Below are 115,343 nucleotides of genomic sequence, written 5' to 3' on the forward strand. Positions count from 1 at the left end.
CACGGCAACGACCCCACCCGCGACGACTTCGGCGCCCACGTCTTCACCAGCGCCCCCGGCGACCCCGACAACGAAGCCGCCACCCACTCCGCATACTGGGATCCCAACAACATCGCCCGCAAGAACATGGCCTACATCGTCACTGGCCAGACGGAGAAGCTGCGATGAGAACGCCCTGCCGCACCACGAGACCGATTCTGGCCGCGACCACTGCCGCCATGCTGGCGCTGGCGGGCTGCACCACGGAGGACGCCTTGCAACCCACCCCGACCCAGGCCCAGGCCAAAGCCCGGGTGGAACAGTTGGCCCGGCAGGCAGGCTCGGCCCTGCCCGGCGGCGCATCGCTCGAATACCACGACGGCAGCAACGAGTCGGCCTGCGACGACCCCACCGACGACGGGCCCGCCGGTCGCATCTTCATCGACCACCGCTACACGGTCGTCCCACCCGCCGACGACGGCTGGCGCCCCGACCAGGTGATTCCCACTCTCGTGCGGTTCTGGCAGGAGCAGAAATACCAGCTCCACGACGACCGCCGCACCGATCCGGACCCCAACTACGTCGTGGAGACCCCCGACGGCTACTACGTCGGCATCTGGGGTTACGACCGCGGCGACCACCTCGACTTCACCGTCAACCTCAGCTCACCCTGCATCTGGCAGAACGGCACACCAGATCCGCAGTAGGAGGCAACGGGAAGAGCCCGGGCCGGCCGCTGCGGTGGTCGACCTCGCCAATCGGCGAAGCCCAGGCCGATGACCTGGGCTTCTGTTCCGAGCCGCCTGTCGACGAACAGCGCTTCGAAACCGGCGTCCTCACCACCGACGCTGACCCGCACGGACAGGTCGAACCAGTCCTGTGCGCCGACGTCACCCTCGGCCGTACTCGTAAACGAGACGACCGGGGACTCTGGCGCTTCGACGTACTCCGGCACGTCGGCATCCGGTTTGAGCCGTACGACACCGCCGACCGCGACGTCACCCGACCAAGAACACGCCGCAACTTCCCGCGCCCTTGTCGCCCCCGATCCTCGCCAATCAAGGCATGCGTCGGTCAACCGCGATGAACACAGACGGTAGGTGAGGGAGGGCTGGCCGCCGCGGGCGGCCAGCACGCCAAGCCCTGGTAGCCCGGGACACACTCAGTAATGACCCCGGTCGGTCAGCATCGCCTGTAGATTCTGGGCCAGTACCGGCACGCCAGCCTTAGCGAGTGAGCTGGTCAGGTCGATCGCGGTCATCGGCGGTCGGCGTTTCTCGCCGGCCAACCGGACAACGGAGTTGAGGACCTCATTCGGCCAGGCGTCGAGCAGCTCGCACAGATAGTCGTCCGGCGTACACACCCGCACCCCGTGGGATGCCAGTTCGCCCGCCGGGAAGTCAGCGAGATTCCAGGTCACGATCGCAACGGCACGACCGGCGACGGCGGCGGCCATGTGCACCCGGTCGTCGGGGTCCTTCCCCGGCATCCGGTCGATCAGATGGACGTACGCATGCTCGAGCACCTCGCTGTCGCCGAAAAACTCACGGATCGCGGCCGTGATCGCAGCGGCCGAGGCAGCCGATCGGCGTTCGGCGCGCACGATGACCCGTTCCCACTCGGCCAGCAGTGCCTGTGTCCAGAGCACCTCGTGCACGCCGTCCTCGGTTAACGCCAGCATCAGGTCCATGACTGAGAACGGAAACAGCACATTGGTGTCGACGAAGACCCTGCTGGTCATTGAGAGCGCCGCGGGATCAGTAGGGGAGGTCGGCGGCTTGAACCGCGTCCGCGATACGTCTGCGACCCGCCCGGCGGCGTTCGCGCCGTGCCTGGAACTCCAGCACGTCCGCGAGACTCACCACTCGGTGCTTGCTGTCAGGCAGATGTTCTGACGGGATGTCGCCGGCGTCCAGCAATCGGGCCACGAACGGCCGGGACAACCCGAGCAGTTCCCCCACTTCGGCGGGGGTAAGGCGGACCTCGGTGGCAAGCACCGTGACGCCGTGGCCTTGCGACAACTGGCCCGCGGAGGCAACCAGCACCGCTACCAGGGACTCGGGCAACGGGATTTCCTCCCCGTCTGGCATCCGGAGTATGGCCTGGGAGGCCCCGGCTACTGCTCGACCGACCGCCTCCACGCGCTCACGATCATCCGAGGTCGGCTCGACACGAGTCGCCTCACCCAGAACGCTCGAACGCGCCATTTCAGCCTCCTCGAACCAGCCATATCCGAAACAACTGTAACCCATGACGACTCTGCTCCCCATACCCAGTCGCCGTCCGAACACGGTTCGGTGGCCGTCGACGACGACACTCGGACACGGATGCCATTAGGCGAGACCCGGCGGCAAATCGCTGGCAAGCCGTGCCGAGAGGTGCCGACCAAGACTGCTCGGTCAGCGGCGATCTTGCCCCAAGCTCGTGGGGATTTGATTCGCTGAAGGCAGTATCGAGGTGGTTTCGGGGGGGGGTGTGACTCAAATCTTCATCGATAAAAATCATGCCCTGACCTGCGTCTCCGCTGGTCAGGGCATCCTCTGAGCCGCCTGTCGGAATCGAACCGACGACCTACGCATTACGAGTGCGTCGCTCTGGCCGACTGAGCTAAGGCGGCAACGGTTGACCAGTGTACGGCATCGGTTGACCGTCCCGGGAGCCGAGGCGAACCTCGCCCCCGCCGCCCGGTCCGGCTGTCGTACCCCACCACTACTGTCGATGTGTGATCGAGGATCGAGACCAGCCGGCACATCCCGAGCCAGGCGAGGCCCAGTCGGCACCTGCCGAGTCAGGCGAGGCCCGGTCGGCACCTGCCGAGTCAGGCGAGGCCGATCATCCGCGCCACCGCCGACCTGCCAGCCTCGACCCGCGTGAGCTGGGGTTCACCCCACAGCGCCCGGTGGGGTGGCTTGCCCCGCTGGTGCTTCTCAACACGGGTTTGCGCGCGTTGCTCGCCATCCTGTTCGGCGCCTACCTGGACAAGCGCGAGCTGCAGAACGCTCTGGACGACGACGTGTTCGACGAGCGGGGCACCGATGGCGAGCTCTGGCTGGACTACGTGGCCGACCTCGGCGACGGCTTCCACGCGACCTATTCGGTGGCGTGGCTGCTGGCGCAGCACGAGCTGGAGGTGGAGGGTCGGCGACTCCCCCGCGGCCGGGTGCTGCTGATGGGCGGCGATCAGGTCTACCCGGTGGCGAGCGGCGACGCGTACGAGAATCGGACGAAGGGTCCCTACCGCGCGGCCCTGCCGGAGACCTCGCGGGCGCCGCACCCGACGTTGTTCGTGCTGCCCGGCAACCACGACTGGTACGACGGCCTCACCGCCTTCCTGCGCCTCTTCGCCCGGCGCAAGGACGGCCACATCGGCGGATGGCGCACGCCCCAGCGCCGGTCCTACTTCGCGGTCCGGCTGCCCTCGAACTGGTGGCTGTTCGCCATCGACGAGCAGTTCGACGCCTACATCGACGACCCGCAGTTGCGCTATTTCGAGAAGGCGGCGCACGATGTCGGGCCGGACGACCGCATCATCGTCATGACACCCTCGCCGACGTGGGTGAAGGCGGAGGCAGACCACCGTCCGGAGGCGTACGACGCGGTCGACTACTTCATTCGGACCATCCTCGCACCGACCGGGGCCCAGGTGCGGCTGTTGGTGTCCGGCGATCTGCACCACTACGCGCGGTTCTCCGGGGCGGATCGTGACCTGGTGACCTGCGGCGGCGGCGGGGCCTACCTTCTGGGCACGCACACCCTGCCGGACCGGCTCACCGTGCCACCGGAGGACACGCTGACCCGCCACGCGAGCCGGAGCCGACCGTACGATCTGGTGTCGCGCTTTCCGGATGCGGCGACCTCGCGACGGTTCGGGCGGGGCGTGTTTCTCAGGGTGCCGATGCGCAATCCCGGCTTCGCCGTCATGCTGGGCATCATCCACACCCTGACCATGCTGGCGTTGGCGGGCGCGATCAGCCAGGGCGGCAGCATTCAACGCCTGTTCAGCATCCCGCTGGTCCTCATGGTTACGTTGATCATGGCTGGCACGGTGCTGTTCGCCCAGCCTCCGGGGGCCAGCCGGGATGGGCATTCCCGGCATTGGATTCTCGGGTTGCTGCACGGCATCGCGCAGGTCGCGCTGGCGGCCGGCGGTGCCTGGGTCTGGCAGCAGCTACCGTTCCGCGATTGGTCGTGGCCCGCGCCCCTGGTCGTGTCGGCGGTGCTTTACCTGCCGGTCGTCGGCCTGCTCGCGGTGGAGTTGTGCGCGCTCTACCTTCTGGCGGCGAGCCACTTCAAGGTCAACGTCAACGAGTTGTACGCGGGTCAGAGCATCGAGGACGCGAAGAGCTTCCTGCGCATGCACATCGGCGCGGACGGCGTGCTGACGATCTACCCGCTCGGCATCGACACCATCTGCCGCCGATGGGCGGCCGACCCGGAGGGCGCCGAGGGGACGCCGTGGCTGAAGCCGGAGGAGCCGCTGCGGGTACGCCTCATCGAACCGCCGATCGCGAAGAAGTGAGCCGGCCCGGCCGCGGACGACATCGTTCAGCCGTAGCGTTCGTCGTGCGACTGCCGGGGGCCGCAGACCGAGGCACGGCTGCACGAGCAACGCGAGCCGTCGGCATCCATCCGAACGGTGACCGAATCCTTAGGGACGCTGTGTGCCACCACCCGACCGTCGCCGTCCGGGGTGCTGACCCGTGAGCCCACCGCGGGTGCCGAGGCCTGGAATTTCTGGTACAGCGGGTGTTCGTATTTCAGGCAACACATCAGGCGTCCGCACGCTCCGGAAATGCGCAAGGGGTTGAGCGGCAGATCCTGGTCCTTGGCCATGCGGATGGTGACCGGCTCGAAATCGGTCAGGAAGGTGGCGCAGCAGAGGTCCCGGCCGCAGGAGCCGATGCCGCCCTGCACCCGGGCGGAGTCGCGCGCCGACAGTTGCCGCAGCTCCACCCGGCACCGCAGGGTGGCGCCGAGGTCACGCACCAGGGAGCGGAAGTCGACGCGATGCGGCGCGGTGAAATAGATCGTGGTCCGGGCGGTGCCTGCCTCACCCCGTTCGAGGACGTGGTCGACGGCCACGATCTTCATGGGCAGCTCATGCGCCTTGATCAGCTTCTTGGCGGCGACCTTCGCCTCGGCCTTGCGTTTGCGCAGTTGGTCGTCGCGCTGCAGGTCGCGCTCTTCGGCAACGCCGGCCATGGCCGGGAAGCCGCTGGTGTCCTCGTCGACCCATTGCGCCGCCCAGACGCACTCCGCCACCTCGGGGCCGTCATCGGTCGGCACCAGCACGCGGTCGCCCACACCGGGACGGAACTCGCCGGGATCGAGGTAGTAGAGACGGCCGTACCGGTTGAAGCTGACCGCGCACAGCATGCCCATGCGGACACCCTACGACGGTGACGGCCGAGTGTGAAATATTGCCATTTGCCGACCTCGCCCGCTCGCCGACGCGGCGCGGACCCGCCGACGGCGGTCGCGCGGCCCGGGAAGGATCGCCGATCTTCCTCGTCCGCGCCGCAGGGATTGCGACGTTTCTCGCACCTAACGAAACGTTGTTCGTCGATTTGCCGGAATGTATCGGCCATCCGTCGGCCCGGAACGATTATCAGGCTGATCAATGTCTCCACCCGTGCGGTAACCACCGGCCATGCGGATTGATCCATTCGGTCACCCGCGACAAATCGCCGCCGGTAGCGTTGAGTATGTACAGACCTGCGGGGGGTGCAGGAGGTCACGGCGTCGCGTCCGGGCAACCGGTTGCCGGGATGCGGCGCCGTCACCATGCGACCCCGTCACCGCGTCATCGTGCGACCCCGTCACCGCGACCCCGTCACCCCGTCACCGCGTCAGGCGGTCGGCGCGGGCACCGCCGCGGCCAGGTCGGCCGACTCCCGGATCAGGCGTTCCGCGTCATCACACGCCATCGCGATGGCGTCGAGCACCCGCGCCGCCACCTCGGCAGCCGCCAGCGTCTCGGGCCGTGACGGCGGCTCGGCCGGTGCCGGCTCGGACAACGTGACCGCCTCGGCGGAACCGAGCACCCCGGCGAGCACGCCGGCCAGGACGGCCCGTGCATCGGTCATCCATCCGGCGATCGACTCGGCCAGGTCCGTGGTGGCCCGGAAGCGCCGATCCAGGCTGTCCGCACTCCCGCTGAGGTGCCGAACCATCCGGCGGCGCGCCTGCTCGTAGGAGGACGCCGCCGCACCCGCCCAGCCCTGGGGTGGGGGCACCGCGACGGCCGCCGCCGCGCAGGAGTGACCACCACTGCGGACCGCCGGCACGACCGCGGCGGCCTCGGCCGGGCGAAGCGCACCGATCGCATAAGCCGCGTCGCCGGGCAGCAGCCGCACCTGGCGCAGACGGGCCCACACGCGGTGGTCGGGCGGCGCGCCACCGGCGGCGAGCACTTCGTCGACGCGTCTCAGCAACGGCCCGGCGGTGGCCAGCACGGCGTCGAGGCGGTCCATCGTCATCCCTCGCGCTCGATGCGCCGGCCGACGGCTTCGTCGGTGGCCTCATAGTCCCGCTGCGTCTCACGCACCGCGGTGGCGAGGTCGGTCATCCGCTCCGCGACGTCCGTGGCCTCCCCGGCCCGCGCGGCGAGCACCGCACCATAGTGATCGTGCAGACGACGGCCGACCCGGCCGGGCAGGCCGCTCGAGTCCGCGCCGAACGCCGCTGCGGGCGGGATCAGCCCCGGAAGCGTGCGGCCGACGGCGGCGAGCTGGTCGGCCGTCGCATCGAGCTGCCCGGCGAGCATCTCCATCTCAGCCCTCCTCGATCGCCCGGAACGAGCCGAACACCTCGTCGTGCAGTTTCTCGCGGGCCCATCGCGCCGCCTCGGTCGCACTCACCACCACCGCCTGCACCTCCCGGGCGAGCTCCGCCGCCGTCCGATGGTGCAGCGTGCCGCGGATGCGCACGTCGGTGATCTCACCGGCCGCGGTGACCAGCACCTCGATCGAATCGTCCGGCGAGTGCACCGAGACGACGTGCTCGGCGACCGCCGAGTCGAACTGGGCACGCATCTGGTCGAGGCGCCGATATCGATCGATCGCCTCGTCGATCCACGCCTCGTCGATCTCGCGAGCCATCCGCAGGCCGCTCCTCACCGAAAGCACTGCCGTGGTTGCGTTACGGCACCGTACCGGCTGGGCGGGAGCGGCGCACCCCCGACCTTGTCGACTGTGGATAACGGCGTCGACTGTGGATGGTTCTCAGCCGCGCCAGAGGGCGAGCATCATCGCCTCCACCGCGATCCGCGGCTTGACGTTCTGATCGATCTCGTCCCGGCACCGCAACACCGCTTCCAACCGGCGCAGTGTGCTTTCCGGCGCCCAGCGGCCCGCCGCCGCACCGGACGTCTCGGCACTGTCCGCGTGCACCACCCGCACGGGCGCCCGAAGGGTGGTGACCAGCACGTCTCGATAGAAGGCGGCCAGGTCGACAAGGGCCCGGTCGAGGGCGTCCCGCTGCGCCCGGGTGGCCCGTGAACGCTGACGGCGTTCCAGCTCCTTGATCTGCCCGGCGGCGCCGCGCATGGCGCTCGCCGCGCCGCGTCCGGTGCCGCCGGCGCCGAGGGCCTGCTCCAGCGCGGCCCGCTCGGCGGCGTCGCTGTCCGCCACCGAGGCCACCGCCTCGGCCTCGGCGGCCTCGATGAGCGCCGACGCGGCGTCGTAGCAGGCGCCGACGCCGGTGAGCCGACGAGGCACCGCCAGCACGGCGTCGCGCCGCCCGCGGGCCTGCGGATCGCCGGCGAGCCGCTTCGCACGGCCCACATGACCCTGCGCGGCGGAAGCGGCCCAGGCGGCCATGTCGGGGGCGACACCGTCGCGCGTCATCAGCACCTGGGCGACAGCGTCGGCCGAAGGCTGCACGAGCGGCACCACGCGGCAGCGGGAACGGATCGTGACGCTGATGTCGTCCGGGTGCGTCGACGGCGCGCAGAGCAGGAAGACCGTGCGTGGCGGGGGCTCCTCGATGGCCTTGAGCAAGGCGTTACCCGCCGCCTCGGTGAGCCGGTCGGCGTCCGAGATCACCACGACCTGCCAGCGGCCGTTGGACGGCGCGGTGCCGGCCCGCAGCACCAGCGCGCGCATCTCACCGACGCTGATGGACAGCCCTTCCGGCACCACGAACCGGACGTCGGCGTGCGTGCCGCCGAGCACCGTGTGGCAGCCGTGGCAGACCCCGCAGCCGATGCCGTCCCGGTCGCATTGCAGTGCGGCGGCGAACGCGCGGGCGGCCACCGATCGCCCCGACCCGGGCGGACCGGTGAAGATCCACGAGTGTGTCATCGCTCCGGCGCTCTCCGCGGTGCCGGCCACCACCCGAGCGGCGGAGGCGGCGGCAGCCCGCAGCACGCGCACGGCCTCGCGCTGGCCGATCAGGTCGGCGAAGACGCCGTCCGCGGGGAGGGTTTCCGGATCGGTGGCGACGGACGGTTTCACGGCCGCCATTGTCGCTCGCTCACGGGCGGCGGCCAAACTCCCGATCGGTCGGATTCGACGCGGACCCGTCGGCCCGGTTCCCGGTCATCTCCTCCAGCACCTCGATCGGTTCGTCCGGAGTGGTGGCACCGTCCGGCGCCTTGGCCAGGTCGGGTGCGGCCAGGTCGGGTGCGGCCAGGTCGGGTGCCGCCAGGTCGGGTGCCGCCAGGTCCGGGCCGGGCGGCACCCCCGTGGCAGCGTCGGCCGGGTGCCCACGGTCGCGCTGCGAGAGCAGGCCGTCGACCCGCCGGGTCACCTCGGCGCCGATCTCCTCGGCGGTACGGGCGGCGTCCAGCACCAGATAGCGCTTGGGGTCGGCGGCGGCCAGGTCCAGGAAGGCGTAGCGCACCCGCTCGTGGAAGGAGCGGTGCTCGCCTTCCAGCCGGTCGACGCCCTCCCCCCGCGCGTCGACCCGGTCCATCCCGACGGCGGGATCGACGTCCAGGAGCACCACCAGGTCCGGCTTGAGTCCGCCGGTCGCCCACGATGACAGCCACGACACTTCCGGTACGGGCAAGGTGCGCCCGGCCCCCTGATAGGCCAGCGAGGAGTCGACATAGCGGTCGCTGATCACCACCGCACCGCGCGCCAGCGCCGGACGCACCACGGTGGCGACGTGGTGTGCGCGGTCCGCGGCGTACAGCAGCGCCTCGGCGCGCGGCGAGGGCACCCCGCCGTCCTCCGCCGGGGACAGCACCAGGCTGCGGATCCGCGCGCCGACGTCGGTGGCACCCGGTTCGCGGGTGACCACGACGTCGTGACCACCGCCGCGCAGCGCCTCGGCGAGCCGGGTGACCTGGGTGGATTTGCCCGCCCCCTCGCCGCCCTCGAAGACCACGAAGACCCCGTGCCGGGCGAACGGCTCGGCCGGTGACAACGGCCGCCCGCGGACCGACCCCCACAGGTCGGCCAGCACCGGCACACCGCGCTTGTCGTCCATCTGCCGGAACGCGCTGATGCCGCTCCACACCCCGAGGACGCCCGCCACCAGCAGCAGCACGCGGGTGGACGACACGTCCACCGAGAGACTTCCCAGGCCGACCGTGCGGGAACTGCCCAGACCGACCAGCACGCCGGCGATCGAGATGGCCAGCAGCAGGACCAGCCGGGCGCCGATCTGCACCACGGCGAAGACCCGGCCGCGTACCTCGTCGCCGACCTGGCCACCGAGGAGCGTGACGCCGGCCAGGAAGGCCATGCCGGCGCCCGCGCCCACGAACACCGCACCGAACAGCGCCATGGACAGGTGGAAGGCCACCGAGAGGAAACCGACGGCGCCGCTGGCGAGCACGATGCTCATGCCGAACCAGCGCCGCCGGGAGAGTTCCTTGACGATCATCGGGCCGAGGCCGATGCCCACCGCCAGGCCGATGAACAGGGTCGCGAAGAGCAGGTAGAACGCGGCGTCGCCGGCGCCGAGCGAGGCGGTGAAGAAGCGCGCCGTGCCGATCACGATGCCGGCGCCGGCGAAGGCGCCGAAGATGCCGAGCACCAGGCCGCGCACGAACGGCGTACGTCCGATGTACTGCCAGCCCTCGACGAACTGCCGGAACATGCTCTGCTCGGCGTTCTTCTGCCGGCGCTCGGTGCTCGTCGAGCTGATCTCCTTGATGCCGAAGAACACCACCGCTGCGGTCGCCGCGCGGGACAGGGCGTTGACGTAGAGCGCGATCTGCACCGGCTGCGCCCAGTAGGGCAGCCCGCCGATCGGCCCGCGCACCACCCCGTCCAGCGCGGCAAGCGCCAGCGCGGCCAGGATCGGCGTGATCCCGTACGTGGTGATCAGGGTGAGCTGGTTGGAGACCTCCAGCCGGGCCGGCGGGATGAGGTTGGGTACCGCGGCCTCCTTGGCGGGGATCCACATCAGGGTGATCGTCTCGCCCAGGAAGGTGGCCGCGACCGCCCAGGTGACGGTCAGCACACCGGAGTCGCTGACCAGCGCGACGGCCGGGATGGATCCATAGACGATGAAGCGGAGGATGTCGCAGACGACCATGGTGTAGCGACGGTCGAAGCGGTCCGCCATGACGCCGGCGATCGGCCCGAGCAGCAGCGCCGGGAGCAGGCGGATGGCGATCGTGCTGCTGAAGGCGCTGCCCTGCGCCACGCTCCCCTGCACCTGCTGGGAGGCGAACAACGCGGTGGCCAGGGTGCCGATCCAGTCGCCGAACGAGGCGACGCTGAGCACCAGCCAGAGCCGCCGGAACGGCCGGATGCGCAGCACCGACCGTAGGGCGGCCCCACCGGAGAGGTCGACCGGCCCGGAATCGGTACGCGGTGCGCTGGCTTCGCTGTCGATGGCGGATACCTCCCCGTGTGCACTACCGGGAGCACTGTAACCGTAGGCCGCTGCTCAACGGGTGTACGCACCATCGAGTGGCGAATAAGTGAAGGCATTTCGCATTGCTCGTCAAGGCGCTACGGTGCCGCTGTGATCGCCGAACGTATTGCGCTCCGTGAGCGGCTGGATCGCGCCACCGGGCATCTTGAGACGCCGGTGGCGGCGGTGGACCTGGCCGCCTTCGACGCGAACGCCACCGCCCTGGCCGCACGCTCGGCCGGAAAGCCGATCCGAGTGGCGAGCAAGTCGGTGCGCGTACGGGCATTGGTGGAACGCGTGCTGCGCCGGCCCGGATGGTCCGGGGTGATGGCGTACACCCTGCCGGAAGCGATCTGGCTCGTCCGGCGTGGCGTCAGCGACGACGTGCTGGTGGGATATCCGTCGGTGCATCGCGCCGCGTTCGCCGAGCTTGTCGCGGACCCGGACCTGGCCGCCACGATCACCGTCATGGTCGACCACCCGGCACATCTGGACCTGATCGACCAGGTCGCCGCCCCGGGCGGGCGTCCGGAGATCCGCGTCTGCCTGGAGTTGGACGCGTCTTGGCGTCCCGGCGGCCCGGTGCATGTCGGCGTGCGGCGTTCTCCGGTGCACTCCCCGGAACAGGCCGGCGCGCTGGCCCGCGGCATCGCCGCCCGGCCGGGGTTCCGCCTCGTCGCGGTGATGAGCTACGAGGCGCACATCGCGGGCGTCGGCGACATGCCGTCGGGCCAGGCCGTGCGCGGGCGGGCGATCCGCGCCATGCAGCGCCGTTCGAACGCCGAGCTGCTGGAGCGCAGGGCCGCCGCGGTGGCCGCCGTACGCGAACACGCCGATCTGGAATTCGTCAATGGCGGAGGCACGGGCAGCCTGGCACAGACCGCCGCCGACCCCGCGGTGACCGAGGTCGCGGCCGGATCCGGGCTCTTCGGGCCGACCCTGTTCGACCAGTACAGCGCCTGGCAGCCGACCCCGTCGGCGTTCTTCGCGTTGTCCGTGGTCCGGCGGCCCGCGCCGCGGATCGCCACCGTGCTCGGCGGCGGTTGGATCGCCTCCGGGCCGACCGGACCCTCCCGGCAGCCGACGCCGTGGCTGCCGTCCGGGCTGCGCTACCGGCGCGACGAGGGCGCCGGGGAGGTGCAGACGCCCCTGGTCGGCGCGGCGGCCGAGCAACTGCGCCCGGGCGACCGGGTGTGGTTCCGCCATGCCAAGGCGGGCGAGCTGTCTGAGCACGTCAACGAGGTACACCTGGTGGACGGTGCCAGCACCACACCCGTACCGACCTATCGCGGGGAAGGCCATGCCTTCCTCGGGTGAGCCGCTCCGCCGGCCCGTCACCCGACGCCGGCCGGGGTGGCCCGGCCGGGAGTCCCGGCCGGGCCCGGCATCAGGCGGACACGTGCCGGTGCAGGTACTCGCGGATCAGCGCCTTCGCTTCGACGATCACCGCTTCGTCGCCTGCCACGTCCCGGCGGAACGCCATCTTGATCAACGCGTCCGCGGCCTCCACCGAGATCAGCAACGCGAACCGCAGCCGGTCCCGGTCCAGCAGCCGGAACTGCTCGACCAAAAGCTCGGCGAGGCGTTCGGCGATGACCGCGTTGTTGTCCCGTTCGGCATCCAGCAGGTGCATGTCGACCACGTCGCCGAAGTGCAGCGTCCGGAATCCCGCCACGCTGCGATGCATGTGGATGTACACGTCGATCGCCGCGTCGACGCCGTCCCACCAGTGGGCGAACGTCTCGTTGGCGAACCGCGCGGACAGGCCCTGCAGATAGGCGTCCATGTTGCGCATGGCGAGCGCCTGCACGATGGCCCGCTTGTCCGGGAAGAACTGGTAGACCGAGCCGATGGCGACCTCGGCCCGCTCGGCCAGCAGCGTCGTGGTCAGTCCCTCGTACCCGACCTCATCAACCAGTTCCGCGCAGGCGTCGAGCATGCGCTGGACCCGGGCAACGCTTCTTCCCTGCACCGGAACGCGGCGCAGCGGCCCGGTGGTGACGGTTGGTGTCGACACGCGTCGCCACTCCCTCTCAGCAGTGATAATCGGAACGTTACTCGGATCAACGAGCGAGGAGCATCGACGGGACGCCGTGGTCACGCGGCATTCTCGACGTGCCATGACTGGCCGCTCGGCGGAAGGGTGAGCCCGGAATGACCAGTGACCGTCGCACTCCGGTCGGATCGCGCCGCTGGCGCAACTGGGGCGGCAATCAGGAAGCGATGTCCGCCGATGTCTTCGCTCCCGGCAGCGTCGACGACGTGGCGGCTCTCGTCAAACAGGCCGCCGGCTCCGGGCGGCGGATCAAGGCGGTAGGCAGCGGACATTCATTCACGGCGATCGCCGCGGCCGAAGATCAAAGACTGCAATTGCACCGCTTAGCGAGTCCTGTGGCTATTTCGCAGAAGGACCACCTTGTCACGGTTCAAGCGGGAATGCCGTTGTACGCGCTGAACACCCTGCTGGCCGCGCAAGGCATGGCCCTGCCGAACCTCGGAGACATCGACGCGCAGACCGTCGCCGGCGCCGTGTCGACCGGCACGCACGGCACCGGTGTCGGGTATTCGACTCTGGCCTCATGCGTGGAAGCGGTCACTCTTGTCACCGGATCGGGTGCCGTCGAGCGCATCACCGCCGACTCACCGCTGTTCCCGGCGGCTCGCCTCGGGCTCGGCGCGCTCGGCATCATGACCGAGGTGACCTTGCGCTGCGTGGACGCCTTCACGCTGCTCGCCGACGAACGCCCGATGGTCCTCGCCGACGTGCTGGCCGGGCTGGACGAGTTCCTCGCCGCCAACCGGCACGTCGAGTTCTACTGGTACCCGTACACGAACCGTGCCCAGCTCAAGCGCAACAACGTCGCACCGGATGACGACCGGCCGTTGTCCGCGTTCCGCGGCTGGCTCGACGACGAACTGCTGGCCAACACCGCTCTCCACGGCGCCTGCCTGGTCGGCCGGGCGGTCCCCGCTGCGGTGCCGGCCATCAACGCGGTGGCCGCGCGGGCGCTTACCGCACGGACCTACACGGCCCGGTCCGATCGGGTCTTCTGCACGCCTCGCCGGGTGCGCTTCACCGAGATGGAGTACGAAATCCCGCGGGAAGCCATGCCCGAGGTGCTCGCGGCGCTGCCGCGGATCATCGACGACCTGCCGTTCCAGGTGCAGTTCCCGGTCGAGGTGCGCTTCACCGGCCCAGACGACGTCTGGATGTCGCACGGGTACGGACGGGAGTCCGCCTACATCGCCGTGCACCAGTTCCGCGGCCGCCCGTACGAGCCGTACTTCCGCGCGGTCGAGCAGGTCTGCGCGCCGCTCGGCGGACGGCCGCACTGGGGCAAGATGCACTACCGCGACGCGGCGTCGCTGCGCGCGGCGTACCCGAAGTTCGACGACTTCCTCGCCGCCCGCGACCGGCTGGACCCGGAACGGACGTTCACCAACCCCTACCTGGACCGGGTCCTCGGCGCCTGAGCACCGCGGGCTCGTTCACTCCGCGGCGGAGGCCGACGTCCGCGCCGAGGCTTTCTTCGCCGGAGCGGCCTTCTTCGCCGACGCCGCCTTCTTGGCCGGGGCCGCCTTCTTGGCCGGCGTGGCCGTCTTGGCAGCCGCCGTCTTCTTCGCCGCCTTCTTGGCCGGTTCCGCGGACGTCGTCTTCTTGGCCGCCTTCTTCGCGGACCTCTTGCGTGGCGCCGGCCCCTTGGCACGCTTCTCGGCCAGCATCTCCGAGGCCTGCTCCAGGGTGAGTTCCTCCGGCGTCTGCCCGCGCCGCAGCGACGCGTTGTATTCCCCGTCGGTCACGTACGGCCCGAAGCGCCCGTCCTTGATGACCAGCGGCTTCTCCGTGGCCGGGTCGTTGCCCATCTCCCGCAGCGGCGGGGCCGCCGCCCGGCGCTGACGGGCCTTCGGGGCGGCGAGCAGTGCCAGCGCCTCGTCCAGGGTGACCGTGAACAGCTTGTCCTCGCTGTCCAACGAGCGGAAGTCGTCGCCCCGCTTGACGTACGGCCCATAGCGGCCGTTTGCCGCCAGGATCTCCGCACCCTCCGGGTCCTTGCCGACCATGCGGGGCAGAGTGAGCAGCTTCAGGGCGTCCGCGAGGGTCACCGAATCCGGCGACTGCGACCGGAACAGCGACGACCGGCGCTCGCCCGCCTGCACGTACGGCCCGAAGCGCCCGGACTTGAGCTGCACCGCCTCGCCGGTGTCCGGGTCGTCGCCGAGAACCCGCTCGCCGCCGCCGCCCAGGAACAGCTCATCGACCTTCTCCGGGGTGAGCTCGTCGGGCGCCACCCCCTCCGGGATGGACACCCGGTCGTCCGGCGACTCGTCGGTGACGCCGGGCGTCTGGCGTTGCAGGTACGGCCCGTAACGGCCGACCCGGACCACCACGGTGCGCCCGGTCTCGTCGGTGAAGAGCGGGATCGAGTTGATCGAGCGCGCGTCGATCGCGCTCAAGTTCTCGGTCACCATCTTCTTGAGGCCGCCCGCCTTGGCGATGGCATCGTCACCGCCGGCCTTCTGGCTGCCGAAGTAGAAGGACGTGAGGAAGTCCAGGGCCGCGTGGTCGCCGCCGGCGATGTCGTCGAGCTGGGTCTCCATGGCCGCGGTGAAGTTGTAGTCCACCAGCCGTGGGTAGTGGCCCTCCAACAGGCCGATCACCGCGAACGCCAGGAAGGACGGGATCAGCGCCTGACCGCGCTTCTCCACGTAGCCGCGATCCTGAATCGTCCGCATGATCGACTCGTAGGTCGAGGGGCGGCCGATGCCCAGCTCCTCCAGCGCCTTGACCAGCGACGCCTCGGTGTAGCGGGCGGGCGGCGTGGTGTGGTGCCCGACCGCGGCCAGTTCCTCCGCGGTCAGCGGCTGGTCCTTGGTCAGGTTCGGCAGCCGGCGCTCCGCGTCCTCGGCCTCGGCGCTCTCGTCGTCCGACGACTCCACGTACGCCCGCAGGAAGCCCGGGTCGGTGATCGTCTTTCCGGTCGCGCCGAAGTCGGCCTCCTCGCCCGCCGTGGAGACGGCCCGGATCCGGACGCTTATCGAGTTCCCGACCGCGTCGGTCATCTGCGACGCGATGGTCCGGCGCCAGATCAGCTCGTAGACGCGGAAGTCGTCGGCGGACAGCTCGTTGGCCACCTCGCCCGGGGTGCGGAAGTTGTCCCCGGCGGGCCGGATCGCCTCGTGCGCCTCCTGAGCGTTCTTCACCTTGCCGGTGTAGCGGCGCGGCTGCGTCGGCACGTTGCGCTCGCCGTACAGCTCGGCGATCTGCCGACGCGCGGCGCTCAGCGCGGTCTCGGAGAGGTTCACCGAGTCCGTACGCATATAGGTGATGTACCCGTTTTCGTACAGGCGCTGCGCGGCACGCATCGTCTGCGACGCGGAGAACCGCAGCTTGCGGGACGCCTCCTGCTGGAGGGTCGAGGTGATGAACGGCGCGTACGGCCGGCGGCGGTACGGCTTCTCCTCGACGCGCGTGACGGTGAACGGCCGGTCCTCCAGCCGGGCGGCCAGCCCCCGGGCACCGTCCCCGTCCAGGTGCACCACCCCGGAACCGGCCTTGACCTGCCCGGTAGTGGGCTCGAAGTCCTTGCCCGTGGCGATCCGGTCGCCGTCCAGCGCGATCAACGTGGCGTGGAAGCTGCCCGGACCGTCGGTCTTGCCCTGCACGGCAAGCTGCGCGTTGATGTCCCAGTACTCCGCCGACCGGAACGCCATGCGCTGACGCTCCCGCTCGACCACGATGCGGGTGGCCACCGACTGCACCCGCCCGGCGGACAGGCGGGGCATCACCTTCTTCCACAGCACCGGGCTGACCTCGTAGCCGTACAGCCGGTCCAGGATGCGCCGCGCCTCCTGAGCGTCCACCAGGTCGCGGTCGATCTCCCGCGGGTTCGCCACCGCCGCCTGAATGGCCGGCCGGGTGATCTCGTGGAAGACCATCCGGCGGACCGGCACCTTCGGCTTGATCGTCTCGACCAGGTGCCACGCGATGGCCTCGCCCTCGCGGTCCTCATCGGTGGCGAGGAAGATCTCGTCGACCTCCTTCGCCAGCTTGGTCAGCTTGGCGATCTGCGCCTTGCGATCCGGCGACACCACATAGAGCGCGTGGAAGCCGTTGTCCACGTCCACGCCCAACCGCGCCCACGGCTCGCCCTTGTATTTGGCGGGCACATCGGCGGCGCTGCGGGGCAGATCCCGGACATGGCCGAAGGAGGCCTCGACGTAATAGTCGGGGCCCAGGTAACCGGCGATCGTCTTGGCCTTCGACGGGGACTCGACGATGACCAGACGGGTCGTCCTGGTGTTACTCGGCACGGCACTCCCATACTTCACGCTGGCACACTTCGCACTCGCTCGGCGCTCCGCCTGTTACGCGACGGCGCACAGACGTTCAAGGTAACGCGCCGAGCGAGAACGCACTCCCCGGGCAGCTCGGGAGCCGGATGGTAACGGTCCGGCCACCGCACGCGTCCAACGGCGACACGGTACACCGGGAACAGGTTGTCGTGTCGCACACAATCCAGGAAGATCACGCTGCTGCGGCACCCGGCCACATCGCGGCGGGCGCGGTTTCCGGCCGCTCACCTACCATCTCCGCGAGCAACGCGAGACGTTTTCGCCCGCTGATCAGGTATGCCGGTCCTGTATCCGACACCGTGCCGCCCAGCCCGACCTCGACAAGCGCCGCGTGCGCGATCTCCGCGCCGCCGTCCGGGTCCAGTCGCAGCGCGTACCCGTCCGGGACCGGTTCACCCGCCGCAGCGACCCAGAGGCGCAACCGCGGGCCGCTGAGGAACAGCCGGCCGCCACCGCCCGGCGGCCAGCCGTGCGCGAGGCCGCTCAGCCGGCTGGAGTAGGCCGTACGCACCCGGAACCCGGCAGGACCGGGGGTTTCCGCACCCTCGCCCGGAACCGGCGCCCAGTTCACCACCAGGCCGCGCCCGACCAGCTCGGACACCAGCACATGCACCCGCCAGGCCGCGTCGACCATCACCGAGACCCGGGCCGTCCCGCCCATCCGCTCCAGCCGCCCCGGCCCGGCGAGCAGGCCGACCAGGTCGGCGGGTGCGGGCTCGGTGGTCTCCGCCCCGAAGAAAGGCAACTGACGACCGCCGTCGACGACCGGGTCCGGACGACGACGCGCGGGGCGCACAGCCTCCACCGGCGCGGGCAGCACCTCCCGCGGTATCAGCGGCCACCCGGCGTCGGTCATGGTCAGCGGCACTCCGGCACTTCATCGAACGCCCGTTTCAACTCCGCCGAGTCCAGCCTGCTCGTGTCCGGGGCGCTCTGCTCATACTCCGTCTGCAGCCGCTGCACCACGACCGCGACCCGCGCGTAGAAGGTCTCCGACTTGGTGGTCGGCAGCGCCTCGATGCCGCTCTTGGCACGCCCGTACGCGTCACGCATGGCGCCGAGTGCGGCTTCGAAACTCTCCGCGACCTGCTCGCCGCCGTCCACATCGGGCACGCCCGCATCGTGCACGCCGACCCGAGCCTTCTCGCTGGCCTGCTCGGCCCCGCCGAACAGGCGCATCAGGTTCTCCTTGGCCTGGGCCGGGGTGGTCTTGGCGGTCATCTGCTGCTGCGTTTTGTCCGTGAGGGAGCCGATCTCGGTGCGCCACGGCGCCAGCGCGGTGCACACGGAGGTCGCCCAGGCGCGCGCCCCCGGACCGGTCGCACAGCCCGCCAAGGTGACGACGGCCAGGCTGACGGCAGCCACGGGGACGGCGACCGCGCGGAGCAGAACGAGGAGGGGTGTCGTTCGACCCGATCGCATGTCATGCAGCGTACGGGCAAGGTCCGACACGCCGGGAAGGCGGACGCGGGCACCCGGCCGCGAAGCCGGGTGCCCGCGTTGAGGCATCCGCCCTCTCAGGCGCCGACCGGCTCGGACTCGGCGGCGTCGACCGCCGCCTGCTCGCCCATGGAGACCGGCTTGCGCTTGCTCCAGACCACCGCGGCAACGATGATCAGCGCGGCCACCACCGCAATGATCACACGCACCGGGGTGTTCGCGTCGGTGCCGATGCCGAGCGTCACCACGGCCGGCGCGATCAGCAGCGAGACCAGGTTCATCACCTTGAGCAGCGGGTTGATCGCCGGACCGGCGGTGTCCTTGAACGGGTCGCCGACGGTGTCGCCGATGACCGTCGCCGAGTGCGCCTCGGAACCCTTGCCGCCGAAGTTGCCGTCCTCGACCAGCTTCTTCGCGTTGTCCCACGCACCGCCCGAGTTGGCCAGGAAGACCGCCATCAGGGTGCCGGCGCCGATCGCACCGGCCAGGTACGAGGCCAGCGCGCCCGCACCCAATCCGAAGCCCACCGCGATCGGCGCCATGATCGCCAGCAGGCCGGGGGTGAGCAGCTCACGCTGGGCGTCCCGGGTGCAGATGTCGACCACCCGGCCGTACTCCGGGCGCTGGGTGCGATCCATGATGCCGGGGAAGTCCCGGAACTGCCGGCGCACCTCCATCACCACCGCTCCCGCCGACCGGGACACGGCGTTGATCGCCAGACCGGAGAACAGGAAGACCACGGCCGCGCCCACCAGCAGGCCCACCAGGTTGCGCGGGTTGGCGATGTTGAGCAGGTCCAGGACCTGTGCGCCGATCTGGTCGGCCGCGATGCCCGCATCGGAGAGCGACGTGCGCAGGGTGTTCACGTACGACCCGAACAGCGCGGTCGCCGCGAGCACGGCGGTCGCGATCGCGATGCCCTTGGTGATCGCCTTCGTGGTGTTGCCGACCGCGTCGAGCTCGGTCAGGATCTTTGCCCCGTTGTCGTCGATGTCGCCGGACATCTCAGCGATGCCCTGCGCGTTGTCCGAGATCGGGCCGAACGTATCCATCGCGACGATGACCCCGACCGTGGTGAGCAGGCCGGTGCCCGCCAGCGCGACGGCGAACAGCGACAAGATCAGCGACGAACCGCCGAGCAGGAAGGCGCCGTACACCCCCGCGCCGACCAGCAGCGCCGAGTAGACCGCCGACTCCAGGCCGACGCTGATGCCGGCCAGCACCACGGTGGCCGGCCCGGTCTGGGACGACTTGCCGATGTCCTGCACCGGACGGCGCTCGGTCTCGGTGAAGTACCCGGTCAACGCCTGAATGGCGGCGGCCAGCACGATGCCGATGACGACCGCGCCGATGGCCACCCAGCGCGGGTTGGCACCGCTGTCCGCCACGTCGGCGGCGATCCCGGCGTCCGCGCCGAACCCGTCGAATGAGGAGGGCAGGTAGGCGAAGCTGACGATCGCGACGATGATCGCCGAGAGCACGGCGGAGATGTAGAACGCCCGGTTGATGGCCGCCAGGCCGCTGCGGTCGGACGGGCGCAGGCGGGTGATGAAGACGCCCACGATCGCGATGACCACACCCACGGTGGAGACGATCAGCGGGAAGACCAGGCCGTCCTGGCCGAACGCCGCCGAGCCCAGGATCAGTGCGGCGACCAGCGTCACCGCGTACGACTCGAAGAGGTCTGCGGCCATGCCGGCGCAGTCACCGACGTTGTCGCCGACGTTGTCCGCAATGGTCGCGGCGTTGCGCGGGTCGTCCTCCGGGATGCCCTGCTCGACCTTGCCGACCAGGTCGGCGCCGACGTCCGCGGCCTTGGTGAAGATGCCGCCGCCGACCCGCATGAACATGGCCAGCAGGGCGGCGCCGAAGCCGAAGCCCTCCAGCACGGTCGGCGCGTCACCACCGTAGATCCAGACCACCAGCGCGCCGCCGAACAGTCCCAGCCCGACGGTGAGGAAACCGACCACGCCGCCGGTGCGGAAGGCGATGCCCATGGCCTTCTCCCGGCCGCCGGCCTCCCCGGCGGCGGCGGCCACGCGCAGGTTGGCGCGGGTTGCCAGAGCCATCCCCCAGCCGCCGATGAGCGAGCTGAAGACGGCGCCGACCACGAAGAACAGCGAACGGCCGATCTTGACCGCGATCTCGTTGTCGGTGTTGTGCACCGGCAGCAGGAAGAGCAGCACGACCGCGATGACGACGAAGATCGCCAACGTCTTGAACTGGCGGAACAGATATGCCGACGCGCCCTCCTGCACCGCGCCGGCGATCTCTTGCATATTCGTGGTGCCCCGGCCGGCGGCGAGCACCGACTTGACGAACGCTGCGGCGAAGCCCAACGCCACCAGCGCGAAGACCACCGCGACGATGACGAATGTGACGTTCGATCCGCTCAGGGACACCCCACCGCTTTCCGCGGCGAGGACTGTGGAGGTCCCGGACATCAATGTCCTCCTGTACACCGACCGCACCCGGCGGCGGACGAGTCCGTCGGGCGCATCCCCCGGTCGGGGGGAAACGACAACTGGGTCCCACGGACGCGGGACCAGGAGCAGTAGCTGATAACTCGCGTACTGTATCGGCCCAGGTGGCGCCGGTCACACCCGGGCGCGGCCGTGTCGTGGTGATGTTCGCCGCTATGTTAAGTGCCTGATGTCGGGGTATTTACCGATTTCTCTGGCTTAGCTGGCACCTTTGCGCTCTTCTCGGTGCCGCTTCTGGTCACCGGTCCGGGCCGCGCTCCGGCGCTGGGCGCAGACGTCCACTCGCCCGCGCCTGTCCCCGTGCCTGTCTCAGCGCCGGGCGACCGGCCACACCATCCGGACCTCGGTGCCGGTGCCCTCCTCGACGGGACGCACCTGCAGATCGTCGACGAACCCGGCGAGCAACGCGAAACCCACACCCGTGGTGAGCGCCTCATCGGTCAGCGACTCGTCCGCCAACTCGTCCGGCGGCAGCTTGGTCAGGCCGACGCTCGCCTCGATCGGGGCATGATCGATCACACGTACGGTGTACGACTCGGTGTCGGACATCTCCACCGTGACCAGATCTGCCAGGCCGTACTGACGGTGCAGCGCGACCGCGCGCGTGCATGCCTCGCCGATCGCCAGCCGCACCTCGTCCAGCAGTTCCTCGGCCACCCCGGCCCGCCGGGCTACCGCCACCCCGACCAGCCGCGCGGTGCGCACGTGCACCGGCGCCGGTGAGAAAGACAATCGGACCGTCGCCATCACGCTGCCGGACCGCGGCCGTCACGCTCATCGGACGCGGTGGCGGTGGTGGCCGCCTCTACCGAGGCGTAGATCGGGAACACCTGGTCCAGGGCGGTGATCCGGAAAATCTTGAGAAGTGGCTCCTTGGCGCACACCAGCCCGAAGGTGCCGCTCGCGGCGCGCAGCCGCTTGAGCGCGCCGACAAGCACGCCGAGACCGGTGGAGTCGAGGAACTCGACCCGGCCCAGATCCACCACGACGTTGCGGGCGCCGGCGTCCACCAGCTCCACCAGGCGCTCACGAAGCTTCGGAGCGGTGTACACGTCGACCTCGCCGCCGACCTCAAGCACGGTGTGCCCATCGACGGTGCGGGTCGCCAGCGACAGCTCCATCGTTCCTCCTTGCCTGTGGGGGCGGGTGATGCCGATCTCCCCAGCGAATCTAACCACCGTCCGGCAATCGGCAATGCGGTGGCACCCACCGTCCTACCCGTTTGAGGTTCGCCGCATACCGATGCCAGAGTGCAGAACGTGACCTCAACGGTGCCGCCCTCCGTCGCCGCTCCCGCCGAGCTGCTGCATCGCCTGCGCCAGCGGGCACCGGCGTCCGCGGTGACGCACGTCGAGCGGATGCCACCGCGCGCCGGCGCGACCGCGCCGTGGCCGTCGTGGACACCCGACGCCCTGGTGGACGCCTATGCACGGCAAGGCATCGCGGCGCCCTGGGCACACCAGGCGAGCGCCGCCGACCTGGCCCACGACGGGGGACACGTGGTGCTCGCCACCGGAACCGCCTCCGGCAAGTCGCTGGCATACCAGCTTCCCGCCCTGGCCCGGCTGCTGTCCGATCCGCGCGCCACCGCGCTCTACGTCTCGCCGACCAAGGCGCTGGCCGCCGATCAGTTGCACGCCGTCACGAGCCTCGGCCTCGACGGCGTCCGCCCGGCCACCTTTGACGGCGACACCGCGACGACGGAACGCGACTGGATCCGCGAACACGCCCGCTTCGTGCTGACCAACCCGGACATGCTGCACCACGCCCTGCTGCCCGCGCACGGCCGGTGGGCGACCTTCCTGCGCCGCCTGACGTACGTGGTGATCGACGAATGCCACGCCTACCGCGGCGTCTTCGGGTCGCATGTCGCCCACGTGCTGCGCCGGCTGAGACGTGTCGCGGCGCGCTACGGGTCCACCCCCACGTTCGTCCTGGCCTCCGCCACCTCGGGGGACCCCGCCGACGCCGCGTCCCGACTGACCGGCCTCCCGGTGGCGGCGGTGACCGAGGACGCCGCGCCGCGCGGGGGCGTGACATTCGCGCTGTGGGAACCGCCGCTGCTGCCGCTCGATCCGGACAGCGCCGCGGCCGGCGAGGCGGACCTCGCCCCGGTGCGCCGCTCGGCCCTGCGGGAAACCGCTGACTTGCTCGCCGACGCCGTCGCGGCGGGCACACGCACGCTGGCCTTCGTCCGGTCCCGCCGGGGCGCCGAGGTGGTGGCCGCGATGGCACGACGCTCGCTCGACGAAGCGGTACCCGGACTCGGCGGCCGGGTCGCCGCCTACCGGGGCGGATATCTCACCGAGGAACGCCGGGCCATCGAGCGGGCCCTGCTTTCCGGCGAGCTCAGCGCGCTCGCCTCCACCAACGCGCTGGAGCTCGGCGTCGACCTGACCGGGCTGGACGCGGTGGTGATCTGCGGTTACCCGGGTACCCGGGCGTCGCTGTGGCAGCAGGCGGGCCGCGCCGGGCGGGCCGGGCGGGACGCCCTGGCCGTCCTGGTCGCTCGCGACGACCCGCTGGACACCTACCTGGTGCATCACCCGGAGGCGGTGTTCGGCCGGCCGGTGGAGGCCACCGTCCTGGACCCGGCCAACCCGTACGTGCTCGGGCCGCAACTGTGCTGCGCGGCGTCCGAGGCGCCGCTGACCGCGGCGGACATCCGGCTCTTCGGCGGTCCGGTGGCCGAGACGGCCGTCGCCGCCCTGACCGACGCGGGCGCGCTGCGGCGCAGGCCGTCGGGGTGGTACTGGACCCATCGGGGCCGCCCGGAAGTGGATCTGCGCGGCACCGGAGGCGACCCCGTCTCGGTGGTGGAAGGCGCCACCGGCCGGCTGCTCGGCACGGTGGATCCCGCTTCGTCCCACGTCATGGTGCATGCCGGGGCGGTCTATCTGCACCAGGGTGTCAGTTACGTGGTGGACCGCTTGGATCTGGACGACGCGGTGGCGCTGGTGCACGCGGAGGATCCGGACTGGTCGACCCACGCGCGCGAGGTGACCGACCTGTCGGTGGCCGGCATCCGGTCGTACGTCGACGCCGGCGGCGTCGGCCTGTTCCTCGGCGACGTGGAGGTGACCAGTCAGGTCGTCTCCTACCAGCGACGCCGCACCGGCTCGGGTGAGGTGATCGACACCCGGCCGCTCGACCTGCCGCCGCGCGAACTGCGCACGGTGGCCGTCTGGTTCACCGTCTCGCCGCGGGCGCTGAGCGCGGCAGGAGTGCTGCCGCCGGATATTCCGGGCGCGTTGCACGCCGCCGAACATGCGGCCATCGGCCTGCTGCCGCTGATGGCGACCTGCGACCGATGGGACATCGGCGGCCTGTCCACCGCGAACCATCCGGACACCGAGGCACCGACGATCTTCGTCTATGACGGTCACCCCGGCGGCGCGGGCTTCGCCGAGCGGGCGTACCGGACCGCAAGCGCCTGGCTGCGGGCCACACGCGAAGCCATTGCCGCCTGCGTCTGTGACGAGGGGTGCCCCGGCTGCGTCCAGTCACCCAAGTGCGGCAACGGCAACAACCCGTTGGACAAGGCCGCAGCGGTCGCGGTCCTCGACGCGGTCCTGGCCCGGCTCGACGGGGACACCGCCGGTTCGACGGCATAGACCGGCCCGGCGCGCGCGACCGCCCGGGCGACCACCGCACCCTGCAGCGGCGTGCTCCCAGCCGAACCGCCGAGCCGCACCACGACCTCTACCCGCACGGTCACGTCCAGCCCGTCAAGCGTGCAACCGGTCAGCCGTCCACCGTTGGCAGCGGCGAAGCGGGACGCCTGCGCACACGTCGCGGCCGACCCGTCGAACGCCCGCGCCGCGCCCGCCAGCGCACCCAGATCGGCGGCCACCTGGGCGCGATGACGGCCGGTGCGGACGGCACCGACGAGACCGGCGGCCAGACCGGCCAGCACGAGCACCAAGCCGAGCGCGGCCAGCAGAATCGACGCGGCCCCACGGTCGCGCTCCGCAACCCCGCGCCCCTTCACACCACGATCTCCGGCTCGCGAGCCGCGGTGGCGGCCGAGGTGACGGTCACCATCGGCAGCCGCGCCCCGAGTACGCGTATCCGCGCGCGGACTTCGACCGTCACGCTGTCCGGACCGGTGGACACGGTGATGTCGGCTCCGGCCGGGGCGACCCGGGCGGCGGCCGGCGCGGCGGCCTCGCCACGCGCACCGGCCATGGCGCCGTCGCGGGCCGCGTCCAGGCATTGCATCCGCGTGGCGACCGCCAGCACGGCGGTGAGCCCCACGAGCAGCAACAGCATGAGCGCCGGCAGCCCGGCCGCCAACTCGGCGGTGAACGAACCCTGATCCCGGCCACGGCCGTGGCGGCCGGACCGCCGGCGCCCGATCACTTCAGCGCTCGGTCGATCACGGCGGTCAGTGCCGCTTGCACGTGGCCGCTGGTCAGCACCTTCAACAGGATGCCCGCGAAGGCGACCGCCGCGAGTGTGCCCACGGCGTACTCGGCCGTGTTCATCCCGGCGTCGGACGCCTCGGACCGCAGGCGCGCAAGCCGGGCGGTCAGTCGATGCATGGACTTCTCCGATCTGTGAGGGAATTCAGAGCACGTCGCCGAGAACGGCGACCACCACCGGCACCAGGCCGGCGAGCAGGAAGGCCGGAAGGAAACACAGCCCGAGCGGAAGGACGATGAGAACGCCCGCACGGCGTGCCGCGGCCTCCGCCGCCACGGCACGGTCGCTGCGCAGGTCGTCGGCCAGCCGGAGAAGCGCGGTGGCCAGCGCGCCGCCGCTTCCGCTGGACCGGACCGCCGCCGCGATGAGCCGGCTCGCGCCGGGCACGTCGGCCAGGTGTGACCAGGCCTCCGCCGGGTCACCGCCGAGGCGCAGGGAACGCGCGACGCGGGCCAGACGGTCGCCGAGAGGCCCGCCCAGGGCGTCGGCCACCGCCTCGGCAGCGCTATCCACGGGAGCGCCCGCACGCAGCGCGGACGCGGCCAGATCGGCACACAGCGGCAGATCGGCGACGGCCCGCAGGCGTGCGGCCCGCACGGGTGCCGGCGTACGCCGCCGGAGGTGCCGGTCAACCCCGTACCCGGCGGCCACGGCGAGCGGCAGCCCCCACCACCGTCCGATCAGGACCACCACGGCGAGACCGGTCAGGGCGGTGAGCGGCACCCGAAGGTCACGTCGACTCGCCGGTCGGGCGGTCCGGCCGATCCGCCGCAGTGACTTTCCCAGCACCGGCAACCGCAGCAGCGCCACGGCAAGGGCGCCCGCGCAGCAGAGCCACACCACCGCCGTCATGCCCCGGACCTGCAATTCTGCGTGGGTACGGCCGAGACCGGCACCGTCTCGGCGGACGCCTGGTGGGCGCGACCCGGCGGGGCGGGTGCCCCCGGCGCCGGACCGGGGCAGTCGACCGCATCCGCCTCGTGGGCCCACAACATGGCCCGCACGCAACAGGTGCGCAACGCCGCGCGCACCGGCCCCCCGGCCGTCGCCATCGCCGCCGCCCCGCAACGCACGGCGGTCATGGACTCGCCAGCCGACCGGCCCAGAGAAGGCCGGCGCTCTGCAGCAGCACCGCGGTCGCGGCGCATCCGGCACCCAACGGCGTGTGCAGCAGAACGGCCAGCGGGTCGACGCCGATGCCGTATCCCAAGGCGATGCCACCCAGGGGCAGGGCCGCGAGCAGCATCGCGGTCGCCTGCGCACCCGCGGCCTGCGCCGCCGCCGCGGCGGACGCCCGGCCGGCCGCCCGCGCATCGGCCTCGATCCGGTCGAGGAGATCGGCCGCTGGTGCTCCCGTGCGTTCGGCCAGGCGCCACACCGATGCAGCGAGATCCACCAAGCGGCGATCACCGGTCATCGCTGTCACGTCGGTCGGCGGCAGACCGGCACGCAGGTCGGCGGTCAGCGCGCTGAGTTCGTCAAGCGTGCGGGTCCGGAGCGCGCCCGCTTCGCGGCTGGCACGGCGGCGCCGCAGGTGAGCGGCTGCCAGCGTCGCGTAGACGCCCGCCACCAGGGCCGTCACCGGGCCGGCGGCGGTGTAGCCGAGGAGGGCCCCGGCCACCGCAACGAGAGGCAGGAGCCGTCGGCCGGGCAGCGTCGCGACGCGCTCCGCCGCGGTGCGGGTGGCCGGCACCAGACGGGAAACCCAGCGCCGGACGCTGTCCGGACCGAGTCGCACCGACCGTCGCGGCCACGCCACCACGGCCATGCACCCGACCAGGCTGGCGTAGAGCCAGATCATGCCCGCCTCGCATCCGAACGCGCAGCCAACCATCCGGGAATCGCGACCCCGCGATCGGCCAGCAGCCGGGCGAGTACGCCCGCGGCCGGGCCGGGGCCACGGCCCCGCTGCCAGGCCGGAACGACGGTGACCTGCCGTTCGGGCCCGGACGGCAGGAACACCCCGATCGACGACAGCACACGGCCGGACGCCGTCCGCCGGAGGTGCAGGATCACCTGCAGAGCGGCCAGGGCCTGGGCATGCAACGCCGCCCGGGGCATGCCGCCCAGCATGCCCAGCGCCTCCAGACGCGCCGGCACATCGCCCGGGGCGTTGGCGTGCAACGTCCCGGCACCACCCTCGTGACCCGTGTTCAGTGCGTTCAACATGTCGGCGATTTCCGCGCCGCGACACTCGCCGACCACCAACCGGTCCGGCCGCATGCGCAACGCTTGACGTACCAGCTCGGTCAGTCCGACCGCTCCGCGGCCTTCGATGTTGGCGGTGCGAGCCTGCAGCGCGACCACATGCGGGTGCGCCGGCTGCAGTTCCGCGGCGTCCTCGACCAGGACGATCCGCTCCGTCGGCGGCACCCGGCCCAGCAACGTACCGAGCATCGTCGTCTTGCCGCTCCCCGTGCCGCCCGTGACGAGGAAGGCGAGCCGCGCCGCGATGATCGCCTGGAGCACCGCCGCCACCGGTGCCGGCACCAGGTCGACGAGCTCGAACGGACGATGCCGGAACGTGCGCAGCGACAGGAAGGGACCGCCCACGGCGACCGGTGGTAGCACGGCATGCAGGCGGGTGCCGTCGGGAAGGCGCGCGTCGGCGTAGGGCTGGCCGTCGTCCAGGCGGCGCCCGCACGCCGACGCCATTCGCTGCGCGAGACGGCGCACGTCCGATTCCTCGCCGAGGGACACCGTCGCCCGTTGCAGGCCGGCGCCCCGATCCACCCAGACCTGGCGCCCGTTGACGAGCACATCGGTCACCTCGGGATCGGCCAGCAGAGGGGCGAGCGGACCCGCACCGACGAGTTGGTCGTGCACCTGTCCGGCGAGGCGCAGCACGGTGGTGTCGCCGAGCATCGCGCTCTCCGCCCGGACGGCGGTCACCACCGCAGCCGGCGTGACCTCCGTCGCCTGCGCGGCGAACTGCCGCCGCACCCGCTCGGTCATCGCGGGGGACGAGCCGCCGTCGCGGACCGCGCTCATGCCGGGTCCCCTTGTCGCATGCCCTCCCGGCCCTCGCTGCGCTCGGTGCGGGTCATGCGGCCACCTCGCCGCGGGGCGGCGCCATCAGCTCGCCGATGAGGCGCTTGCAGAGCTCCGCCAGCGGGCCTCGACCGCTGGCGGCCGGCGCTTCACCGCGCTCCAGCGACTCCGGGAGCGAAATCTCCGGCCGCAGGGACCCGGCCAGAGGAAGCCCGAGGGCGCAGGAGATCTCACGGGCCTTGATCCGGCCCGGCGCCGGGCCCCGCACCACCACCGACAGGTCGGTGCAGTGCACCGCGACGGTCGCCGCGATCCGAGACGCCGCGGCGACCGCCCGTAACTCGGCGGGCACCACGAGCAGTGCTCGGTCCGCCGCGCCGAGCGCGATCACCGCGGCGTCGTCCAACTGTCGAGGCAGATCCGCGATCACCACCTCACGGCCCCGGCGGCCGGCGTCCACGGTCGCCGCCATGGCTTCCGCGGGGATCCGAAGCTCGTCGTCCCGGTCGAAGGACAACAGCACGAGATCGCCACGATGCGGAAGCGCGGCCAGCAACGCGGGCGCGTCGACCCGGCCGCCGGCCTCGGTCAGCGCCGCCCACCGCAATCCCTCGATGTCTTCCCAACCGAGCACCAGGTCGAGACCGCCACCGAGCGGATCCGCGTCGACGAGAAGGGTGCGCCGCCCGGTGGCGACGGCGGTCACCGCCAGCCCGGTGGCCAGCACGCTGGCACCCGCGCCACCGCGCCCACCGATCACCGCGAGCACCCGCCCCGGGTCGGACTGGACCGGATCCTCGGCGAAGCGCTCGACGATCCATGCCTCCGCGGTGGGTAGGACCGCCACGTGCTCGGCGCCGAGCGGCTCGGCGAGCGACCAGACCGCGTCGACGGCACGCTCACCGCCCACGATCACCACCCGGGAACGGCGCGGCAGTCGAGCACGCAGGCAGGCCTGCGCCTGATCGGCGCCGATCAGGACGGTCGGCGCACCGATGAACCGCGGCCGTGCCGCGGCCGGATCCGGTGCCACGTCGACCTCGGCGCCGGCCGCGGCGGCCAGCCGCAGGAGCTCGTCGAGCAGGCCCGGATCCGCGGTGACCACGAGCGGTGGCCGCGACGGAGGACGGGCGGGGGCTTGTGCGGGCATCTTGTCTCCAGCTCAGGCGAAGGGGAACGGCCCGAGCACCGTCGCGGAGCCGAAGACATCGCGACAAGGCGTACCCACGCGCCTGTGGACGGCGGATCGGCCCTGTGGAAGGGCCTCCGTCCGGGCGGTGGATCTGCTACGCCGCGGTTCGTTGGCCCGCGCTGTCTGCCTCCCCTGCCATCGGGCTCACGCGATGCGCAAGGGCGGGAAACCGACTGCGGAAGGGCGGGATGGCGCGGCGTTGGGTATCTTGTTGCCAGCGCGACGTGATGGAGTTGGCATGGAGAACCCGATCGAGAGCATGTTTGCCGCCGACGGCACGGCGACGGTCGCCGTGGCTGGCGAGATCGACTTTTCCAATGCCGACGAGCTGTCCCGCGAGATCTGCGGCGCCGTTGCCGAGTGGTCGCCGTTGGCACTCGTCGTCGATCTGGGTCGCGCCACGTTCATGGACTCCACCGGTCTCGGCGCGCTGATCGAGGGCTACCGGTGCGCCGACGAGGCGGGCGCTCGATTCTCCGTGGTCAACATGAGTGACAGTTTCCGGCGCGTCCTGGCCGTGACCGGATTGTCGGACTTCTTCTGCCCGGTCGACGCGGAGCCGGGGCCCCGGCCCTCACTGTCCGAGGCCACCGGCGCCTGAGCCATCCCGCATCGAGCGTCCCCACACCGGAACGGGTCACGTCAGTCCACACACGCCGCCTCGTGTCCGGTTGTCGGCGCCGCGACCGCCGCCACGGTCACGCGTACCAGGGCGATGACGAACTCGACATGGCGTGGAAAGCCGACATCGACTCGGTCTGCGGGGCGGCGGACGAGGGTCTGTGGGGCGGCGGACGAGGATCGTCGAGCGGGCCGGCCCGCGGACGCGGCGGACATGGGTGGGAGTTTCGTATAAGAGACGGCCCCCGTCGGGGGGCGACGAGGGCCGTCCAGGATTCGGCTCCGGGGGGGTCGAGCCGAATCGGCTCGGTGATCGCGGGGGGCGCAACCACCGAGAATCTGGCAACGCAAACAAGCTGGCGGAGCTCTGTCGAAGCCGGAGATCAGTCACGCGGGATTCCGACTGCAACCTGCCTGACCGCGGCTGGCCCGACAACAACATGCCCGCTAACAACATGAATACCTGTCGTAACAACAGCATGCCCTACACATGGCCCGCCGTCGAGTACCCATTGTGACTCGATGCGACGTTCTCGGCACGTGGGGATCACCGGCGGGAACGCACGCCGACGGGCGGCTACACTTTCGCCCCGTGGGCGTCAGCGCCGCGTTCTTCGACCTCGACAAGACCGTCATCGCCAAGTCCAGCGCCTTGGCGTTCGGACGGCCTTTCTATCGTGATGGGCTGATCAGTCGCCGTGACGTGGTGAAATCCGCGTACGCGCAGTTGATGTTCCGGCTCGGTGGCACCGACGAGCAGACCATGGCGCGCACCCGCGACTATCTCGCCGAGCTGTGCAAGGGCTGGCGCGTGGAGCAGGTTCGCCAGATCGTCGTCGAGGCCCTGGACGAATTGATCAACCCGTACGTGTACGCGGAGGCCGCGACCCTGATCGGCGAGCACCGCGCGGCCGGACGGGACGTCGTGCTGGTCTCCGCGTCCGGCGACGAGATGGTGCGGCCGATCGGTGCGCTGCTCGGCGTCACCGATGTGATCGCCACCCGGATGCGCATCGTGGACGGCCGGTACAGCGGGGAGGTCGAGTTCTACGCGGCCGGACCGAGCAAGGCGCAGGGGGTCCGGGACCTTGCCGCGGCGCACGGTTACGACCTGGCGGACTGCTACGCCTACTCCGACTCCAGCAGCGATCTGCCGTTGCTGGAATCGGTGGGTCATCCGAACGCGGTCAATCCGTCCCGCACGCTGCGCCGGGTCGCCACCGAGAGATCCTGGCCGATCCTCGAGTTCCGGCACCCGGTACCGCTGGGCCAGCGGCTGCGGGACCGCCCGGCGGTTCCGGTCGCCGCGGCGGCGCTCGGCGTCGGGGTCGGCGTGGCCATCGGCATCGCCATCTACGGCCGGCACCGCAAGACGCGCGCCGCCGCCTGAGCCGCGAGCCGTACGCGACCGGTATCCCCAGCCACACAGGGGCAACGACCTGCACCGATGTGGGACGTCTGAGTTTTCCGCCGCACCCCAACGGCGTCCCGTCGGCGTCTGGCGATCAAGCCAACGGCGGCGTAGAAAGGAGGTGCGGACCTGGTTATGCCGGGCTCCGTGCACGGCCACCGGGAACCCACGCGCGATCAGCCACGGCAGGCACGTTGCGGCGGCACCCGCACAGGGACCGCCGACAACGACCCAGGTGCACGCTTGATAACCCGGTTCGGACGCGCGAGGCCGGCGCCCCGCAACGGGACGCCGGCTTTATGTGTGTCCGGCCCTACGCCTGTCCGTCGCGCGGCGAAAATGTGTCGCGATAGGAGGTGTCGCGATAGGAGGTGTCGCGGCAGGGAGGTGTCGCGGCAGGGAGGGTCACGCCACCGCGTTCGCCGCGCGCAGGTGGTGGTCGCGCAGTTCGTGATAGACCGCGCGGAAGACCGCGGGCCGCGAGTGGAAGTCGACCCCCTGCGCCCAGAGTTCGGTGTTGACCGTGGTGCCGTCGCGCCGTTCGATAAGCACCGTCATGCCGCTCTCGATCTCCCACGGGCCGACCCGATGGGTGGCGCGGTGCAGGCGGACGTGGGCGACGTCCTGCCAGTGCAGCACCCGTGAGCGCAGCAGGCCGCGGATGCGCAGCCCGTCCGGCCCGAGGTAGGCGCCCATCTGCAGGATCCGCCAGGCGCCCAGTGTCCAGGTGCCGGCGAGCACGCCGGCGAGCAGGTGAACGGCGTACCCGTCCAGGTCGAACTGCCGCACGGTCGCCCAGCCAAGCAGCGCCAGCGCGACCGCCTCCCAGGCGATCACCAGCCATCGACCGGCGCCGGGCGTGTAGGGCCGGATCCAGGTGTCGGTCACGCGACCGAGTATGCCAACGCAACCGAGGACGAAGGGCACATATCCGACAGCGATGCAGATCCCGCCCGAGCGGGTGATTCCCCGCAGACTGATCGGCGGGTTGCCGCATCCCGGCGTCTCCGGAACCGGCGGACCGGGCCAGAGATCAACGACGCGTCAGCACCTCGTCACCGACGGACACCAGCTCGTCGGCCGCCTCCTGCACCGCATGGGCATGATGCCGCAGCCACGCGCGGATGCCGTCCGGCGTGCCCGTCGCGTACGCGCCGGCCGCCCCGACGTACTCCGGCTCGCGCCGCAGGTGTCCCACCTCGACCGCGAGCAACCCGCGAGGGTCCAGCCCGCGGCCGATCAGGGTGAGCCGGGACGCGGCGCGGGCGATCACACCGGAGGGGCCGGCGAACGGCCGCAGCGTCAGCAGTTCCGCGTGCACGACGGCGGCCAGCACCAGCGGCGGACTGGTGTCGTTGCCGGCGACCAGCCGGGCGAGGGCATCCACGCGCTCCGAGCCGGACCGCAGGCGCCCGAGGTCGGCATCGGCGACCACACCACGGGCGGCGAGCATGTGCAGCCGGGCGAGAACCTGCCGGGGTGCGCGCATCCACAGGTCGGTGAGGCCCCCGAGGGCCTGGGACACCCGCAGCGCGCCCTGTAGAACCGGGGCGGTGACCGTGCCGGCGCGCACATCGTCCACCTCGTGGCGGCTGCCCTCCAGCGCCGCGCTGGCCACCGCGGCACGCAGACCGGATTCGGCGGCCACCGGGCCGCCCTGCCGCCGCAACGCGCGGTGCCGCAACGCGTCATCGACGCGCTCACGGGCCGCGGCGAGGGCGGCCGGCACGTCGGCGAGGTCGAGCAGCGGTGCGAGGGGATCGGGCGGCATCCGGCCAAGGTAGCCGGTCAGTCGGCGCGCGTCGGCGACCACATGGCGCGACGCCCCGCCCGAGCCTCGCCGGTCACGCCGAGCGGAACTAGGGTGCAGAAAAGAGACCGGTCACGGCAGAGGAGCCGCCCCCATGAGCGAAACGCTGGAGAACCTCAGTTCCGAATCCCGGGTTTTTCCGCCACCCGCCGACCTCGCCGAGCGGGCCAATGTGACGGCGTCCGACTATGACGCGGCCACGGCGGACCGGCTCGGCTACTGGGCACAGCAGGCGCACCGGCTCACCTGGACCAAAGAATGGGACCAGGTGCTCGACTGGTCGAACCCGCCGTTTGCCAAGTGGTTCGTCGGCGGCGCCCTGAACATCGCGTACAACTGCGTCGACCGGCACGTGGAGGCGGGGCTGGGCGACAAGGTGGCGATCCACTGGGAGGGCGAGCCCGGCGACACCCGCACCATCACGTACGCGGATCTGCTCACGAGCGTCAGCCAGGCCGCGAACGCGCTTACCGAACTCGGCATCGGCGCCGGGGACCGGGTGGCGATCTACCTCCCGATGATCCCCGAGGCGGCGGTCGCGATGCTCGCCTGCGCCCGGATCGGCGCCCTGCACAGCGTGGTCTTCGGCGGGTTCTCGGTGGACGCGTTGGCCACCCGGATCCAGGACGCCGACGCCAAGCTCGTGATCACCGCCGACGGCGGCTATCGCCGTGGCAAGCCGTCCGCGCTCAAGCCGATGGTGGACGACGCGGTCGCCCAGTGCCCGAGCATCGAGAACGTGCTGGTGGTGCGTCGCACCGGCCAGGACGTGGCATGGGGCGAGAAGGACAAGTGGTGGCACGAGACCGTCGAGCAGGCGAGCGAGCAGCATAAGCCGGAGTCGTTCGACGCCGAGCACCCGCTGTTCATCCTCTACACCTCGGGCACCACCGGAAAGCCGAAGGGCATCCTGCACACCACCGGCGGATACCTGACCCAGGCGTCGTACACCTTCGACGCGGTCTTCGACCACAAACCGGACACCGACGTCTTCTGGTGCACCGCCGACATCGGGTGGGTCACCGGGCACTCGTACATCGTCTATGGCCCGCTCTCCAACGGCGCGACCCAGGTGATGTACGAGGGCACGCCGGACACCCCGCACAAGGGGCGTTTCTGGGAGATCGTCGACAAATACCACGTATCCCTGCTGTACACCGCACCGACGCTGATCCGCACCATGATGAAGTGGGGTGAGGACATCCCGGCGAAGTACGACCTGTCGTCGCTGCGGGTGCTGGGCAGTGTCGGCGAGCCGATCAACCCGGAAGCCTGGATGTGGTACCGCAAGAACGTGGGTCGTGACCGCGCCCCCATCGTGGACACCTGGTGGCAGACCGAGACCGGCGGGATGATGATCTCGCCGTTGCCGGGTGTCACCGCGACGAAGCCGGGTTCGGCGATGACCCCGCTGCCCGGGATCTCCGCCGACGTGGTGGACGACCAGGCGCAGTCGGTGCCCGACGGCGGCGGCGGTTTCCTGGTGCTGCGGGAGCCGTGGCCGTCGATGCTGCGCACCATCTGGGGTGACGACCAGCGCTTCATCGACACGTACTGGTCGCGGTTCGGTGCCGGCGCGGGCAGCGGCGACGAATGGATCTATTTTGCCGGGGACGGGGCCAAGAAGGACGACGACGGCGCGCTCTGGCTTCTCGGCCGGGTCGACGACGTCATGCTGATCTCCGGCCACAACATCTCCACCACGGAGGTCGAGTCGGCGCTGGTGTCGCATCCGTCGGTCGCCGAGGCCGCGGTGGTCGGCGCCAGCGACCCGACCACCGGTCAGGCGATCGTCGCGTTCACCATTCCCCGCGGCACCGCGGACATCGAGGGTGCGGCCGGCGAGGCCCTGATCCAGGAACTGCGCAATCACGTGGCCAAGACGCTCGGCCCGATCGCCAAGCCCCGGCAGATCATGCTGGTACCGGAACTACCGAAGACCCGTTCCGGAAAGATCATGCGACGGTTGCTGCGCGACGTCGCGGAGAACCGGTCGCTGGGCGACGTCACGACCCTGCAGGACTCCGCGGTGATGGACCTGATCTCGTCGGGGATGCAGTCGGGCAAGTCCGAGGACTGAGAACCTCTCGGCGAGCAGCGGCAGGCCTGGCATCGTGGGGTCTGCCGCTGTTTCGGCCAACAGTCCGCTTCGCCGGTAATGCCGCTGTTGGCGTTATGGCAAAACCATATCGGGTCACCATCGCCCATCAATCGACGCGAACCCTTTCACGTATCTCTCTGTTTGCATACGTTCACGTGAGCCCCGAACCCCCGGGGCCGTTTACCGCCGACCCGCTGCACCCGAGCGGTCCGGTCACGTCAACGGAGGTACGTAGTGCGCAAGGTGGTCATGGGACTGCTGGGCGCATCGCTGGTCACGAGCGTCGGGATCTCGGTTCCGGCCGCCGCCAGCGCAGCGCCGCCAGTGGATCCCGCACCGGCAGCAAGGCCCGGTTCAGCACCCGTAGACGATCTTCCCAACCCGCTCGAAGACAAGCGCCGCGCGCTGCGCGCGCAAGCCGTGGCCGACGTGGCCAGCGGCACGGCGAAGCCGATCCAGCGCAACGGCAGCACCGTGGTCAAGGTCGGCCGCACCAACGGCTCCGGCGCCACCAACCGCGCCATGCCCAAGGCCGGCAAGGACCAATACGTCGAACTCGGCCGCGAACGGACCGACCGAATCTTCGTGATTCTGGCCGAGTTCGGTAACGAGCGGCACCCGAACTACCCGGACGTGGACAGCGACCCGTCGACCCCGGGACCGACCACCTTCGACGGCCCGCTGCACAACTCGATCCCCGAGCCGGACCGTAGCGTGGACAACACCACGATCTGGCAGTCGGACTATTCGGCCGACCACTACCGGCAGATGTACTTCGGCAAGGGCAACGGCGTCGAGTCGCTCAAGACGTACTACGAGAAGCAGTCCTCCGGCCGCTACTCGGTCGACGGCGAGGTCACCGACTGGGTCAAGGTCCGCTACAACGAGGCCCGCTACGGCCGTGACCTGTGCGGCGGACACGTCTGCAACAACACATGGGCGCTCATCCGGGACGCGGCCAACCAATGGGTCGCCGACCAGCAGGCCGCCGGCCGCAGCGACGCCGCCATCTCCGCGGACATGAAGTCGTTCGACCAGTACGACCGCTACGACTACGACAACGACGGCAACTTCAACGAGCCGGACGGCTACATCGACCACTTCCAGATCGTGCACGCCGGCGGCGATCAGGCCGACGGTGATCCGCAGCAGGGCGAGGACGCCATCTGGAGCCACCGGTGGTACGCGTACGGCACGGACGTCGGCCGCACCGGACCGGGCGACAACCTGCTCGGTGGCACCCAGATCGGCGACACCGGCATCTGGATCGGCGACTACACGATCCAGCCGGAGAACGGCGGCCTGAGCGTCTTCTGCCACGAGTACGGCCACGATCTGGGCCTACCGGACGACTACGACACCTCGGCCGGTGGCGACAACGCCAACGAGTACTGGACGCTGATGGCGCAGAGCCGCCTGAACGCGGCCGGTGAACCGATCGGCACCCGTCCCGGCGACATCGGCGCCTGGAACAAGATGCAGCTCGGCTGGCTGGACTACGAGACCGTGGTGGCGGGCCAGAAGAAGACCCTCAACCTGGGCCCGGAGGAATACAACACGGCCAAGGCACAGGGCGTCGTGGTGGTGTTGCCGGACAAGGAGGTCACCACCGAGCTCGGCGAGCCGTACGCGGGAGACGGCCAGTTCTTCTCCGGCAACGCGGACGACCTGAACACCGCGATGTCGCACGACATCGACCTCACCGGCAACTCGACCGCCGCGGTCAGCCTCAAGGGCCGGTACGACATCGAGGTGGACTACGACTACCTCTACTTCGAGGCGTCCACCGACGGCGGCTCCACCTGGACCCGGCTGGACGGCACCATCGACGGGGCGCCGCTGCCCCGCGACGCCAGCGACACGCCGGCGGTGACCGGCAGCAGCGACGGCGCGTGGACCGACATCCAGATCCCGCTGGACGCGTACGCGGGACAGGACATCACCTTCCGCCTGCACTATGTGACCGACGGTGGCGTCTCCGAGGGCGGATTCTTCGGCGACGACGTCACCATCACCGCGGACGGCGCGACGGTGCTGACCGACGGTGCCGAGGGCGACACCACGTGGGACCTGGACGGCTTCTCGATCGTGGGCGCCAGCACCACCGAGGACTACGACAACTTCTACATCGCGGGGCACCGCAGTTACGTGACCTACGACCGGTACCTGAAGACGGGCCCGTACTACTTCGGTTACCCGGACCGGCCGGACTATGTGGACCACTACTCCTACCAGGAGGGTCTGCTCATCTCGTACTGGGACACCTCGCAGGTCGACAACAACGTCAACGTCCACCCGGGCACCGGGCGCAACCTGTACATCGACGCGCACCCGGAGACGCTGTACAACCTCGAAGGAAAGCCCTGGCGGACGCGCGTCCAGATCTATGACGCGCCGTTCGGCCTGCAGAAGGCTGACTCGTTCACGCTGCACATCAACGGCAAGCCCAGCTACATCCGTGGCCAGGCCGCGCAGCCGTTGTTCAACGACACCAAGCAGTACTTCGACCCGGATCTGCCGAACCACGGCGTCAAGCTTCCGGCCGTGGGTGTCAAGATGCGGGTGGTGGCGGTCGACGGCACCTCCATGAAGGTCCGCATCAGCTAATTCACCGCATGGCGGCGGGCGTCCGGCAATTCCGGGCGCCCGCCCTCCTTTTGCCCGTACGCGCCATCCCGGCTTCCCCGACGCGCCGTTTCTCATACGCTTGGCGACCGCCGACACGATGACGCTCCGCGACCACGTTTGCCGAGGTGGAGCGCTCACACAGTCACGCTGAGCAGACTTAGATAAAGATCGTTTATCGTTTTGCAGCATGTTCTTCCGGAACTTGCCAGCCCATTCATAGTTTCTCTTCAGCCCCGAACCCCCGGGGCTCTCGCGCCGACCGCTGCACACAGCGATTCGGTCATGTCAACGGAGGTACGAAGTGCGCAAGGTGGTCGCTGGACTGCTTGGCGCCGCGATGGTCACCAGTGTCGGAGCACTCCTGCCGACCGTGGCCTCCGCGGCGCCGCCTGTCGATACGATTCCGGCCAAGGCCAGCAAGAAGGCGCCGGTCGACGACATGCCCAACCCCCTGGAGGAGAAGCGGCGCGAGCTGCGCCAGGAAGCCGTCAACGGCGTCCTCAAGGGCACGGTCAAGGCCCAGAAGCGCGGCGCCAGCACCGTCGCCAAGGTCGGCAAGACCCAGGGCGCGGGCCTGACCGACCGCAAGGTGGCCAAGGCCGGCAAGGACCAATACGTCGAACTGAGCCGGGAGAAGACCGACCGGATCTTCGTGATCCTGGCCGAGTTCGGTAACGAGCGGCACCCCGACTACCCGGACGTGGACAGTGACCCGTCGACCCCGGGACCGACCACCTTCGACGGCCCGCTGCACAACTCGATCCCCGAGCCGGACCGCAGCGAGGACAACACCACGGTGTGGCAGGCCGACTACAACCAGGCCCACTACCAGGACCTGTACTTCGGCAAGGGCAAGGGCGTCCAGTCGCTGAAGAAGTACTACGACAAGCAGTCCTCCGGCCGCTACTCGGTCGACGGCGAGGTCACCGACTGGGTCAAGGTGCCCTACAACGAGGCCCGCTACGGCCGCGACTGCAACGTCCACGGCCAGTGCACCGACACCAACGTCTGGGCCCTGGTCAAGGACGCGGCCAACCAGTGGGTCGCGGACCAGAAGGCCGCCGGTCGCACCAACAAACAGATCAAGGCCGACCTCAAGAGCTTCGACCAGTGGGACCGGTACGACTACGACGGCGACGGCAACTTCAACGAGCCGGACGGCTACATCGACCACTTCCAGATCGTGCACGCCGGCGGCGACCAGTCCGACGGTGACCCGCAGCAGGGCGAGGACGCCATCTGGGCGCACCGCTGGTACGCGTACAGCACGTCGTTCGGCATCAGCGGCCCGGCCGACAACCTGGCGGGTGGCACCGAGATCGGCAACAGCGGCATCTGGATCGGCGACTACACCGTCCAGCCGGAGAACGGCGGCCTGAGCGTCTTCGCCCACGAGTACGGCCACGACCTCGGCCTGCCCGACGACTACGACACCAGTGGCGGGCTGAACAACAACAGCGAGTACTGGACGCTGATGGCGCAGAGTCGGCTCGGCGGCAAGGGCGAAGCCCTCGGCGAGAAGCCCGGCGACATCGGCGCGTGGAACAAGATGCAGCTCGGCTGGCTGGACTACGAGACCGTGGTCGCGGGCCAGAAGAAGACCGTCAACCTCGGGCCGCAGGAGTACAACTCGGCCAAGGCGCAGGCGGTCGTCATGGTGCTCCCGGACAAGGAGGTCACCACCGACCTGGGTGCGCCGTACGCCGGTGACAAGCAGTGGTTCTCCGGCAACGACGACGGCTTGAACACCGCGCTCACCAAGAGCGTCGACCTGACCGGGGCCACCTCGGCCGCGCTCGACCTGAAGGGTCGCTACAGCATCGAAGAGGGGTACGACTACCTCTACTTCGAGGCGTCCACCGACGGCGGCTCCACGTGGACCGCCCTGGACGGCACCGTCGACGGTCAGCCGCTCGGCACCGACGGCGGCGACCCGGCCCGTCCGGCCCTGGACGGCTCCAGTGACGGGCAGTGGCGCAGCATCGACGTGCCGCTGACCGCGTACGCCGGCCAGACCATCCAGGTGCGGCTGCACTACCTCACCGACGGCGGCGTGTCCGAGGGTGGCTTCTTCGGCGACGACCTGACCATCACCGTGGACGGCACCGCGACCGATGTGGACGGCGCCGAGGGCGACAGCACCTGGAGCCCGAACGGCTTCAGCATCGTCGGTTCCACCTCGACGGCGGACTACGACAACTTCTACATCGCCGGTCACCGCAGCTACGTCTCGTACGACCGGTTCCTGCGGACCGGCCCGTACAACTTCGGCTGGCCGTCCACCAAGCCGGACTGGGTGGAGCACTTCCCGTACCAGGAGGGCCTGCTCATCTCCTACAACGACCAGTACTACTCGGACAACAACGTGAACCAGCACCCCGGTCACGGGCGCAACCTCATCATCGACTCGCACCCGCAGGCCATGTACAACCTGGACGGACAGCCCTGGCGGTCGCGCATCCAGCTATACGACGCGCCGTTCGGCCTGCAGAAGGCCGACTCGTTCACGCTGCACATCGACGGCAAGCCGTCATACGTCCGCGGTCAGGCCGGTCAGCCGCTGTTCGACGACACCAAGTCGTACTTCGACGCGAACATCCCGTGGGCCGGCGTGAAGCTGCCCGCGATCGGCGTGAAGATCCGCGTGGTGGCCGAGAGCGGTACGTCCATGAAGATCCGCATCAGCTGATCCACACCGCACCACGAACGCCCGGGACCGCCTGGTCCCGGGCGTTCGCCGTTTCCTCCCGCGCCTCCGCCGCGACCGTCCGGCCCGCAGGCAACCTCGGGGTGCGGGCAGAATCCGGGCGGTACGCCCGGAGCGGGATGCGCCCGGCGCGTAGCCTTTCCGGCATGAGTGGCCAGGTGGACGAGTCGTGCGTCCTGACCAAGGGTCCCTGGACCCATCGCTTCGTCGGCGCCAACGGCAGCCGATTCCACGTCGTCGAGGCGGGCACCGGCCCGCTGGTGCTGTTCCTGCACGGATTCCCGGAGTTCTGGTGGGCGTGGCACGACATCATCCCGCGCGTCGCCGATGCCGGGTTCCGGGCCGTCGCGATCGACCTGCGCGGTTACGGCGCCAGCGACAAGCCGCCGCGTGGCTACGACGGATACACCATGGCCGCGGACGTGACCGGGCTGATCCGGGCGCTCGGCGAGCGGTCCGCGATGATCGTCGGCGCCGGCGCGGGCGGCATGATCGGCTGGGCTGCGGCGGCCTTCCACCCGAAGATGGTCAGCCGCCTCGTGGTGCTCGGCGCCGCGCATCCGCTGCGCCTGCGGGCCGCGTTGTTCGCCGATCCGCGCGGGCAGGTGGCCGCGTCCGCGCCGCTGCTGCGCTTTCAGGTTCCCCGGTACGAGCATGTGCTGACCCGCCGGGACGCCGAGGCCGTCGGGGAGTTGCTGGAGCGGTGGGGCGGCCATCCGTGGGTCGAGTCGCCGGACTTCGCCGACTACGCGCGCCGGTGCCGCGACGCGATGCAGATCCCGCAGGCGGCGTTCTGCGCGCTGGAAGCGTATCGCTGGGTTTTCCGCAGCGCGCTGCGTTTGCAGGGTTACCGGTTCGTCAAGCTGATGCAGCGCCCGCTGATCACCCCGACGCTGCAACTGCACGGCGCGCAGGACACGGCGACCCTCCCGCGCACCGCACAGGGCTCGGGCCGTTACGTCGTCGCGCCGTACGAGTGGCGACTGATCCCGGACGCGGGACACTTCCTGCCGCAGGAGGCGACGGAGCTCGTGACCGGCGAAATCCTGCGCTGGATAAAGACCTGATCAGACACCATGCTGGTAAAGGTCGGCCACCTCGTGCGCCGGCGCCCATCCCTGGTAGACGCCGAAGTCGAACTCCTCCAGGCCGAGTTGGCGCGCGATCGGTGCCCGGCCTCCGGTGTATTCGACGCGTAGCCAGGAATCGGCCTCGGCCAGCACGATGAACGGCTGCCCGCGCCAGGTGCAGGTGGTACGCACGTACGCCATGTTGTCGTACTCGCCGAACGGCACCACCCGGACGTACCGTCCCGGGCGCACCTCGGTGAACCCGTCGCCGGGCTCCGTCGCATAGATGCGCACGCCGTCGCCGTCCGGGGTTGCTTCGTATTCGTGACCACGCCAGGTGACCACATAGCCGTCACGCATTGCTACTCACCGACCCTGCGCCACAGCGGCATGTCACCGTCGAACACGGCGATCATCGTTTCGTTTCCGTCCGCGTCCATCCGCCACAGTTGGGCTCCGTGCGGCAGCCGCACACTGTCCACTTTGAACTCGGCGATCACGTCACGACCTTCACCGGGGGCGAACCCGTTGCCACGGAAGGGCGGGCGCTCGATGACCCATCCGTCCATCGCCCGCAGCGCCTCCTCGCTCTGGCCGCCGTAGGGGATGCGGTAGAGGCTGGGTCGGTACGCCGGCCAGCGCAGCACGAACGCCTCCTTGGCATCCGGCGGGAAGGACGTCCCCTCCTGCGCCAGCCCGAGCGCGGCGTACAGTTCCGCCGGCGTTCTCAGGTGTTCGACCTCGCTGGCCCGGTGCACGAAGCCGGCCACCCGGTCATATGCTCGCTCCAGGTAATAGTCCACCTGGTGCGGCGGCACCGCCTTCTGCATCACCGTGGCGTGCTGCGCGGCATCGGTGGCCCGCTGCGGTGGCGCCGCCGGGCTCTCCGTCGGCCGCTCCTCACCATCGACGCCCAGGCCGGCTTCCGCCGCCCAGTTCGCCAGCGCGATGACTTGCGCCCCCGGGTATTTGGCGCCGATCGGCGTGCTCGGGTTGACCGCGAACGACCACGCCTCGTCCGGCCAGTTGCGGATCAGTTCGAGGAAGCGCACGGCTGCGGTGCGCGTCGGCTCGGCGAAGTGCTCGGACACCCGGTCGCGGCTGGTGAACACGACCAGGAAACGCTCGCCGTCGATCGGCTCGGTGCGGAACGCGAAACCGGGCTCACCGGGTGTGCTGCCCGGCCGGGACTCGTCCGCCACCGGCACCAGCACGGTCGCCAGCAGCAGCGTGGACAGGAACGCGTCGGTGTCGCCGACCCCGGCGGCGTGCAACAGGTCCCGCTCGCAGGTGTTGGCCGGAGCGAAGTCGTCCGTTTCCGGCGGAAGCTGCCCGGGTCCACCCGGCTGGGCGGAGGTCGGAACCTCGGGCCGCACCGTGGAGGACGGCGCGAACGAGGCCGTTGCGTGCTGTTCTCCCCCGGCGCCGGGCACCACGGGCGGGCGCGCCCCTGGGGGTCCGGACGGTGCGTACGCCTCGGGCGACGCGTACGGCTCGGGCCGGCCGACCGACGGTGCGGTGGAACGTGCCGCCATCTCCTCCGCGGCGGCGCCGCGGCCGGCTGCGATCGCTTGCGCGGCGGCGGCCATCGAGGCCGGACGCTCGGTCATCGGGGTCACCTGACGGCGTGGCAGCGCGCCGCCCGGCCCGGTGGGCTCCGACGCGTCGCGAGTCGGTGTGCCGGCGGCCACCGCGGGGGCCGCGTCGCCGTTGTCCCCGGCAGTCGCGAAGGCGGGCTCGGCGCGCCCCGCACCCGCTTCGTCGCCGGACCGCTCGCCCGGCGGGGTCAGATGGTCCGGAAGCGGCGGCGTCTGCGCCATCGGCTGGCGGGTCGGGAGACCCGTCCCGCGGCCCTGTGCTTGCCCCTCGCGGCCGTGTGGTTGCCCGGACGGCGGACCGCTTTGCGGGGTCGCGGCGGCCGGACTGGACGGGCCGGAGCCGAACTGGGCCGCCGGACTCGACTGGGCCACCGGACTGGACGCCGGACTCGCGGAGACTGGACGGTCCTGCTCCAGGCCCGTGTCCCCGGGCACCGGCGTCCCAGAAGCGGGAACCCCCGAACTCGGCATCCCCGAAGTCGGCATCCCGGAACTCGGCATCCCAGAAGTCGGCATCCCGGAGGTCGGTGCACCGGAGGTCGGACTGCCGAATCCGGACGTGCCCGGCGGAGCCGACTGCGGCGAGGGGAAGGCCGGCGGGTTCGACTGCGGCGCTGTCGTCTGCGGCCCCGCGCTCGACTGCGGCGCCGGGAAGGCGGGCGGAGCCGACCTCGGTGCCGCCGGATCCTCCGGGGCGCGCGGCACGCGGGACGGCAGCCCACTCGGCAGAATCTCCCCCGGCGAGCGAACCGGAAGGCCACCCGGCCCGATCCGGCCGGGCTGGGCCGAGACCGGAGACACCGGCCCCGAGGCAGCGGGGGACGCCGACGTCGGGAACGGCGGTGCCGTGGTGGCCGGAGACGCACCCGAGCCGGCATCCGTCACCTGCGGAAAGACGGCCGTGGCCGCCTCCGGCACGGGACGGGCGGTGCCCGGCCAACCACCCGCAGTATCCGGCTGGTCGGGAAGATCGGTCGCGGGCGCGGATTCCGACGATTCCTGCGGCGGCACCGGGCCTCCGGGACGGGATGATCCGTACCCTTGCGCCGCCGCGTTGGCGGCCATTGCCGCGGCCTGCAGATCCTGTGGCCGCTGTGCGTTGGCCGCGCTGTCACGCCCCGGCCCCCGGGTGGGCAGGCGCAGGTCCCCGCGGGCGAGTTGAGCCACGAACCAGGCCGGCAGATAGCCCTCGATCGGCAGGCCGGGATTGACGGCGAGCCACCATTCGAGGTTCGGCCAGGTGTCAGCGAGCTCGGCATAGGCCACCCGGCGGGCCGAACCGGTGTAGTCGGCGAGGCATGCTTGCAGTGCGGCCGGCGACGTGAAGGCGAGCACGTGGGTGCGCCCGCCGGTACTCCAGGTCCCCCATCCCAACGGCGCCAGCCCGGCCAGCGCGTCGGGTGAGACGGGTAAGAGGAGATCGATGCCGGACAGGATGCGGAAGTAGGACTCCTGGTCGTCTGTGCGCAGCGCATCGCGCATCGCGACCTCGGCGTCCGTAGCCGGCTCCCACTCGGTCACGTCCACCTCTCCCAACCGTGCGAACGAGCCTTCAACGCGTACAACCTACAAGGTCAGGCCGCGATCACAATGGGCGGCGGCAGACGAACAATCATCTCGTGCGCCTTACCCGGTCCCAGAGGCCCCGGGGAGCGACTCCAGACCCGCCATGACGCCTCTCCGAAGTCACCCAGTCACCGTGAGTGCCGACAAAAGAGGGGGTTACCCAGGCCGCCCGGCCGCGCACCAAACAGCCGGAGCCGCCTGGCGGGACGCCTCCGGCCGTCTCATGTCGCTCACCGAACCCCGGACAGGGGGTTCACTGGAAGCGACTCGTCGCCTTGCGCTCGGTGTCCAGGTAGTCAGCCGCGGACTCATCGACCGCAATCTTGATGTTGCGCAGGATTTCGGACAGGTCGTTGGAGGCTGCCCGCCACCTGGCCTGACGCTGCTGATACGCCGACATCGCCTCGCCCTCCCACGTGGCGACCAGCGGCCCAGCGTCCTGCTCTAGCTGGGTGAGCTGTGACTGCAGCTCGTTCAGCGCCTTCTGGATGTCGGCGCCCGCTTGCTGAAGCGCGCCGAAGTTGACGAGCAGAAGCCCGTTGTCCATCAGATCCCCTTCCGTGCCGCCATCAGAGGGGCAGGCTGTAGCTGCCGCCGGACTTGGTGACCCGCGAGGCCGACGCGCTGTCGGAAGCGTCGTAGCCGACGCCCGAAGCCCGAATCGACTCGGCGGTCTCGGCCAGCGCGCGGTTGAGATCGCTCAGATCCTTCGCGTACTGGGTCTTCACACGCTCGAACTCGGTCGCGCCGAGTCCCTTCCATGCGCCCTGGAGGGTCGATAGCTGCGCCATGAGATTGTTCAACATGGTCGTCAGGGAGCTGTTGACGTTCTCGAACTTCGCGGCGGTACTCGCCATCACCGCGGATTCGGCCTGAGTCTGGGCCATCCCGGTCGTCACCCCGCTTTCCTATGGGATTTGGTCGATCTCGCCGCCGCGCAGGCAGATGACCGCGCGATGACGACTACGCATCGACGTTGAGCACTTAGGCTAGCGCCTCGGGCAACCCCGCGGGTGCGTCCAAAACAGACGCAATCCGACGGATGTCGCGAAGCGTCCACTCCGATTCACCCGACGCACACCCACGGACCGACCCGAACGCGCTCACCGGTGGCCCGATGACAGCGAGAGCAGCCGCACACCGCCATCAGGAGCAGCACCGTCGTCGATTCGCAGCCGACCGTAGCGGTGGTGACACGGCGGCGGTAGTCCCGCTTTTGCAAACTGTGGACAACCGTCCGCCCCGGGGCCGGTGGCGCGTCCTTAGCGCGTCCTTAGGCCGTGTCTCGCAGCCTCTGGCCGGCCTACGAAACATGGCCTGGCCGTCCTACGATGAGGCGCCGCAACGAAGGGGGCCCGATGACGACCGAGGTGACACCCGGGTCGCACACTGCGGTGCCCCTCTCTCCCATCCCCTCGTCCGAGGAAACGCCCGCACGGCAGCGCAGGCCAGGCGGGGACGGCGCGTCACGTCGGCTCGCCGCGCAACTGATCGCCACACAGCTTGCCGTTGCCGGCACGGTCGCCAGCGCGCTCCGCGGTCCGCTTGCGCTGGCTGCGGCGTCCCTTGTGGCGCTGGCCGTGATGGTCGTGACCTGGCTGCGGTTCCGCGGCAGATGGGCGTTTCAGTGGCTCGCCATCGCACTCTCCTTCGCCCGGCGCCGCACCTCACCGGGCGAGGTGACGAGTGCCGTCGGCATGCTCGGCTTCGTGCTCCCGCGGGCCCGCATCGAGCCCGTCGAGCTGGCCGGTGACCAGGCCGCGATCCTGGTGGACGACGCGGGCCTGATCGCGGTGCTGGAGGTCGGCGATCCGTCCGGCCTGCTGGCCGAGGGCCGTCCCGTGCTGCCCGCTCTGCGCACGCTGCTGCCCGGCACCGGCACCGGCACCGGCACCGGCACCGGCACCGGCACCGGCACCGGCACCGGCACCGGCGACCATCCGCCGTGCCGGATCCAATTGGTGCTCACCGGCGCCCCCGGTCCGGCGGTCCACGGCGGCAACAGCACACCCGCGAATTCGTACCGGCAACTGACCGATGGGCGGCTGCTCGCGCACGGTCGGGCATGGATCGCGGTGCAGGTGCTCAGCGCCGAGGGGTGGTCGGCGGACGAGCTCCGGCACGGTCTCGCCGGAGCGGTCCGGCGGATCCGCCGGAGACTCGGTGACCTGCCCGTTCGCCCGCTGGGCGAGGCCGCGATCCTGCGGGCCGTCACCGAACTGACCCACCACGATGGCGTGAGCGCGGTCGAGGAGCACTGGCACGGGCTGCGCATCGGGGGCCTGACGCAGACGACGTTCCGCCTGCATCGCTGGCCCGATCCGGCGGTCGAGACATCGCACCGCCTGATCGGCCGGATGCTCGGCCTGCCCGCATCCGCGACGACCATCTCGGTCACGGTGGGGCCGCACCCGGCCGACGGCCGGACCGCCCGCGCGGACATGACCATTCGGCTCGCCACATCCGCCGCGCCCGGCCCGGCAACGGCTGAGGACGGCCTGCGTCAGCTCCTGGCACAGGAGGACGCGGGTGCGCACCGGCTGGACGGCGAGCACCTCGACGGGCTGGTGGCGACGTTGCCACTCGGCGGCGGCGCCTTCGTCGACGTCCCCGGCCGCCCGTCCGCATCCGGCCCGTCGCACGCCGTGGTGGACGGCGTGGAACTGCCCGTCGAGCCGGCCGGGCTGATGATCGGCCGCAACCGGCACGGTGAGCCCGTGGTCACCCGCCTGTTCCGGCCGGGACCCACCGCCGCGCTGTTGGTCGGCGGCGTCCGGGCCGCGCAGTTGATCGCCCTGCGTGCCATGGCGGTCGGCGCGCGCGTGGTCGTGCAGACGGCGCGTCCGCAGGCGTGGGAATCCTTCGTGCGCGGCTCGTCGACGCCCGGCCAGTCGATCGCCGTGGTGCCACCGGGCCGCTTCCCCAGGATCGCGCCGGGCACCGCCCTGGCACCCTTGCTGACGCTGGTGGACGTGGGACCGGTCGGAGCGGACCATCGCCCCGGGGCTGGCTGGCAGGCCACCGTGGTCGTGCGAGACGAATTCGCCGCCGCGGACGTGGATGTGGCGTCCCGTGCGGATCTGTTGATCCTGCAGCCGCTACTGGCGGAGGAGGCCCACCTGGTCGGCGTCGCGGTGGGGCTCGGCGAGGCCGCACAGTGGCTCACCCGCATCCGGCCGGACATGGTCGGCCTGGTCAACCGGCGGGCCGTGCGCTGGGCTGTGCTGGCGCACACTCCCATCGAGAGCCAACTGGTGGGCCCACCCGGCCGCGGCTGACGCCACCGGCCTACGCATAGTGCTCGCGCATGAGTCACGGAGTGTTGCGCGCCACACTGGCGTGACCATGACACCATGCGGTCCCATGGGAATCATCATCCGCCTGGTGATCACCGCGGTGGCGCTCTGGATCTCGACCATGCTGCTCGACGGCATCAAGTTGACCACCGATTCGGTGCCCCAGCAGATCGGCACGCTGCTGGCGGTCGCGGTGATCTTCGGCGTCATCAACGCGGTCCTGCGACCCCTCATCAAGACCATCGGCTGCGGGCTGTACGTGTTGACGCTGGGCCTCGTCGCCCTGGTCGTCAACGGGCTGCTGTTCCTGCTGACCAGTTGGATCGCCGGGCAGTTCAGCCTGCCATTCCACGTGGACGGGTTCTGGCCCGCGGCGGTGCTGGGCGCGCTCATCGTGGGCGTTGTCAGTTGGGTGCTCAACATGCTCGTCCCGGACGGTGACGACTGAGCACGCGATGCGCGTTCGCCCCGACGGTGCCGGCCGACCGCGCGACCCGGCGGGCGAAGGCGACGTGACCTAGCACATATGCAAGGAACGTAAGCGCTTACAGACCTTACCGTGGCGGGATGAGCGAGGAACGCCGTGGCTTCTTCTTCGGACTGGCCGCGTACGCGATGTGGGGCTTCTTCCCGATCTACTTCAAGCTGCTGCAGCCGGCCACGCCGCTGGAGATCCTCGCCCACCGCGTGCTGTGGTCCGCGGTATTCGTCAGCCTGTTGCTCTCCGCGCTGCGCAACTGGCGTTTCCTCGCCCGCCTGGCGCGCTCACCGCGACTGCTCGGCGGCAGCCTGCTCGCCGCGCTGCTGATCGGGGTCAACTGGTTCACCTACATCACCGGGGTGAACTCCTCCCGGGTGGTGGAGACGGCGCTCGGCTACTTCATCACCCCGCTGGTCGTGGTGGTCTTCGGGGTCACCGTGCAAGGTGAGCGGCTACGCCGGTGGCAGTGGGTGGCCGTGGGGCTCGGCGCGACCGCCGTCGCCGTCCTGACCCTCGACTACGGACACCTGCCGTACATCGCACTGACGCTGGCCGCGAGCTTCGGCTCGTACAGCTTGGTCAAGAAGCGACTGGGGCTACCGCCCGCGGAGAGCCTCTTCGTGGAGTCGACCGCACTGACCGTGCCCGCCCTGCTCTATCTCGGCTGGCTGACCACGGGCGACCGGGCGACATTCGGTCATGTCTCGGCCGGCCACACGGTGCTCATGATCTTGTCCGGCGTGGCCACCGCGGTGCCGCTGATGCTGTTCGCGGCCAGCGCCAACCGCGTGCCCCTGGTCGCCCTCGGCATGTTGCAGTACATCGCGCCGATTCTCCAACTGGCGCTCGGCGTGCTGCTCTTCCATGAGCCCATGCCGGCCGCCCGGCTGGCCGGATTCGGGCTGGTGTGGGCAGCCCTGGTGATGTTCACCGTCGACGGCATCCGCGCGGCCCGACGCGCGAAACGGGCCGGCGCCGTCACGGCCGCCGCGCTGACCAGCACCGGTCAGGGCACGTCGTAGCCGAGCAGTGCCTGGCCGTCGGTGCGGACCAACTCCAGCCGGGCGAGGCTGCCGAAGGTGAAGTGGGTCACCCCCGACATCCGGAATTGCTTACCGGGCGCGGCCACCCAAGAGCCGAGCTGCTCCTCCTCGTCGTCCGCCCCATAGGCGATCAGCTTGACCGTGTAGGGCTTCAGACCGGGGCCGCTGCGGCGGTAATAGCAGGTCAGGTCGACTCGTGTTCCGCCGTTGGCCCCGTCGAGATTGATCTGCGCGGACACCGGCACGGCGTTGTCCACCGGCACCATCGCCACGGTCTGCCCACCCGGCGGAGCCGTCGGCGGGTCACCGCCCAACAGGAAGGCCACCCCGACACCGACGATGAGCGCCACGACCGCTGCCGCGACGGCGGTGGTCAGGACACGTACGCGCGTCGCATGGCGATTCCGGCGGCGGTCCGGTGTCGCCGCGGACCGCACGTCCGGTACTCGGACCGGCGGCGGGGGCGAAGGCGGCGGAGACATCATCGGGTCCATCAGCATGGCGAAGTCGGCCGTGTCCAGCCGACCCAGCAGGCCGGGCAGGACCGCGATGTCAGCCACCGCCTCGCGGCAGAACGAGCAGGTGGCGAGGTGGCGCTCGTACGCGGCACGCTCGGCCGGCGCGAGGGCGCCCAGGACGTACGCGCCGTCGTCGTGCTCATGCTCGCACCTCATCCCGTCATCCCCATCTCGTCCAGAACCATGCGCAGCGAGCGCAGGGCGTAATGGGCGCGGGAGGTGACGGTCCCGGCCGGCACGCCCAGCACGGCGGCCGCCTCCGCCACCGAGCGCCCCCGATAGAAGCACTCCACGAGGACTTCGCGGTGCGTCGGCGACAGCCGCCGCAGCGCCTCCGCCACGGTCCACGCCTCCATCGCCCGGTCTGCCTCGTCCGCACTCGGAGACGGTTCGGGAATCACGTTGGTCACCTCACCCAGACGCACCGAGCGGCGGCGCCATGCGTCGATCGCCAGATTGCGCGCGGCTTGCGCGAGCAGAGCTTCCCCATGCTCCTCCTGCAACGCGCGGAGCAGCTCCACGTCCTGTTCCAACCCGGCTGACCTCCCTCGCGCGTCCCCGCAGTTGTTGTTACGTGCGGCGACGGCGCCGGGTTCAACGCGTCATGCGGTTGCCGCGTCTCCACCAGCGGAGAGCGCTTCGGCGACGGTGCGGGCGGCTGCGGTCAGCTTGGCTCGCACCACCCGGGCCGAGGTGAGCATCTCGGCAGCGGGCAGCGCGCACGAGAGCACGAGCCGGCGCTCCATGTCGCGGTCGGCCACCACGGTCACGGCGGCAGCCGCCAGACCTTGGCGGAACTGCCCCATCTCGATCTGCATGCCGCGCCGCTCGCCGGCCGCCAGATCGGCCTCCAGCGCCTCCGGGCTGGTCAGCGTCGCGGGCGTGAAGGGCCGCATCCCGTAGTCGCGCAGGTATCGGGCGCGTTGGTCGGGCGTGAGCGTGGCAAGCAGCGCCTTACCCAGGGCGGTGGCGTGCCCGGCCTCGTCGTAGCCGGGCGCGAGGTCGTCCGCGAAGGGCGATCGCGAGCCCTCGGCCGACGCGGTGACCGCGATCCGGCCGCCGACGAATCGACCCAGGTAGTGGCTGTAGCCGGTGTCGATCGCGGCACGACGTAACGCCTCACCCACGGCCGGCGGCCCACGGAAGGCGGAGACCAGCTCGCGGTACCGGTCGGCGATCTCCAGCCCCACGATGTAGGTGCCATCCTCGCGACGGATCACATAGCCTTCGTACGCCAAGGTCCGAACAAGGTGATAAGTCGTCGCGACGGTCAGCTCGCATCGTCGCGCGATCTGCTTCACGGTCAGTCCGCGCGGGGCCCGCCCGACCGATTCGAGCACGCGCAGGGCGCGTGACACGCTCCGGATCAGGTCTGACGGCTCCGCCAGGGGGTCGCGCACAGCCACCTCCGACGCCGGGGACTTACACCATATGAAGAATCTTCCCCTGACGGAATGCCAAATACACTTCGATCATGGTCAATATTACGGCTCGTGTGGTCAATGCCACTGAGCGTCCAGATCGTTCCCGGGTCGGCATAGTCTCCGACAGGTGAACCCGATCATGGACGGCACCCCGCCGACCAGCGCCGACGAACATCGCCCGCTGCGCGCGGCCGGGGCCGCACTGACCACCACGATCGCCGCTTCGCTGCCGGTGTTCCTCGTCGGCGGGCTGGCCGTGCAGATCGCCGACGAACTCGGGTTCTCGCCCGCCGGGCTCGGCCTGGCGGTGTCGGCCTACTTCGGCGTCAGTGCCATCGCCTCGATACCCGCCGGTGCGCTGGTGGAACGCTTCAGCGCGAGCACCATCGCTCGCCTCGGCATCGTGCTCTCCACGCTGACCCTGCTCGGCATCGCTGTCGCCGCGCGTTCACTGTGGAGCCTGATCGCCCTGCTCGCCTGCGGCGCGATGGCCAACGCCGCCGGGCAACTGGCCAGCAACAGCAGCCTGTCCCGGCACGTCCCGCCACGTCGCCAGGGTCTGTCATTCGGGGTCAAGCAGGCGGCGATCCCGGTCTGCACGCTTCTCGCCGGTGCCGCCGTGCCGATGATCGCCCTGACCGCGGGCTGGCGGTGGGCGTTCGCGGTCGGCGCGATCCTGGCGCTCTCGGCGGTCGCCGCGGTGCCGCCGGAACCCCGGCGGTCCGGGCGTGCGGCCGGAACGGCGCAAGGACAGGCGACCCGCGCGCTCATCGTGGTCGGCGTCGGCGCCGCCCTCGCCGCCGCGGCGGCCAATGCCCTCGGCACGTTCCTCGTGGACTCCGCCGTCGCACGCGGCATCGCGCCCGGCCCCGCCGGACTCGCCCTCACCCTCGGCGGCGGCGTGTGCGTGGCGGCGCGCGTGGTCGGCGGGTGGCAGGCCGACCTGCGACCCGGCAAACAGGTCGGCGTCATCGCGGTGCTGCTCGCCTGCGGGTCGGCTGGCCTGGCGCTGCTCGCGCTGCCCGGTGCGCTCCCGCTGATCGGGGGCGTGGTGCTCGGGTTCGGCCTGGGATGGAGTTGGCCCGGCCTGATGAACTTCGCGGTGGTCCGGCTGCATCCCCAAGCGCCGGCCGCGGCCACATCGATCACCCAGACCGGCGTGTACGCGGGAGGGTGCATCGGGCCGCTCGGGCTCGGCACGGTCGCCTCGCTCGTCGGCTATCCGACGATGTGGTGGACGGCGGCGGGCGCCATGCTGCTGGCAGCGGGCTGCATGCTGGCGGGCAGCGCGGCGCTGCGCCGGCACGCGGCGGCAGACTTGACCGCCTAGCCTGTGCGATCCGCGATGACGTCGCAGAGGCTCTCCAAGGCGCGACGCGGCTCCGAGTCCGGCAGCGACCCCAACTGGGCGCGCGCCTCCTCCGCATAGGAGCGCACGGTTTCCCGGGCCCGTTTCATCGCGGCGGACTCCCGCAGCAGACCCAGCGCCTCCGCGTGCAACGCGTCCTCGGTGATCGCCCCGCCGCGCAGGATCTCGCGCAACCGTCCCGCCGACGCGTCCGCGTCGTCGGCATCCGCCAGCGCATAGAGCACCGGCAGGGTCGGCACGCCCTCGCGCAGGTCGGTGCCCGGTGTCTTGCCCGACTGCATCGAGTCCGACGTGATGTCCAGCAGGTCGTCGGAGAGCTGAAAGGCGATGCCGATCGTCTCCCCGTAGCCGGCCAACGCCGCCACATGGTCGGCATCCGCTCCGGAGAACAAGCCCCCGAACCGGGCCGAGGTGGAGATCAGTGATGCCGTCTTCTCCGTGATCACGTGCAGGTGATGCGCGATCGGGTCGCGGTTGCGAGGGCCGACCGTCTCGGCGATCTGCCCGTGCACCAGCCGAGAGAATGTGCGGGCCTGCAGCGCCACCGCCTCCGGGCCGAGCGAGGCGGCGATGTCCGCGGCCCGCGCGAACAGGTAGTCGCCGACCAGGATCGCCACCGAGTTGCCCCAGCGGGCGTTCGCGCTGGGCGCACCCCGACGCACCATTGCCTCGTCCATCACGTCGTCGTGGTAGAGCGTCGCCAGGTGGGTCAGCTCGACCACGTTCGCGGCCGGAACGATGTGCGGCGACTGTGGATCACCGAACTGGGCGCCCAAGGCCACGAGCAGCGGCCGAAACCTCTTGCCACCGGCCGTGACCAGATGCACGGCAGCCTCGGCCACCAGCGGGTCCGCGCTGGCGACGTTGTCGCGCAGCGCCTCCTCCACGGCGGCCAGCGTCGCCGACACGGACGCGTCGACAGCGGGGTCGACGTCCACGCCGAGCGACGTCAGCGGCAGGTCACTGGTGCTCACCACATTCACGATGCCATACCCGGGTGACACTTCCGGCCCAGGGGGTTGAAAGATCAAGATCTTTACCCAGCACGAACGGCTTCCCCACGCAGCCCGCGACACCACACCGGTAACACACCGTCACCACCCCCCGCCCCCCGCTACGCAGCGGCACACCCCCTCCCCCTCCCCCGCGTCCCCGCCCCCGTGCCCCCGCCCCGGGCCCTCCCCCGTGCCCCCCGCCGCCGCGCCCCGCCGCCGCGTCGATCTTGTAGTTGCTGGTCGGACAAGTCGGTTCTGTCGGTACGAACCGGCCCCGCGATCTTCAAGATCGCGGGGCCGGGACGGGACGGGACGGCGGGCGGGTGGGACGGGACGGGACGGGACGGCGGGGGTGGGACGGGGCCGGGACGGCGGGCGGGCGTGGGGGGCTACCGCACGAACTGGGCCGCGTCTGTGGTCAAGGTCAGCAGCGGACCCGGGACGACACCCAGCGCCAGCGTCGCCAGCACGCCGATCGCCAACGCCGCCGACGTCATGACGCCGGGCACCGACACGGTCGGGGTGGTCTCGCCCGGCTCGGACAGCCACATCATCACGACCACCCGCAGGTACGGGAAGGCGATCAGCATGCTCGTGATCACGCCGAAGATGACCAGCCACGTCTGGCTACCCTCCACCGCCGCGCCGAAGACCGCGAACTTGCTCGTGAAGCCGCTGGTCAACGGGATGCCCGCGAACGCCAGCAGGATGAACGTGAAGACACCGGCGAACAGCGGGCTCCGCCGCCCCAGGCCCGCCCACCGGGACAGGTGCGTGGCCTCGCCGTCCGCGTCGCGCACCAGGGTCACGATGCCGAACGCGGCAAGCACCGAGAAGCCGTACGCGACCAGGTAGAACATCGTGCTGGACAGGCCCGACTTGTTCAGCGCGAGCACGCCGACCAGCAGATATCCCGCGTTGGCGATGGAGGAGTAGGCCAGCAGCCGCTTCATGTCCGTCTGGGTCACCGCCAGCACCGCGCCGACGAGCATGGTGAGCACCGCGATCGTGCCCAACACCGGCTGGAAGTCCCAGCGCACGCCGTCGAAGGCGACGTAGAGCACGCGCAGCAGGGCACCGAATGCGGCCACCTTGGTGCACGCCGCCATCAGCGCCGTGACCGGGGTGGGCGCGCCCTGGTAGACGTCCGGCGTCCACACGTGGAACGGCGCCAGCGCGGCCTTGAACAGCAGTCCCATGGCGACCAGTGCGAGGCCGCCGAACAGCAACACCTGGCTGCGCTGCGGCGAGGTGACCGCGTCGTGCACCTGTCCGAGCTGCACACCGCCGGCATAGCCGTAGATGAGCGCGATGCCGAACAGGAAGAAGGCGGACGCGTACGACCCGAGCAGGAAGTATTTCACCGCGGCCTCCTGACTGAGCAGCCGCCGGCGACGGGCCAGCGCGCACAGCAGGTAGAGCGGCAGCGAGAAGACTTCCAGCGCCACGAACATCGTCAGCAAGTCGTTCGCGGCGACGAAGACCAGCATGCCGCCCAGGGCGAACACGGTCAGCGGGTAGACCTCGGTGCTGCCGGGCTGTCCTTCGGCCTGCCGCAGGTCCTTCTGGGATCCCACGGTGAGCGCGGCCTGGGAGACGAACGCGCCGCCCCGCTCCACCGAACGCTCGCCGATCAGCAGCAGCGACACCAGGCCGAGCACCAGGATTGCGCCCTGCAGGAACAGGGTCGGACCGTCGACCGCGATCGCACCGCCGATGGTCACGATGCGCTTGTCGTGGCCGACGATGACCGCGATCAGCGCGCCGACCGTGGCGAGCAACGCCAAGGTGAGCTGCACCGGGTGCCGCAACCGGCGCGGCATCACGGCCTCCAGCAGCACGCCGACGCAGGCAACCCCGAAGAGGATCAGCATCGGCGACAGCGCCGCGTAGTCGATCCCGGGAAGTTTCAGGTTCTCCATGGCTACGGCGCCACCTTTCCGTTCACGACCGCCGTCGGCCCCGGATCGGTCGTGCCGACGTCCTGCATGGTCGCCTGCACCGCCGGGTTGATCACATCGGTGACCGGCTTCGGATAGAAGCCGAGCAGGAGCAGCAGCAGGATCAGCGGCGCCACCACCACCTTCTCGCGCAGGCTGATGTCCTTACGCATGCTCGGCATCTCGGCGAGCACCGGGTTCAGCGTGCCCTGCGTGGTCCGCTGCACCATCCACAGCACGTATCCGGCGGCCAGGATGATGCCGGCCGTAGCGATCACCGCGTACGCCTTGTGCACGGTGAACGTGCCGATCAGGACGAGGAACTCGCTGACGAACGGCGCCGTTCCGGGCAGCGCCAGCGACGCCAGACCGGCGAAGAACATCACCCCGGCCAGCAGCGGCAGCAGCTTGCCCGCGCCGCCGAAGTCGCTGACCAGTGCGGATCCGCGCCGAGCCACGAACATGCCGACGACCAGGAACAGCAGGCCGGTGGCCAGTCCATGGTTGACCATGTAGAGCACCGATCCGGTGCCGGCCTGCGTGGTGAACGCGAAGATGCCGATGCCGATGAAGCCGAAGTGGGCGATCGACGTGTACGACACCAGGCGCTTGAGGTCGTTCTGACCGACCGCGAGCAGTGCCGCGTAGATGATCCCGATCACCGAGAGGATCAGCGCGGTGGGCGCGAACCAGCGCGACGCCTCCGGGAACAGCGGCAGGCAGTACCGCAGGATGCCGAAGGTGCCGACCTTGTCCAGCACGCCGACGAGCAGCGCCGCGGCTCCCGCCGGGGCGGCGCCACCGGCGTCCGGCAGCCAGGTGTGGAACGGGAAGAACGGTGCCTTGACCGCGAACGCGATGAAGAAGCCGAGGAACAGCCAGCGCGCAGTGGTGGTGTCGATGTCCGCCTGAATCAGGGTCTGCCAGTCGAACGTGTGCCCGCCCACCACCCAGAGGCCGATCACCGCGGCCAGCATGAACAGACCGCCGACCAGCGAGTAGAGGAAGAACTTCACCGCCGCGTACTGCCGGCGCGGTCCGCCGTAGGAACCGATGATGAAGTACATCGGCACCAGCATGACCTCGAAGAACACGTAGAACAGGAAGACGTCGGCGGCGGCGAACACGCCGATCATCGTGCATTCGAGGGCGAGCAGCAGCGCGAAGTAGATCGGCACCGACCGGTTGCTCTCCTCGGCGTCGTGCCAGGAGGCCAGGATGACCACCGGCACGAGCACCGCGATGAGCATGAGCATCACCAGCGCGATGCCGTCGGCGGCGAAGGTGAAGCGCGCGTCCCAGGTGGGGATCCACGCGTACGACTCGCGGAACTGCAGGCGGTCACCGCCGACCTGGTAGGCGATCCACATGACGATGCTGAGCACCAGGACCGCCAGCGACCAGCCCAAGGCGACGGTCTTGGCCAGGGCGCCCCGGCTGCGCGGAATACACGCCACCGCCACCGCGCCCACCAGGGGGGCGAGCGTGAGGATCGAAAGGAACGGAAAGTCAGCGAGCATTATTCGGCCTCCCGCCCCGCTGTAAGTCTCCGGTGGTCGACGCCACCGGACCGAATGACGCTCGTCACGCCAACCATCCCAACTGGATCGCGAGGAAGGCACCGACGACGACCACCGCGCCGGTGAGCATGGAGAGGGCGTACGAGCGGACGAACCCGGTCTGCAGCCTGCGCAGCCGACCGGAGCTCCCGCCGACGCTTGCCGCGATGCCGTTGACCGCGCCGTCGATGCCCTTGCTGTCCAGATAGACCAGGGCCCGGGTGAGGTAGATGCCGGGCTTCTCGAACACCGCCTCGTTGAAGGCGTCGGTGTAAAGGTTCCGGCGCGCCGCCGTGACAAGCACGCCGGCCGGCTGCTCCTGGTGGGCGGTGCCACGGCGGAAGAGCATGAAGGCCACGCCCGCGCCGATCACCGTGAACACCAGCCCGAGCACCGAGATCAGCCAGTGTGCGATCACCGGCTCGTGCTCGGTCGCCTCACCGACGATCACCGGCTCCAGCCAGTCCGGCACCGACGTCGACAGCAGCCATCCGGCACCGATCGACCCCAGGGCCAGCAGCATCAGCGGCACGGTCATGATGAACGGCGACTCGTGCGGCTCGTGGATGTCCTCGGTCCAGCGCTTCGGGCCGTGGAACGTGAGCACGAACAGCCGCGTCATGTAGAACGCGGTCAGCCCGGCGCCGACCAGGGCGGCCCCGCCGTACAGCCAGGAGGTCCAGTCGCCGCGCTCGAAGGCCGCCGCGATGATCGGCTCCTTGGAGAAGTAGCCGGACAGCGGCGGAATGCCGATGATGGCGAGCCAGCCCATCATGAAGGTGATCCACGTGTACGGCATGAACTTCCGCAGCGCACCGAACCGCCGGATGTCCACCTGGTCGTGCATCCCGTGCATCACCGAGCCGGCACCGAGGAACATGTTGGCCTTGAAGAAGCCGTGCGCCAGCAGGTGGATGATCGCCAGCGCGTACGCGCCGCCGCCGAGCCCGACGCCGAGGAACATGTAGCCGATCTGGCTGACCGTGGACCAGGCCAGCACCCGCTTGATGTCGTCCTTGGCGGCCCCGATGACGCAGCCGATGAGCAGCGTGATGGCGCCGACGCTGACCACGATGGTCTGCAGCGTGGCGTTCGCCGAGAAGATCGGGTTGGAGCGAGCGATCAGGTAGACGCCCGCGGTGACCATGGTCGCCGCGTGGATGAGGGCGGACACCGGGGTCGGGCCCTCCATCGCGTCCGGAAGCCAAGCCTGCAACGGGAACTGACCGGACTTGCCGGCCGCGCCGAGCAGCAGCAGGATGCCCATGATCAGCACGGTGCCGGCGGACAGCGTGCCGACGCCGTTGAAGACCTCGTCGTAGTTGGTGCTGCCCAGCGTGGCGAACATCAGGAAGATGCCGATGGCCAGGCCGGCGTCGCCGACCCGGTTCATCAGGAACGCCTTCTTGCCGGCGGTGGCCGCGGACGGCCGGGTGTACCAGAACGAGATCAGCAGGTACGACGCGAGACCCACGCCCTCCCAGCCGAAGTACAGCATCACGTAGTTGTTGCCGAGCACGAGCAACAACATCGCCGCGACGAAGAGGTTGAAGTAGCCGAAGAACTTCCGCCGCCCCTCGTCGTGCTCCATGTATCCCACCGCGTACAGGTGGATGAGCGAACCGACTCCGGTGATGAGCAGCACGAAGACGCCGGACAGCGGATCGAACAGCAGGCCGAAGTCGACGTGCAGGCCCCCGACGGCGATGAAGTCGAACAGGCTCTGCTGCGCGGACCGGGCGCCGTCCTCCAGGCCACGCAGGCTGAAGAAGAACACCAGGCCGAGGACGAACGAGGCGGCCACCGCGAGCACGCCGAGCCAGTGCCCCCATTTGTCCGCACGCTTGCCGAGCAGCAACAGGATCGCGGCGCTGGCCAGCGGAATGGCCACCAGCAGCCAGATCCCGCTCAGCGCCCCGCTCGCGTGGGCATACTCCACTGTCTGTTCCACGTGAAGGCCCCTCAGTACTTGAGAAGGTTGGCGTCGTCGACGCTCGCCGAGCGTCGCGTCCGGAAGATCGACATGATGATCGCGAGGCCCACCACCACTTCAGCAGCGGCGACGACCATCACGAAGAACGAGATGATCTGGCCGTCCAGGCCGCCGTTGATCCGGCTGAAGGTGACCAGCGCGAGGTTCGCCGCGTTCAGCATCAGCTCGATGCACATGAACAGCACGATGGCGTTGCGGCGGACCAGCACTCCGGCGGCACCGATGGTGAACAGGATCCCCGCGAGGACGAGGTAATAGTCAGGAGTCACTTCTCCGTGCCCTTCGGTGCGGCTTCGCGGCCGGTGAGCTCACGCACCGGCAGGATGGCCGACAGACTGCGCTCGGCGTCCGCGCCGTCCGGCAGCCTGGCCGGCGCGGCGACCGACATGGTGTTGGCGTAGACGCCGGGGCCCGCCTTCGGCGCCGGGTAGCTGCCCGGCCGGAAGCGCATCCGCATCCGGGTCACCTGATCGAAGATCTCGCCCTTGGCCCGCTCGACGTGCGCCAGCACCATTGCGCCCACCGCCGCGGTGATCAGCAGTGCGGACGTGACCTCGAACGCGAACACATACCGGGTGAACAGCAAGCTGGCCAGCCCCTGCACGTTGCCGTTCGCGTTGGCCGCGGCCAGGCCCACGGTGGGCGTGTCCACCAGGGCGCGGGCCAGGCCGGTGCCGATCAGCGCGGCGAAGCCCACGCCGAGCAGGATCGCGGCGATCCGTTGGCCCCGCAACGTCTCGATCAGCGAGTCCGAAGCATCCCGTCCGACCAGCATCAGCACGAACAGGAACAGCATCATGATCGCGCCGGTGTAGACGATGATCTGCACCAGGCCGAGGAACGGCGCCGCGTTGACCACGTAGAGGAAGCCCAGGCTGAGCATGGTGGTGACCAGCCACAGGGCGGAGTGCACGGCGTTGCGTGCCAGCACGGTGCCGAGGGCGCCGATGACCGCGAGGCTGCCCAGGATCCAGAAGGCCCACGCTTCGCCGGTGCTGACGTTGCTCATCGCGCGCCCTCCTTCGCGGCCTCTCCGGTGCCGTCGACGGCCGTGTTGTCGGCCCAGGGGGCCCGCTCCGCGCCGGCCGAGGTGCCCGGGTTGGTCAGCGCGCCGACGTAGTAGTCCGTGTCGGTCTCGCCGAGGCGCATCGGGTGCGGCGGCTGCTCCATGCCGGGCAGCAGCGGCGCCAGCAGTTCCTTCTTGGTGAAGATCAGGTCCTGCCGGTTGTCCCGGGCCAGCTCGTACTCGTTGCTCATGGTGAGCGAGCGGGTCGGGCAGGCCTCGATGCAGAGACCGCAGAAGATGCACCGCGCATAGTTGATCTGGTAGATGCTCGCGTACCGCTCACCCGGCGAGAACCTCATCTCGTCGGTGTTGTCGCCGCCCTCGACATAGATGGCGTCCGCCGGGCAGGCCCAGGCGCACAGCTCGCAGCCGATGCACTTCTCCAGGCCGTCCGGGTGCCGGTTGAGGATGTGCCGACCGTGGTATCGCGGCGCCGGCGTCGGCGGGGTGAACGGATAGTCGGTCGTGATGACCTTGCGGAACATGTGCGCGAAGGTCACTCCGAAGCCCTTGAAGGAGCCGGTGAAAGTACCCACGTCACACCTCCTTCTCTGCGGACTCGCCGCCGACCGCAGCGGGCGCCCGTTCGGCGACCGCACGCCGCGCCCGGGGGCTCGGCGGCACCTGCAGGTCCATCGGTGGGACCGGGAAACTGCCCGGCGGGCGGGCGGCCAACTGTTCCTCGATGGAGAGCTGGCGTGGCTTGCGGCTGGCCGGCCAGAGCATGGCGGCAAGCAGCACGACCACCACGACGCCGCCGATGACCAGCCACTTCTGTCCCTGGGACAGCTCGTTGTTGGCAACCCGGACACCGGCAAGGAAGAGGATCCACACCAGGTTGACCGGGATCAGCACCTTCCAGCCGAAGCGCATGAACTGGTCGTAGCGCATGCGCGGCAGCGTGGCACGCAGCCAGATGAAGCCGAACAGCAGGATCAGCACCTTGAGCAGCCACCAGAGCAGCGGCCACCAGCCGGAGTTGGCGCCGGCCCACCAGGTGGTGATCGGTGCCGGAGCTCGCCAGCCACCCAGGAACAGCGTGGTGGCGAACGCCGAGACGGTGATCATGTTGATGTACTCGGCGAGGAAGAACAGCGCGAACTTGAACGACGAGTATTCGGTGTGGAAGCCACCGACCAGCTCCGACTCCGCCTCCGGCAGGTCGAACGGCGCCCGGTTGGTCTCACCCACCGCCGCGATGCAGTAGATGATGAAGCTGGGCAGCAGCAGCAGCGCGTACCAGCTCGGCGCGGTCGGGTTCCAGCCGAAGAGGTCGAAGCTGGCCTCGCCGTTGCCCGCCTGAGCCTTGACGATCTGCGAGGTGGACATGCTGCCCGCGGTCATGAAGACCGCCACGATGGACAGGCCCATCGCAACCTCGTACGAAATCATCTGTGCACTGGAACGCAGACCGCCGAGCAGCGGGTAGGTGGAACCGGACGCCCAGCCCGCCAGCACCACGCCGTACACCGCCATGGACGAACACGCGAGGAGCACCAGCACGGAGACCGGCACGTCGGTGAGCTGCAGCGCGGTCTTGTGTCCGAAGATCGACACGACCGGCCCGAACGGGATCACCGAGAACGCGGTGAACGCCGTGGTGGCCGAGATGACCGGGGCGATGAAATAGACCACCTTGTCCGCGGTCTTCGGGATGATCTCCTCCTTGAACGGCAGCTTGACGCCGTCCGTGAGGCTCTGCAACCAGCCCTTGGGCCCGACCTGGTTGGGTCCGGGCCGGACCGCCATCCGGGCCACGGCCTTGCGCTCGTAGTTGATCGTGAACAGCGTCAGCAGCAGGAGGATGACGAAGACGCCGAACAGCTTGATCAGGACGATCCACCAGACGTCGTTCTCGAACGTCTCCAGCGTCGGATCCTGCGCCGCGGCGAGAATCGTTGGTGTCATGAGTTCTTCCCCTCGGCGAGGATCGGACCCGGCTTGCCCGCGGTGAGGCGGACCACCACGCCCGAGGCGGCGCCCAGGCTGCGACGCACCGTCGAGCCCGGCGAGTTGGTGGGGAGCCAGACCACTCGCGGCGGCAGATCGGTGATCGCCACCGGCAGCGTGATGCTGCCCCGGTCGGACCCGACGGTCACCTCGTCGGCGTCGGCCACGCCGAGTTCCTCGGCGAGATCCTTGCCGATCCGGGCCACCACCGGCCGCGCCGTGCCGGCCAACACCTCGTCGCCGTCGAGCATCGAACCGAGGTCGATCAGCTCGTGCCAGGTCGCGAGCACGGCCTCTCCGACGCCGGCCACCGGGCGGGCGGCCGGGGATGTCGACGGCATGCCCGGCCGGCCCACCGTGCTGGCCGGCATCGCGCCCAGTTCGCGGCGGATGGCGTCGACGTCGCCGGTGCCGAGCGCGAAGCCCATCTGCGCGGCGATCGCCTCCAACACCCGGCCGTCGGTCATCGCGGTGCTGGTCAGGACGGTGCCGAAGGTACGCAACCGGCCTTCCCAGTCCATGTAGGTGCCGGACTTCTCGGCGGCCGGGGCGACCGGCAGCACCACGTCGGCGCGCCGGGTCACCGCGCTCTGCCGCAACTCCAGGCTGACCAGGAACGGCACCGCGTCCAGCGCTCGCTCGGCCAGCGCGGGATCGGCCAGGTCGGCCGGGTCGACGCCGGCCACGACCAAGGCGCCCAGGGTGCCGTCGGCGGCGGCGGCGATGATCTCGTCCGTGCCGCGGCCGGCCGTACTGGAGAGGCGGCCGGACTCCAGGTCCCAGGCGTTGGCGATCTCGGCGCGGGCGCCGGGGTCGGCCACCGGACGACCGCCGGGCAGCAGGTTCGGCAGGCAGCCGGCGTCCACCGCGCCGCGGTCACCGGCACGTCGCGGCACCCACGCGAGGCGGGCGCCCGTCCGCTCGGCCAGCGCCGCCGCGGCGGACAGGCCGCCCGGCACGGTGGCCAGCCGCTCGCCGACGATCAGCAGCGCCCCCGGCTCGGCCAGCGCCCCGGCCAGCGCCGGGTCGTCGGCCAGCACCTGGGCCTCCGCACCGGGCACCGCCGTGACCAAGGCGGCGCCGAGCTTCTCGAAGCCGCGACTCAGGTACGGCGCCACGGCCGTGACCTTGAGCTTCTTCTTCCCGTGTCCCTTACGCAGCCGCAGGAAGAGGATCGGGCACTCCTCCTCCGGCTCCAGCCCGACGATCACCGCCGAGGGCGCGTTCTCCACGTCGGTGTACGTGACATCGCTGACTCCGGCGACGGAAGCGGCCAGGAAGTCGGCCTCCTCGCCGGACATCGGACGGGCCCGGAAGTCGACGTCGTTGGTGCCGAGCGCGACCCGCGCGAACTTCGCGTACGCGTACGCGTCCTCCACCGTGAGCCGCCCGCCGGTGAGCACGCCGACACCCGTCGCGGCCTGCAAGCCCTCGGCCGCCGCGCGCAGCGCCTCACTCCACGACGCCTCCCGCAGTTCGCCGGTGTCCGCGTCGCGGATCAACGGCGTGGTGATCCGGTTGGTGGCGGTGGTGTAGCGGAATCCCCAGCGGCCCTTGTCGCAGTTCCACTCCTCGTTCACCGCCGGGTCGTCGCCGGCCAGGCGGCGCAGCACCTTGCCGCGCCGGTGGTCGGCCCGCATCGCACAACCCGCCGCGCAGTGCTCGCAGGCGGTCGGGGTGGAGACCAGGTCGAACGGGCGGGCACGGAACCGGTACTGCTCACCGGTGAGTGCGCCGACCGGGCAGATCTGGATGGTGTTGCCGGAGAAGTACGAGTTGAACGGCACGTCCCCGTCGCCCTCGCCGACCTGGCCGTCACCGGTGAGGTCACCGCCGAAGAAGTCGTCGCGGTAGACGTTGATCTGCTCTCCGGAGGACCGGTCCATCAGGTCGATGAACTTGTCCCCGGCGATCTCCTCGGAGAACCGGGTGCAGCGCTGGCAGAGGATGCACCGCTCGCGGTCCAGCAGCACCTGGCTGGAGATGTGGATCGGCTTCTCGTACTCGCGCTTCTTCTCGTGGAACCGCGAGTCCGGCCGCCCGTTGGTCATCGCCTGGTTCTGCAGCGGGCATTCGCCGCCCTTGTCGCAGGTCGGGCAGTCCAGCGGGTGGTTGACCAGCAGGAGCTCCATGATGCCGCCCTGGGCCTTCGCGGCGACCTCGGACGTGCGCTGGGTCTTCACCACCATGCCGTCGGCGACGGCCTGGGTGCAGGAGGCGACCGGCTTGCGTTGCCCCTCCACCTCGACCAGGCACTGCCGACAGGCGCCGGCCGGAGCCAGCAGCGGGTGGTCGCAGAACCGCGGGATGGCGATGCCCATCCGTTCGGCGACCCGGATGACCAGCTCACCCTTGGCCGCGGTCACCTCGACACCGTCGATGGTCAGGGTGACCACATCGGTCTTCTTCGCGACGTCAGTCATAGTTAGTGAGCTCCTACCAGGGCCTTCGCGGACAGCCGCGGAGCGGTCCGGCCCTCGATGTAGTCCAGGTAGTCCTGCCGGAACCACTTCAGCGTGGACACCACCGGAGTGGCGGCGCCGTCGCCGAGGCCGCAGAAGGAGCGGCCGAAGATGTTGTCCGCGGTGTCCTGCAGGGTGTCCAAGTCGGCGGGGGTGCCCTCGCCGGAGAGGATCCGGCGGTACGTGCGCACCATCCAGTAGTTGCCCTCGCGGCACGGCGTGCACTTGCCGCACGACTCATGGTGGTAGAACTCCAGCCACCGCCACGTCGCGTAGACCGGACAGTCCTGGTCGGAGAAGATCTGCATCGCGGTGGTGCCCAGGATGGACCCGGCCGCGGCGACGCCCTCGAAGTCCATCGGGGTGTCGATGTGCTCGGCGGTGAGCAGCGGCGTCGACGATCCACCGGGCGTCCAGAACTTCAGACTGTGGCCCGGCTTCATGCCGCCGGCCAGCTCGATCAGTTCACGCAGCGTGATGCCCAGCCCGCACTCGTACTGGCCGGGGTTGGCGATCCGCCCGGACAGCGAGTAGATCATCGGGCCGGACGACTTCTCCGTGCCCATGCTCTTCCACCAGTCCGCGCCGCCCAGCACGATGTACGGCACGCTGGCGATGGTGCCGACGTTGTTGACCACGGTCGGGCTCGCGTACAGGCCGGCCACCGCGGGGAACGGCGGACGCAGCCGCGGCTGACCACGGAACCCCTCCAGCGAGTCGAGCAGCGCGGTCTCCTCGCCGCAGATGTACGCGCCCGCGCCGCTGTGCACCACCAGGTCCAGGTCGAAGCCCGAGCCGAGGATGTTCTCACCCAGGTACCCCTTGGCGTACGCCTCACGCACCGCGTAGCGCAGCCGGCGCGCGGCGTGCACCGCCTCGCCGCGAATGTAGATGAACGCACGGCTGGCCCGGATCGCGTACGACGCGATGATCGCGCCTTCCACGAGCGAGTGCGGGTCGTACGTCATCAACGGCAGGTCCTTGCAGGTGCCCGGCTCGCCCTCATCGGCGTTGATCACCAGGTAGTGCGGCTTGCCGTCGCCCTGCGGGATGAAGTTCCACTTGAGCCCGGTGGGGAAGCCTGCGCCCCCGCGCCCGCGCAGGCCGGAGTCCTTGACCAGTTGGATCAGGTCGTCCGGGTGCACGTCGAGGGCCTTGCGGAGCGCGCTGTAGCCGTCCAGACGCTCGTACGTGTCGATCTTCCAGGCGTCCGGCGAAAGCCAGCGCTTGGTGAGGACGGGGGTGAGCTTCTGCAGCACCTCGCGTCGTGGCTGCGTCATTTCTTCTCCTCCGGTCCGCCCCGCTCCTGGGCGGCGCTGGCCTCGCTCACGATGCTCTCGCCGCGTTCGGTGTCGCCCGCGGGCTTGGCATCGCCGGCCGGCGCGTTCCCGGCCATGCCCTCGGCCTCGGCCGGATTGGTCGGCGCGGGTCGGCCGGAGGACGTGACCGGGTTGCCGCGGGCCGGGGTGGCGGCGTTCGGATGGCGTTCCTCGGCGGTGCGGACCTGCGGGTCCTTGCCCCCGGTGGCCGGCGCGCCGCGTCCGGGCTCGGCGCGCTTGCGCCGGGCCGGGCTGGCGTCCTTGACCGGCTTCGCGGATTCGTCCCGGGCCGGCTTGGTGGTGGCGATCGGCGTGTCCGGGTTGAAGTCCGCCACCGCGACCCCGTGCTCCTGCGCCAGCGTCACGCCGCGCAGCGTCGGCGCACCGGCCACCCCGTCGGCGACCGCGCCGTCCCGGTCGTCGGCGTACCCGGCGAGCTGCCACTGCGTCTCCCGCAGCGTGCACAGCCGGGCACCGCGGCTGGGCGTCGGGCGTTCACCGGCGCGCAGCTTCTCCACCATGCCCACCGCGGCCTCCGGCGTCGCCTCGTCCACGGTGAAGTCGTAGTTGACGGTGACGACCGGCGCGTAGTCACACGCCGCGAGGCACTCCGCATGCTCCAGCGTGATCTTGCCGTCCGCGGTGGTCTCGTCGTGTCCGACGCCCAGGTGCTCGACGAGTTGGTCGTAGACCTCCTGGCCGCCCATCACGTTGCACAATGTGTTGGTGCAGACGCTGACCAGGTATTCCCCGGCCGGTCGCCGCTTGTACATCGTGTAGAACGTGGCGACCGCGCCGACCTGGGCCTTGTTGATGCCCAGCACCTCCGCGCAGAACGCCACCCCGGCCGGGCTGACCTGGCCCTCCGCGGTCTGCACCAGGTGCAGCAGCGGCAGCAGCGCGGACCGCTGCCGGCCCAGGGGGTAGCGCGCGAGGATTTCGAGCGCGGGATCCAGGAGCTTCTCGGCCAGTGGCGCAGCGGCCGGGGAGAACTCCATGTCATCCACGGTTTTCACGGCATCGGACATCTATCGGTCACACCCACCCATCACGGGGTCCAGCGAGGCGCCGCCGGCGATGACGTCGGCGAGCAGAGCACCCTCGGCCATCGCCGGGATGGCCTGGAGGTTCACGAAGCTGGGGTCGCGCATGTGCACCCGGTACGGGTGGGTGCTGCCGTCCGAAACGGCGTGCACGCCCAGTTCGCCCCGTGGGTGCTCGACGGCGACGTAGACCTGGCCCGGCGGAACCCGGAAACCCTCGGTCACCAGCTTGAAGTGGTGGATCAGCGATTCCATCGACTGACCCATGATCTTGGCGACGTGTTCGAGCGAGTTGCCCATGCCGTCCACGCCCACGGCGAGCTGCGCCGGCCAGGCGATCTTCTTGTCCGCGATCATGATCGGACCGGGGCGGAGCCGGTCCAGCGCCTGCTCGACGATCTTGAGCGACTCGCGGATCTCGGCGATCCGCACCTGGTAGCGGCCCCAGACGTCGGCGGTGTCCGCGGTCGGCACGTCGAACTCGTAGTTCTCGTACCCCGAGTACGGCATGGTCTTACGCAGATCCCAGGGCAGGCCGGCGGCGCGCAGCACCGGTCCGGTGATGCCCAGCGACAGGCAGCCGGTCACGTCCAGCACCGCCACGCCCTGCGTACGCTCCTGCCAGATGACCTGGCCGCTGAGCATGTTCTCGTATTCCTTGAGCTTCTTCGGCAGGTAGACGAGGAAGTCGCGGATCTTCTTGATGGCCGATTCCGGGATGTCCTGCGCGACCCCGCCGGGACGGAAATACGCGTGGTTCATCCGCAGACCGGACGTCTCCTCGAAGATGTCCAGGACGTACTCGCGCTCCCGGAAGCCGTACAGCATCATCGAGATCGCGCCGAGCTCCATGCCCGTGGTGGCCAGCCACACCAGGTGCGAGGAGATCCGGTTGAGCTCCATGAAGAGCACCCGGATGGTCTGCGCACGCTCGGTGATGTCATCGGTGATGCCGAGCAGCTTCTCCACCGCGAGGCAGTACCCCGCCTCGTTGAACAGCGGCGCCAGGTAGTCCGCCCGGGTGACGAACGTGGTGCCCTGCGTCCAGTTGCGATACTCGAGGTTCTTCTCGATGCCGGTGTGCAGGTAACCGATGACCGGACGGGCGTCGGTGACGGTCTCGCCCTCCAGTTCCAGCACCAGCCGCAACACGCCGTGCGTGGACGGGTGCTGCGGACCCATGTTCACCACGATCTTCTCGTTGGACAGCGGGTCGACGCTGTCCGTGACCGTGTTCCAGTCGCCGCCGGTGACCGTGAAGACCCGGCCCTCGGTGGTTTCGCGCTCCGGTGCGTACGCCCGGCCCTCGGTCGATTGGCTCATTGGTAAACCCTCCGCTGGTCAGGAGGCGGAATCTCGGCACCCTTGTACTCGACCGGCACGCCGCCGAGCGGGTAGTCCTTGCGCTGCGGGAAGCCTTCCCAGTCGTCCGGCATCAGCACGCGGGTCAGGTTCGGGTGACCGGTGAAGACCACGCCGAACATGTCGTACGTCTCCCGCTCCTGCCAGTCGGCGGTCGGGTAGACGCTGGTCACCGTCGGCACGCTGCCGTCCGCTGCGACCGCGACCTCCAGGCGAACCCGGCGCCGGTACGTCATCGACGCCAAGTGGTAGGTGACGTGCAGCCGCCGCGAGTCGGTGTGCAGGTAGTCCACGCCGGAGACCGAGGAGCACAGCTCGAACCGCAGCGCCTCGTCGTCGCGCATGATCTGGGCGACCTCGGCGATCTTCTCCGGCACGATGTGCAGGGTCAGCTCGCCGCGGTCCACCACGACCTTCTCGATCGCGTCCGCGAACCCCGGGTACGCCTCCTCCAGCGCGTCGGTCACCTCGTCGAAGTAACCGCCGTACGGCTTGGGGCTGCCCTCGATGTCCGGACGGCGCCGGACCAGGCCGCCGAAGCCGGAGACGTCGCCGGTGCCCTTGACCCCGAACATCCCCCGGTCGGGATTCGGCGGCAGCTCGGCGGGCGATCCCAGGTTGGCGCCGGTGGGACTGGCATCGACCGGTACGGGGTTGGTCTCGTCGCTCACTTGCCACCCTCCCGCAGATGCGGCTGCAACTTCATCCAGTTCTCAATGCGCAGCTGCTCTTCGCGGCCTTCCTTCACGGCCTGTGTCCATTCCGCCCGGCGCGCCTTGTCCACCCGGTACGACGACGGCATGGCACCCGGCGCGACCAGCGGCATCTTGCCCTCGGCCTTGCGCGCCTCCAGCATCTTGCGGCCGTTCGGGCCCAGCGGGGCGGCCATGACCTTCTCGCGCATCTTGAGGATGGCGTCGATCAGCATCTCCGGGCGCGGCGGACAGCCGGGCAGGTAGATGTCCACCGGCACGATGTGATCCACACCCTGCACGATGGCGTAGTTGTTGAACATTCCACCGGACGACGCGCAGACACCCATGGAGATCACCGAGCGGGGCTCGGGCATCTGGTCGTAGATCTGCCGGACCACCGGCGCCATCTTCTGGCTCACCCGGCCGGCCACGATCATCAGGTCCGCCTGCCGGGGCGAAGCCCGGAACACCTCCATGCCCCAGCGCCCGAGGTCGTAGTGCGGGCCGCCGGCGGCCATCATCTCGATGGCGCAGCAGGCCAGGCCGAAGGTGGCGCCCCAGAACGACGACTTGCGGGCCCAGTTGGACAGCTTCTCGACCGAGGTGAGGAGGATGCCGGCGGGCAGCTTCTCTTCAAGTCCCATGGTTATCAGTCCCAGTTGAGGCCGCCGCGTCGCCACACATAGGTGTAGGCGATGAAGACGGTGACGATGAACAGCACCATCTCCACGAACCCGAACAGGCCCAGTGACTCAAAGGACACCGCCCACGGGTACAGGAAGATGGTCTCGATGTCGAAGATGATGAAGAGCATCGCGGTCAGATAGAACTTGACCGGGAAGCGGCCGCCGCCGATCGGCTGCGGCGCCGGCTCGATGCCGCACTCGTACGCGTCGAGCTTCGCGCGGTTGTAGCGGTTCGGGCCGACGATCGGCGCGATGGACACCGAGAAGAGCGCGAAGAGCGCGCCGAGGATCAGCAACCCGACGATCGGGGCGTACGGATTGATCGTCATGTTCTCTCCTGCTCGACTGTTAGCGGCTTCACACTATTAATCCGCCTCGGTGGCACCTCGACCGGGGTCATGCCGACGGTGCTGCCTTTGTCAGGCCGTTGATGATCCGGTCCATCGCGTCTCCGTCGCGCGGATCGGTGAGGTTGGCCAGCAGCTTCAGGACGAAGCGCATCAGCATCGGATGCGGCATGCCGTGCTTGGTGGCGATCCGCATGATCTGCGGATTGCCGATCATCTTCACGAACACCCCGCCGATCCGGTAGTAGCCGCCGAAACGCAGTTTGAGCTGGGCAGGGTAGGCGTGGAGGGCACGCTCCCGGTCCGCACCGGCGGGCCGCGCCAGCGCCTGCACCGCAACCTCGGCGGCCAGCTCGCCCGACTCCATCGCGTACGCGATGCCCTCGCCGTTCATCGGGTTGACCATGCCGCCGGAGTCGCCGACGAGCATGAGCCCGCGAGTGTAGTGCGGCACCCGGTTGAACCCCATCGGCAGCGCCGCACCCAGGGTCGGGCCATCCGCATTGGCCTCGTCGTTCATCCCCCAGTCCGGCGGGGTGGTGGCCAGCCAGTCGGTGAGCATGGCGCGATAGTTGGTGCGGCCGAACGCGCTGGACGAGTTCAGGATGCCGAGGCCGACGTTGACGCGGCCGTCGCCCAACCCGAAGATCCAGCCGTACCCCGGCAGCAGACGATTCCGGTCCTGCGCGCTGCGCAACTCCAGCCAGGACTCCAGGTAGTCGTCGTCGGCGCGGACCGGGGACCGGAAGTAGCGACGCACCGCCACGCCGATCGGGCGGTCGTCGCGTTTGGCCAGCCCCATGGCGAGCGGCAGCTTGCCGGACACGCCGTCCGCCGCGACGACCAGCGGCGCGCGATACTCGACGGGTTCCTTCTCCAGTCCGACCTTTGCCCGTACGCCGATCGCCCGGCCGTCGTCGTCGAGAACCGGCCCGGAGACGTTGACCCCGGTGCGCAGCAACGCCCCCGCCTCGGCGGCCTTCGCGGCCAGCATGTCGTCGAAGTCGAGACGGGTGCGCACCAACCCGTAGTTGGGGAAGGAGGCCAGGTCGGGCCAGTCCAGTTCGAGCCGCACGCCGCCGCCGATCACCCGCAGTCCGCGGTTCTGCAGCCAACCGGCCTTGACCGACGTGTCCACGCCCATGCGGATCAGTTGCCGCGTCGCTCGCGGGGTGAGCCCGTCGCCGCAGACCTTTTCGCGCGGGAAGGTGGTCTTCTCCAAGAGCAGCACGCGTAGACCGTGTTTGGCCATGTGATAGGCCGCCGCGGAGCCACCGGGACCCGCGCCGACGACGATCACGTCGGCCTCGTCGGCGACGGGTGCCGATGCTGCTGCGTGCTCGTTCACGGCTTCACCTCCGTCTCGCGCAGGCTCGTGAAACACTTCACAAGCCAGCCCAGTCCGGAGTCTAAGACGACCATCGAAGCGCCGCCGGATTAGGGAACCCTAACCCCGGCTGCTCACGGCCAGCGCCCGATCCGCGAGCCCCCGGGCTGCTCCGTCCAGGTGTTCTCGAAAGGTACCGTCCGTCGCCCGGTCCAGACCGACGAACAACTGATCCACCAAGCGCTGCGCCAACTCGGAGTCCTCGACGGCCACCATGTGGATGCGGTCGGCAAGCGCGTGGGCGAGCCGCTCACCCTCATCGCGGTCATCGATGGGGATATCGATGTCGCTGTCGTCAGGAAAGCCAGTGGTTCCCATGACACCAGCTAAGCAGCTCACCAGGCGTTTTTCCGGCGAATCGACCACCTAGTCTTGATTTTCAGTCGTGATGGGCATCGGACGCGCCGACGTCGGCACGCTTGGTGGCCCGGTGCAACGCCACGATACCGCCGCTCATGTTGCGCCATCCCACCCGCATCCACGGTCCCGACGCGGCGATACGAGCCGCCAGGCCACGCTGGTCCGGCCAGGCCCGGATGCTCTCCGCCAGATAGACGTACGCGTCCGGATTGCTGGACACCTGGCGGGCCACCGCCGGCAGGGCACGCATGAGGTAGGACAGATACGCCGTACGGAAAGCCTCGTTGGTCGGGTGGCTGAACTCGCACACCACCAGACGCCCGCCGACCCGCGTGACGCGGCCCAGTTCGCGCAGCGCCGCGCCGGTGTCCACCACGTTGCGCAGCGCGAACGAGATGGTCACGGCGTCGAAGGTGCCGTCCGGGAACGGCAGTCGCAAGGCATCGCCCGCGACCAACGGCACCGCTCGTCCGGTCTGCCGACCCGCACGCAGCATGCCGGTCGAGAGGTCGGCGCCCACCGCGAACGCGCCGGCCCGCTCGAACTCCACCGTGGAGACGCCGGTGCCCGCACCCACGTCCAGCACCCGCTCCCCTGGCCGCAGACCCAGCGCCGCCCGGGTGGCGCGGCGCCAGCCGCGATCCTGACCGAACGACAACACGGTGTTGGTGAGGTCGTAGCGCCGGGCCACGCCGTCGAACATCTCGGCGACCTCGTGTGGCTTCTTGTCCAGGTCTGCGCGCGTCACCCCACTACTCTGCCATCGCCCGGCCCGGCGCGGTCGTGAGCCGGGTGCGCCCGCACCGACCGGAGTCGTCCCCCGCCGGAATCCCGGCACGATGCGCATTTGCGGCCGTTTCACATTGAACCTTTTTCACCGTGGCGAGGCCGACAGGTGCCGCCGCTGGTCGACGGCACTCAACCGACGGGCTCGATGCCAGGTGGAAAAGGTTCATTGCGCCGTGTCGCGCGGCACACCGATGCGGGAGAAAGGCATACAGCAAAACGGGCGAGATGGTATGCCATCTCGCCCGTCGGTACCGCTCTATATATACGACCGCGATCGGTCGGGTCCGAGGCGTCGCCACCGTGCAGCCGGTCGGCCGCCGGTCGACGACGTTGATCCTTACACCGGCACGGTAACCAGCGCAGAAACCCCGGTACAGCCAGACGCGAGGCTCGTTACCGAGGAGCAATACGCACCTCACCGCACCACCGATAGCGACTCATCCGTTCGGCCGACGGGGACAAACCAAGGGCCCATCGTCACCCCTCAATGCGCCGGTCCGGCAACTCGCAACGAGTTGCCGGACCGACAATCTGATGTGTTTCTCAGCGACCGTCGCGCGGGGTCTGCAGAACGATCCGACGACGACGGGTGAGCACGAAAAGCATCACGCCCGCGAGCACCACCGCCGCGCCCACACCACCGACCGTCGCCGCGACCGGGCCGGTGACCGGCAGGCCGCCCCCGTCGCCGCCGCCTTGGCCACCGCCGTTGCCGTTGCCTCCATTGCCGCCGTGACCGCCCGCGCCGCCTTGGCCGCCGGCCGGGCCGGCCACGAGCACCGCGAAGTCGTCACTGTTGTCGGTGGCGTCCACCTCGACCCGGGCGATCTGGGCCGACGTGAGCGCGCTGAAGCCGTCCGGCATCTCCGGGGCGGCGGGCTTGACCAGCGACTTCCGCGCGGTGTCGGCGACGACGCCGACGGCCGCCACCGTGGCATTGCCGCCCTTGAGCGACACCGGACCCGTCACGTCCTTGCCGACCACCACCGGGAACGCGAAGCCGAAGGCCGAGTAGAACTCGTCCGGCTCGGCGTCGCGATCGACGGGCACCATCTGGAAGTCGGACAGCGTGCACTGCATTTCGGACTTGGCGCCGTTGAGTTTGCAACCCTCCACCGTTTCGCTGAAGGTCGCGCCCTTCGGCAATGAAACGGTGAGGCGAACGCCGTCGGCGGTGCGGTCGCCGCGGTTCTCGACAAAGCCCTCCACCAGGCTGGAACCACCGGGCGGAATGGCCTTACCAGTCGGTGTCCCGTTGTCCTGCACCCCGGTCACGTCCGGGACCTCGATCACCATGTCGACGCCACTGTCACCGACCTTGACGTCGACCGTGCGGCTGTCGTTCGACTTGTTGGTGTCGCCCTTGACCTTGACCGTCACCGTCAGCTTGCCCGCCGAGCCGGACGCGCCCTTCTGGCGGATCAGCGGAAGGTCGAGATCCGAGGTCTCGCCCGGACCGGGGATCCGGGAGCCGTCCAGGACACAGTCGGCGATGCCGTTCTGAAACGTGCATGCGCCCAGGTCGACCTTCACCTTCGTGGTGTCCAGCTTGGTCGCGTCGAACATGACCTCGACCTCGTCGGGCGTGGTGGTGCCGTTGTTCGCGATGTCGACCGCGCCGAACTTGCCGGACGAGTTGGCCGCGATGGTGGTGCCTTTCAGCGAGACGCCGAAGTCGACGTCCGCAGCGGCGAGCGCCGGACCGGCCGTCACCGCGAGCGAGCCGGCCGCGAACAGGCCGGCGGCACCCATGCGCGCAACAGTGCGCAGCATCATGGAGATCTCCCCGTGGGATTGATCGAGAAAAGGAGCCGAAGGCTATCGATCACCGCAACTTCCTCGCGACCCCGACAACACAGACTTGGCCGTTTTGCCCCTTACATCGACCATTAATGAAACCTTAAGTCGGCCGCGACCGGCCGAACGGCGGAGCCCGCCGTCACATATTGTGACCGATCAATCCGCACTCCGTCGGGCCGCGCCGCACACCCGGCACCATTGGGCAAGGAATTCGCGTCGCTCGAAATGGGCGAATCCGGGATTTCGTCGGCGGTTTGTTCGGCGCGAATTCACGAACAAGCCGGTTCCCCGCAACACCGCCAGCAGCAGTGCCGGACACCCGCCAACCGCGTCGCCCCCGCGCTGAAACCTTTCACCCTGGCATCGAGCCCGTCGGTTGCGCACCGTCGACCAGCGGCGGCATCTGCCGGCCTCGCCACGTTGCAAAAGGTTCACTGGGCCAGCTCAACGCGACGGCCGGGGCGTGAGGGGCCGGGAGTGCCGGGCCGCGCGCCCAGCACCCGTCGGGGCCTAGCGTGTCTCGACCAGTGGCAGCGTGCGCGCGCCGCCGTTCGGCATGGCAATCGACGAGAAGTGCGAGACTACCCGCTCGTCCGTCGGGTCGTCCGCCTCGGTGCGATGCACCGCCAGATGCCGGTACAGGGTGTCCCGCTGCGCCGGGATCCGCCCCGCCGTCCGGATCATCCAGATCAACTCGTGCAGGTTGGATCGGTGCCGGGCGCCCGCCGAGGAGATGACGTTCTCCTCCAACATGATCGAGCCCAGATCGTCCACACCCAGGTGCAGCGCCAGTTGGCCGACGTCCTTGCCGGTGGTCAGCCAGGATGCCTGCAGGTGGGCGACATTGTCGAAGAACAGCCGGGAGACCGCGATGAACCGGAGGTACTCCATCGTCGTGGCCTGCGTGCGGCCCTTGAGATGGTTGTTCTCCGGCTGGTACGTCCACGGGATGAAGGCGCGGAAGCCGCCGGTGCCGTCCGCCTCGACCGGGGTGTCCCGATAGCCTCCCGCCACCGCCTGGTCCTGCACCTCGCGGATCATCCGGATGTGCTCGATGCGCTCGGCATTGGTCTCGCCGGTGCCCATCATCATGGTGGCCGTGCTGCTCAGGCCGTGCCGATGGGCGACAGCCATGACCTCCAGCCACCGCGCGCCGCTCTCCTTCAGCGGTGCGATGGCCTTGCGCGGCCGGTCCGGCAGCATCTCGGCGCCCGCGCCGGCGATGGAGTCGAGCCCGGCGACCTTGATCCGGACCACCGCTTCCTCGATCGAGACGCCGGACACCTTTGCCATGTGCAAGATCTCACTCGGCCCGATCGAGTGGATGGCGAGCTGTGGATAGGCCTCTTTGACCGAGGAGAACAGGTCCTCGTAGTACGCGACGCCGTAGTCCGGGTGGTGGCCACCCTGGAGCATGACCTGGGTGGCACCGAGGTCGATCGCCTCGCCGCAGCGACGCAGTATCTCCTCGGTCGGGTGCGACCAGCCCTCGGCGTGTTTCGGCGCCCGGTAGAAGGCGCAGAACTTGCAGGCCGTGACGCAGACATTGGTGTAGTTGATGTTGCGGTCGATCAGGTAGGTGACGATGCCGTCCGGGTAGCGCCGGCGGCGCACGGCGTCCGCGGCCTCGCCGAGCGCGTGGAAGGACGCGTCCGTGTAGAGCAGCAGCGCCTCCTCGGGCGTGATCCGCCCGCCGTCCGCGCCGCGCTGCAGAATGCTGTCGATCTCCGCGTTCGCCGTCACGCCAGAAGCGTACGTCCCTCCGGCGGCTCCCGTGCAGTCTGCGGCCGTGGTCGCGGCGCGGATCACGGCGCCCGCCGCGATCCCGGCCCGGTTCCTGCGGGCAGTCCGGCATGCGACGCCCGGCCGCGCCGTGCGTCTTCTGTCGGGGGTTCTCGCTAGCCTCGACGGCAGTCTCGTGGATCGGAGTGGCTGGTGCTGGTCGTACACGGCGGCTGGGTGGCCGAGGCGGACTCGCCGGGCTGGCTGGTGCTCTGGGCGGAGGACCCGGCGCGCCCGTTGACCACGTCGTCGCGGGCGCGTCGGCGGGCGCACCCGTTCGCGGTGCCGGCATCCGAGCTAGCCACCGCACTGTCCGCGGTCGCCACGGGAAGCGCCGCCGCACCCGAGAGCGCCGCCGCACCCGAGGTCGCGATCGCCATCGAGACCGCCGCCGCGGCGACGGTCGAGCTGCAACTGCCGAGCATCGCCGCCGGGCCGCTCCCGTCGCCCGAGGCGGGCGGCGACGCCCGCGAGGCGCGAGTCGCCCGCCACCTGCGCTTGTCCACCTGGCGGACGCCGGTGTTGCAACTTCCGGGGGACGCCGCGCTGGCCGCGCTCGGCATGCTCGCCGAGCCTGCGCCGGACGACGTGTGGACGCCGGGCGCCTCGCTGCGCTATCTCAGCGTGCTCGCCGGCTGGGCCTGTGATCTGGCGCGGCGTGGCCGGATGTTGCCGCAGTTGGTCGCCGAGGGCGGTGTGCCGACCGCGCGCTGGCACCCGGTGGTCACCGGCGCGGACGCCGCTACCGGGCGGGAGTTCGCCGAGGCGATCCCGCCGGTGTGCCGGGCGGCGTCCTCCGCCGGGGCCGCAGCCACCGTGCGCGGCGCGCTCGACGCCTTGGTCGACTCCGCCGCGCGGGCTCTCGTGTCCGAGCGCCTGCTGGGCGGGCATCGCCCCGGTCCGAGGGCGCCGCTGCCGGACCGTTGGGCGGTCGCGCTCACCGATGAGGATCCGACGCTGCCCGGGGCGGCGCCGGCCGAGGTGGCCCGGCTGGCCGGGGCCCTCGACGGCTGGCTGCGGGCGGCGGCCGAGGCGAACGGGCCGATCCGGCTGGTCTTCCGTCTGGTCGAGCCGCCGCCCGGCGCGGACGACTGGTGGCTCGACTTCGCGTTGCAGTCCACCGACGACCCCAGCCTCTACCTGCCCGCGGCGGACCTGTGGGAGGGCATCCGGATGCCGGGCCTGCCGCCGCAGCCGGACGAGATGTTGCTCGCCGGCCTCGGCCGGGCGGTGCGGCTGTTCCCCGCGCTGCACGTGGCGCTGCGGGCGGCGGAGCCGGAGGGCATGACGCTGCACACCGCGGAGGCGCACGAGTTCCTACGGCAGGCCGCGCCGCTGTTGCAGGCCGCCGGGTTCGGCGTGCAACTTCCGTCCTGGGCCGGGCGCAAGTCGGTGGGGATGAAGCTGACCACCCGATCCCGTTCCCAGTCGCCCGCGTCTCGCGCCGTGGCGGACTCCGGCTTCGGGCTGGATCAGCTCGTCGGTTTCCGCATCGATCTGGTGATCGGCGACGGGGCGGTGAGCGCCGAGGAGCTCGCCGAGCTGGCTCGCCTGAAGGTTCCCCTGGTGCGCGTGCGGGGTCAGTGGGTGGAACTGGACGACCGTCAGTTGTCGGCGGCGCTCAAGGCGGTCGGCGAGCGGCGCGAGGGCGAGCTCACCGCGGGTGAGGCACTGCAGATGGTGGTGGACGGCGGCGCCGAGGACCTGCCGCTGCTGGAGGTGGACGCCGACGGCATGCTCGGCGATCTGCTGTCCGGCGAGGCCGCCGAGCGACTGACGCCGGTGGCGACACCGGCGGGCTTCCAGGGCAGCCTCCGCCCGTACCAGGAACGCGGGCTGTCCTGGCTGCACTTCCTGTCCCAGCTTGGGCTGGGCGGGATTCTGGCGGACGACATGGGGCTGGGCAAGACCGCGCAGACGCTGTCGTTGCTGCTCGCCGAGCGCGTGGGCGGCGAGCCGGTCGCGCCGACCCTGCTGGTCTGTCCGATGTCGCTGGTCAGCAACTGGCGCAAGGAGGCCGAGCGGTTCGCGCCGGAACTGCGGGTCCATGTGCATCACGGCAGCACTCGCAAGCGGCAGGAGGAGTTCCGCGCCGCGGTGGCCGAGGCCGACCTGGTGGTCACCACCTATGGCACGGCGCTGCGCGATGTGGACATTCTGCGCGAGATCGCGTGGGGGCGGGTGGCCTGCGACGAGGCGCAGGCGCTCAAGAACAGCGGCACCCGGCAGGCGCAGGCGGTGCGAACGATCCGGGCGCGCAGTCGTCTGGCACTGACCGGTACGCCGGTGGAGAACCACCTCGCCGAACTGTGGTCGATCATGGAGTTCTGCAACCCCGGGCTGCTCGGCCCGGCGAAACGCTTCCGCCGCCGCTTCCAGGAGCCGATCGAGGTGCGCCAGGACGCCAACGCGACGGCCGCGTTGAAGCGGGCGACCGGCCCGTTCGTGCTGCGTCGTCTCAAGACGGATAAGTCGATCATCTCCGACCTGCCGGAGAAGAACGAGATGAAGACGTGGTGTTCGCTCACCGCCGAGCAGGCCACGCTCTATCAGGCCGTGGTCGAGGACATGATGGCGGTCATCGAGAGCACCGAGGGCATCGAACGTCGGGGCAACGTGCTGTCCGCGATGACCAAGCTCAAGCAGGTCTGCAATCACCCGGCGCACCTGCTCAAGGACGGCTCACGGCTGCCCGGACGCTCGGGCAAACTGGCCCGGCTCGAAGAGCTCGCGGAAGAGATCATCACCGACGGGGACAAGGCGCTGATCTTCACCCAGTACGCGGAATTCGGCGCCATGCTGCAGCCTTACCTGGCGGCGCATCTGGACCGGCCGGTCCTGTGGTTGCACGGCGGGCTGGCCAAGGCCCGGCGCGACGACCTGGTGGACCGCTTTCAGCACGACGAGGAGCCGATGCTGTTCCTGCTGTCGCTGAAGGCGGCCGGCACCGGCCTGAACCTCACCGCGGCCAACCATGTGGTGCACGTGGACCGCTGGTGGAACCCGGCGGTCGAGGATCAGGCGACCGACCGCGCGTTCCGCATCGGGCAGTCGCGGGATGTCCAGGTCCGCAAATTCATCTGCACCGGCACGCTCGAGGAGAAGATCGACGCGATGATCGAGCGGAAGAAGGCGCTGGCGGCCTCGGTGGTCGGCACCGGTGAGGACTGGGTGACCGACCTCAGCACCGACCAGCTCCGCGAGCTGTTCGAGCTCGACCCGAAGGCGGTGGGCTGAAATGCCGGTTGACCCCGACGGCCGGTTCTTCGAGGGCGCCAAGCCGATCCAGGTGGACGGCGGTATCGCCGTGCGCAGCCGCCGCGGCAAGATCGGCGAGCAGTGGTGGTCCCGCCGGTTCGTCGACATCCTGGAGGGGGTCTGCGACGGCGGGCGTCTCGCCCGCGGGCGGGCGTATGCGCGCAAGGGCCAGGTCATCGACTTCGAGCTCACCCCGGGCCAGGTGCGCGGCCGGGTGCAGGGTTCCCGCCCCCAGCCGTACCTGGTGACGCTGACCATCGACGCGTACGGCGACCGCGACTGGGCGGAGATCGTCGACGCGCTTGCCGCGCAGGCGATCTACCGCGCCTCGCTGCTGGCCGGCAGCATGCCGCACGAGGCGGTGGACCTGTTCGACCACCTCGACCGGCCGCTGTTCCCGGAGCGCCTGGACATGGAGTGCACCTGCCCGGACTGGAGTGTGCCGTGCAAGCACGCGTCCGCCGTGCTCTATGTGCTGGCCGAAGCATTCGACGACGATCCGTTCCTGGTCCTGGCGTGGCGCGGGCGTGACCGGGAGACGCTGCTGGCGGCGCTGCGCGCGACGCCGGACCCGGACCAGACGCCGGATCCGCTGGCCGTGGACGAGACTCCGCTGGCCGACTCGCTGACCGAGTTCTACACGCCGGGGATCTCGCTCAGCCGTCTGCGGGAACGCCCGCCGCGCATGATCACCCCGCCGGAGTTGCTGCTGCGCGCCCTCGACCCGCCGCCGGTGCGGGTGCGCGGCATCCCGGTGGTCGACCTGCTGCGCCCGGCCTACCGCCGTCTGGCCGACCCACCCGACTGACCGGCACGGCAACGGCGGGCCCGCGCGCGTCCGCGGGCCCGCCGTTGCGGAAGCCGGCTACCGGGTCAGCCCCGGTGCCACTTCTGGTTCGCGGAGCCCGCGCAGTCCCAGAGCTGCGCCTTGGCGCCGTCGTTGCCGTTCCAGTCCTTGATGTCCAGGCACTTGTTGGCCTGCGGGTTCACCAGGTCGCCCGCACCGCTGAGCACCCACTGCTGCGCCGGGTTGCCGCTGCACGTGGCGATCTGAATGATCGCGCCGTTGGCGGTCGAGCCCCACGGCACGTCCAGGCACATGTTGTTGCTGGTCTGCAGCGCGCCGCCGACCGCGTTCCACTTCTGCGCGCCGGTGCCGTTGCAGCCCCACATCTGGACCTGGACGCCGTCGGAGAAGTTGGAGCTGGGCACGTCCAGGCACTTGCCGTTCCAGTCGCTGATGATCGCGTTGCCGGTGCCACCACCGCCGCCGCCGCCACCGCCGCCACCGCCGGAGAACGGGCTGAGCGTGATGCCGGCCGACCGCGGGTCGCCGTCGTGCACCAACGATTCGAAGTTGCCGACGTCGTCGAAGGCGAACGCGTACGCCTTACCGTCCGCCATGTTGGCGTGGATCAGACGCGCATACTGGTTGGTCGGGTTGCTCTGGTAGAACTCCGCCGCGTTGGTGCTCGGCTGGGTGTCGATCGAGCCGAGCGTGCCGCGGTTGAGCGCGGCGCACAGCGTACGTGAAATGGGGCCGACCACCTGGTCGTTGGGGGCCGGAAGGTCGCCGTCGCAGCCCCAGACGCTCGCCGACGACGGCTTGTTGAACGATGCCACCTGCTGTCCGGCGGAGTTGGTGAAGTTCATGACGTTGCCCGAGGTGCGGCCGTAGTACTTGGTGTTCGGCTGGTCGCCGAAGGGCACCACGGTGAGCGTCTTGCCGGTGTACTGGTTCCACGCCCAACTGATGTACGGGTCGAGGTAGCCGGAAGCCAGTTTGCCCGCCCCCGCGGCCTTGCCCGGCGAAAGCACCCGCAGCACCGTCCCGTCCGATCGGGTATAGACGGTGTTCGCCCACCCGGACTGGGCCTTGATGCCGTTGATCACGTTGTTGCGGCCGTCGGCCACCACCGCGCCGGTGCGCGAGGTGGCGCCGTTCGCCCCGGTCACGCTCACCGCGTGCGGGACGGCGAACATGTCCACTTGGGAACTGTTCAGCCACAGGCCGGCGTCGTTGTAGGTGAACTCGCTCCAGTCGAACAGGATGTTCTGGTTGGCGTCGCCGTCCGCCCACGGCGCCGGCTGCACGAGTCCGTCCGGCGTGAGGAAGAACTTGAGTTTCTCGCCGAACGAGAAGTAGACCCGGCCGGAGAACCCGCGCGGGAAGTTGATCGTGGTGTTGCCCCCGTTGCCGGGTCCGCCGATCGCGACGTCCGGGGCGGGCGAGGGCGGGATCGAGCCGGCCGGCCAGGGCGTGAACGTGCCGCCCTGGTTCACATAGCCGAGGCGACCGGTGTTGGTGTTGACGCCGATGACGTACAGGTAGGTCGCGTCACCGCGGCCGGTGCTGTTGGTGACCGTGACGGGGAGTACGGAAGGGCCGATGGCCAAGGCGGGCGCGGGGATCGCGAGCGGAACGATCAGCGCCGCGAGGACCGCCAGGAGTTTTTTCGCGCGCAAGGGGACCTCCTCGGGGGATGACGGGAGAGCGCTCTCACAGCCTCAAACCGTTAACAAGGTGTGTCAATAGAGAAGGACTGATGTATTACCGGATGATGTCCGAATGCCTCCGCGCACCCGCCCGCCCTGCCCTTTCGTACCGACCGAGCCCTCGGCATAGGCTCGGATCATGAGTGAGATGAGCTACCGCCGCCTCGGCAACTCCGGTCTCGTGGTCTCCGTCGTCGGCCTCGGCTGCAACAATTTCGGCCGCAAACTGGACGCCGAGCAGACCGCATCGGTGGTGGACGCCGCGTTCGACGCGGGCATCACCCTGTTCGACACCGCCGACATCTACGGCTCGCCGCATGGAGCGTCGGAGAAGACGCTGGGCGCCGCGCTCAAGGGACGGCGAGACGACATCGTGCTCGCCACCAAGTTCGGCATGAACATGGAAGGCGTCAACGGCAATGACTTCGGCGCACGCGGCTCCCGCCGCTACATCGTGCGTGCGGTGGAGGCGTCGCTGCGACGGCTGGACACCGACTACATCGACCTCTATCAGATGCACCAGCCCGACCCGGCGACCCCGATCGACGAGACGCTCGCCGCATTGGACGACCTGGTCCGCTCCGGCAAGGTGCGGTACCTCGGCAACTCCAACTTCGCCGGCTGGCAGATCGCGGACGCCGACTGGACCGCGCGAGCCGCCGGACAGACGCCGTTCATCAGCGCGCAAAACCAGTACAGCCTGCTGCAACGTGACGTCGAGTCGGAGGTGCTGCCCGCGTGCGAGCACTTCGGCCTGGGCTTCCTGCCGTTCTTCCCGCTCGACAGCGGCCTGCTGAGCGGAAAGTACCGGCGCGGCGAGAAGCCTGCCGAGGGCACTCGGCTGTCCCTGGAGCGTTACCAGCGCTGGCTGGACAACGCCGACTGGGACACCATCGAGGCCCTCACCGCCTTCGGCGCCGAGCGTGGCCACAGCCTGTTGGACGTGGCGATCGCCGGCCTGGCGAGCCGCCCCGCGGTGACAAGCGTGATCGCCGGCGCAACGACGCCCGAGCAGGTGCGACAGAACGCGGCAGCCGGCGCCTGGCAGCTCAGCGCGGCGGATGCCGCCGCCCTGGACGACATCCTGGGCTGACACCGGCCCGGGAGGCGGGCCGGCATGGCGTCGGTCAGACGTCGGCGAACACCGGTCCGCCCGCGGGCAACGGCGGCACCTCGCCGCGGACCGCCGCCCGGCGGGCGAATTCCCGCACTCCGGCGACCTGTCGCGCGCCCAGGGAGAAGTCCAGCGCCCGGAAGTACGTCGCCAGCGTCGCGGCGTCGAACGGCTCCCAGCGCGCCGCCGCGCGGGCGACCTCGTCCAGCTCGGTCAGGCACAGATCGCGGGAACGCTGGAACGCCTCGTGCACGTCCTTGACCGCACCCGGGTTGTCCCGCGCGAAGTCACGCCGCGCCGCCCAGACGGCGAACACCATCGGCAGCCCGGTCCAGTCCTTCCACGCCTGCGCCAGGTCGATCACCTGAAGGCCGTGCTGCGGAGCCTCGTACATCGCCCGCAAGGCCGGGTCGCCGATCAGCACGCCCGCGTCCGCCTCCAGCAGCATCTGCGACAGATCGGGCGGGCAGCGGAAGTAGTCGGGGGCCGCGCCGTAGCGCTCGGCCAGCAGCATCTCGGCGAGCAGCACACCCGTACGCGACGTGGAGCCCAGCGCGACCGGCCGCCGGTCCAGCTCGGCGAGCGGGCGGGTGGAGATCAGATTGACCGACAGCACCGGGCCGTCGCTGCCCACCGCGAGATCCGGCAGGAGCAGCAGTTCGTCGGCGTGGCGCAGGTATTCGACAAGCGAGATGGGCCCGATGTCCAGGTCGCCGGCGACGAGGGCGGCATTGAGCCGGTCCGGTGTGTCCTTGTGCAGGTCGACGTCGAGCAGTGCACCCGAACGCATCAGGCCCCAGTAGATCGGCAGGCAGTTCAAGAACTGGATGTGGCCGACCCGCGGGCGGCATCGTGCGCTGTCGGTCATGTCTCCGACGCTATCTCCACACCGGCACCGTTCCGGGCCGGACGTGCTGCACGTCGCACCGCGGGCAGGCATCCGAGCACCGCGACCAGACCGGCCACGCCGCACGCGACCATCAGGATGCGCGGCGCGACCGGCCCGACCAGCACGCCGCCGAGCAGGAACCCGCCGAGGTTCGCACCCTGCACAGCAGCGCCCAGAACGGCGAAGGCGCGCCCCCGAGCCGCGGCGGGCACCCGGTGGGCGAATACCACGGCGATCAGGACGTTGATACCGCCGTTGCAGAACCCGCCCGCCACCCAGAGCGGCAGGAGCAATGCCGCGTCGCTCACCCCGGCGCCGGCCAGCACCGGCAGGCAGGTCCCCGCGAGCAGCGCCAGCACACCACGCACCAGGGCGGCCGGGTCGGACCATCTGCCGCCAAGCTGACCGAACGCCAGCGCGCCGACCAGCATCCCGGCACTCCACGCCATGGCGATCAGGCCGAACATCGTGGTGGAGGCGGCGAGCGTCTCCCGGATGAAGAACAGCTCGACGACGTTTATCGCGCTCACCCCGGCGACCGCCGTCGCCACCGCGACCACCATCACGAACACCAGCGGGTCGGCACGCAGGCGCCAGGCACCGACACGGGGAGCATCCCCAGCGGACGCACCACGACGCCGGGTCCGCAGGAGCATGCCGGCGGCCACCAGCGCCAGATAGGAGAACGCGTCCAACAGCAACGGCACCCGCAGCCCGAAACGTCCCACCAGGATCCCGGCGAGGGCCGGCGCGGCCAGCAACCCGATCATGTTCGCGCTCTGCTGCAGACCTCCGGCACGGGCGAGATCGTTTTTGCCGACCATGTCCGGCAACAGCGCGGCAAGCGTCGGGCCGGTGACCGCGAGCCCGCAGGCCAGCAACGCCACCAACCCGATGATCAGGATCGGATCACCGACGTACGCGAGGACGACGCACACCGTGGCCTGCGCCAGGCCGGTGACCACGAGGATGCGCCGGCTGTCCAGCCGGTCGGCGATCCGGCCCGCGACCGACCCGAGCATCGTCACCGGGAGGCTGGCGGCGATCAACAACCCCGACACCGCCAGGCCGCCACGGCCCGCCTGCTGCAACGCGAGCGCCAGAGCCGTGGCCGCGAGGAAGTCGCCGCAGCTCGACACCGCGCGTGCCACGGCGGCGAGCCAGACATCACCCCAGCGACTTGTGAAGGACATACTTCGAAGATAATTCTTCACATCTACCCTGGCAACTCCGGTGCCGCCCCCGATCCGTGCCGTGCTGCCAGGCCGGTGCCGGCCGGTGCGTGGGTGCCGTGGGTGCCGGTCGGGAACGGGGAAGATGGCGGCATGACTGCCCCGCGCAACCAGATGACGATCCGCGACCCGCAGGTGATGCGAGCCCTCGCCCACCCCGCCCGGATCGAGATCATGGAACGCTTGAACGGCACCGACGCGTCGGTCACCGCCACCGAGTGCGCGGACCTGGTCGGCCTGTCACCCAGCGCCGCCAGCTATCACCTTCGCGAACTGGCAAAGTTCGGACTGATCGAGCAGGCGCCAAGCCGCGGCGACGGCCGGGAGAGGGTATGGCGCAGCGCCGCCGAGGGCCTGCGCATCGAGGGCGCCATGGAGAATGAGGAAGATCGCCGGGCGGAGCAGACGCTGATCGAGGGTTTTCTGGCCCGCGACTTCGCCCGGATCAAAGACTGGTACACGCGACGGCACGAGGCGCCGCAAGAGTGGCGCGAGGCAGCCACCGTGATGACCCAGAAACTGCAGGTGACACCGGGCGAACTGGCGGAGATCAGCGCGCAGGTCCAGGCGATCCTGGAGCCGTACCGAGAGCGGGAACGAACCGCCGACACACCGCCGGACGCGGCCACAGTGGCGGTGCTGTTCACCGCCCACCCAGCCTGAGCCCCCGCCCCCGCCCCCGCCCCCGCCCCGTCCCCCTGACCCCGGTCCACAGGCCGCGCGATCTTGGACTTTGCGGGTGGGATTCGGGGTGCTTTAGCACGACATGCCGTACCCGAAACTCCAAGATCGACGCACGCCTACCGCCGGGCATCGTCGATCTTGGAGTTCGTGGTCCGATATGTCGGTCATAGGGGGGCCGAACGGGCACGCTAAGTCCAAGATCGGCGGGAGACGGGGACGGGAGACGGGACGGGAGACGGGGGACGGGACGGGGACGGGGGACGGGAGACGGGGGACGGGGGACGGGGGACGGGACGGGGGACGGGACGGGGGGCGGGGGCGGGTGTGCGGGTAAATCGGTGGGGTGGGGGTGTTGGGCGGCGTATTGTCATATGCCGCCCGACGGCCGTGGTGAGCATGCACCGGACCGGACGTCCCGCGCCGCAAGCGGCCGGACGCCGCTAGCGGACACGCGAGCAACCCGACCGAGCCGCATGAGGACCAGACGTGCCCCCATCCGACCTGGACACCGAACTCACCGCCGAACGAAACCATCTTGCCGCGTCCCGGGCCGCCCTGCGCCGCATGCGCGACCGCGCCCAAGCGCTCTTCAGCACCGGCTCCGAGGTGGCCGGCGACCCGTACAGCGCGGAGAGCCTGGGCCGCACCCTGTCGCGCCGCGTCGCCGAACTCGCCGACGATCCGACCACGCCGCTGTTCTTCGGCCGCCTCGACATCACCGACACCAACTATTACGTCGGGCGGCGGCACGTCACCGACGACGTCGGGGAACCGATGGTGCTGGACTGGCGCGCCCCGCTGTCCCGCTCGTTCTACCGGGCCAGCGCCCGCGACCCGCAGGGCGTGTCGACCCGGCGCCGGTTCGGTTTCGTGCACGGCGAGCTGACCAGCTTCGAGGACGAGCACCTGGATCGCGGTGAGGAACTGGGCACCGGCAGCCGCATTCTGACCGCCGAGATCGAGCGTCCGCGCGTCGGGCCGATGCGCGACATCGTGGCCACCATCCAGCCGGAACAGGACGAACTGGTGCGAGCCGAACTGTCCGACTCGATCTGTGTGCAGGGCGCGCCGGGCACCGGGAAGACGGCTGTCGGGCTGCATCGCGCGGCCTATCTCCTCTACCTGCACCGCGAGCGCCTGCGCCGTTCCGGCGTGCTGGTCGTGGGACCCAACTCGGCTTTCCTGTCGTACATCTCGGCGGTGCTGCCGGCGCTGGGCGAGGTGGAGGTGCAGCAGGCGACGGTGGACGACCTGGTCGCGCATGCTCCGGTACGCGCCACCGACAGTCCCGTCGCAGCCCTGGTCAAGCACGATCCGCGGATGGCCGAGGTGCTGCGCGCGGCGTTGTGGGGGCGGCTCGCCAAGCCCACCGAACCGATCATGGTGTCGGACGGCTCGTACCGGTGGCGGATCGATCCGGAGCCGCTGCGCCGCATCGTCGACGAGGCGGGGCGCGAAGGTTTGCCGTACGCGCTGGGCCGGGAGCGGGTCCGCGCGCGCGTGGTCGGCCTGTTGCAGCGCCAGTCGGAGTACCGCACCGGCAACTCCCCCGGCGAAGCCTGGCTGCGCAAGATGTCCAAGGTGGCGCCGGTTCGCGAGTTCCTGGACGCGACATGGCCCGCGATGACGCCGGAAGCGCTGGTCGTCGGCGTGCTGAGCGATCCGTCCGTGGCCGGCGATCTGCTCACCGAGCCGGAACGGGAGGCGCTGCGCTGGACCAAGCCGCCGAAGACCCCGAAGTCAGCCAAGTTCAGCGCCGCCGACCTGGTGCTCCTCGACGAGGCGTCGGGTCTGTTGGAACGTCGGCAGAGCTTCGGCCACGTGGTGGTGGACGAGGCCCAGGATCTGTCGCCGATGCAGGCTCGGGCGATCGCCCGGCGCAGCGAGCACGGCTCGGTCACGCTGCTCGGCGACCTGGCCCAGGGCACCGCGCCGTGGGCCGCCTCCCGATGGCAGGACACGTTGGCGCACCTGGGCAAGCCGGACGCCGCCGTGGTGCCGCTGACCGTGGGATTCCGCGTACCGGCCGCGGTGGTCGCCCTGGCGAACCGCCTGTTGCCGGCGCTCGGGGTGAACGTGCCGGAGGCGGTCTCGCTGCGCCGCGACGGCGACCTCTCGATGGTGCCGGTCGCCGAGCCTGCGGGCCTTTCCGCGGCAACCCTGGTCGAGGTGACCGCCGCGCTGGAGCATGAGGGTTCGGTCGCGGTGATCGCCGCGGACGCCGCGGTGGACGATCTGCACCGGCACCTGGCGGCGGCGGGGGTGCAGACGGCGACACCGGCGGACGTGGATTCGCCGGCGCGGGTCACCGTGGTGCCCGCCACCATCGTGAAGGGACTCGAATACGACCACGTGATCGTGGCCGAGCCGGCGGATATCGTGGCCGCCGAGCCGCGCGGCCTGCACCGCCTGTACGTGGTGCTCACCCGTGCCGTCTCGCGGCTCTCGGTGGTGCATGCGAAGCCCCTGCCGGATGCGCTCGAAGGTCGGAGTTTCAGCTAGAACCCGGACACTTAACCCCGACTAAAGGATCTCGATGCGACCATGCGGTCATGACAGTTCCGACTCCGGGGGTGCCCAACTGGGTGGATCTCGGGACCGCCAACCTGGACGACGCGGAGCGCTTCTACACCGGCCTGTTCGGCTGGACGGCGCACGTTTCCGGTGACGACTACGGCGGCTACCTGGTGTTCAGCCTCGACGGCCGTCCGGCGGCGGGCGCCGGACCACTGTTCGGCACCGGCCAGCCCACCGCGTGGAGCACCTATATCGCCACCGACGACGCGGATGCCGTGGCCGGCCGGGTCGAGGCGGCGGGCGGCCGGGTGCTGGTGGCACCGTTCGACGTGATGGCCCAGGGCCGCATGGCCGCCTTCCTGGACCCGGCGGGCGCGCCGTTCAGCGTGTGGCAACCGGGCACCATGCCCGGCGCCGAGGTCTTCGACGTGCCGGGCGCGCTCACCTGGAACGAGCTCACCACCCGCGACGTGGAGGGGTCGAAGACCTTCTACGGCCAGGTGTTCGGCTGGACGTGCCGGGACAGTTCCATGGGCGGCGTGCCGTACGTCGTGTGGGAGCATCGTGGCGAGCCGATCGCCGGCATGCAGCCGATGATCGGCGAGCAGTGGCCGGACGACCTGTCGCCGCACTGGATGATCTACTTCGCGGTGCGGGACTGTGACCGGTCCGCCGCCCTGGCCCACGAGCTCGGCGGGCGGGTCGTGCACCCGCCGACCACCCTGCCGATGGGCCGGTACGCGGTGTTGGAGGATCCGCAGGGCGGCACGTTCTCCATCCTGGCCAGCGACCGGTAACGGCCGACGGGCCGTCATCCGGCCGGGCGGATCGGCACCACCAGCGGTCCGTGCTCGCCCTCGATCACCCGTACCCGCACCCGGTAGTGCTCGGCCAGCAGGTCCGCGGTGAGCACCTGCCGTGGCGTGCCGGCCGCCGCGACACGGCCCCCGGCCAGCAGCACCATCCGGTCGGCGTACTCCCCCGCCACCGACAGGTCGTGCATGGTGGCCAGCACGGTCAGGCCGCGGGCCACCCGCAGCCGGTCGACCAGTTCCAGCACCTCCTGCTGATGGCCGATGTCCAGGGCCGTCGTCGGCTCGTCGAGCAGCAGCACACGCGCGCCCTGCGCGAGCGCACGCGCGAGGAAGACCCGCTGGCGCTCGCCGCCGCTCAACGTGTCCAGTTGCCGGCCGGACAACCCCGTCAGGTCCAGGGACTCCAGCACCTCGTGCGCCGCGGCCAGGTCGGCCGCGGACTCGCGGCCCAGCACCGGGATGTACGGGGTACGCCCGAGCAGCACGTAGTCGAGCACCCGCATGCCCGGCGGCACCACCGGGCTCTGCGCGACGGTGGCCACCGTGCGGGCACGTTCCCGCCGGGACAGCGTTTCCACGGCCCGGCCGTCGAGCGTCACCGAGCCCCGGAACGGTAGGACGCCCCCGATCGCGCGCAGCGCCGTGGACTTGCCGGCCCCGTTGGGCCCGATGACGGTCACCCACTCCCCCGCGCCGACGTCCAGATCCACGCCGTCGACGATGCGGCTGCCGCCCAGCGAGATGCCCAGCCCCCGCACCACGATCATGAGCTGACCGACCTCGCGCCGGTGCGCAGCACCACCACGAAGAACGGCGCGCCGAAGAACGCCGTCACCACGCCGATCGGGATCTCCGCCTGCCCGCCCGCGGTACGCGCCACCAGGTCGGTGAGGGCCAGGAAGGCACCGCCGTAGAGCACCGACAGCGGCAGGATGATCCGGTAACTGGCACCGGCCAGCAGGCGCAGGGTGTGCGGCACGATGATGCCCACGAATCCGATCAGTCCGGAGACCGAGACCGCCGCCGCCGTACCCAGGGCGGCGGCCAGCACCAGCACGTACCGGCTGCGCTGCGGGTGCAGCCCCAGGCCGGCCGCCTCGTCGTCGCCGACGGTCAGCACGTCGAGTTCCCGGCGCTGGGCGAGAACCACGGCGGAGGTGATCACCGCGTGCGGGAGGATCAGCAGCACGTCGTGCCAGCCGGCGGTGGCGAGCCGGCCGAGCAGCCAGGCGTAGACCTCCCGCAGCGCGTCCAAATGCCGTTGCAGCAGGAAGGTCTGCACCGCGCTGAGGAACGCGGACACCGCCACCCCGGCCAGGATGAGCGTGGCCGGGGTTCGTTCCCGGCCCCCGGCGGTGCCCAGCAGCCAGGTCAACGCCACCGCGCCGACCGCGCCGAGGAACGCGGCCGGCGGAACCCCGAGGGGCAGGTTCGAGGTCGCGTCGCCGACGGCCGCCCGGCTGACGATCACCGCGGTGACGCCGAGGCCCGCGCCCGACGCGACGCCGAGCAGATGCGGGTCGGCCAGCGGATTGCGGAAGACGCCCTGATAGGCGGCGCCGGCCAGGGCGAGCATCGCGCCGACCAGCAAGCCCAGCACCACACGTGGCAGGCGGAGCTGCGTGACGATGGCGATCTCCCGCTCGGACAGGCCGCTGTGCAGGTGCACGCCGGGAAGGAGGTTGAGCAGTTCCAGCGCCACGCTGCCCGGGGGCAATCCGACCGGTCCTAGCGAGACACCCAGGACCAGCGCGAGCAGCACCGAGGCCACCCCACCGAGCAGCCAGCCCGGACGGACGCCCGGGGGCCGCGTCGGCGCGTCGGTCACGCGCACGGTCCCCGGCGGTCCCGGCCCCCCATGGTCACGCCGGGACCGAAGCCAGGGCGTCGGCGATCGAGCGGGCCAGATCGACCACCCGAGGCCCCCAGCGCGAGGCGATGTCGTCGTCGAGCGCGACGATCTGCCCCGTGCGCACGGCACTGATGCCCGACCATCCGGCGCGGGCCTGCACCGTCTCCGGCGACTGGTCGCAGCATTTGGCGTCGGCCAGGAAGATCATGTCGGGGTTCGCCTTCAGCAGGGTCTCCTGCGACATTTGCGGGTAGCCGCCTTTGGCACCGTCCGAGTCCGCCGGGTCCGCGACGTTCGTCAGCCCGAACAGCGAGAAGATCGAGCCGATGAAGGTCGTGGACGTCACCGAGTAGAGCGTCGGATCCAGCTCGTAGTAATACGACAGCGGCGTGCTCCGCTGAGGCGCTCCGGCCACGATCTTGTCCAGGTCCGACTTCATCCGGGTGGTGAGTGCCTGCGCCTGGTCCGGGTGGCCGGTCAGCGCGCCCAACTGCCCGATCTGCGCGTACGTGTCGTCCAGGGTCGCCGCCGCCGGAGCGAGGAAGGTGGGCACCTTCAACGTGGTGAGGCGGTCGACAATCTTGTCGATATCGTTCGATATCACGACCAAATCCGGGTTCTTCGCCGCGATCGCCTCGGCGTTCGGCTTGTACCCCGACAGATCGGTCCGCGGCGCGTTCGCCGGATGGTTGGACTGTTGGTCCACCGCGGTGACCTGGTCACCCGCCCCGACCGCATAGAGGATCTCGGTCGCGGTGGCCGACAACGACACGATCCGGTCCGGGCGCCGGTCCAGGGTCACCGATCCCACCGTGACGGGGAACGAGGCGGCCGAGTTCGCCGACGGCTCCACGCCCGGGGCAGCATCGTCACCGCCCGCGCATCCGGAGATCAGCAGGGCCGCCATCGCGGTCGCGGCGGTGAGCAGGCGTCGTCGGAACATCGGATCCTCCTGTCGGTCGGGCCGTGGTGCTTCGCCGACAGGGCCCGACATTCAGGCGTCCGTCCGCGAGGCGCCCCTCCCCGAGAGCGCTGGTTCGCGACCGGCATTCAGGCGACCTGGCTGAGCCTCGATGGGCATCACAGTTGCGGGACAGCGCCGGATTCGCACCGGCTTCGCTGAGATGCGGTCACCGAAGACGCTATCCCACGGGCGCGCTATCCGCGGTCGCCCGGCTCCGCCGCCCGGTCACCGGCCGCCGCCGCTTCCTCGTCGCCGGCCAGAGCGGCGCGGAGACGTTCCTTCTCCGCGCGTCGGCGGGACGAGGCCGACTCCAGTTGCTCGGCCATCTCGTTGCGCCACTTGGCCAGCAGGAAGTAGCCGAAGCCACCCGACGCCACCAGCGCGATCATTGCCTTGACCAGCAGGTTGAGTGGCACCGGAAGCAACAGCACGAAGATCACCACGAACAACCCGAAACGGCCGAGCGTGTATTTGACGGCGGCGCTCATGAGACGACTCCTCGTCAGCCGGCGCGGTGGCTGAGCCACCGCAGGCCGTAGAACCAGACCAGGCTATAGACCACCACCGACGCGGCGGCCCCGACCGTGCCACTGACCAGCGGCGGGAAAGTCTGCGCGGCCAGCCCGGCCAGCGTCATCCCGGCCGCCAGCCCGAAGCCGACGCCCAGAATGGCCACCACCACCCGATAGGCGCCGTACGTGGCCGCGCGGAACTCCTCGACGAACAGCCAAAGCGGCAGGATCAGGCTGAGCCAGCCGCTCGCGTGGCCGAACTCGGACAGCCGCAGCAGCGACATGATTCCCTCGTACGCGAGCAGCACGACGAAGCCGATCGTCTGCCCACCCAGGGCCACCCCGATGAGATCGGGCGCGGCGGCGACGCGGCCGTCCGCGTCTCGGCGGGGTCGGCGAGCGCTGCGTGTGTCGGTCATGGCCCTTCGAGGGTACGCCCGCGTCCCGGCCGCCCTATGCCCAGACCTGCTGTGGTTCGCTGCGCCGCTCGGCGAGACCGGTGGGCTTGTCGTACTCCCGGACCACCTCGTAGCGCGTGTTGCGTTCGACCGGCTGGAAACCCGCGTCCCAGATGAGGTGGAGCAGGTCCTCCCGATGCATGGTGGTGGGCGTGCCGTACGAGTCGGCGTCATGCGTGATCTTGTATTCGACGACCGAACCGTCCAGATCGTCCGCCCCGAAGTTGAGCGACAACTGCGCGACGGACAGCCCGTGCATCACCCAGAAGCACTTCACATGCGGCACGTTGTCGAGCATCAACCGGGAGACCGCGAAGGTCTTCAGCGACTCGGCCGGGGCGGCCATGGTCGTCCGCGCCTGGATGCGGTTGCGGATCTTGCCGTCCGCGGAGTCCACGAAGTCGTGCTGATAGCGCAGCGGAATGAAGACCGCGAACCCGCCCGTTTCGTCCTGCAGTTCGCGCAGCCGGAGCACGTGGTCCACCCGATGCCGCGGCTCCTCGATGTGGCCATACAGCATGGTGGCGGGAGTGCGCATGCCTTTGGTGTGCGCCAACCGGTGAATGCGTGACCAGTCTTCCCAGTGGCAGTTGTGGTCGACGATGTGCTGGCGGATCTCCCAGTCGAAGATCTCCGCCCCGCCGCCGGTGAGTGACTCCAGGCCGGCATCCATCAACTCGTCCAGAATCTGATCGGCGGACAGCCCGCTGATCTTCTCGAACCACTGCACCTCGGTGGCGGTGAAGCACTTGAGCTTGACGTTGGGCAGCGCGGCCTTCAGCTCGCGCAACACCTTCGGGTAGTAGCGCCACGGCAGGGTGGGGTGCAGGCCGTTGACGATGTGCAGCTCGGTGAGCTGCTCGTCCTCCATCTCCTTGGCCTTGCGGACGGCCTCGTCGATGCGCATCGTATAAGCGGCCTTTTCGCCCGGCTTGCGCTGGAACGAGCAGTAAGCACAGCTAGCCGAGCAGACGTTGGTCAGGTTGAGATGCCGGTTGACGTTGAACATCACCCGGTCGCCGTTCATCTCGGTGCGCTTGTGGTGCGCCAGCCGGCCGAGCCAGGCCAAATCGTCGCACGCGTAGAGGTCCTCGCCGTCCGCGCGCGTCAGCCGCTCGCCCGCGTAGACCTTGGCCTCCAACTCACGCCGACGGCCGGCGTCGAGCGTGCGCCCCGGCAGATTCTCTCCCGACCCCATGTGCGGCCCCTCTCCGTTCGCTCGTCGTCGAGCCTACGTCCGATCTCCGACAAGATCCCTCCGGGAGCGCGCCGAGGCGGCGTAGCTCACCAGAGATTCAACGATTCACAGCGGGCTCTCACCTTCGATCAATCGACAGCGATGTGTCGCGTGGGGTATGACCTTTATGGGGCACGGACAACTCGGGACGCACGATCCGGGAGACGGACGGGGAGCGCATGGTCGACGACAGCCGGCGGCAAGGCGGACATCACGGACCTCCGTGGTGGCGCCCGATGGCCTATTCCGCGGCCACCGCCGCAGCCATCGCCGCGCTGTTCACACCGTTGCCGGCGGTGGCCGCACCGGCCGCACCGCCAGCCGCTCCGGGCGTGCCCGCGGTGCCGGACGCCGGGCTGCCGCCGACGCCGATCGGCACCCTCTTGATGCCCGGCCAGACCGCACCCTCCTCGACGTCGACCTCGGTGTCCACACCGTTGCCGTCCGGCGTCGCCACCAGCCCACTGCTCACCAAGATCGAAAAGCTTCGTGACGAGATCGCCGCGAAGGGCGACGACCTGATTCGTCTCGGCGACGAGCGGGACATCGCGAAGGCCCAGGCCAGCACCGCGGACCAGAAGGTCGCCACCACCGACGGGGCGTTCGCGCAGGCCCGCCGGGAGGCGGCTCGGGCCGCCGTGGAAGCGATGCACGACGAGGCGGCGCTGCCGCCCGGCGCCACCGGGTCCGGCCTGGCCGACCTGGACGCCCTGGCCCGCATCCAGCGCGGCGAGTCGGCCAGCGAGCAGTCCGCGTCCCGCCAGCTCGCCATCGCGCAGGCGGCGCAGGCCGCAGCGCACGTCGAGCAGCAGACCACCACCGCCAAGGCCGCCGAACTGTCTCGTCAGTACGACAAGCTCAACGCGGAGATCACCGAGCTGCAGCAGGAGCTGCAGGACCTGGAGAGCCAAAACCAGGACGAGATCTCCGCGGCGGAGGCCGCGGAGAACGCCGCGGACCTGCAGCTAGGCGCGGAATACACCGCCGGTTCCCGACCCGGCCAGGGTGCGGACCCACGGGCGTTGGGCGCCTTGCAGTACGCGCTGGCCCAGCGCGGCGACCCGTACGAGTGGTCCGAGGAGGGGCCGGACAGCTTCGACTGTTCCGGGCTGATGTTCGCGGCGTACCGCAGCAAGGCAGGCGGCAGTTTCCCTCTGATGCGGGTTTCCCGCGACCAGTACTACCAAACGCGCAAGAAGGTCGTGGACCGCTACTCCCTGCTGCCGGGCGACCTGCTGTTCTTCAGCTCGACGAACAGTTGGACGGGCATCCATCACGTGGCGATGTACGCCGGCAGCGGCATGATGGTCGAGGCGCCACGGACCGGCCTGAACGTCCGGTTGACCCCCGTCCGCTGGACGAGGTTGTTCCAGGCCACGCGGGTGTACGGCTCGGTCAACGGCGGCGCCAGCGCGCCGGACCTGTCGCAGTCGGGCGGCAACTCCGGTGGCGGCAGCTCCAGCGGCGGCAGCTCCAGCGGGGGCCACTCCAGCGGCGGCAGCTCCAGCGGCGGCAGCTCCAGCGGCGGCAGCTCGGGCGGCGGCCACACCGGTGGCACCAAGCCGCCGACTTCCGGGCATCCGTCCGGCTCAGCGACACCGTCCGGCTCAGCATCCCCATCCGGCTCAGCATCCCCATCCGGCTCAGCATCTCCATCCGGCTCAGCATCTCCATCCGGCTCAGCATCTCCATCCGGCTCAGCGACACCGTCCGGCTCAGCGACACCTTCCGGCTCAGCATCCCCGTCCGGCTCGGTCTCCCCGTCGAAATCCGCGCAGCCGTCGGAATCCGCGCAGCCGTCGGAATCGGTATCGCCGTCGGCCTCGGTGTCGGCCACGCCGTCCACGTCCTCTTCCCCGTCCAAGACGGGGACGCCGTCCAAGACGGGCACGCCGTCCAAGTCCGCCACCGCGAGCGCCTCCCCGGCCGGTGAGACATCGGAGCCGACGACCGAGGCCAAGCCGTCGTCGGCCAAGGCCAAGCCGTCCGAGACGGAAAAGACCCCCTCGTCGGAAAAGGCCGATTCTTCGCCGTCTTCCTCCGGTACGACCGAGGTCTCCCCCACCGGGTCGGCATCCGCCTCGTCGGGCACCAAGTAACCTTCAGCGACCGGTTCGCGAAAACTTTTCGCGAGACCATGTCGCGGCCGAGGCCAGGCCGCCGTTCGGACTGCGCCGGAGCGCTTCGCGGTACAAACCTCGACGGCTCGGCGTCGGATGCGCACCCTCGCCACCATGTGGCACGGTTAGAACCAGCGCCCGGCGTCGCCACCGGCGTCGGCACGCGGTGATCAGGAGGATCCATGGAGGAGCAGCAGGCGAGATCGGACAGTGAGCGTGGTCAGCCGCCCGCTGCTCGGACGCCCGCGCCGGAGGCGGAGGGTTCCGGTTACCGGTTGCCGCCGCCGCCCGCCCCCGGGACTCTGTGGCCGCGGCCGACCGCCACTACCGCCGCCGCCCCGGTGACGCCCCCATCCGGCGAGGCGAAGGACCTGGCCGGCCCGGCTCGTCCGGTCTCCGCCGCCCCGGGCGCCGGGGCCGCACGGGTGCGGGTGCCCGGCGCTCTGCAAGCCGACCCGGGCGACCTGGATCATTCCGCATGGCCGAGCGGCCAGGCGAAGGTCTATGGCAGCCGGACGCCCGGCCCCCGGGCGACGACGCTGGCGGACCAGCCGGAACCGGCGGGGCCATCACGCCTTGAGCTGGGCGACCCCGAGCCGGAGCGCCCCGAGCCGGAGCCCGACCATCCCGAGCCCGGCAAGCCCGAGCCTGACGAGCCCGAGCCGGAACGCCCAGACCCCGACCACCCAGAGCCGGAACGCCCCGAACCGGAACGCCCCGAACCGTCGCGGCCCGCCCCTCGGCCGGGCGAACCACCGCTGCCGCCGAGGCCTGGCGAGCCCTCTCCGATCCGGCCGGCGCCGGGGCCGTTCCCCGGCCCCGAGCCGGGCCCGTTCCCCACTCCGTCGCCAGAGCCACGGCCCGCACCGACGCCACCGGGGCCGAACCCCGTGCCGCCCGGCCCCGGGCCCCATCCCGTCCCGCCGGGCCCAGGGCCGAACCCGGTGCCGCCCGGCCCCGGGCCGAACCCGGTGCCGCCGGGACCCGGGCCGAACCCGGTGCCCGGTCCGCCGATGCCCGGCCCGATGTTCCCCCCGCCGCAAGCCGGTGGTGGAAACGGGTTGCCGTCGTACACGATGCCGCCGACCAGTGGCGCAGCCCTCGGCCCGGCACCCCTCGGCAGGCCGTCGAGCTCCCCGCCGTTCGAGCCTCCGTCCAGCACGCCGTCGTTCGGTGGGTCCGGCGGTCAGGGCGGCCCATTGCGTCCCAACAGCGGACCCGAACAGCCGTTCGGGGTCGGCGGTCCGGACGATTTCCCTCGGCCGTACGGCGGATCCGCGGCGTCCGCGAGCGCGCCGCCGTCCGCGTCCGGCCAGAGTGGACCGGCGTGGGCGGATCAGGAGTCTCAGAACCGCCCGCACGGCACCGTCTACGGTGGCGCGGACGAATACTCGCCGATCGACATGACCATGCCCGTGTCGACCAATCCGGTGGAAAACTCCGGTTCCCTGACCGGGCACATCCTGGCCCAGGGCTGGGACCGGGGGGTGGACAACAACCGCCGCAGCAACGTCAAGGTGGCCGTCGCGATGGCCATCGTCCTGTTCGTTCTGGTGGGCGTGAGCCTGCTGTTCCTGTTGACCGCCGGGGACGCCTTCACGGACATGCTCCACGGAGTGTTCCAGGGCTGAGTCTGGACAGCAGTGCCTCGCTGCGCCTAGAGTGTCTCGGTTGAGCCGGGGTGAGCCAGCACACTACCGGCTAGGAATGCGGGCGGCGGCAAGAACGTTAACCCGTACACTGATGACAGTAACTGACGCGGCGTGCCCACACAGTGCACGCCACGGGCGTTCTTGCGGGTTCTTCGGCAGTCGGCTGCACAGGCGCAGCGGGCCATTCGCGAGCGTGCGCCCCCGTAGAGAGGTTCTCTTGACCACTTTCGCTGACCCCAGCACGTTCCCGTCCGTCTTCGAATCCCCCACCGATGCCGCGTCCCCCGAGGCCCCGGCCACCCCGGCCGACGAGGCCGGCGGCACCCCGGAGACCGCTGCCACACCCGCTCCGATGACCTTCGCCGATTTGGGCCTGCCGTCCGAGATCGTGCGCGTGCTCAACCGTGACGGCATCACCACCCCCTTCGAGATCCAGGCCGCCACCATGCCCGACGCGCTCGCCGGACGGGACGTCCTGGGCCGCGGGCAGACCGGTTCCGGCAAGACCTTGGCGTTCGGCCTGCCGGTGATGACCAAGATGGCGGCCGGCCGCCGCGCCGCACCGCACCGCCCGCGCGCCCTGATCATGGTGCCGACGCGGGAGCTCGCCATGCAGGTGGTCGATGCGCTGATGCCGATCGGCCGTGCCGTCGGCGTCTTCCTGAAGACCGCGGTCGGCGGCGTGCCGTACGACCGTCAGATGGATGCGCTGCGCCGCGGCGTTGAGGTCATGGTCGCCACGCCCGGCCGGCTGGCCGACCTGATCGAGCGGGGTGCCTGCAGCCTCGACGAGGTCGAGATCACCGTCCTGGACGAGGCCGACCAGATGGCTGACATGGGCTTCCTGCCGGAGGTCACCGAGTTGCTCGCGAAGACGCCGGGGAACGCCCAGCGTCTGCTGTTCTCGGCGACCCTCGACGGCGACGTCGACGCTCTGGTCAAGCGGTTCATGACGGATCCGGTCACGCACTCCACGGCCCCGGCCGAGGCGAGCGTCTCGACCATGGATCACCACATGCTGCTGATCCCGCCGCACGACAAGTTCCCGATCACCGCGTCGATCGCCAACCGTCCCGGTAAGACCATCGTTTTCGCGCGTACGCAAATGGGTGTCGACCGGCTGGTGGAGCAGTTGTCCGCGGTGGGTGTGCGGGCCGGCGCCCTGCACGGCGGCAAGACCCAGCGGGTGCGCACGCGCACGCTTGCCGAGTTCCGCGAGGGCCGGACCAACGTGCTGGTGGCGACGGATGTGGCCGCCCGGGGCATCCATGTCGACGGCATTTCGCTGGTCATGCACGTGGATCCGCCCAAGGACCCGAAGGACTACCTGCACCGGGCCGGTCGCACCGCGCGCGCCGGCGAGTCCGGTGCGGTGGTGACGCTCGTGCTGCCGAAGCAGCGCCGCACCACGCAGGCCATGTTGACCAAGGCCGGTGTGGCACCGGACGAGGTACGGGTGCGCCTCGGCGATTCGAAGCTGTCGGATATCACCGGGGCGCGCGAGCCCAGCGGTGTTCCGGTCATCGACGAACCGGAGCCGCGCCGCGAGCGGCCGAAGCGCTTCGGCGACCGTCCCCGCGGCGGCCAGGGATGGCGTCGCGACGGCGAGTCGCGTGGTTACGACCGCGGCGGGCGCGGCCAGGGCCGCCCCGGCGACCGGCCGTACCGGGACCGCGACTTCCGCGACCGGGACAACCGCGACCGGGACTTCCGCCCGCGGGACGGCCGCGACCGCGACTTCCGGGACCGGGACAACCGCGACCGGGACTTCCGCCCGCGGGAGGGCCGGGACCGCGACTTCCGGGGCACTGACCGCGGTTACGGCGATCGGCGCGACCGCAAGTTCGCCGACCGGCCGTCGGGGGAGCGCAGCTCCGGGTCGTTCGGCGATCGGTCGCGCGGCGATCGCGGCTTCGGCGACCGGCCGGCGCGCAATGGCGACCGGCCCGGAAACTTCCGCCGGGACACGCAGCGCAACGACCGGCACGACGGCGACCGCCGGTACGGCTCGCCGCGACCGGCTCGCACCCACTGAACCTGCCACGTGGCGAGGCCCGCAGGCGCCGCCGCTGGTCGGCGGCGCGCAACCGACGGGCTCGATGCCAGGTTGAAAAGGTTCACTGAGGTGGCCTGATACACGCCTGAGACTGGCGCGTCGATCATGAGATCGGCGCGCCAGTCTCTTGGCTTTGTGGGCGCACTGTCCGGCCACAGATTTCAAGGTCGGCGCGGACATGCGTCGACCTGCCGGCAAAGCCCGGCCCGCCGCGAGCAGGTGGCCGGGCGGTAGCGTCGGCGTCATGTCCACCGCTCCCGCGGCTCGATTCTGGCGCCGCCTCGACACCGCCGGCACCGAGCACGCCCTGCTGGACCACCGCGACGGCCTGTACGCCCGGGGCGCCGCGCTCGCCGTCGACCCGGTTCCGTACACGTGCCGGTACGAGTTGCAGACCGATCCGTCCTGGGCGACGACGCGGCTGGACGTCAGCACCGAGGGCGCCGGGTGGGCTCGTACGGTCCGGCTGGAGCTTGCCGCCGGTCGCTGGCGTGTCACCACCGCCGAACGGGGCGACCTGGACGCGGTGCTGTCCGCCGCCGGGCATGCCGGCAGCGGGCTGCCCGGGACCGAGGATCCCGACCTGCTGTACGGCGCGTTCGACGTCGACCTGTCCGGGTCTCCGCTCACCAACACACTGCCGATCCGGCGGCTCGGCCTGTTGGACGCCGAGCCGGGCGTGGCGCATCGCCTCAGCGTCGCCTGGGTGCTGGTACCGAGCCTGGAGGTGCTGCAAGCGGACCAGATCTATACGCCCGGCGGCACGGGCGTCGTCCGGTTCGCGTCCGAGACGTTCAGCGCCGACATCGCGGTGGACGAGGCCGGCTTCGTAACCGCGTACCCGGGGCTGGCCGAGCTGGTCAGCTAGGTCCGGCCTGCGGGCGGTTCTCCCACTTGGTGGACAGCGCGATCGCGGTGCGGGTGGAGGCGACCCCACGCGTGCGGTTGATCCGCACGATCAGTTGTTCCAGTTCGGCGATGGTGCCGACCCGCACGATCAGTTGGTACGACTCGACGCCCGCCATGAAATAGCAGGACTCGATCTCCGGCATGGTCCGGACCGCCGCCAGGACGTCGTCGGTGTCCGCCCCGGAGTCCTCCACGATGCCGATGAGGGCGGTCACGGCCAGCCCGATGGCTTCGTGCTCGACCTCCGCGTGGTATCCGCGGATGGTCCCGGCCGCTTCCAGCTTGCCCACCCGCTCGTGCACGGCCGGCGCGGACAGTCCGACCTTGCGGGCGAGTTCGGCGTATGAGAGGCGGCCGTTCTCCCGGAGCAGGTCGATGAGCCGACGGTCGATGGAGTCCATGGATCAAACCCTAATCGGCGTGGCACCGTCGACTCACGCCCGGTAGCGGAGATGCTGAGCCAGGATAATGATCACTGTCGCAATCGGTGCTTTTTCCGCATTTCACGGACTTGGTTCTGGGGCGGTGCTCTAATGGCTTTACGTCCCGATCGAGCAAGCCGACACGCACCGTGACCACGGCCGCTCCAAGAACCGACGCGAGGAGGGGGTTGTGGACACTGGAGATCGTCTGCTGACGCCAGGCGAGGTGGCCGCGTTGTTCCGCGTCGACCCCAAGACGGTGACCCGCTGGGCCGCCGCAGGGCGCATCGGCAGCATCCGCACTCCGGGTGGACACCGCCGATTCCGTGAATCCGAGGTACGCGCCCTGCTGGAAGGCGAGGGCGTAGTCGAGGAGATGCGCGAGGACGACGCGGCGAGCCGACCCCGCAACAGCGGACCGACCAACCCGGGTTCGAGCTATGGACCACCCAACGGGCTGCGCTGAGCGTTCAACTCGCCCGCCCACCGGGTGAACAGCGTGTGCGGTACGCCCATGGCGTCCAGCACCTTGCCGGCGACGAAGTCGATCAACTGGCCGGCGCTCGCTTGCGCACCGACGGAGTAGAAGCCGGGGCTGGCCGGCAACACCACAGCCCCGGCATCGTGCAGGGCCAGCAGGTGCTCCAGGTGGCTGCGAGTCACCGGAGTCTCCCGCGGCACCACGACGGTCCGCCGCCGTTCCTTGAGCGACACCTCGGCGGCGCGTTGCAGCAGGTCCTTGGACAGCCCGATGGCGATGCCCGCGCACGCCGCCGTGCTGGCCGGAACCACGACCATGCCCCGGGCCGGATACGAACCGCTACTCGGTCCCGCCGCCAGGTCTCCGGCCGGCCAGTACGCGAGGTCGCCCAGGTCCCGGCCGAGCCAGGCGGACACGTCGTCCTTCCAGTGGCCGTCCCGGACGCTTGCGCCGGTCTCGTCCAGCAACGTGAGCCGGGCCGCCCGGGACACCACGAGGTCGACCGCCTCCCCGGCGTCCAGCAGGGCACCGATGACCGAGCGCGCGTACGGCGTACCGGAGGCACCGGAGACGCCGACGATCCATGGTGTTCGCATGGTCCCAGCATGCCCGCTCGGAGGTGATGCCCGCCGGTGACCGGCGCGGCTCACCCCAGGCGGGCTTGGACCGCGAGGTCGAGCACGGCGAACAGGAACAGCGCGATGCCGACGAATCCGTTCGCGGTGAAGAACGCCCGGTTCACCTTCGAGAGGTCCGCGGGCGTGACGACGATGTGCTGGTAGCCGAACGCGGCGGCGGTGAGCAGCAGGCCGATCCACCACAGCCAGCCAAGACCGGCCAGCACGCCAAACCAGACGAACAGCGCGAAGGTCACCACGTGCGTCGCGGTCGAGACGTGCAGGGCGACACGAACCCCGAAGCGCGCGGGCGTGGAGTGCACCCCGATCCGCCGGTCCACCTCGACGTCCTGGCAGGCGTAGATGATGTCGAAACCGCCGATCCACAGCCCCACCGCGGCGCCCAGCACCCACGCCGGGCCGGAGCCCGCGAACGTCCCGGTGATCGCCAGCCAGGCACCGACCGGGGCCACCGACTGCGCCAGGGCGAGCACGTAGTGCGGGAAGCTGGTGAACCGTTTCGCGTACGGGTAGATCACCAGCGGCACCACCGCCAACGGTGACAGCAGCAGGCAGAGCGGGTTGAGCAGGCCGGCGGCGAGGAACAGCAGGGCCAGCGAGACCAGGGCGCCGGTCCAGGCGGTACGCACGCTGACCGCGCCGGTGACCAGTTCGCGGTTGCGGGTGCGCGGGTTCAGCGCGTCGATGCGGCGGTCCAGGATCCGGTTGGCGGCCATCGCGAAGGTGCGCCCGGCCACCATGGCGACGGTGACCAGCAGCAGGTCGACCCAGTGCACTCCGGAGCCGTCCACGGCCATCGCGACCAGGGCGGACAGATAGGCGAACGGCAGCGCGAAGACGGAGTGCTCGATGGCGACCAGCCGCAGGAACGCCTTGACCCGGCCCGGACTCTCGGCGACGTCGGTCACGAGATCCCGTACTCCTTCCAGCGTTTGTCCACCAGGCTGGTGATCTCCGGCGACATGGTCATCTCCTCCGGCCACCCCCTGGTGTATCCCTCGGACGGCAGCTTACGGGTTGCGTCGATGCCCGCCTTGCCGCCCCAGAACTGCTGGTAGGAAGCATGATCGAGATGGTCCACCGGACCTTGGGTGAGCAGCAGGTCGCGGTCGTAGTCGACGTTGCCGAACGCCCGGAACGCCACCTCGCGGTAGTCGTGCACGTCGCAGTCCTCGTCCACCACCACGATCAGCTTGGACAGCGACATCAGATGCGCACCCCACACCGCGTTCATGATCTTCTGGGCGTGTTTGGGGTAGCGCTTGCGGATGGACACGATCACGCAGTTGTGGAAGACCCCGGCGGCGGGCATGTCGTAGTCGACGATGTCCGGGATGAGCATCCGCAGCAGCGGTAGAAAGATGCGCTCGGTGGCCTTGCCCAGCCCGTGATCCTCCTGCGGCGGCTTGGACGTGATGATCGAGTGGTAGACGGGCCGGCGGCGCATGGTCATGCACTCGATGTGCAGCACGGGGAAGGGCTCGACCGGCGTGTAGAAGCCGGTGTGGTCGCCGAACGGGCCCTCCGGCATCCGCTCGCCCGGTTCGAGATGGCCCTCCAGCACGATCTGTGCCTGCGCCGGCACCTGCAGCGGCACGGTCAGGCAGTCCACCATCTCGACCCGCTCCCCGCGCAGGAAGCCGGCGAACAGGTACTCGTCGATGTCGCCGGGAAGCGGCGCGCTGGCGGCGTAGCTGACCACCGGGTCGCAGCCGATCGCGACGGCCACCGGCAGCCGCTCGCCGCGGCGTTCCGCGACCGCATGGTGCGCCGTGGAGTCCTTGTGGATCTGCCAGTGCATGCCCAGCGTGTTCCGCGAGTGCTGCTGCAACCGGTAGAGGCCGAGGTTGCGCTTGCCGGTCTCCGGGTGCTTGGTGTGCGTCAGCCCGTAGTTGTGGAAGACACCGCCGTCACCCGGCCACACCTGCAGGCCGGGCAGCCGGTTCAGGTCCACCTCGTCGCCGCGCAGCACGACCTCCTGGCAGGGCGCGGACTTTACCTTCTTCGGCGGTACGGACTTGAGCTGCAACACCTTGCCCAGCCCCTCGCGCACCCCGGACCAGCCGACCGGCAGCTCGGGCTTGATCAGCGCGCCGATCCGGTCGCCGACCTCGTCCAGCGTGTCCACGCCGAGCGCCATGGCCATGCGCCGCTCGGTGCCGAACAGGTTGACCGCCACCGGCATCTCGCCGCGGGTGGGCCGCTCGAACACCAGCGCCGGACCGCCGGCGCGCACGGTACGGGTGACGATCTCGCTGATCTCCAGGGTGGGGTCCACCGGCACGCTCACCCGCCGCAGCTCACCGGCTCGCTCCAGGGCGGCCAGGAAGCCTTGCAGGTCGGGGTACGGGAAACGGGCAGCCATGGTCACCAGTCTGGCACTGCCGTCCGGGGCGACCGGTTCGGTACGCGAACACGGCCTCATTTCTACGCTCCGTGTTCGTCACAGTTCGTAGTGTTGGACCTTGCGGGCGTCGCGCCGCGTGCAAACGCTCTCTCGGGCCGCGCGTCGCGGGCGTCGCGAAGAATCGAGATGCCGAGAGCTTTCCGTGCCCGTGGCCACGGGCGTCATCCGCTTTCCCGGCACGGCCCGGAGGTGTCGAAATCGCGGTGCGAAAAAATCACCGAAAGTCCTGGCGGCATCCTGGAGAGCAGCGCCGAACGTCCCCACTGAACGCCTAATAAGCTGGTGAAACGGCGGCCGAGCAGGGCCGCGGCAAGAGTTGCCACGACCCGTGCCGCCCCCGTCACGGATCGACGTCGATCATGTCGCCGCGACGACGCTCGTCGACCGGAGCACCCCAGACGAGCGCGGCGACCCACGCTTGAGTCGCCGATCCGACGGAGCGCATCGTCGATCTCTTGAAGCCCCAGCCCGGACAAGATCGCGGATTGTGCCAATCGATTCGCTGCGTAACTAGACAGTGGATAATGCCGAAGGATTGATGCACACTACGTCACACGGCGTTGCGATCGTCCGCCAACGATCCCCGCCCTTTTTCTTGTGCGAGGGGCACGAGATCCTTTATTGGCGAACGAGCGGGAGTCCTTTCCGTGATCCATTTACTTCCCTCGGCCGGTGCGGCATGAGGCCGGGCGTCCCCGCGCCCCGCGCGGGCAGGGACGAGCAGCAGTCGGGGTCCCCGGCGACGGATCCGGTCGCCCAGCGTGATCAGGACCGGGCCATGCGGGCGGCCCTGGAGTTGGACGGGCCGGCCGCCGGGACCCGGCTCGCGGACCAGCTCCGTCTGGCATGGGTGGCCGCCGGCCGACCTTCCATGTCGACCCTCGGCGACCACGTCGGATACAGCAAGGCCACCATTTCCAAGGTGCTCTCCGGCAAGATGGCCCCGGCCTGGCGCCTGGTCGTCAAGCTCGGCCGAGAGCTCGGCGTCTCCACCGCCACCGTGCAGCAGGAGTGGCACCCACTGTGGATCGCCGCGGACAGCCACCGCTGGCGGGTGCCGTCGTCGTCGCGTCCGGCCTACGGGGCCGGCGAATCCTGTCAGACCTGCGGTTGCTGGGTGACCGACATCGACCGGCACCGCGCCTGGCACGAGGATCTGAACGAGCGGACCGCGCGGGCTGCCGAATCACTGCGATGGGCCACCCTGCGGGACGCCTTACCCCGCCGAGACCGCCCGTGACACCGCCCCGCGCCTAGGGACGGCGCGGGAGCGTGCCCGTCACATCCCGCCCGCGTTGGCGTAGGAGTGCAGCCCGGTGAAGAACAGGTTCACGCCGAACAGGTTCATCAGCATGGTGGCGAAGCCGAGCAGCGCGATCCAGGTGGCGGTGGTGCGCTTGACGCTGGGGGTGGCACGCGCGTGCAGGTAGCAGGCGTAGACGACCCAGGAGATGAACGCCCAGACCTCCTTGGGGTCCCAGCCCCAGTAACGGCCCCAGGACGCCTCCGCCCACAACGGCCCGGCGATCAGCGCGCCGAAGGTGAACAGCGGGAAGGCGAACGCGTGCAGGCGGAAGGTCAGCCGCTCCAACGTCTCGGCCGCCGAGACGCGCTTGCCGAGCGTGTACGGGAAACGGCGCTTGCCCTGGTCGTACCCGCTGCGGATGAGGAACATCGTGGCGGGAACCGCGCCGAGCAGCAGGATGCCGGACGCGATGATGATGGTCGACACGTGGATGAGGAACCAGTAGGAGTGCAGCGCCGGGACCAGCGGACCGACCGGCGTGTACGCGACGAGGGCGGCTGCCCCGTTCAACACGACCAGACAGAGGGCGACGAACAGGCCGAGATGGCGGACGCCGGGTCGGCGGGTCAGCACGACCATCCAGGCCACCGACCCGACAAAGGTGACCGACAGGATGAACTCGTACATGTTGCCCCACGGCATCCGCCCCGCGGCGAGGCCGCGCGTGACGAGGGTGCCGAGGTGCAGCAGCACGCCGAGCGCGTTGACGCCGACCGCGACCTTGCCGAAGAGCGCACCCCGGTCGAGCGGCGTGCGAGGCGGTGCGGACGACGCGGGATCGGAGGGCGGAAGGTCACCGGGGACCTCCACGGCATCGGTAGGCGCGCCGGCACCGACCAGTTGCCGCGCCGGGCGTACCGCGGCGCGGCCGACGCGGCTGCGGTTGCCGAACGCGTACTCCGCGGCGTAGCTGACCATCGCGGCCAGATAGGCCAGCACGGTCAGTGCCATCAGTTGATTCGACAGCTCCGCCATCAGGGCGCCCTCCCGTCGTCGGCGGCGGCCTCCGCTGCGACGGCCGCGTGCACCAGCTCGGCGAACTCCTCGCCGAAGCCGGGATAGTCGGTGCGCGGCAGGCCACCGGCCTCCACCAAGCTACCGCCGCGCTCGTCGGCGTCCGGTGCCGGGGGAGAAATCCGGAACCACACGCGGCGCCGATGACCGGCCAGCGACAGCATCAGCCCGATCAGGCCGGCCACCGCACCACCGAGCACCAGGGCCTGCGTCGGGTCGTAGCGGACGGCGAGCGTGACGAACGGCCGGGTGCCGAGGAACTGCAGCGTCGAGCCGTCGTCGAGCGTCCAGGTGTCACCGGGCGTGAGCTTGCGCGGTCGCGCACCGCTGACATTCGTCAGTTGACCGCTGGCGATCTGGGCACGGTTGAGCGCGTACACGGATTCGGGATTGCCCAGGTCGACGCCGAGGTCGCCGCGGTACGCGGTGAGGAAGAGCGCGGGTGAGCGTTCCTGCGGGTAGGCCGAGCGGGGTGAACCGTCCGCGCTGACCGTGGGCAGGTATACGCCCTCGAACCCGACTTGCAGGTCGGGGTTGCGCTTGTTGGTGGCCGGGTCGATGTTGACATCCGGGAACTTGGCCGCGCCCTCGCTGGTCAGCATGCCGTCGGTGGGCAGGAAAGGTACGACCTTCGTCTGGCTCACGCCGTACCGGTCGGTGAACCGCAGGATCGGCGCGTATCCCTGGCCGAGCAGGTGCACGTTGGCGTGGTGCAGACGCAGCGGATCGTTGACGGTGAACCGGCGACGGTGCACCGGGCCGCCGTCCTCGGTCACGTCGACCGTGGCCATGAAGCTCTTCGGCTGGCCGGTGGGCTGGAACGTGGCCTGGAACCGGGTCAGGTTGAGGCAGAACCGGGGCAGGTCGGCGGGTTGCACCCGGGGACCGAGGGACGACTCGTCGTACTGCGTGACCGCGTTGCAGAAGCCGGTGTCGGCGCCCTGGACGAGCAGACGGTTACCGTGCCACCCGTACCAGGAACCGAAGCCCACCCCGACGAGCACCGCCAGCAGCGCCACGTGGAACAGCAGGTTGCCGGTCTCCTTGAGGTAGCCCTTCTCGGCGGAGACGATCCACGTCCCGGCGTCGTCCACCGCCGCGCGGGTGCGGAAGCGACGGCGCCGCAGCACCGCCGCCACGTCGGCGGCCACCTCGGCGGGCGCGCCCGGTCGTGGCGTCCCGGGCATGTGCTGCGGCAGCCGCCCGAGTCGACGGGGTGCCGACGGCGGCGGTGTCCACAGCGAACGCACCTGGTCCACCAGCCGGGGCAGCACACAGCCGATCAGGGAGGTGAACAGCAACAGGTAGACCGCGGCGAACCAGGCCGACGCGTACACGTCGAACCCGCCCAGCCGATCCACCACCGGCGCCAGGTCCGGGTGCTGCCGGAAGTACGTCGCGACCCGCTCCGGGCTGACCTTGCGCTGCGGCAGCACCGAGCCGGGAATCGCCGCGACCGCGAGCAGGAAGAGCAACACCAGGGCGGTACGCATGCTGGTGAGCTGGCGCCACGAGTTGCGCAGCAGCGCCAAGACCGGGTTGCTGCGGCGCGGCGGCGGCGCGGCAGGCGGGGCGGGGCGGTCTTCGACGACTGTCACAGCCATGTCCCCGCGTTGAAGTCGAGGGTGGTGCGCAACCAGATCAGGAACTCGTTCCAGCCCCCGGTGACCAGCGCCAGCCCGATCAGGATGAGCAGCGCCCCACCGACACGGGTCACCCAGCGGCTGTTGCGGCGGACCGCCCGGAACACCCCGAGCAGCTTGCGGAAGAACAGGCCGAACAGCACGAACGGCACCCCGAGCCCGAGGCTGTACGCCATCGCCAGCACCACCGACCGGTCGGTCTGGCCGCTGGTGGTGGCCAGCGCGAGCACCGCGCCCAGGGTCGGGCCGACGCACGGCAGCCAGGAGAGCGCGAACAGCGCGCCGAAGATCGGCGCGCCGATCAGGCCGGCCGCCGGGAGCCGGCGGATGCGGACCTCCCGTTGCATCCCGGGGATCAGCCCGAGATAGCCCACGCCGAGCACGATGACCAGGACGCCGAGCACCACGTTGAGCGCGTCGGCGTGGGTCAGCATGGTGCGGCCGATGTTCGCGACGAGCGTGGCGAGCAGCGTGAACACGACCGCGAAGCCGAGGACGAACAGCGAGGTGCCGGCCAGAATGCGCCCGTACCGGCCGGGCTCACGCGGCGCGGGCCGGGACGCGTCCAGGTCGGAACCGGCCAGGCCGGTCACGTACGACAGGTAGCCGGGTAGCAACGGCAGGACGCACGGGGACAGGATGCTGACCAGCCCGGCGAGCGCCGCCACGCCGATCGCCAGCAGCAGCGGGCCGGTGCTGGCGATGTCCGCGAATCCGGCGCCCATCAGCCGGTCCCCTCCGCGGCGATGCTCTCCACCAGGGGCTGCAACTCGCTGCGGGCCACCTCCCGGCGCACCGCGGCGGCGATCCGGCCCTGCCGGTCGAGGACCAGCGTCGACGGGGTGCTGGCCTGCGTCACGTCGAACTGCAACGCGACCTTCGAGTCCGGGTCGTAGATGCTCGGATAGGTGATCTGACCGCGTTCGAACGCTCTCGCCGCGTCACGGTCGTCGCGGATGTTGACGCCGATGAAGGCCACGCCCTTGGCCTTGGTCGCCTGGTAGGTCTCCTCCAGGTCGTCCGCTTCGGCCCGGCACGGGTTGCACCATGAGCCCCAGAAGTTGACCACCACGACCTTGCCACGGTCCGCCGCTACGTCGTACGTGCCACCGTCCAGCCGTTCGCCGGTCACCTCCCGGGCCGCGGGACGGTCCTGCGGATCGCACCGGATGACACCGTCGGCGCCGGTCGCGCACTGCTTGGCCCAGCCGTCGTCGCCGCAGCCGGTCGTCGCCGCCACGCTCAGCGCGACGACGGACAGCAGCATGGCCCGCAGCGCGGACCTGGACGGGTGCCGGCGCACCTGGTCACGCCCCCTTCGCGGTGCGTGCGCTCGGCGAGGTGGCCACCAGGTGCGCGGCGGGTTCGGAATAGTCGATCCCGACGATCCGGGCGTCTTCGAAACGGAACGAGGTCAGGCTGGCCAGGCCGCACTGACGTCGACGCGGGTCGTGCCAGAGCCGCTTGTGTTCCGCGTACCGGCGCAGCGTCCAGATCGGGAGCTGGTGTGACACGCAGACCGCCTCGTGGCCCTCGGCGACCACCCGGGCGGCCTGCAACGCTGCGAACATCCGCTGCGCGATGACCAGGTATGCCTCGCCCCAGGACGGCGTGATCGGGTCGCGCAGCACCCACCAGTGCCGGGGGTTGCCGAACGCCCCGTCGCCCGCCGAGACCCGCTTGCCCTCGAAGTAGTTGGCGCTCTCGATCAGCCGCACGTCGCTGTCGGTCTCGATGCCGAACTGGGCCGAGATCGGCTCGGCGGTCTCCTGCGCGCGCTCCAGCGGGCTCGCCACCACGTGCGTGACGTCCCGGTCGGCCAGGGCCTGCGCGGCCGCCTTGGCCATCTGCCGACCCAGTTCGGAGAGGTGGAAACCGGGCAGCCGGCCGTACAGGATCTTGGTGGGGTTGTGCACCTCGCCGTGCCGCAGCACATGCACCGTGGTCGTGGTGGTCACTGTGCTCCCCCCGCCCCCGCCGCTGCCGCAGCAGCGGCGTGCGGCAGCGCGGCGTCGATCTGTTCCAGCGCGGCGTCGTCCAGCGCGGTGCTGACGAACCAGGATTCGAAGGCACTCGGCGGGAGGTACACCCCGCGGGCCAGCATCTCGTGGAAGAACGCCCGGAACGCGGCCGCGTCCTGCGTCTTCGCGCTGGCGTAGTCGGTCACCTCGGCGTCGGTGAAGAAGATCGAGAACATGTTGCCCGCGTACGACAGGAGGTGCGGCACGCCCGCGCCGGTGAGCGCCGCGGAGGCACGCGCGCCCACCGTGGTCGCCAGCTCGTCCAGCCGCTTGTAGGCCCCCGCATCGGCCAGCCGCAGACTCGCCAGTCCGGCGGCGCAGGCCAGCGGGTTCCCGGAGAGGGTGCCGGCCTGATAGACCGGGCCGGCCGGAGCCAGGCGGGACATGATCTCCGCGCGCCCGCCGAAGGCCGCGGCCGGCAGGCCACCGCCCATCACCTTCCCGTACGTGTAGAGGTCGGCGTCCGCCGGATCCAGCTCCGACCAGCCGCCCGCGGCGACCCGGAAGCCGGTCATCACCTCGTCGACGATGAGCAGCGCGCCGTGGGCGTGGGCGATGTCGGCCAGCCGCCGGTTGAACCCGTCGTGGGGCGCGATCACGCCCATGTTGCCGGCCGCGGCCTCGGTGATGATCGCGGCGATGTCGTCCTGTTCGGCGAACACCGCCTGCACCGCGGCCACGTCGTTGTACGGCAGCACGATCGTCTCGCTCGCCGCCGCCCCGGTCACGCCGGGCGAGTCGGGCAGGCCCAGGGTGGCCACCCCGGAGCCGGCCGCGGCCAGCAGCGCGTCCACATGTCCGTGGTAGCAGCCGGCGAACTTCACGATGCGGGATCGGCCGGTCCAGCCGCGGGCCAGGCGGATCGCGGTCATGGTCGCCTCGGTGCCGGAGTTGACCAGGCGCACCTGCTCGGCCGGGACGCGCCGGACGATCTCCTCGGCCAGGTCCACCTCACCCGCGGTGGGGGTGCCGAAGCTGGTGCCCTGCGACGCGGCGGCCTGCACCGCGGCCACCACGTCGGGCTGGGCGTGGCCGTGGATCAGCGGGCCCCACGAGCACACCAGGTCGACGTAACGCCGGCCGTCGGCGTCGAACAGCCACGGCCCGGAGCCACGCGTCATGAAGCGCGGCGTGCCGCCCACGGCGCGGAATGCACGTACGGGTGAGTTGACCCCGCCCGGCACGACGGCTCGGGCGCGGTCGAACAGGGCCTGGGAGGCCGGGGCAGCTTCCGGGTAGGGCAGCCCGGCGCGGTCGGTGGTGATCACGGCGAATCCCATTCTGTCAGCGGTCTCGCACATACAGCCTGACAGCCGCGCCTTCCGTCGCGCCCGGCAGGCCGGACCCGGCGGGTCGCGATAGGCTCAAGTGCGTGGAGCGAGCCGAGCTGTCCATCAAGGTTCAGCGCGCCCCGGATGAGGTCGTCTTCCACCTCGCCGGGGAGATCGACGTGCTCACCGTCACCGAGCTGTCCACGCTGGTGAACAACGTGCTCACCGAGCCGCCCGCCCGCATCGTGCTGGACATGGACGGCGTCACGTTCTGCGACTCGCAGGGTCTGGGCACCCTGGTGGTGCTCAGCCGCAAGGCGCAACACGCCCGCACCGTGCTGGCGCTGGCCAACGTGGGCGACTTCCTGCTTCGTGTGCTGGACATCACGGGCCTCCGTTCCGCCCTGATGATTTCCACCACCACCTGAGCGTTCTCTGGCAGTCGCGGCCCCGGCTTCGGTGGTCGTCGCCGTCACGCCCCCCAGCGTGCCTTCTCCAGCAGGTCGAGCGCCTGCGCCGCGGCGTTGTCGCCGCCCGAGCGCAGCACCCGGGTGGCCTCGTCCACGGTGTCGGTGAGCTTCTGCCATTGCAGGTCCCGCTCGCGCGTCGCCTCCGCGTGCATCTTGAGCTGCTGGGTCTTGGTCCACAACTCGACGAAGACGGACACCTTGGCACGCAACACCCACGGATCGAACGGTTTGGTGAGGTAATCCACCGCGCCGACCGCGTAGCCGCGCAGGGCGAGCTGCGCGTCGCGGTCGGCGGCGGTGAGGAACAGGATCGGGACGTGCCGGGTGCGCTCGCGGCGCTTGATGTGTCCCGCCGTCTCGAAGCCGTCCATGCCGGGCATCTGTGCGTCCAGCAGGATCACCGCGAAGTCGTCGGTGAGGAGCTGCTTCAGCGCTTCCTCGCCGCTGCCGACGGCAACCGGATGGACAGGCAGGCCCTGCAAGATGGCCTCCAGCGCGACGAGGTTGTCACGCCGGTCGTCCACCAGCAGCGCCTTGGCCCGGTCAACCACGCTCTGCCTCCTCCGCGGGCGTGACCCAGCGAGCCATCAGTTCGATCAGCTCGTCCAGGTCCACCGGCTTGGTGATGTAGTCGCTCGCACCGGCGGCGATGGCCGACTCCCGGTCGCCGGGCATCGCCTTGGCCGTGAGGAAGACTACCGGCAGGTCCTGGAAGCGCTGATTGCGCCGGATGCCCCGGGTCGTCTCATAACCGTCCTGATCCGGCATCATCGCGTCCATCAGCACAATGTCCACTTCCGGATGTTCCGCCAGGAGACGTACGCCGTCCACGCCGTTGTCGCTGTAGAGCACCGTCAGCCCGTGCATCTCCAGGGCGCTGGTCAGGGCGAACACGTTCCGCACGTCGTCGTCGATGATCAGCACCGTGATGCCGTCCAGGTGCCGGCCGCCGGCCGCGGTGGCCTCGTCCTCGGCGCCGGCCACCACCGGCGGCGACGGCTGGGACACCGGCGGGCTCCACGTCTGCGGCGGCGCGACCGGGGCGGGCGACACCGCTGCGGCGGCACCCGGCGCCACCAGCGAGAGCGGCGCGGTCATTGCCATCGGCGCCGCCGAGGGCCCCATGACCGTGGCCGTCGCGCTGATCGTGTCCGGGATCTGGACGTCCGGCATGTAGAGCGTGAAGGTCGACCCCTCCCCCGGCTCGGACGACACCGTGATGGTGCCGCCCAGCAGCGCGGCGAACTCCCGGCTGATCGACAGCCCCAGGCCGGTGCCGCCGAACTTGCGGGTGGTGGTGCCGTCCGCCTGCTGGAACGGCTCGAAGATGATCGCCAGCTTCTCGTCCGAGATGCCGATGCCGGTGTCGCCCACCGCGAACGCCACCACGTGCTGCGCGGTGGACAGGGACGCCACATCGAACTCGGTCCCCGGCGGCGCCGGGTAGATGCTCAACGTGACCGCGCCGTGGTCGGTGAACTTGACCGCGTTGGAGAGCAGGTTGCGCAGGATCTGCTGGAGACGCTGCCCGTCGGTGACGATCGCCTCGGGCAGATCCGGCGAGATGTCCACCCGGAACTCCAGGCCCTTCTGCTCGGCCTGTGGCGCGAACGCCTGTTCCACGTAGCTGCTCACGCCCTCGAAGTCGATCCGGTCCGGATCCACGTCCATCCGGCCCGCCTCGATCTTGGAAAGGTCGAGGATGTCGTCGATCAGCGACAGCAGGTCGGAGCCGGCGCTGTAGATGGTCCGGGCGAACTCGATCTGCTTGTCGGTCAGGTTCTGGTCCGAGTTGTCCGCCAGCAGGCGGGCCAACAGGAGCAGCGAGTTGAGCGGCGTACGCAGCTCGTGGCTCATGTTGGCGAGGAACTCCGACTTGTAGGCGCTGGCCCGGGAAAGCTGCTGCGCCTTCTCCTCCAAGCCGATCCGGGCCAGTTCGATCTCCCGGTTCTTGGTCTCGATGTTGCCCTTCTGCGCGCTCAGCAGTTGCGCCTTGTCTTCCAGCTCGGCGTTGGTGCGCTGCAGCTCGGCCGACTGGTCCTGCATCT

The 115,343-nt window shown here is 70.3% G+C and carries 100 protein-coding genes, 1 tRNA gene, 2 pseudogenes and 1 riboswitch (1 of these 104 running past the window's edge); of the genes and pseudogenes, 28 read left to right on the plus strand and 75 right to left on the minus strand.

Annotation, left to right across the window (positions count from 1 at the left end; genetic code table 11):
• Nucleotides 1-164 precede the first annotated feature (164 nt).
• Nucleotides 165-686: a hypothetical protein gene (locus IEY73_RS16705; RefSeq protein ID WP_189080144.1), complete on the plus strand. Its 522-nt coding sequence runs from the start codon at nucleotides 165-167 to the stop codon at nucleotides 684-686.
• 455 nt (nucleotides 687-1,141) lie between these two features.
• Here the strand turns inward: IEY73_RS16705 and IEY73_RS16710 are convergent, their stop codons facing one another.
• From IEY73_RS16710 to IEY73_RS16720, 3 genes are all read right to left on the minus strand, one after another.
• On the minus strand, nucleotides 1,142-1,720 hold the full coding sequence (locus tag IEY73_RS16710) for a VapC50 family PIN domain-containing toxin (RefSeq protein ID WP_189080145.1): 579 nt from the start codon (nucleotides 1,718-1,720) through the stop codon (nucleotides 1,142-1,144).
• A 16-nt stretch (nucleotides 1,721-1,736) separates the two neighbouring features.
• A complete protein-coding gene (locus IEY73_RS16715; RefSeq protein ID WP_229715887.1) occupies nucleotides 1,737-2,069 on the minus strand; it encodes a helix-turn-helix domain-containing protein in 333 nt (110 codons plus the stop codon).
• Between the two features lie 453 nt (nucleotides 2,070-2,522).
• Nucleotides 2,523-2,596 (minus strand) — tRNA-Thr (locus tag IEY73_RS16720).
• Nucleotides 2,597-2,701: 105 nt separating this feature from the next.
• Between IEY73_RS16720 and IEY73_RS16725 the strand changes: the two genes are divergently transcribed.
• A complete protein-coding gene (locus tag IEY73_RS16725; protein WP_189080146.1) occupies nucleotides 2,702-4,498 on the plus strand; it encodes a metallophosphoesterase family protein in 1,797 nt (598 codons plus the stop codon).
• Nucleotides 4,499-4,524: 26 nt separating this feature from the next.
• Here the strand turns inward: IEY73_RS16725 and IEY73_RS16730 are convergent, their stop codons facing one another.
• The 6 genes from IEY73_RS16730 to tmk form a co-directional block, all read right to left on the minus strand.
• Entirely contained in the window at nucleotides 4,525-5,361 is an 837-nt protein-coding gene (locus IEY73_RS16730) for a PSP1 domain-containing protein (protein ID WP_189080147.1), read from the minus strand.
• 467 nt (nucleotides 5,362-5,828) lie between these two features.
• On the minus strand, nucleotides 5,829-6,458 hold the full coding sequence (locus tag IEY73_RS16735; RefSeq protein WP_229715888.1) for a hypothetical protein: 630 nt from the start codon (nucleotides 6,456-6,458) through the stop codon (nucleotides 5,829-5,831).
• Nucleotides 6,455-6,751 carry a type VII secretion target gene (locus IEY73_RS16740; RefSeq protein WP_189080149.1) on the minus strand — a complete coding sequence of 99 codons (297 nt, stop codon included), beginning with the start codon at nucleotides 6,749-6,751 and terminating at the stop codon, nucleotides 6,455-6,457. Before IEY73_RS16740 ends, IEY73_RS16735 begins: the two co-directional genes overlap by 4 nt.
• Before the next feature lies 1 nt (nucleotide 6,752).
• Entirely contained in the window at nucleotides 6,753-7,079 is a 327-nt protein-coding gene (locus tag IEY73_RS16745) for a YbaB/EbfC family nucleoid-associated protein (RefSeq protein WP_189080150.1), read from the minus strand.
• Nucleotides 7,080-7,202: 123 nt separating this feature from the next.
• Nucleotides 7,203-8,435 carry a DNA polymerase III subunit delta' gene (locus IEY73_RS16750; RefSeq protein WP_229715889.1) on the minus strand — a complete coding sequence of 411 codons (1,233 nt, stop codon included), beginning with the start codon at nucleotides 8,433-8,435 and terminating at the stop codon, nucleotides 7,203-7,205.
• A 19-nt stretch (nucleotides 8,436-8,454) separates the two neighbouring features.
• Nucleotides 8,455-10,662 carry a dTMP kinase gene (gene tmk / locus IEY73_RS16755; protein WP_189080256.1) on the minus strand — a complete coding sequence of 736 codons (2,208 nt, stop codon included), beginning with the start codon at nucleotides 10,660-10,662 and terminating at the stop codon, nucleotides 8,455-8,457.
• Between the two features lie 243 nt (nucleotides 10,663-10,905).
• On the opposite strand from tmk, the gene IEY73_RS16760 reads away from it, so the two are divergent.
• A complete protein-coding gene (locus tag IEY73_RS16760) occupies nucleotides 10,906-12,111 on the plus strand; it encodes an amino acid deaminase/aldolase (protein WP_189080152.1) in 1,206 nt (401 codons plus the stop codon).
• Nucleotides 12,112-12,181: 70 nt separating this feature from the next.
• On the opposite strand, the gene IEY73_RS16765 is transcribed toward IEY73_RS16760, so the two are convergent.
• Complete coding sequence (locus IEY73_RS16765) at nucleotides 12,182-12,811, minus strand: TetR/AcrR family transcriptional regulator (protein WP_189080153.1); 630 nt, start codon at nucleotides 12,809-12,811, stop codon at nucleotides 12,182-12,184.
• A 137-nt stretch (nucleotides 12,812-12,948) separates the two neighbouring features.
• Between IEY73_RS16765 and IEY73_RS16770 the strand changes: the two genes are divergently transcribed.
• Nucleotides 12,949-14,268, plus strand: coding sequence for a D-arabinono-1,4-lactone oxidase (locus IEY73_RS16770; protein ID WP_189080154.1), 1,320 nt, complete (start codon nucleotides 12,949-12,951; stop codon nucleotides 14,266-14,268).
• Between the two features lie 15 nt (nucleotides 14,269-14,283).
• Here IEY73_RS16770 and topA read toward each other — a convergent pair whose 3' ends face one another.
• The 6 genes from topA to IEY73_RS16800 form a co-directional block, all read right to left on the minus strand.
• Complete coding sequence (topA, locus tag IEY73_RS16775; RefSeq protein ID WP_189080155.1) at nucleotides 14,284-17,106, minus strand: type I DNA topoisomerase; 2,823 nt, start codon at nucleotides 17,104-17,106, stop codon at nucleotides 14,284-14,286.
• Between the two features lie 214 nt (nucleotides 17,107-17,320).
• Complete coding sequence (locus tag IEY73_RS16780) at nucleotides 17,321-18,016, minus strand: hypothetical protein (RefSeq protein WP_229715890.1); 696 nt, start codon at nucleotides 18,014-18,016, stop codon at nucleotides 17,321-17,323.
• Nucleotides 18,007-18,570 carry a hypothetical protein gene (locus tag IEY73_RS16785; protein WP_229715891.1) on the minus strand — a complete coding sequence of 188 codons (564 nt, stop codon included), beginning with the start codon at nucleotides 18,568-18,570 and terminating at the stop codon, nucleotides 18,007-18,009. Before IEY73_RS16785 ends, IEY73_RS16780 begins: the two co-directional genes overlap by 10 nt.
• Nucleotides 18,571-18,665: 95 nt before the next feature.
• On the minus strand, nucleotides 18,666-21,032 hold the full coding sequence (locus IEY73_RS16790) for a sodium-translocating pyrophosphatase (protein WP_189080156.1): 2,367 nt from the start codon (nucleotides 21,030-21,032) through the stop codon (nucleotides 18,666-18,668).
• A 348-nt stretch (nucleotides 21,033-21,380) separates the two neighbouring features.
• Nucleotides 21,381-21,821: an ATP-binding protein gene (locus IEY73_RS16795; protein WP_189080157.1), complete on the minus strand. Its 441-nt coding sequence runs from the start codon at nucleotides 21,819-21,821 to the stop codon at nucleotides 21,381-21,383.
• Entirely contained in the window at nucleotides 21,818-22,192 is a 375-nt protein-coding gene (locus IEY73_RS16800; RefSeq protein ID WP_189080158.1) for an STAS domain-containing protein, read from the minus strand. Before IEY73_RS16800 ends, IEY73_RS16795 begins: the two co-directional genes overlap by 4 nt.
• A 129-nt stretch (nucleotides 22,193-22,321) precedes the next feature.
• Here IEY73_RS16800 and sftH point away from each other — a divergent pair, with 129 nt between their 5' ends.
• Nucleotides 22,322-24,685, plus strand: a complete 2,364-nt coding sequence (sftH, locus tag IEY73_RS16805; protein WP_189080159.1) for a DEAD/DEAH box helicase — start codon at nucleotides 22,322-22,324, stop codon at nucleotides 24,683-24,685.
• On the opposite strand, the pseudogene IEY73_RS33600 reads toward sftH, so the two are convergent.
• The 7 genes and pseudogenes from IEY73_RS33600 to ssd form a co-directional block, all read right to left on the minus strand.
• Nucleotides 24,685-25,062 (minus strand): annotated as a pseudogene (locus tag IEY73_RS33600) (Rv3654c family TadE-like protein); the annotation flags it as partial. The gene sftH and the pseudogene IEY73_RS33600 sit on opposite strands and share 1 nt — an antisense overlap.
• Complete coding sequence (locus IEY73_RS33605) at nucleotides 25,059-25,433, minus strand: TadE family type IV pilus minor pilin (RefSeq protein WP_229715892.1); 375 nt, start codon at nucleotides 25,431-25,433, stop codon at nucleotides 25,059-25,061. The gene IEY73_RS33605 and the pseudogene IEY73_RS33600, both read right to left, overlap by 4 nt.
• Entirely contained in the window at nucleotides 25,430-25,615 is a 186-nt protein-coding gene (locus tag IEY73_RS16815) for a DUF4244 domain-containing protein (protein WP_189080160.1), read from the minus strand. Before IEY73_RS16815 ends, IEY73_RS33605 begins: the two co-directional genes overlap by 4 nt.
• Nucleotides 25,616-25,640: 25 nt before the next feature.
• A complete protein-coding gene (locus tag IEY73_RS16820) occupies nucleotides 25,641-26,348 on the minus strand; it encodes a type II secretion system F family protein (protein ID WP_189080161.1) in 708 nt (235 codons plus the stop codon).
• Between the two features lie 226 nt (nucleotides 26,349-26,574).
• Nucleotides 26,575-27,297: a type II secretion system F family protein gene (locus tag IEY73_RS16825; protein ID WP_229715893.1), complete on the minus strand. Its 723-nt coding sequence runs from the start codon at nucleotides 27,295-27,297 to the stop codon at nucleotides 26,575-26,577.
• Nucleotides 27,294-28,487 carry a TadA family conjugal transfer-associated ATPase gene (locus IEY73_RS16830; RefSeq protein WP_189080162.1) on the minus strand — a complete coding sequence of 398 codons (1,194 nt, stop codon included), beginning with the start codon at nucleotides 28,485-28,487 and terminating at the stop codon, nucleotides 27,294-27,296. The genes IEY73_RS16825 and IEY73_RS16830 overlap by 4 nt, the downstream gene beginning before the upstream one ends.
• Nucleotides 28,488-28,539: 52 nt before the next feature.
• Nucleotides 28,540-29,637 carry a septum site-determining protein Ssd gene (ssd, locus tag IEY73_RS16835; protein ID WP_189080163.1) on the minus strand — a complete coding sequence of 366 codons (1,098 nt, stop codon included), beginning with the start codon at nucleotides 29,635-29,637 and terminating at the stop codon, nucleotides 28,540-28,542.
• A 280-nt stretch (nucleotides 29,638-29,917) separates the two neighbouring features.
• Here ssd and IEY73_RS16840 point away from each other — a divergent pair, with 280 nt between their 5' ends.
• Together IEY73_RS16840 and IEY73_RS16845 are read left to right on the plus strand one after the other, a co-directional pair.
• Complete coding sequence (locus IEY73_RS16840; protein WP_189080164.1) at nucleotides 29,918-30,280, plus strand: STAS domain-containing protein; 363 nt, start codon at nucleotides 29,918-29,920, stop codon at nucleotides 30,278-30,280.
• Nucleotides 30,281-30,892: 612 nt separating this feature from the next.
• Entirely contained in the window at nucleotides 30,893-31,690 is a 798-nt protein-coding gene (locus tag IEY73_RS16845) for an HAD family hydrolase (RefSeq protein ID WP_189080165.1), read from the plus strand.
• A 426-nt stretch (nucleotides 31,691-32,116) separates the two neighbouring features.
• Here the strand turns inward: IEY73_RS16845 and IEY73_RS16850 are convergent, their stop codons facing one another.
• Both IEY73_RS16850 and IEY73_RS16855 read right to left on the minus strand, forming a co-directional pair.
• Nucleotides 32,117-32,599, minus strand: coding sequence for a PH domain-containing protein (locus tag IEY73_RS16850; protein ID WP_189080166.1), 483 nt, complete (start codon nucleotides 32,597-32,599; stop codon nucleotides 32,117-32,119).
• Nucleotides 32,600-32,744: 145 nt separating this feature from the next.
• A complete protein-coding gene (locus IEY73_RS16855) occupies nucleotides 32,745-33,482 on the minus strand; it encodes a Fic family protein (RefSeq protein WP_189080167.1) in 738 nt (245 codons plus the stop codon).
• Between the two features lie 133 nt (nucleotides 33,483-33,615).
• Between IEY73_RS16855 and acs the strand changes: the two genes are divergently transcribed.
• The 4 genes from acs to IEY73_RS16875 all read left to right on the plus strand — a co-directional run bounded on the left by acs (nucleotide 33,616) and on the right by IEY73_RS16875 (nucleotide 42,024).
• Nucleotides 33,616-35,601 (plus strand): acetate--CoA ligase, encoded by a 1,986-nt coding sequence (gene acs, locus IEY73_RS16860; RefSeq protein ID WP_189080168.1) that lies wholly within the window; start codon nucleotides 33,616-33,618, stop codon nucleotides 35,599-35,601.
• Between the two features lie 270 nt (nucleotides 35,602-35,871).
• Entirely contained in the window at nucleotides 35,872-38,229 is a 2,358-nt protein-coding gene (locus IEY73_RS16865; RefSeq protein WP_189080260.1) for an immune inhibitor A domain-containing protein, read from the plus strand.
• A gap of 358 nt (nucleotides 38,230-38,587) precedes the next feature.
• A complete protein-coding gene (locus IEY73_RS16870; RefSeq protein WP_189080261.1) occupies nucleotides 38,588-40,939 on the plus strand; it encodes an immune inhibitor A domain-containing protein in 2,352 nt (783 codons plus the stop codon).
• 164 nt (nucleotides 40,940-41,103) lie between these two features.
• Nucleotides 41,104-42,024, plus strand: a complete 921-nt coding sequence (locus IEY73_RS16875) for an alpha/beta fold hydrolase (protein ID WP_189080169.1) — start codon at nucleotides 41,104-41,106, stop codon at nucleotides 42,022-42,024.
• Here the strand turns inward: IEY73_RS16875 and IEY73_RS16880 are convergent, their stop codons facing one another.
• From IEY73_RS16880 to IEY73_RS16905, 6 genes and pseudogenes are all read right to left on the minus strand, one after another.
• A complete protein-coding gene (locus tag IEY73_RS16880) occupies nucleotides 42,025-42,387 on the minus strand; it encodes a UCP033725 family protein (RefSeq protein WP_189080170.1) in 363 nt (120 codons plus the stop codon). It abuts the gene before it with no gap.
• 2 nt (nucleotides 42,388-42,389) lie between these two features.
• Entirely contained in the window at nucleotides 42,390-43,301 is a 912-nt protein-coding gene (locus tag IEY73_RS34390; protein ID WP_373292806.1) for an SseB family protein, read from the minus strand.
• Nucleotides 43,192-44,565, minus strand: a complete 1,374-nt coding sequence (locus tag IEY73_RS34395; RefSeq protein ID WP_373292807.1) for a pentapeptide repeat-containing protein — start codon at nucleotides 44,563-44,565, stop codon at nucleotides 43,192-43,194. Before IEY73_RS34395 ends, IEY73_RS34390 begins: the two co-directional genes overlap by 110 nt.
• A 284-nt stretch (nucleotides 44,566-44,849) precedes the next feature.
• A pseudogene (locus tag IEY73_RS34555) lies at nucleotides 44,850-45,107 on the minus strand (SseB family protein); the annotation flags it as partial.
• Between the two features lie 337 nt (nucleotides 45,108-45,444).
• Entirely contained in the window at nucleotides 45,445-45,738 is a 294-nt protein-coding gene (locus IEY73_RS16900) for a WXG100 family type VII secretion target (protein ID WP_189080171.1), read from the minus strand.
• Nucleotides 45,739-45,760: 22 nt separating this feature from the next.
• Entirely contained in the window at nucleotides 45,761-46,090 is a 330-nt protein-coding gene (locus IEY73_RS16905) for a WXG100 family type VII secretion target (protein WP_306661496.1), read from the minus strand.
• Between the two features lie 459 nt (nucleotides 46,091-46,549).
• Here IEY73_RS16905 and IEY73_RS16910 point away from each other — a divergent pair, with 459 nt between their 5' ends.
• The 3 genes from IEY73_RS16910 to rarD all read left to right on the plus strand — a co-directional run bounded on the left by IEY73_RS16910 (nucleotide 46,550) and on the right by rarD (nucleotide 49,990).
• On the plus strand, nucleotides 46,550-48,469 hold the full coding sequence (locus IEY73_RS16910; protein WP_229715895.1) for a type VII secretion protein EccE: 1,920 nt from the start codon (nucleotides 46,550-46,552) through the stop codon (nucleotides 48,467-48,469).
• A gap of 85 nt (nucleotides 48,470-48,554) precedes the next feature.
• Entirely contained in the window at nucleotides 48,555-48,935 is a 381-nt protein-coding gene (locus IEY73_RS16915; protein ID WP_189080172.1) for a phage holin family protein, read from the plus strand.
• A 119-nt stretch (nucleotides 48,936-49,054) separates the two neighbouring features.
• Nucleotides 49,055-49,990, plus strand: coding sequence for an EamA family transporter RarD (gene rarD, locus IEY73_RS16920; protein WP_189080173.1), 936 nt, complete (start codon nucleotides 49,055-49,057; stop codon nucleotides 49,988-49,990).
• Here the strand turns inward: rarD and IEY73_RS16925 are convergent.
• The 3 genes from IEY73_RS16925 to IEY73_RS16935 form a co-directional block, all read right to left on the minus strand.
• Complete coding sequence (locus IEY73_RS16925) at nucleotides 49,975-50,685, minus strand: anti-sigma factor family protein (RefSeq protein WP_189080174.1); 711 nt, start codon at nucleotides 50,683-50,685, stop codon at nucleotides 49,975-49,977. The two genes, rarD and IEY73_RS16925, sit on opposite strands and share 16 nt — an antisense overlap.
• Complete coding sequence (locus IEY73_RS16930) at nucleotides 50,682-51,062, minus strand: sigma-70 family RNA polymerase sigma factor (protein WP_189080175.1); 381 nt, start codon at nucleotides 51,060-51,062, stop codon at nucleotides 50,682-50,684. Before IEY73_RS16930 ends, IEY73_RS16925 begins: the two co-directional genes overlap by 4 nt.
• Nucleotides 51,063-51,131: 69 nt before the next feature.
• A complete protein-coding gene (locus IEY73_RS16935; RefSeq protein ID WP_189080176.1) occupies nucleotides 51,132-51,929 on the minus strand; it encodes an IclR family transcriptional regulator in 798 nt (265 codons plus the stop codon).
• Between the two features lie 163 nt (nucleotides 51,930-52,092).
• Here IEY73_RS16935 and IEY73_RS16940 point away from each other — a divergent pair, with 163 nt between their 5' ends.
• A complete protein-coding gene (locus IEY73_RS16940; RefSeq protein WP_189080265.1) occupies nucleotides 52,093-53,283 on the plus strand; it encodes an MFS transporter in 1,191 nt (396 codons plus the stop codon).
• Here IEY73_RS16940 and IEY73_RS16945 read toward each other — a convergent pair.
• The 20 genes from IEY73_RS16945 to mqnC form a co-directional block, all read right to left on the minus strand.
• Nucleotides 53,280-54,275, minus strand: coding sequence for a polyprenyl synthetase family protein (locus tag IEY73_RS16945; protein WP_373292809.1), 996 nt, complete (start codon nucleotides 54,273-54,275; stop codon nucleotides 53,280-53,282). The genes IEY73_RS16940 and IEY73_RS16945 overlap by 4 nt on opposite strands.
• 431 nt (nucleotides 54,276-54,706) lie before the next feature.
• The gene (nuoN, locus tag IEY73_RS16950; RefSeq protein WP_189080178.1) at nucleotides 54,707-56,239 is read right to left on the minus strand and encodes an NADH-quinone oxidoreductase subunit NuoN; all 1,533 of its coding nucleotides are present in this window, start codon (nucleotides 56,237-56,239) and stop codon (nucleotides 54,707-54,709) included.
• 2 nt (nucleotides 56,240-56,241) lie between these two features.
• Nucleotides 56,242-57,777, minus strand: a complete 1,536-nt coding sequence (locus tag IEY73_RS16955; protein ID WP_189080179.1) for an NADH-quinone oxidoreductase subunit M — start codon at nucleotides 57,775-57,777, stop codon at nucleotides 56,242-56,244.
• 64 nt (nucleotides 57,778-57,841) lie between these two features.
• Nucleotides 57,842-59,767, minus strand: a complete 1,926-nt coding sequence (nuoL, locus tag IEY73_RS16960; protein ID WP_189080180.1) for an NADH-quinone oxidoreductase subunit L — start codon at nucleotides 59,765-59,767, stop codon at nucleotides 57,842-57,844.
• An 11-nt stretch (nucleotides 59,768-59,778) separates the two neighbouring features.
• On the minus strand, nucleotides 59,779-60,078 hold the full coding sequence (gene nuoK / locus IEY73_RS16965) for an NADH-quinone oxidoreductase subunit NuoK (protein ID WP_189080181.1): 300 nt from the start codon (nucleotides 60,076-60,078) through the stop codon (nucleotides 59,779-59,781).
• A complete protein-coding gene (locus IEY73_RS16970) occupies nucleotides 60,075-60,818 on the minus strand; it encodes an NADH-quinone oxidoreductase subunit J (RefSeq protein WP_189080182.1) in 744 nt (247 codons plus the stop codon). Before IEY73_RS16970 ends, nuoK begins: the two co-directional genes overlap by 4 nt.
• The gene (gene nuoI / locus IEY73_RS16975; protein ID WP_229715896.1) at nucleotides 60,815-61,411 is read right to left on the minus strand and encodes an NADH-quinone oxidoreductase subunit NuoI; all 597 of its coding nucleotides are present in this window, start codon (nucleotides 61,409-61,411) and stop codon (nucleotides 60,815-60,817) included. Before nuoI ends, IEY73_RS16970 begins: the two co-directional genes overlap by 4 nt.
• Nucleotide 61,412: 1 nt before the next feature.
• Nucleotides 61,413-62,783, minus strand: coding sequence for an NADH-quinone oxidoreductase subunit NuoH (gene nuoH, locus IEY73_RS16980; RefSeq protein WP_189080183.1), 1,371 nt, complete (start codon nucleotides 62,781-62,783; stop codon nucleotides 61,413-61,415).
• The gene (locus IEY73_RS16985; RefSeq protein WP_189080184.1) at nucleotides 62,780-65,248 is read right to left on the minus strand and encodes an NADH-quinone oxidoreductase subunit G; all 2,469 of its coding nucleotides are present in this window, start codon (nucleotides 65,246-65,248) and stop codon (nucleotides 62,780-62,782) included. The genes nuoH and IEY73_RS16985 overlap by 4 nt, the downstream gene beginning before the upstream one ends.
• Before the next feature lie 2 nt (nucleotides 65,249-65,250).
• Complete coding sequence (gene nuoF, locus IEY73_RS16990; protein WP_189080185.1) at nucleotides 65,251-66,567, minus strand: NADH-quinone oxidoreductase subunit NuoF; 1,317 nt, start codon at nucleotides 66,565-66,567, stop codon at nucleotides 65,251-65,253.
• Nucleotides 66,564-67,604, minus strand: coding sequence for an NADH-quinone oxidoreductase subunit NuoE (gene nuoE / locus IEY73_RS16995; RefSeq protein WP_189080267.1), 1,041 nt, complete (start codon nucleotides 67,602-67,604; stop codon nucleotides 66,564-66,566). The genes nuoF and nuoE overlap by 4 nt, the downstream gene beginning before the upstream one ends.
• 30 nt (nucleotides 67,605-67,634) lie before the next feature.
• Nucleotides 67,635-68,972, minus strand: coding sequence for an NADH-quinone oxidoreductase subunit D (locus IEY73_RS17000; RefSeq protein WP_189080186.1), 1,338 nt, complete (start codon nucleotides 68,970-68,972; stop codon nucleotides 67,635-67,637).
• Nucleotides 68,969-69,682 carry an NADH-quinone oxidoreductase subunit C gene (locus IEY73_RS17005; protein WP_189080187.1) on the minus strand — a complete coding sequence of 238 codons (714 nt, stop codon included), beginning with the start codon at nucleotides 69,680-69,682 and terminating at the stop codon, nucleotides 68,969-68,971. Before IEY73_RS17005 ends, IEY73_RS17000 begins: the two co-directional genes overlap by 4 nt.
• Nucleotides 69,679-70,350, minus strand: coding sequence for a NuoB/complex I 20 kDa subunit family protein (locus tag IEY73_RS17010; RefSeq protein ID WP_189080188.1), 672 nt, complete (start codon nucleotides 70,348-70,350; stop codon nucleotides 69,679-69,681). The genes IEY73_RS17005 and IEY73_RS17010 overlap by 4 nt, the downstream gene beginning before the upstream one ends.
• A 5-nt stretch (nucleotides 70,351-70,355) precedes the next feature.
• Nucleotides 70,356-70,721, minus strand: coding sequence for an NADH-quinone oxidoreductase subunit A (locus IEY73_RS17015; protein ID WP_189080189.1), 366 nt, complete (start codon nucleotides 70,719-70,721; stop codon nucleotides 70,356-70,358).
• Between the two features lie 67 nt (nucleotides 70,722-70,788).
• Nucleotides 70,789-72,087 carry a geranylgeranyl reductase family protein gene (locus IEY73_RS17020; RefSeq protein ID WP_189080190.1) on the minus strand — a complete coding sequence of 433 codons (1,299 nt, stop codon included), beginning with the start codon at nucleotides 72,085-72,087 and terminating at the stop codon, nucleotides 70,789-70,791.
• A 99-nt stretch (nucleotides 72,088-72,186) separates the two neighbouring features.
• Complete coding sequence (locus tag IEY73_RS17025) at nucleotides 72,187-72,492, minus strand: hypothetical protein (RefSeq protein ID WP_229715897.1); 306 nt, start codon at nucleotides 72,490-72,492, stop codon at nucleotides 72,187-72,189.
• A gap of 13 nt (nucleotides 72,493-72,505) precedes the next feature.
• Nucleotides 72,506-73,234, minus strand: a complete 729-nt coding sequence (locus IEY73_RS17030) for a demethylmenaquinone methyltransferase (RefSeq protein WP_268240455.1) — start codon at nucleotides 73,232-73,234, stop codon at nucleotides 72,506-72,508.
• A gap of 584 nt (nucleotides 73,235-73,818) precedes the next feature.
• Nucleotides 73,819-75,051 (minus strand): EGFR-like transmembrane domain-containing protein, encoded by a 1,233-nt coding sequence (locus IEY73_RS17035; RefSeq protein ID WP_189080191.1) that lies wholly within the window; start codon nucleotides 75,049-75,051, stop codon nucleotides 73,819-73,821.
• 534 nt (nucleotides 75,052-75,585) lie between these two features.
• Entirely contained in the window at nucleotides 75,586-76,818 is a 1,233-nt protein-coding gene (gene mqnC, locus IEY73_RS17040) for a cyclic dehypoxanthinyl futalosine synthase (protein WP_189080192.1), read from the minus strand.
• A gap of 192 nt (nucleotides 76,819-77,010) precedes the next feature.
• Here mqnC and IEY73_RS17045 point away from each other — a divergent pair, with 192 nt between their 5' ends.
• Entirely contained in the window at nucleotides 77,011-80,094 is a 3,084-nt protein-coding gene (locus IEY73_RS17045) for a DEAD/DEAH box helicase (protein WP_189080193.1), read from the plus strand.
• Between the two features lies 1 nt (nucleotide 80,095).
• Entirely contained in the window at nucleotides 80,096-80,923 is an 828-nt protein-coding gene (locus IEY73_RS17050; RefSeq protein WP_189080194.1) for an SWIM zinc finger family protein, read from the plus strand.
• 65 nt (nucleotides 80,924-80,988) lie between these two features.
• Here IEY73_RS17050 and IEY73_RS17055 read toward each other — a convergent pair whose 3' ends face one another.
• Nucleotides 80,989-82,581: a beta-1,3-glucanase family protein gene (locus IEY73_RS17055; RefSeq protein WP_189080195.1), complete on the minus strand. Its 1,593-nt coding sequence runs from the start codon at nucleotides 82,579-82,581 to the stop codon at nucleotides 80,989-80,991.
• A 169-nt stretch (nucleotides 82,582-82,750) separates the two neighbouring features.
• Here IEY73_RS17055 and IEY73_RS17060 point away from each other — a divergent pair, with 169 nt between their 5' ends.
• Nucleotides 82,751-83,704 (plus strand): aldo/keto reductase, encoded by a 954-nt coding sequence (locus IEY73_RS17060; RefSeq protein ID WP_229715898.1) that lies wholly within the window; start codon nucleotides 82,751-82,753, stop codon nucleotides 83,702-83,704.
• A gap of 34 nt (nucleotides 83,705-83,738) precedes the next feature.
• Here IEY73_RS17060 and IEY73_RS17065 read toward each other — a convergent pair whose 3' ends face one another.
• Entirely contained in the window at nucleotides 83,739-84,593 is an 855-nt protein-coding gene (locus IEY73_RS17065; RefSeq protein WP_189080196.1) for a menaquinone biosynthetic enzyme MqnA/MqnD family protein, read from the minus strand.
• A complete protein-coding gene (locus tag IEY73_RS17070; RefSeq protein ID WP_189080197.1) occupies nucleotides 84,590-85,807 on the minus strand; it encodes an MFS transporter in 1,218 nt (405 codons plus the stop codon). The genes IEY73_RS17065 and IEY73_RS17070 overlap by 4 nt, the downstream gene beginning before the upstream one ends.
• Before the next feature lie 132 nt (nucleotides 85,808-85,939).
• Here IEY73_RS17070 and IEY73_RS17075 point away from each other — a divergent pair, with 132 nt between their 5' ends.
• From IEY73_RS17075 to IEY73_RS17085, 3 genes are all read left to right on the plus strand, one after another.
• Complete coding sequence (locus IEY73_RS17075) at nucleotides 85,940-86,509, plus strand: ArsR/SmtB family transcription factor (RefSeq protein ID WP_189080198.1); 570 nt, start codon at nucleotides 85,940-85,942, stop codon at nucleotides 86,507-86,509.
• A gap of 507 nt (nucleotides 86,510-87,016) precedes the next feature.
• Nucleotides 87,017-89,032 (plus strand): HelD family protein, encoded by a 2,016-nt coding sequence (locus tag IEY73_RS17080; protein ID WP_189080199.1) that lies wholly within the window; start codon nucleotides 87,017-87,019, stop codon nucleotides 89,030-89,032.
• Nucleotides 89,033-89,082: 50 nt separating this feature from the next.
• Complete coding sequence (locus IEY73_RS17085; RefSeq protein ID WP_189080200.1) at nucleotides 89,083-89,844, plus strand: VOC family protein; 762 nt, start codon at nucleotides 89,083-89,085, stop codon at nucleotides 89,842-89,844.
• Between the two features lie 14 nt (nucleotides 89,845-89,858).
• On the opposite strand, the gene IEY73_RS17090 is transcribed toward IEY73_RS17085, so the two are convergent.
• The 6 genes from IEY73_RS17090 to mqnE form a co-directional block, all read right to left on the minus strand.
• Nucleotides 89,859-90,629 carry an ABC transporter ATP-binding protein gene (locus IEY73_RS17090; protein WP_189080201.1) on the minus strand — a complete coding sequence of 257 codons (771 nt, stop codon included), beginning with the start codon at nucleotides 90,627-90,629 and terminating at the stop codon, nucleotides 89,859-89,861.
• The gene (locus tag IEY73_RS17095; protein ID WP_229715899.1) at nucleotides 90,626-91,690 is read right to left on the minus strand and encodes a FecCD family ABC transporter permease; all 1,065 of its coding nucleotides are present in this window, start codon (nucleotides 91,688-91,690) and stop codon (nucleotides 90,626-90,628) included. The genes IEY73_RS17090 and IEY73_RS17095 overlap by 4 nt, the downstream gene beginning before the upstream one ends.
• 34 nt (nucleotides 91,691-91,724) lie before the next feature.
• The gene (locus IEY73_RS17100; RefSeq protein ID WP_189080203.1) at nucleotides 91,725-92,657 is read right to left on the minus strand and encodes an ABC transporter substrate-binding protein; all 933 of its coding nucleotides are present in this window, start codon (nucleotides 92,655-92,657) and stop codon (nucleotides 91,725-91,727) included.
• A gap of 115 nt (nucleotides 92,658-92,772) precedes the next feature.
• A riboswitch (cobalamin riboswitch) is annotated at nucleotides 92,773-92,829 on the minus strand.
• Nucleotides 92,830-92,872: 43 nt separating this feature from the next.
• Nucleotides 92,873-93,166, minus strand: a complete 294-nt coding sequence (locus tag IEY73_RS17105; RefSeq protein WP_189080204.1) for a DUF4229 domain-containing protein — start codon at nucleotides 93,164-93,166, stop codon at nucleotides 92,873-92,875.
• Nucleotides 93,167-93,180: 14 nt separating this feature from the next.
• On the minus strand, nucleotides 93,181-93,609 hold the full coding sequence (locus tag IEY73_RS17110) for a hypothetical protein (protein ID WP_189080205.1): 429 nt from the start codon (nucleotides 93,607-93,609) through the stop codon (nucleotides 93,181-93,183).
• Between the two features lie 34 nt (nucleotides 93,610-93,643).
• Nucleotides 93,644-94,846 carry an aminofutalosine synthase MqnE gene (gene mqnE, locus IEY73_RS17115; RefSeq protein ID WP_189080206.1) on the minus strand — a complete coding sequence of 401 codons (1,203 nt, stop codon included), beginning with the start codon at nucleotides 94,844-94,846 and terminating at the stop codon, nucleotides 93,644-93,646.
• A gap of 275 nt (nucleotides 94,847-95,121) precedes the next feature.
• Between mqnE and IEY73_RS17120 the strand changes: the two genes are divergently transcribed.
• The 4 genes from IEY73_RS17120 (at nucleotide 95,122) to IEY73_RS17135 (ending at nucleotide 101,581) form a co-directional block, all read left to right on the plus strand.
• Entirely contained in the window at nucleotides 95,122-96,984 is a 1,863-nt protein-coding gene (locus IEY73_RS17120; protein WP_189080207.1) for a C40 family peptidase, read from the plus strand.
• Nucleotides 96,985-98,081: 1,097 nt separating this feature from the next.
• Nucleotides 98,082-98,636, plus strand: a complete 555-nt coding sequence (locus IEY73_RS17125) for a hypothetical protein (RefSeq protein ID WP_189080208.1) — start codon at nucleotides 98,082-98,084, stop codon at nucleotides 98,634-98,636.
• 238 nt (nucleotides 98,637-98,874) lie between these two features.
• Nucleotides 98,875-100,692 carry a DEAD/DEAH box helicase gene (locus tag IEY73_RS17130; RefSeq protein ID WP_373292803.1) on the plus strand — a complete coding sequence of 606 codons (1,818 nt, stop codon included), beginning with the start codon at nucleotides 98,875-98,877 and terminating at the stop codon, nucleotides 100,690-100,692.
• A gap of 265 nt (nucleotides 100,693-100,957) precedes the next feature.
• Entirely contained in the window at nucleotides 100,958-101,581 is a 624-nt protein-coding gene (locus IEY73_RS17135; protein WP_189080209.1) for a putative glycolipid-binding domain-containing protein, read from the plus strand.
• On the opposite strand, the gene IEY73_RS17140 is transcribed toward IEY73_RS17135, so the two are convergent.
• Nucleotides 101,574-102,023, minus strand: a complete 450-nt coding sequence (locus tag IEY73_RS17140) for an Lrp/AsnC family transcriptional regulator (protein ID WP_189080210.1) — start codon at nucleotides 102,021-102,023, stop codon at nucleotides 101,574-101,576. The genes IEY73_RS17135 and IEY73_RS17140 overlap by 8 nt on opposite strands.
• 211 nt (nucleotides 102,024-102,234) lie before the next feature.
• Here IEY73_RS17140 and IEY73_RS17145 point away from each other — a divergent pair, with 211 nt between their 5' ends.
• Complete coding sequence (locus IEY73_RS17145; RefSeq protein WP_189080211.1) at nucleotides 102,235-102,510, plus strand: BldC family transcriptional regulator; 276 nt, start codon at nucleotides 102,235-102,237, stop codon at nucleotides 102,508-102,510.
• Here IEY73_RS17145 and IEY73_RS17150 read toward each other — a convergent pair.
• From IEY73_RS17150 to IEY73_RS17160, 3 genes are read right to left on the minus strand one after another with little or no spacing between them, the layout of a single operon-like run.
• Nucleotides 102,483-103,121: a UbiX family flavin prenyltransferase gene (locus tag IEY73_RS17150; RefSeq protein WP_189080212.1), complete on the minus strand. Its 639-nt coding sequence runs from the start codon at nucleotides 103,119-103,121 to the stop codon at nucleotides 102,483-102,485. The two genes, IEY73_RS17145 and IEY73_RS17150, sit on opposite strands and share 28 nt — an antisense overlap.
• Nucleotides 103,122-103,171: 50 nt before the next feature.
• Nucleotides 103,172-104,092 (minus strand): menaquinone biosynthesis prenyltransferase MqnP, encoded by a 921-nt coding sequence (gene mqnP, locus IEY73_RS17155; protein ID WP_189080272.1) that lies wholly within the window; start codon nucleotides 104,090-104,092, stop codon nucleotides 103,172-103,174.
• Complete coding sequence (locus IEY73_RS17160) at nucleotides 104,068-105,528, minus strand: menaquinone biosynthesis decarboxylase (RefSeq protein ID WP_189080213.1); 1,461 nt, start codon at nucleotides 105,526-105,528, stop codon at nucleotides 104,068-104,070. The genes mqnP and IEY73_RS17160 overlap by 25 nt, the downstream gene beginning before the upstream one ends.
• Before the next feature lie 721 nt (nucleotides 105,529-106,249).
• Here IEY73_RS17160 and IEY73_RS17165 point away from each other — a divergent pair.
• Nucleotides 106,250-106,810 (plus strand): helix-turn-helix domain-containing protein, encoded by a 561-nt coding sequence (locus IEY73_RS17165; protein ID WP_189080214.1) that lies wholly within the window; start codon nucleotides 106,250-106,252, stop codon nucleotides 106,808-106,810.
• 39 nt (nucleotides 106,811-106,849) lie between these two features.
• Here the strand turns inward: IEY73_RS17165 and ccsB are convergent, their stop codons facing one another.
• From ccsB to hemL, 6 genes are read right to left on the minus strand one after another with little or no spacing between them, the layout of a single operon-like run.
• Nucleotides 106,850-107,851: a c-type cytochrome biogenesis protein CcsB gene (ccsB, locus tag IEY73_RS17170; protein ID WP_189080215.1), complete on the minus strand. Its 1,002-nt coding sequence runs from the start codon at nucleotides 107,849-107,851 to the stop codon at nucleotides 106,850-106,852.
• A complete protein-coding gene (gene resB / locus IEY73_RS17175; protein ID WP_189080216.1) occupies nucleotides 107,851-109,488 on the minus strand; it encodes a cytochrome c biogenesis protein ResB in 1,638 nt (545 codons plus the stop codon). Before resB ends, ccsB begins: the two co-directional genes overlap by 1 nt.
• On the minus strand, nucleotides 109,485-110,258 hold the full coding sequence (locus tag IEY73_RS17180; protein ID WP_189080217.1) for a cytochrome c biogenesis CcdA family protein: 774 nt from the start codon (nucleotides 110,256-110,258) through the stop codon (nucleotides 109,485-109,487). Before IEY73_RS17180 ends, resB begins: the two co-directional genes overlap by 4 nt.
• Nucleotides 110,258-110,800 (minus strand): TlpA family protein disulfide reductase, encoded by a 543-nt coding sequence (locus tag IEY73_RS17185; protein ID WP_189080273.1) that lies wholly within the window; start codon nucleotides 110,798-110,800, stop codon nucleotides 110,258-110,260. Before IEY73_RS17185 ends, IEY73_RS17180 begins: the two co-directional genes overlap by 1 nt.
• 40 nt (nucleotides 110,801-110,840) lie before the next feature.
• Nucleotides 110,841-111,491: a histidine phosphatase family protein gene (locus IEY73_RS17190; protein ID WP_229715901.1), complete on the minus strand. Its 651-nt coding sequence runs from the start codon at nucleotides 111,489-111,491 to the stop codon at nucleotides 110,841-110,843.
• Nucleotides 111,488-112,834 carry a glutamate-1-semialdehyde 2,1-aminomutase gene (gene hemL, locus IEY73_RS17195; protein WP_189080218.1) on the minus strand — a complete coding sequence of 449 codons (1,347 nt, stop codon included), beginning with the start codon at nucleotides 112,832-112,834 and terminating at the stop codon, nucleotides 111,488-111,490. Before hemL ends, IEY73_RS17190 begins: the two co-directional genes overlap by 4 nt.
• A 92-nt stretch (nucleotides 112,835-112,926) precedes the next feature.
• Between hemL and IEY73_RS17200 the strand changes: the two genes are divergently transcribed.
• Nucleotides 112,927-113,253 (plus strand): STAS domain-containing protein, encoded by a 327-nt coding sequence (locus tag IEY73_RS17200; protein WP_189080219.1) that lies wholly within the window; start codon nucleotides 112,927-112,929, stop codon nucleotides 113,251-113,253.
• Nucleotides 113,254-113,297: 44 nt separating this feature from the next.
• On the opposite strand, the gene IEY73_RS17205 is transcribed toward IEY73_RS17200, so the two are convergent.
• Nucleotides 113,298-113,846, minus strand: a complete 549-nt coding sequence (locus IEY73_RS17205; protein ID WP_189080220.1) for a response regulator — start codon at nucleotides 113,844-113,846, stop codon at nucleotides 113,298-113,300.
• A protein-coding gene (locus tag IEY73_RS17210) for a hybrid sensor histidine kinase/response regulator (RefSeq protein ID WP_189080221.1) crosses the window boundary here: on the minus strand, nucleotides 113,839-115,343 show its 3' portion. The gene runs 2,953 nt beyond the window's last position; 1,505 of the gene's 4,458 nt are visible here — the last part of the coding sequence; its start codon lies off the right edge, out of view; its stop codon occupies nucleotides 113,839-113,841. Before IEY73_RS17210 ends, IEY73_RS17205 begins: the two co-directional genes overlap by 8 nt.

Origin of the sequence: Mangrovihabitans endophyticus, from assembly GCF_014646155.1 — a bacterium.
Lineage (GTDB): Bacteria > Actinomycetota > Actinomycetes > Mycobacteriales > Micromonosporaceae > Actinoplanes > Actinoplanes endophyticus.

What these genes read in the sequence shown, in the direction of transcription:
- IEY73_RS17110 (WP_189080205.1), bottom strand. Translation starts at nt 93,609, where the DNA reads ATGACCGACACACGCAGCGCTCGCCGACCCCGCCGAGACGCGGACGGC.
- IEY73_RS17135 (WP_189080209.1), top strand. Translation starts at nt 100,958, where the DNA reads ATGTCCACCGCTCCCGCGGCTCGATTCTGGCGCCGCCTCGACACCGCC.
- IEY73_RS17070 (WP_189080197.1), bottom strand. Translation starts at nt 85,807, where the DNA reads ATGTCCTTCACAAGTCGCTGGGGTGATGTCTGGCTCGCCGCCGTGGCA.
- IEY73_RS17060 (WP_229715898.1), top strand. Translation starts at nt 82,751, where the DNA reads ATGAGTGAGATGAGCTACCGCCGCCTCGGCAACTCCGGTCTCGTGGTC.
- mqnE (WP_189080206.1), bottom strand. Translation starts at nt 94,846, where the DNA reads ATGGGGTCGGGAGAGAATCTGCCGGGGCGCACGCTCGACGCCGGCCGT.
- IEY73_RS16915 (WP_189080172.1), top strand. Translation starts at nt 48,555, where the DNA reads ATGGGAATCATCATCCGCCTGGTGATCACCGCGGTGGCGCTCTGGATC.
- IEY73_RS17015 (WP_189080189.1), bottom strand. Translation starts at nt 70,721, where the DNA reads ATGACGATCAATCCGTACGCCCCGATCGTCGGGTTGCTGATCCTCGGC.
- IEY73_RS17140 (WP_189080210.1), bottom strand. Translation starts at nt 102,023, where the DNA reads ATGGACTCCATCGACCGTCGGCTCATCGACCTGCTCCGGGAGAACGGC.
- IEY73_RS16820 (WP_189080161.1), bottom strand. Translation starts at nt 26,348, where the DNA reads ATGACGGCGGTGGTGTGGCTCTGCTGCGCGGGCGCCCTTGCCGTGGCG.
- IEY73_RS16940 (WP_189080265.1), top strand. Translation starts at nt 52,093, where the DNA reads ATGGACGGCACCCCGCCGACCAGCGCCGACGAACATCGCCCGCTGCGC.
- ssd (WP_189080163.1), bottom strand. Translation starts at nt 29,637, where the DNA reads ATGCCCGCACAAGCCCCCGCCCGTCCTCCGTCGCGGCCACCGCTCGTG.
- acs (WP_189080168.1), top strand. Translation starts at nt 33,616, where the DNA reads ATGAGCGAAACGCTGGAGAACCTCAGTTCCGAATCCCGGGTTTTTCCG.
- IEY73_RS17120 (WP_189080207.1), top strand. Translation starts at nt 95,122, where the DNA reads ATGGCCTATTCCGCGGCCACCGCCGCAGCCATCGCCGCGCTGTTCACA.
- IEY73_RS17125 (WP_189080208.1), top strand. Translation starts at nt 98,082, where the DNA reads ATGCCGCCGACCAGTGGCGCAGCCCTCGGCCCGGCACCCCTCGGCAGG.
- IEY73_RS17150 (WP_189080212.1), bottom strand. Translation starts at nt 103,121, where the DNA reads ATGCGAACACCATGGATCGTCGGCGTCTCCGGTGCCTCCGGTACGCCG.
- rarD (WP_189080173.1), top strand. Translation starts at nt 49,055, where the DNA reads ATGAGCGAGGAACGCCGTGGCTTCTTCTTCGGACTGGCCGCGTACGCG.
- IEY73_RS16955 (WP_189080179.1), bottom strand. Translation starts at nt 57,777, where the DNA reads ATGCTCGCTGACTTTCCGTTCCTTTCGATCCTCACGCTCGCCCCCCTG.
- IEY73_RS16715 (WP_229715887.1), bottom strand. Translation starts at nt 2,069, where the DNA reads ATGCCAGACGGGGAGGAAATCCCGTTGCCCGAGTCCCTGGTAGCGGTG.
- IEY73_RS17105 (WP_189080204.1), bottom strand. Translation starts at nt 93,166, where the DNA reads ATGAGCGCCGCCGTCAAATACACGCTCGGCCGTTTCGGGTTGTTCGTG.
- IEY73_RS17050 (WP_189080194.1), top strand. Translation starts at nt 80,096, where the DNA reads ATGCCGGTTGACCCCGACGGCCGGTTCTTCGAGGGCGCCAAGCCGATC.
- IEY73_RS16790 (WP_189080156.1), bottom strand. Translation starts at nt 21,032, where the DNA reads ATGTCCGGGACCTCCACAGTCCTCGCCGCGGAAAGCGGTGGGGTGTCC.
- IEY73_RS16770 (WP_189080154.1), top strand. Translation starts at nt 12,949, where the DNA reads ATGACCAGTGACCGTCGCACTCCGGTCGGATCGCGCCGCTGGCGCAAC.
- IEY73_RS16815 (WP_189080160.1), bottom strand. Translation starts at nt 25,615, where the DNA reads ATGCATCGACTGACCGCCCGGCTTGCGCGCCTGCGGTCCGAGGCGTCC.
- IEY73_RS16745 (WP_189080150.1), bottom strand. Translation starts at nt 7,079, where the DNA reads ATGGCTCGCGAGATCGACGAGGCGTGGATCGACGAGGCGATCGATCGA.
- IEY73_RS16970 (WP_189080182.1), bottom strand. Translation starts at nt 60,818, where the DNA reads ATGAGCAACGTCAGCACCGGCGAAGCGTGGGCCTTCTGGATCCTGGGC.
- nuoH (WP_189080183.1), bottom strand. Translation starts at nt 62,783, where the DNA reads ATGACACCAACGATTCTCGCCGCGGCGCAGGATCCGACGCTGGAGACG.
- IEY73_RS17000 (WP_189080186.1), bottom strand. Translation starts at nt 68,972, where the DNA reads ATGAGCCAATCGACCGAGGGCCGGGCGTACGCACCGGAGCGCGAAACC.
- IEY73_RS17100 (WP_189080203.1), bottom strand. Translation starts at nt 92,657, where the DNA reads ATGTTCCGACGACGCCTGCTCACCGCCGCGACCGCGATGGCGGCCCTG.
- IEY73_RS17075 (WP_189080198.1), top strand. Translation starts at nt 85,940, where the DNA reads ATGACTGCCCCGCGCAACCAGATGACGATCCGCGACCCGCAGGTGATG.
- IEY73_RS16870 (WP_189080261.1), top strand. Translation starts at nt 38,588, where the DNA reads ATGGTCACCAGTGTCGGAGCACTCCTGCCGACCGTGGCCTCCGCGGCG.
- nuoF (WP_189080185.1), bottom strand. Translation starts at nt 66,567, where the DNA reads ATGACGCAGCCACGACGCGAGGTGCTGCAGAAGCTCACCCCCGTCCTC.
- IEY73_RS16875 (WP_189080169.1), top strand. Translation starts at nt 41,104, where the DNA reads ATGAGTGGCCAGGTGGACGAGTCGTGCGTCCTGACCAAGGGTCCCTGG.
- IEY73_RS16800 (WP_189080158.1), bottom strand. Translation starts at nt 22,192, where the DNA reads ATGGAGCTGTCGCTGGCGACCCGCACCGTCGATGGGCACACCGTGCTT.
- IEY73_RS16880 (WP_189080170.1), bottom strand. Translation starts at nt 42,387, where the DNA reads ATGCGTGACGGCTATGTGGTCACCTGGCGTGGTCACGAATACGAAGCA.
- ccsB (WP_189080215.1), bottom strand. Translation starts at nt 107,851, where the DNA reads ATGGCGGAGCTGTCGAATCAACTGATGGCACTGACCGTGCTGGCCTAT.
- IEY73_RS17185 (WP_189080273.1), bottom strand. Translation starts at nt 110,800, where the DNA reads ATGCTGCTGTCCGTCGTCGCGCTGAGCGTGGCGGCGACGACCGGCTGC.
- IEY73_RS16825 (WP_229715893.1), bottom strand. Translation starts at nt 27,297, where the DNA reads ATGATCTGGCTCTACGCCAGCCTGGTCGGGTGCATGGCCGTGGTGGCG.
- hemL (WP_189080218.1), bottom strand. Translation starts at nt 112,834, where the DNA reads ATGGGATTCGCCGTGATCACCACCGACCGCGCCGGGCTGCCCTACCCG.
- IEY73_RS17035 (WP_189080191.1), bottom strand. Translation starts at nt 75,051, where the DNA reads ATGATGCTGCGCACTGTTGCGCGCATGGGTGCCGCCGGCCTGTTCGCG.
- IEY73_RS17065 (WP_189080196.1), bottom strand. Translation starts at nt 84,593, where the DNA reads ATGACCGACAGCGCACGATGCCGCCCGCGGGTCGGCCACATCCAGTTC.
- IEY73_RS16710 (WP_189080145.1), bottom strand. Translation starts at nt 1,720, where the DNA reads ATGACCAGCAGGGTCTTCGTCGACACCAATGTGCTGTTTCCGTTCTCA.
- IEY73_RS17090 (WP_189080201.1), bottom strand. Translation starts at nt 90,629, where the DNA reads ATGATCGTGGTGCGGGGGCTGGGCATCTCGCTGGGCGGCAGCCGCATC.
- IEY73_RS16740 (WP_189080149.1), bottom strand. Translation starts at nt 6,751, where the DNA reads ATGGAGATGCTCGCCGGGCAGCTCGATGCGACGGCCGACCAGCTCGCC.
- IEY73_RS16840 (WP_189080164.1), top strand. Translation starts at nt 29,918, where the DNA reads ATGGAGAACCCGATCGAGAGCATGTTTGCCGCCGACGGCACGGCGACG.
- IEY73_RS16830 (WP_189080162.1), bottom strand. Translation starts at nt 28,487, where the DNA reads ATGAGCGCGGTCCGCGACGGCGGCTCGTCCCCCGCGATGACCGAGCGG.
- IEY73_RS17180 (WP_189080217.1), bottom strand. Translation starts at nt 110,258, where the DNA reads ATGGGCGCCGGATTCGCGGACATCGCCAGCACCGGCCCGCTGCTGCTG.
- IEY73_RS16925 (WP_189080174.1), bottom strand. Translation starts at nt 50,685, where the DNA reads ATGAGGTGCGAGCATGAGCACGACGACGGCGCGTACGTCCTGGGCGCC.
- IEY73_RS16865 (WP_189080260.1), top strand. Translation starts at nt 35,872, where the DNA reads ATGGGACTGCTGGGCGCATCGCTGGTCACGAGCGTCGGGATCTCGGTT.
- IEY73_RS16910 (WP_229715895.1), top strand. Translation starts at nt 46,550, where the DNA reads ATGACGACCGAGGTGACACCCGGGTCGCACACTGCGGTGCCCCTCTCT.
- IEY73_RS17085 (WP_189080200.1), top strand. Translation starts at nt 89,083, where the DNA reads ATGACAGTTCCGACTCCGGGGGTGCCCAACTGGGTGGATCTCGGGACC.
- IEY73_RS17165 (WP_189080214.1), top strand. Translation starts at nt 106,250, where the DNA reads ATGAGGCCGGGCGTCCCCGCGCCCCGCGCGGGCAGGGACGAGCAGCAG.
- IEY73_RS16855 (WP_189080167.1), bottom strand. Translation starts at nt 33,482, where the DNA reads ATGCCGCCCGATCCCCTCGCACCGCTGCTCGACCTCGCCGACGTGCCG.
- IEY73_RS16985 (WP_189080184.1), bottom strand. Translation starts at nt 65,248, where the DNA reads ATGACTGACGTCGCGAAGAAGACCGATGTGGTCACCCTGACCATCGAC.
- nuoN (WP_189080178.1), bottom strand. Translation starts at nt 56,239, where the DNA reads ATGGAGAACCTGAAACTTCCCGGGATCGACTACGCGGCGCTGTCGCCG.
- IEY73_RS17010 (WP_189080188.1), bottom strand. Translation starts at nt 70,350, where the DNA reads ATGGGACTTGAAGAGAAGCTGCCCGCCGGCATCCTCCTCACCTCGGTC.
- IEY73_RS16730 (WP_189080147.1), bottom strand. Translation starts at nt 5,361, where the DNA reads ATGGGCATGCTGTGCGCGGTCAGCTTCAACCGGTACGGCCGTCTCTAC.
- IEY73_RS17160 (WP_189080213.1), bottom strand. Translation starts at nt 105,528, where the DNA reads ATGGCTGCCCGTTTCCCGTACCCCGACCTGCAAGGCTTCCTGGCCGCC.
- IEY73_RS16785 (WP_229715891.1), bottom strand. Translation starts at nt 18,570, where the DNA reads ATGCGATCGGGTCGAACGACACCCCTCCTCGTTCTGCTCCGCGCGGTC.
- IEY73_RS16735 (WP_229715888.1), bottom strand. Translation starts at nt 6,458, where the DNA reads ATGACGATGGACCGCCTCGACGCCGTGCTGGCCACCGCCGGGCCGTTG.
- IEY73_RS16705 (WP_189080144.1), top strand. Translation starts at nt 165, where the DNA reads ATGAGAACGCCCTGCCGCACCACGAGACCGATTCTGGCCGCGACCACT.
- nuoE (WP_189080267.1), bottom strand. Translation starts at nt 67,604, where the DNA reads ATGGAGTTCTCCCCGGCCGCTGCGCCACTGGCCGAGAAGCTCCTGGAT.
- IEY73_RS16900 (WP_189080171.1), bottom strand. Translation starts at nt 45,738, where the DNA reads ATGGACAACGGGCTTCTGCTCGTCAACTTCGGCGCGCTTCAGCAAGCG.